The sequence below is a fragment of the Acinetobacter sp. Marseille-Q1618 genome, assembly GCF_902809855.1.
Lineage (GTDB): Bacteria > Pseudomonadota > Gammaproteobacteria > Pseudomonadales > Moraxellaceae > Acinetobacter.
In genome coordinates this window covers 1-115,343 of sequence record NZ_CADDWJ010000004.1, presented here as the reverse complement: position 1 = coordinate 115,343, position 115,343 = coordinate 1, and the positions used below count along the sequence as shown (strand labels likewise).

General features: G+C 35.9%; 92 protein-coding genes and 14 pseudogenes (1 of these 106 running past the window's edge). 45 read left to right on the top strand and 61 right to left on the bottom strand.

The window, feature by feature from the left end; genetic code table 11:
• Nucleotides 1-18, bottom strand: partial view of a hypothetical protein gene (locus tag HUS24_RS15935; RefSeq protein WP_173912944.1) — the 5' end (the start) only. The gene continues 162 nt to the left of window position 1, outside the view; 18 of the gene's 180 nt are visible here — the first part of the coding sequence; it begins with the start codon at nt 16-18; the stop codon falls past the left edge of the window.
• A gap of 306 nt (nt 19-324) precedes the next feature.
• Nucleotides 325-1,150 (bottom strand): annotated as a pseudogene (locus HUS24_RS17105) (RNA-guided endonuclease InsQ/TnpB family protein); the annotation flags it as partial.
• A 203-nt stretch (nt 1,151-1,353) separates the two neighbouring features.
• Between HUS24_RS17105 and HUS24_RS17100 the strand changes: the two are divergent.
• The 11 genes and pseudogenes from HUS24_RS17100 to HUS24_RS15880 form a co-directional block, all read left to right on the top strand.
• Nucleotides 1,354-3,558 (top strand): annotated as a pseudogene (locus HUS24_RS17100) (N-6 DNA methylase); the annotation flags it as partial.
• A 1,384-nt stretch (nt 3,559-4,942) separates the two neighbouring features.
• A complete protein-coding gene (locus HUS24_RS15920) occupies nt 4,943-7,264 on the top strand; it encodes a class I SAM-dependent DNA methyltransferase (RefSeq protein WP_173912942.1) in 2,322 nt (773 codons plus the stop codon).
• Complete coding sequence (locus HUS24_RS15915; protein ID WP_173912941.1) at nt 7,264-8,679, top strand: restriction endonuclease subunit S; 1,416 nt, start codon at nt 7,264-7,266, stop codon at nt 8,677-8,679. The genes HUS24_RS15920 and HUS24_RS15915 overlap by 1 nt, the downstream gene beginning before the upstream one ends.
• On the top strand, nt 8,676-11,933 hold the full coding sequence (locus HUS24_RS15910) for a type I restriction endonuclease subunit R (protein ID WP_173912940.1): 3,258 nt from the start codon (nt 8,676-8,678) through the stop codon (nt 11,931-11,933). The genes HUS24_RS15915 and HUS24_RS15910 overlap by 4 nt, the downstream gene beginning before the upstream one ends.
• 47 nt (nt 11,934-11,980) lie before the next feature.
• A complete protein-coding gene (locus HUS24_RS15905; RefSeq protein WP_173912939.1) occupies nt 11,981-14,581 on the top strand; it encodes an AAA family ATPase in 2,601 nt (866 codons plus the stop codon).
• A gap of 1 nt (nt 14,582) precedes the next feature.
• A complete protein-coding gene (locus HUS24_RS15900; RefSeq protein WP_173912938.1) occupies nt 14,583-15,905 on the top strand; it encodes an McrC family protein in 1,323 nt (440 codons plus the stop codon).
• Nucleotides 15,906-15,920: 15 nt separating this feature from the next.
• Nucleotides 15,921-16,757 (top strand): HNH endonuclease, encoded by an 837-nt coding sequence (locus HUS24_RS15895; RefSeq protein ID WP_173912937.1) that lies wholly within the window; start codon nt 15,921-15,923, stop codon nt 16,755-16,757.
• On the top strand, nt 16,757-17,179 hold the full coding sequence (locus tag HUS24_RS15890; RefSeq protein ID WP_173912936.1) for a (deoxy)nucleoside triphosphate pyrophosphohydrolase: 423 nt from the start codon (nt 16,757-16,759) through the stop codon (nt 17,177-17,179). Before HUS24_RS15895 ends, HUS24_RS15890 begins: the two co-directional genes overlap by 1 nt.
• Nucleotides 17,155-18,909 (top strand): DNA/RNA helicase domain-containing protein, encoded by a 1,755-nt coding sequence (locus HUS24_RS15885; RefSeq protein WP_173912935.1) that lies wholly within the window; start codon nt 17,155-17,157, stop codon nt 18,907-18,909. Before HUS24_RS15890 ends, HUS24_RS15885 begins: the two co-directional genes overlap by 25 nt.
• Before the next feature lie 296 nt (nt 18,910-19,205).
• A pseudogene (locus HUS24_RS17095) lies at nt 19,206-19,741 on the top strand (IS3 family transposase); the annotation flags it as partial.
• 170 nt (nt 19,742-19,911) lie between these two features.
• Entirely contained in the window at nt 19,912-20,712 is an 801-nt protein-coding gene (locus HUS24_RS15880; RefSeq protein ID WP_173912934.1) for a M48 family metallopeptidase, read from the top strand.
• Between the two features lie 71 nt (nt 20,713-20,783).
• On the opposite strand, the gene HUS24_RS15875 is transcribed toward HUS24_RS15880, so the two are convergent.
• Nucleotides 20,784-21,032 (bottom strand): hypothetical protein, encoded by a 249-nt coding sequence (locus HUS24_RS15875; protein ID WP_173912933.1) that lies wholly within the window; start codon nt 21,030-21,032, stop codon nt 20,784-20,786.
• 532 nt (nt 21,033-21,564) lie between these two features.
• On the opposite strand from HUS24_RS15875, the gene HUS24_RS15870 reads away from it, so the two are divergent.
• The gene (locus tag HUS24_RS15870) at nt 21,565-22,032 is read left to right on the top strand and encodes a hypothetical protein (RefSeq protein ID WP_173912932.1); all 468 of its coding nucleotides are present in this window, start codon (nt 21,565-21,567) and stop codon (nt 22,030-22,032) included.
• A gap of 308 nt (nt 22,033-22,340) precedes the next feature.
• Here HUS24_RS15870 and HUS24_RS15865 read toward each other — a convergent pair whose 3' ends face one another.
• The gene (locus HUS24_RS15865) at nt 22,341-22,769 is read right to left on the bottom strand and encodes a hypothetical protein (protein ID WP_173912931.1); all 429 of its coding nucleotides are present in this window, start codon (nt 22,767-22,769) and stop codon (nt 22,341-22,343) included.
• Between the two features lie 143 nt (nt 22,770-22,912).
• Here HUS24_RS15865 and HUS24_RS15860 point away from each other — a divergent pair.
• Both HUS24_RS15860 and HUS24_RS15855 read left to right on the top strand, forming a co-directional pair.
• Nucleotides 22,913-23,059: pseudogene (locus tag HUS24_RS15860) on the top strand (IS3 family transposase); the annotation flags it as partial.
• A 75-nt stretch (nt 23,060-23,134) separates the two neighbouring features.
• Complete coding sequence (locus tag HUS24_RS15855) at nt 23,135-24,175, top strand: IS481 family transposase (protein WP_173912930.1); 1,041 nt, start codon at nt 23,135-23,137, stop codon at nt 24,173-24,175.
• 132 nt (nt 24,176-24,307) lie between these two features.
• Here HUS24_RS15855 and HUS24_RS15850 read toward each other — a convergent pair whose 3' ends face one another.
• From HUS24_RS15850 to HUS24_RS15830, 5 genes are all read right to left on the bottom strand, one after another.
• A complete protein-coding gene (locus HUS24_RS15850) occupies nt 24,308-24,520 on the bottom strand; it encodes a hypothetical protein (RefSeq protein ID WP_173912929.1) in 213 nt (70 codons plus the stop codon).
• Nucleotides 24,521-24,523: 3 nt separating this feature from the next.
• Entirely contained in the window at nt 24,524-24,892 is a 369-nt protein-coding gene (locus tag HUS24_RS15845) for a hypothetical protein (RefSeq protein ID WP_173912928.1), read from the bottom strand.
• Between the two features lie 117 nt (nt 24,893-25,009).
• Nucleotides 25,010-26,860 (bottom strand): DNA primase, encoded by a 1,851-nt coding sequence (locus HUS24_RS15840; RefSeq protein ID WP_173912927.1) that lies wholly within the window; start codon nt 26,858-26,860, stop codon nt 25,010-25,012.
• Between the two features lie 109 nt (nt 26,861-26,969).
• Nucleotides 26,970-27,383: a hypothetical protein gene (locus tag HUS24_RS15835; protein WP_173912926.1), complete on the bottom strand. Its 414-nt coding sequence runs from the start codon at nt 27,381-27,383 to the stop codon at nt 26,970-26,972.
• 58 nt (nt 27,384-27,441) lie between these two features.
• Nucleotides 27,442-27,948 (bottom strand): hypothetical protein, encoded by a 507-nt coding sequence (locus HUS24_RS15830; protein ID WP_173912925.1) that lies wholly within the window; start codon nt 27,946-27,948, stop codon nt 27,442-27,444.
• A gap of 345 nt (nt 27,949-28,293) precedes the next feature.
• Between HUS24_RS15830 and HUS24_RS15825 the strand changes: the two genes are divergently transcribed.
• From HUS24_RS15825 to HUS24_RS15815, 3 genes are read left to right on the top strand one after another with little or no spacing between them, the layout of a single operon-like run.
• Nucleotides 28,294-28,965, top strand: coding sequence for a hypothetical protein (locus tag HUS24_RS15825; protein ID WP_173912924.1), 672 nt, complete (start codon nt 28,294-28,296; stop codon nt 28,963-28,965).
• A 10-nt stretch (nt 28,966-28,975) separates the two neighbouring features.
• Entirely contained in the window at nt 28,976-29,761 is a 786-nt protein-coding gene (locus HUS24_RS15820) for a transglycosylase SLT domain-containing protein (RefSeq protein WP_173912923.1), read from the top strand.
• A 16-nt stretch (nt 29,762-29,777) separates the two neighbouring features.
• Nucleotides 29,778-30,107: a hypothetical protein gene (locus HUS24_RS15815; RefSeq protein ID WP_173912922.1), complete on the top strand. Its 330-nt coding sequence runs from the start codon at nt 29,778-29,780 to the stop codon at nt 30,105-30,107.
• 53 nt (nt 30,108-30,160) lie between these two features.
• Here the strand turns inward: HUS24_RS15815 and HUS24_RS15810 are convergent, their stop codons facing one another.
• Nucleotides 30,161-31,099: a hypothetical protein gene (locus HUS24_RS15810; protein ID WP_173912921.1), complete on the bottom strand. Its 939-nt coding sequence runs from the start codon at nt 31,097-31,099 to the stop codon at nt 30,161-30,163.
• A 391-nt stretch (nt 31,100-31,490) separates the two neighbouring features.
• Nucleotides 31,491-32,552 carry a hypothetical protein gene (locus HUS24_RS15805; RefSeq protein ID WP_173912920.1) on the bottom strand — a complete coding sequence of 354 codons (1,062 nt, stop codon included), beginning with the start codon at nt 32,550-32,552 and terminating at the stop codon, nt 31,491-31,493.
• Nucleotides 32,553-32,731: 179 nt separating this feature from the next.
• On the opposite strand from HUS24_RS15805, the gene HUS24_RS15800 reads away from it, so the two are divergent.
• Entirely contained in the window at nt 32,732-34,135 is a 1,404-nt protein-coding gene (locus HUS24_RS15800) for a type IA DNA topoisomerase (protein ID WP_173912919.1), read from the top strand.
• 18 nt (nt 34,136-34,153) lie between these two features.
• Nucleotides 34,154-34,543 carry a hypothetical protein gene (locus HUS24_RS15795; RefSeq protein ID WP_173912918.1) on the top strand — a complete coding sequence of 130 codons (390 nt, stop codon included), beginning with the start codon at nt 34,154-34,156 and terminating at the stop codon, nt 34,541-34,543.
• A gap of 331 nt (nt 34,544-34,874) precedes the next feature.
• On the opposite strand, the gene HUS24_RS15790 is transcribed toward HUS24_RS15795, so the two are convergent.
• From HUS24_RS15790 to HUS24_RS15780, 3 genes and pseudogenes are all read right to left on the bottom strand, one after another.
• A complete protein-coding gene (locus tag HUS24_RS15790; protein WP_173912854.1) occupies nt 34,875-35,138 on the bottom strand; it encodes a hypothetical protein in 264 nt (87 codons plus the stop codon).
• Nucleotides 35,060-35,644 (bottom strand): MFS transporter, encoded by a 585-nt coding sequence (locus HUS24_RS17175; protein ID WP_173912917.1) that lies wholly within the window; start codon nt 35,642-35,644, stop codon nt 35,060-35,062. Before HUS24_RS17175 ends, HUS24_RS15790 begins: the two co-directional genes overlap by 79 nt.
• 39 nt (nt 35,645-35,683) lie before the next feature.
• Nucleotides 35,684-36,614, bottom strand: a pseudogene (locus HUS24_RS15780) (IS5 family transposase).
• 237 nt (nt 36,615-36,851) lie between these two features.
• Between HUS24_RS15780 and HUS24_RS17090 the strand changes: the two are divergent.
• Nucleotides 36,852-37,425 (top strand): annotated as a pseudogene (locus tag HUS24_RS17090) (transposase); the annotation flags it as partial.
• A 16-nt stretch (nt 37,426-37,441) separates the two neighbouring features.
• Here the strand turns inward: HUS24_RS17090 and HUS24_RS15770 are convergent.
• From HUS24_RS15770 to HUS24_RS15755, 4 genes are all read right to left on the bottom strand, one after another.
• Nucleotides 37,442-38,272, bottom strand: a complete 831-nt coding sequence (locus tag HUS24_RS15770; protein ID WP_173912916.1) for a MetQ/NlpA family ABC transporter substrate-binding protein — start codon at nt 38,270-38,272, stop codon at nt 37,442-37,444.
• An 83-nt stretch (nt 38,273-38,355) separates the two neighbouring features.
• Entirely contained in the window at nt 38,356-39,564 is a 1,209-nt protein-coding gene (locus tag HUS24_RS15765) for an acyl-CoA dehydrogenase family protein (RefSeq protein ID WP_173912915.1), read from the bottom strand.
• 134 nt (nt 39,565-39,698) lie between these two features.
• Complete coding sequence (locus tag HUS24_RS15760) at nt 39,699-40,364, bottom strand: methionine ABC transporter permease (RefSeq protein ID WP_173912914.1); 666 nt, start codon at nt 40,362-40,364, stop codon at nt 39,699-39,701.
• A gap of 1 nt (nt 40,365) precedes the next feature.
• A complete protein-coding gene (locus HUS24_RS15755) occupies nt 40,366-41,130 on the bottom strand; it encodes a methionine ABC transporter ATP-binding protein (RefSeq protein WP_254433883.1) in 765 nt (254 codons plus the stop codon).
• Between the two features lie 433 nt (nt 41,131-41,563).
• Here HUS24_RS15755 and HUS24_RS15750 point away from each other — a divergent pair, with 433 nt between their 5' ends.
• The 6 genes from HUS24_RS15750 to HUS24_RS15725 all read left to right on the top strand — a co-directional run bounded on the left by HUS24_RS15750 (nt 41,564) and on the right by HUS24_RS15725 (nt 47,972).
• Nucleotides 41,564-42,529, top strand: coding sequence for an aliphatic sulfonate ABC transporter substrate-binding protein (locus HUS24_RS15750; RefSeq protein ID WP_173912913.1), 966 nt, complete (start codon nt 41,564-41,566; stop codon nt 42,527-42,529).
• Between the two features lie 153 nt (nt 42,530-42,682).
• Nucleotides 42,683-43,579 carry a LysR family transcriptional regulator gene (locus tag HUS24_RS15745; protein ID WP_173912912.1) on the top strand — a complete coding sequence of 299 codons (897 nt, stop codon included), beginning with the start codon at nt 42,683-42,685 and terminating at the stop codon, nt 43,577-43,579.
• A 116-nt stretch (nt 43,580-43,695) separates the two neighbouring features.
• A complete protein-coding gene (locus tag HUS24_RS15740; protein ID WP_173912911.1) occupies nt 43,696-44,784 on the top strand; it encodes an LLM class flavin-dependent oxidoreductase in 1,089 nt (362 codons plus the stop codon).
• Nucleotides 44,785-44,819: 35 nt separating this feature from the next.
• A complete protein-coding gene (locus HUS24_RS15735; protein ID WP_173912910.1) occupies nt 44,820-45,815 on the top strand; it encodes an ABC transporter substrate-binding protein in 996 nt (331 codons plus the stop codon).
• A 1-nt stretch (nt 45,816) separates the two neighbouring features.
• Nucleotides 45,817-46,371: a cysteine dioxygenase gene (locus HUS24_RS15730; RefSeq protein ID WP_173912909.1), complete on the top strand. Its 555-nt coding sequence runs from the start codon at nt 45,817-45,819 to the stop codon at nt 46,369-46,371.
• Nucleotides 46,372-46,388: 17 nt separating this feature from the next.
• Nucleotides 46,389-47,972 (top strand): rhodanese-like domain-containing protein, encoded by a 1,584-nt coding sequence (locus tag HUS24_RS15725; RefSeq protein ID WP_173912908.1) that lies wholly within the window; start codon nt 46,389-46,391, stop codon nt 47,970-47,972.
• A gap of 438 nt (nt 47,973-48,410) precedes the next feature.
• Here HUS24_RS15725 and HUS24_RS15720 read toward each other — a convergent pair whose 3' ends face one another.
• Nucleotides 48,411-50,663: an ankyrin repeat domain-containing protein gene (locus HUS24_RS15720; protein WP_173912907.1), complete on the bottom strand. Its 2,253-nt coding sequence runs from the start codon at nt 50,661-50,663 to the stop codon at nt 48,411-48,413.
• A gap of 1,071 nt (nt 50,664-51,734) precedes the next feature.
• Between HUS24_RS15720 and HUS24_RS17170 the strand changes: the two are divergent.
• Nucleotides 51,735-52,026: pseudogene (locus HUS24_RS17170) on the top strand (LrgB family protein); the annotation flags it as partial.
• Between the two features lie 520 nt (nt 52,027-52,546).
• On the opposite strand, the pseudogene HUS24_RS15710 reads toward HUS24_RS17170, so the two are convergent.
• Together HUS24_RS15710 and HUS24_RS15705 are read right to left on the bottom strand one after the other, a co-directional pair.
• Nucleotides 52,547-53,451 (bottom strand): annotated as a pseudogene (locus tag HUS24_RS15710) (IS5 family transposase).
• Nucleotides 53,452-53,603: 152 nt separating this feature from the next.
• Entirely contained in the window at nt 53,604-54,518 is a 915-nt protein-coding gene (locus HUS24_RS15705; RefSeq protein ID WP_173912906.1) for an AraC family transcriptional regulator, read from the bottom strand.
• Nucleotides 54,519-54,623: 105 nt separating this feature from the next.
• On the opposite strand from HUS24_RS15705, the gene HUS24_RS15700 reads away from it, so the two are divergent.
• The 5 genes from HUS24_RS15700 to HUS24_RS15680 are packed head-to-tail and all read left to right on the top strand — an operon-like array spanning nt 54,624 to nt 58,986.
• Nucleotides 54,624-55,187, top strand: coding sequence for a carboxymuconolactone decarboxylase family protein (locus HUS24_RS15700; protein ID WP_173912905.1), 564 nt, complete (start codon nt 54,624-54,626; stop codon nt 55,185-55,187).
• The gene (locus HUS24_RS15695; protein WP_173912904.1) at nt 55,180-56,229 is read left to right on the top strand and encodes an acyl-CoA dehydrogenase family protein; all 1,050 of its coding nucleotides are present in this window, start codon (nt 55,180-55,182) and stop codon (nt 56,227-56,229) included. The genes HUS24_RS15700 and HUS24_RS15695 overlap by 8 nt, the downstream gene beginning before the upstream one ends.
• A gap of 3 nt (nt 56,230-56,232) precedes the next feature.
• Nucleotides 56,233-57,021: an ABC transporter ATP-binding protein gene (locus tag HUS24_RS15690; protein WP_173912903.1), complete on the top strand. Its 789-nt coding sequence runs from the start codon at nt 56,233-56,235 to the stop codon at nt 57,019-57,021.
• Nucleotides 57,022-57,031: 10 nt separating this feature from the next.
• Entirely contained in the window at nt 57,032-58,231 is a 1,200-nt protein-coding gene (locus HUS24_RS15685) for an ABC transporter substrate-binding protein (protein WP_173912902.1), read from the top strand.
• Entirely contained in the window at nt 58,228-58,986 is a 759-nt protein-coding gene (locus HUS24_RS15680) for an ABC transporter permease (protein WP_173912901.1), read from the top strand. Before HUS24_RS15685 ends, HUS24_RS15680 begins: the two co-directional genes overlap by 4 nt.
• A 55-nt stretch (nt 58,987-59,041) precedes the next feature.
• Here HUS24_RS15680 and tatC read toward each other — a convergent pair whose 3' ends face one another.
• The 3 genes from tatC to HUS24_RS15665 are packed head-to-tail and all read right to left on the bottom strand — an operon-like array spanning nt 59,042 to nt 60,434.
• On the bottom strand, nt 59,042-59,791 hold the full coding sequence (gene tatC / locus HUS24_RS15675) for a twin-arginine translocase subunit TatC (protein WP_173912900.1): 750 nt from the start codon (nt 59,789-59,791) through the stop codon (nt 59,042-59,044).
• The gene (locus HUS24_RS15670; RefSeq protein ID WP_173912899.1) at nt 59,788-60,213 is read right to left on the bottom strand and encodes a hypothetical protein; all 426 of its coding nucleotides are present in this window, start codon (nt 60,211-60,213) and stop codon (nt 59,788-59,790) included. Before HUS24_RS15670 ends, tatC begins: the two co-directional genes overlap by 4 nt.
• Before the next feature lie 23 nt (nt 60,214-60,236).
• Complete coding sequence (locus HUS24_RS15665; protein WP_173912898.1) at nt 60,237-60,434, bottom strand: twin-arginine translocase TatA/TatE family subunit; 198 nt, start codon at nt 60,432-60,434, stop codon at nt 60,237-60,239.
• A 132-nt stretch (nt 60,435-60,566) separates the two neighbouring features.
• On the opposite strand from HUS24_RS15665, the pseudogene HUS24_RS15660 reads away from it, so the two are divergent.
• From HUS24_RS15660 to HUS24_RS15640, 5 genes and pseudogenes are all read left to right on the top strand, one after another.
• Nucleotides 60,567-60,659 (top strand): annotated as a pseudogene (locus HUS24_RS15660) (IS5/IS1182 family transposase); the annotation flags it as partial.
• Between the two features lie 126 nt (nt 60,660-60,785).
• Nucleotides 60,786-60,948, top strand: a pseudogene (locus HUS24_RS15655) (winged helix-turn-helix domain-containing protein); the annotation flags it as partial.
• 352 nt (nt 60,949-61,300) lie between these two features.
• Nucleotides 61,301-63,517, top strand: a complete 2,217-nt coding sequence (locus HUS24_RS15650) for an McrB family protein (RefSeq protein ID WP_173912897.1) — start codon at nt 61,301-61,303, stop codon at nt 63,515-63,517.
• A gap of 2 nt (nt 63,518-63,519) precedes the next feature.
• Entirely contained in the window at nt 63,520-66,135 is a 2,616-nt protein-coding gene (locus tag HUS24_RS15645) for a hypothetical protein (protein ID WP_173912896.1), read from the top strand.
• 162 nt (nt 66,136-66,297) lie between these two features.
• Nucleotides 66,298-67,605, top strand: a pseudogene (locus HUS24_RS15640) (ISNCY family transposase).
• Between the two features lie 179 nt (nt 67,606-67,784).
• Here HUS24_RS15640 and HUS24_RS17080 read toward each other — a convergent pair.
• Nucleotides 67,785-67,937 (bottom strand): annotated as a pseudogene (locus HUS24_RS17080) (acetyl-CoA C-acyltransferase); the annotation flags it as partial.
• 28 nt (nt 67,938-67,965) lie between these two features.
• Nucleotides 67,966-69,144 (bottom strand): 4-hydroxybenzoate 3-monooxygenase, encoded by a 1,179-nt coding sequence (gene pobA / locus HUS24_RS15635; protein ID WP_173912895.1) that lies wholly within the window; start codon nt 69,142-69,144, stop codon nt 67,966-67,968.
• Nucleotides 69,145-69,292: 148 nt separating this feature from the next.
• Between pobA and HUS24_RS15630 the strand changes: the two genes are divergently transcribed.
• The 3 genes from HUS24_RS15630 to HUS24_RS15620 all read left to right on the top strand — a co-directional run bounded on the left by HUS24_RS15630 (nt 69,293) and on the right by HUS24_RS15620 (nt 72,119).
• The gene (locus tag HUS24_RS15630) at nt 69,293-70,102 is read left to right on the top strand and encodes an IclR family transcriptional regulator C-terminal domain-containing protein (protein ID WP_173912894.1); all 810 of its coding nucleotides are present in this window, start codon (nt 69,293-69,295) and stop codon (nt 70,100-70,102) included.
• Between the two features lie 146 nt (nt 70,103-70,248).
• The gene (locus tag HUS24_RS15625; RefSeq protein ID WP_254433881.1) at nt 70,249-70,794 is read left to right on the top strand and encodes a sugar phosphate isomerase/epimerase; all 546 of its coding nucleotides are present in this window, start codon (nt 70,249-70,251) and stop codon (nt 70,792-70,794) included.
• 254 nt (nt 70,795-71,048) lie between these two features.
• On the top strand, nt 71,049-72,119 hold the full coding sequence (locus tag HUS24_RS15620; RefSeq protein ID WP_173912893.1) for a Gfo/Idh/MocA family protein: 1,071 nt from the start codon (nt 71,049-71,051) through the stop codon (nt 72,117-72,119).
• A gap of 226 nt (nt 72,120-72,345) precedes the next feature.
• On the opposite strand, the gene HUS24_RS15615 is transcribed toward HUS24_RS15620, so the two are convergent.
• The 7 genes from HUS24_RS15615 to HUS24_RS15585 all read right to left on the bottom strand — a co-directional run bounded on the left by HUS24_RS15615 (nt 72,346) and on the right by HUS24_RS15585 (nt 80,602).
• On the bottom strand, nt 72,346-73,278 hold the full coding sequence (locus tag HUS24_RS15615; protein WP_173912892.1) for an aldo/keto reductase: 933 nt from the start codon (nt 73,276-73,278) through the stop codon (nt 72,346-72,348).
• Nucleotides 73,279-73,378: 100 nt separating this feature from the next.
• Nucleotides 73,379-73,996, bottom strand: a complete 618-nt coding sequence (locus tag HUS24_RS15610; protein ID WP_173912891.1) for an NIPSNAP family protein — start codon at nt 73,994-73,996, stop codon at nt 73,379-73,381.
• A complete protein-coding gene (locus tag HUS24_RS15605; protein WP_173912890.1) occupies nt 73,993-75,768 on the bottom strand; it encodes an FAD-dependent oxidoreductase in 1,776 nt (591 codons plus the stop codon). Before HUS24_RS15605 ends, HUS24_RS15610 begins: the two co-directional genes overlap by 4 nt.
• Before the next feature lie 11 nt (nt 75,769-75,779).
• Complete coding sequence (locus HUS24_RS15600; protein ID WP_173912889.1) at nt 75,780-77,552, bottom strand: FAD-dependent oxidoreductase; 1,773 nt, start codon at nt 77,550-77,552, stop codon at nt 75,780-75,782.
• Between the two features lie 4 nt (nt 77,553-77,556).
• Nucleotides 77,557-78,402, bottom strand: a complete 846-nt coding sequence (locus HUS24_RS15595; protein ID WP_173912888.1) for a sugar phosphate isomerase/epimerase — start codon at nt 78,400-78,402, stop codon at nt 77,557-77,559.
• The gene (locus tag HUS24_RS15590) at nt 78,392-79,207 is read right to left on the bottom strand and encodes a shikimate dehydrogenase (RefSeq protein ID WP_173912887.1); all 816 of its coding nucleotides are present in this window, start codon (nt 79,205-79,207) and stop codon (nt 78,392-78,394) included. The genes HUS24_RS15595 and HUS24_RS15590 overlap by 11 nt, the downstream gene beginning before the upstream one ends.
• A 39-nt stretch (nt 79,208-79,246) precedes the next feature.
• Nucleotides 79,247-80,602: an MFS transporter gene (locus HUS24_RS15585; RefSeq protein ID WP_173912886.1), complete on the bottom strand. Its 1,356-nt coding sequence runs from the start codon at nt 80,600-80,602 to the stop codon at nt 79,247-79,249.
• Nucleotides 80,603-80,832: 230 nt separating this feature from the next.
• Here HUS24_RS15585 and HUS24_RS15580 point away from each other — a divergent pair, with 230 nt between their 5' ends.
• Nucleotides 80,833-81,603: an IclR family transcriptional regulator gene (locus tag HUS24_RS15580; RefSeq protein WP_173912885.1), complete on the top strand. Its 771-nt coding sequence runs from the start codon at nt 80,833-80,835 to the stop codon at nt 81,601-81,603.
• A 92-nt stretch (nt 81,604-81,695) separates the two neighbouring features.
• Here the strand turns inward: HUS24_RS15580 and HUS24_RS15575 are convergent, their stop codons facing one another.
• The 10 genes from HUS24_RS15575 to HUS24_RS15530 all read right to left on the bottom strand — a co-directional run bounded on the left by HUS24_RS15575 (nt 81,696) and on the right by HUS24_RS15530 (nt 91,342).
• A complete protein-coding gene (locus HUS24_RS15575; protein ID WP_173912884.1) occupies nt 81,696-83,045 on the bottom strand; it encodes a carbohydrate porin in 1,350 nt (449 codons plus the stop codon).
• Between the two features lie 273 nt (nt 83,046-83,318).
• Nucleotides 83,319-83,948 (bottom strand): protocatechuate 3,4-dioxygenase subunit alpha, encoded by a 630-nt coding sequence (gene pcaG, locus HUS24_RS15570; RefSeq protein ID WP_173912883.1) that lies wholly within the window; start codon nt 83,946-83,948, stop codon nt 83,319-83,321.
• A gap of 20 nt (nt 83,949-83,968) precedes the next feature.
• A complete protein-coding gene (gene pcaH / locus HUS24_RS15565) occupies nt 83,969-84,694 on the bottom strand; it encodes a protocatechuate 3,4-dioxygenase subunit beta (protein WP_173912998.1) in 726 nt (241 codons plus the stop codon).
• Nucleotides 84,695-84,728: 34 nt separating this feature from the next.
• Nucleotides 84,729-85,118 carry a 4-carboxymuconolactone decarboxylase gene (pcaC, locus tag HUS24_RS15560; protein WP_173912882.1) on the bottom strand — a complete coding sequence of 130 codons (390 nt, stop codon included), beginning with the start codon at nt 85,116-85,118 and terminating at the stop codon, nt 84,729-84,731.
• 10 nt (nt 85,119-85,128) lie between these two features.
• On the bottom strand, nt 85,129-86,484 hold the full coding sequence (locus tag HUS24_RS15555) for an MFS transporter (protein ID WP_173912881.1): 1,356 nt from the start codon (nt 86,482-86,484) through the stop codon (nt 85,129-85,131).
• A gap of 45 nt (nt 86,485-86,529) precedes the next feature.
• Entirely contained in the window at nt 86,530-87,306 is a 777-nt protein-coding gene (gene pcaD / locus HUS24_RS15550) for a 3-oxoadipate enol-lactonase (RefSeq protein WP_173912880.1), read from the bottom strand.
• Nucleotides 87,306-88,664 (bottom strand): 3-carboxy-cis,cis-muconate cycloisomerase, encoded by a 1,359-nt coding sequence (pcaB, locus tag HUS24_RS15545; RefSeq protein WP_173912879.1) that lies wholly within the window; start codon nt 88,662-88,664, stop codon nt 87,306-87,308. Before pcaB ends, pcaD begins: the two co-directional genes overlap by 1 nt.
• An 11-nt stretch (nt 88,665-88,675) precedes the next feature.
• Nucleotides 88,676-89,878: a 3-oxoadipyl-CoA thiolase gene (gene pcaF / locus HUS24_RS15540; RefSeq protein ID WP_173912878.1), complete on the bottom strand. Its 1,203-nt coding sequence runs from the start codon at nt 89,876-89,878 to the stop codon at nt 88,676-88,678.
• A 121-nt stretch (nt 89,879-89,999) separates the two neighbouring features.
• The gene (locus tag HUS24_RS15535) at nt 90,000-90,650 is read right to left on the bottom strand and encodes a 3-oxoacid CoA-transferase subunit B (RefSeq protein WP_173912877.1); all 651 of its coding nucleotides are present in this window, start codon (nt 90,648-90,650) and stop codon (nt 90,000-90,002) included.
• A gap of 20 nt (nt 90,651-90,670) precedes the next feature.
• The gene (locus HUS24_RS15530) at nt 90,671-91,342 is read right to left on the bottom strand and encodes a 3-oxoacid CoA-transferase subunit A (RefSeq protein WP_173912876.1); all 672 of its coding nucleotides are present in this window, start codon (nt 91,340-91,342) and stop codon (nt 90,671-90,673) included.
• Between the two features lie 299 nt (nt 91,343-91,641).
• On the opposite strand from HUS24_RS15530, the gene pcaU reads away from it, so the two are divergent.
• On the top strand, nt 91,642-92,460 hold the full coding sequence (gene pcaU, locus HUS24_RS15525) for an IclR family transcriptional regulator PcaU (protein ID WP_173912875.1): 819 nt from the start codon (nt 91,642-91,644) through the stop codon (nt 92,458-92,460).
• A gap of 21 nt (nt 92,461-92,481) precedes the next feature.
• Here the strand turns inward: pcaU and HUS24_RS15515 are convergent.
• The 5 genes and pseudogenes from HUS24_RS15515 to HUS24_RS15495 form a co-directional block, all read right to left on the bottom strand.
• Nucleotides 92,482-93,192: pseudogene (locus HUS24_RS15515) on the bottom strand (SDR family NAD(P)-dependent oxidoreductase).
• Nucleotides 93,193-93,299: 107 nt separating this feature from the next.
• The gene (locus HUS24_RS15510) at nt 93,300-94,643 is read right to left on the bottom strand and encodes an MFS transporter (RefSeq protein ID WP_173912872.1); all 1,344 of its coding nucleotides are present in this window, start codon (nt 94,641-94,643) and stop codon (nt 93,300-93,302) included.
• A 113-nt stretch (nt 94,644-94,756) separates the two neighbouring features.
• Entirely contained in the window at nt 94,757-95,095 is a 339-nt protein-coding gene (locus HUS24_RS15505) for an NIPSNAP family protein (protein ID WP_173912871.1), read from the bottom strand.
• Entirely contained in the window at nt 95,085-96,842 is a 1,758-nt protein-coding gene (locus HUS24_RS15500) for an FAD-dependent oxidoreductase (protein ID WP_173912870.1), read from the bottom strand. The genes HUS24_RS15505 and HUS24_RS15500 overlap by 11 nt, the downstream gene beginning before the upstream one ends.
• Nucleotides 96,843-97,058: 216 nt before the next feature.
• Complete coding sequence (locus tag HUS24_RS15495; RefSeq protein WP_173912869.1) at nt 97,059-97,868, bottom strand: IclR family transcriptional regulator C-terminal domain-containing protein; 810 nt, start codon at nt 97,866-97,868, stop codon at nt 97,059-97,061.
• A 177-nt stretch (nt 97,869-98,045) separates the two neighbouring features.
• Here HUS24_RS15495 and HUS24_RS15490 point away from each other — a divergent pair, with 177 nt between their 5' ends.
• Nucleotides 98,046-98,786 (top strand): SDR family NAD(P)-dependent oxidoreductase, encoded by a 741-nt coding sequence (locus tag HUS24_RS15490; protein ID WP_173912868.1) that lies wholly within the window; start codon nt 98,046-98,048, stop codon nt 98,784-98,786.
• 287 nt (nt 98,787-99,073) lie between these two features.
• Here HUS24_RS15490 and HUS24_RS15485 read toward each other — a convergent pair whose 3' ends face one another.
• Entirely contained in the window at nt 99,074-99,787 is a 714-nt protein-coding gene (locus HUS24_RS15485) for a hypothetical protein (protein WP_173912867.1), read from the bottom strand.
• 427 nt (nt 99,788-100,214) lie between these two features.
• Between HUS24_RS15485 and HUS24_RS15480 the strand changes: the two genes are divergently transcribed.
• Complete coding sequence (locus HUS24_RS15480; protein ID WP_173912866.1) at nt 100,215-100,832, top strand: hypothetical protein; 618 nt, start codon at nt 100,215-100,217, stop codon at nt 100,830-100,832.
• A 117-nt stretch (nt 100,833-100,949) separates the two neighbouring features.
• Complete coding sequence (locus tag HUS24_RS15475; protein ID WP_173912865.1) at nt 100,950-101,198, top strand: hypothetical protein; 249 nt, start codon at nt 100,950-100,952, stop codon at nt 101,196-101,198.
• 63 nt (nt 101,199-101,261) lie between these two features.
• Here the strand turns inward: HUS24_RS15475 and HUS24_RS15470 are convergent, their stop codons facing one another.
• From HUS24_RS15470 to HUS24_RS16955, 12 genes and pseudogenes are all read right to left on the bottom strand, one after another.
• Complete coding sequence (locus HUS24_RS15470) at nt 101,262-104,000, bottom strand: hypothetical protein (protein ID WP_173912864.1); 2,739 nt, start codon at nt 103,998-104,000, stop codon at nt 101,262-101,264.
• 62 nt (nt 104,001-104,062) lie between these two features.
• The gene (locus HUS24_RS15465; RefSeq protein ID WP_173912863.1) at nt 104,063-107,320 is read right to left on the bottom strand and encodes an ATP-binding protein; all 3,258 of its coding nucleotides are present in this window, start codon (nt 107,318-107,320) and stop codon (nt 104,063-104,065) included.
• Between the two features lie 28 nt (nt 107,321-107,348).
• On the bottom strand, nt 107,349-108,383 hold the full coding sequence (locus HUS24_RS15460; RefSeq protein ID WP_173912862.1) for a hypothetical protein: 1,035 nt from the start codon (nt 108,381-108,383) through the stop codon (nt 107,349-107,351).
• Nucleotides 108,384-108,391: 8 nt separating this feature from the next.
• Nucleotides 108,392-109,141 (bottom strand): HNH endonuclease signature motif containing protein, encoded by a 750-nt coding sequence (locus HUS24_RS15455; protein WP_173912861.1) that lies wholly within the window; start codon nt 109,139-109,141, stop codon nt 108,392-108,394.
• Nucleotides 109,142-109,208: 67 nt separating this feature from the next.
• Nucleotides 109,209-109,607 carry a hypothetical protein gene (locus HUS24_RS15450; protein ID WP_173912860.1) on the bottom strand — a complete coding sequence of 133 codons (399 nt, stop codon included), beginning with the start codon at nt 109,605-109,607 and terminating at the stop codon, nt 109,209-109,211.
• Nucleotides 109,608-109,690: 83 nt separating this feature from the next.
• Nucleotides 109,691-110,269 (bottom strand): type VI secretion protein, encoded by a 579-nt coding sequence (locus HUS24_RS15445; protein WP_173912859.1) that lies wholly within the window; start codon nt 110,267-110,269, stop codon nt 109,691-109,693.
• Between the two features lie 14 nt (nt 110,270-110,283).
• The gene (locus HUS24_RS15440) at nt 110,284-111,147 is read right to left on the bottom strand and encodes a hypothetical protein (protein ID WP_173912858.1); all 864 of its coding nucleotides are present in this window, start codon (nt 111,145-111,147) and stop codon (nt 110,284-110,286) included.
• Between the two features lie 20 nt (nt 111,148-111,167).
• Complete coding sequence (locus HUS24_RS15435; protein ID WP_173912857.1) at nt 111,168-112,736, bottom strand: DotG/IcmE/VirB10 family protein; 1,569 nt, start codon at nt 112,734-112,736, stop codon at nt 111,168-111,170.
• Nucleotides 112,737-112,748: 12 nt separating this feature from the next.
• Nucleotides 112,749-113,888: a DotH/IcmK family type IV secretion protein gene (locus tag HUS24_RS15430; protein ID WP_254433880.1), complete on the bottom strand. Its 1,140-nt coding sequence runs from the start codon at nt 113,886-113,888 to the stop codon at nt 112,749-112,751.
• Nucleotides 113,889-113,903: 15 nt separating this feature from the next.
• A complete protein-coding gene (locus HUS24_RS15425; RefSeq protein WP_173912856.1) occupies nt 113,904-114,608 on the bottom strand; it encodes a DotI/IcmL family type IV secretion protein in 705 nt (234 codons plus the stop codon).
• Between the two features lie 18 nt (nt 114,609-114,626).
• Nucleotides 114,627-114,917: a hypothetical protein gene (locus HUS24_RS15420; RefSeq protein WP_173912855.1), complete on the bottom strand. Its 291-nt coding sequence runs from the start codon at nt 114,915-114,917 to the stop codon at nt 114,627-114,629.
• A gap of 229 nt (nt 114,918-115,146) precedes the next feature.
• Nucleotides 115,147-115,343 (bottom strand): annotated as a pseudogene (locus HUS24_RS16955) (hypothetical protein); the annotation flags it as partial.

Sequence of the window (115,343 nt, the reverse complement as noted above, 5' to 3'; positions counted from 1 at the left end):
TTCAGTAACTTTATTCATCGTAAATTCTAGTTTGATTTGGTTATGTATAAATTATATCACTATTAAGATTTAATTAAAGATATAACAATAAAATAAAAACATAATTGAGATAAAATCCAACATTATTCTTGTGTGATAAGGTGGTGAGCTTTAATTACACTTAAGACATCAAAGATGAGGCTATAACAATACAGATTGTAGAAGTCAAATTATTGATAAAAAATTATTTATTGTTGAGATGTGATAATTGAGCAAGGCAATGCTTCGGAGATTTTGAATGTGATACCATGATTGATTGACAAGAATCTTGAGATCCTCTCTGACTTAAAGGACGGGGATTCCTCCTGCGAGACGCTCATGTCCGAGCACAAGAATGTTGAGTGCTGAGTTTATATCTCTATAACTATCATGAAGCGTACCGCACTCCATGCACTGCCATTCTCTTTTTCCTAAGCCTGCTCTACCTCTCGGACTACCGCAGCGTGAGCCACAGCACGAACAAGTTTGGGTAGCACAGGCTTTCGTTAACTTCTTCATACCACCCTCCTGCCTTCTCGCATTTATACTTGAGCATGATTTTAAGTGTTGCCCAACTTGTATCTAATACTGACTTGTCTAATCTAGTCTGTGCTAATGCTTTGGTATTCACATTGCCAACGAAGATTGCTGCATGTTCATTCACCAGTTTATGGCTGAATTGATGCAGCATGTTTTGACGTAGATTTCTAATCTTGGTGTGAATAGCTTTAACACGTTTCTTATTTTTTACACGTTGTGCAATGCCAAGTTTTTGTTCGTATTGTTGATAGATTTTAGGAGCTTTGAGCTTTACCCCATCTGAACAAGTGGCTAAATCTATATTTATTGAAGTCTTAGCTGGCGTTTTTTTGTTTTGATGGTATTAACAGACATACATATCAACGTCTACGACTGTCCTCTACAAACGAGCCTATTATTGACTTAATTCATAACTGTCCCATAGCTTGAATTGAATCTTACCATATTGAACATAGTTATCAGCATATTTAATCGCTACTATCTTGAAGGATATTCAAGGCCTAGCTGATTTTTTATTGCTGATACGCCATTTCAGTTTAGCTTTTTTGAGCTTCTTTCTTCGGGTGACTAATTCTTCCGCAATAGCAGTTAACTTAGACCAGTGTTGATCATTCAGTATTGTTGATGCATAGCGAGTGTAAAATTGGGTTAGCGATTTGATTTTACTATCTCACTATTTTTAGCCCACAAATGTCAACAGCCCCTAATTTTTGATAGAAAAATAAAATTCAATTAGGCACAATTAAACTTATAAATTTCAGATTTTTACTGCCTTCAGGCAAGCGGTATTTTTAAATGACAAATAATAATTTTTCACAAGTTACAGCATTTATTTGGTCAGTAACTGATCTTTTGCGTGGTGACTTTAAACAATCCCAATACGGACGTGTGATTTTACCATTTACCTTATTGCGTCGTTTAGAGTGTGTTCTCATACCTAGTAAAGATGACGTATTAAAAGCCAGTAAAACTGTAAACCCCGCACTGCCTAAAGAAGCCCAGGAAGAATTTATTTTAAAAGCTACTAGAGGACTATTCTTCTATAACACTTCTGAATTTAGCCTTTCAAACTTAAGTCGATACCATACTCATGACGATTTATATAGGTATCTTGCTAGTTTTTCGGAGAATATTCGTGAAATTTTTGAACACTTTAATTTTTATGAATTCATACGTTTATTAGATAGTACTAATCTATTGTTTAGTGTGGTAGATAAAATGAGCTCTATTGATCTTAGTGATCAATTTATATCGAATGTTGAAATGGGGGAAGTGTTTGAAGAGCTAATACGACGTTTTGCTGAAAGCTCAAATGAAACTGCGGGTGAGCATTTTACCCCACGTGATATTGTACGTTTAACTACAGGCTTAGTACTCGGTAAAAATGATGTAGCTTTATCGAAAAAAGGCATTATACGTACCGTATATGACCCAACGGTGGGTACAGGCGGATTTTTATCATCATGTTCAGAATATCTATATGAGTATAACCCTGAAGCTGTGATTAAAGTTTATGGTCAAGAGATAAATCCTGAGTCATACGCCATCTGTAAAGCCTATATGTTAATTAAAGGTCAGGATGTCCGTAACATTAAACTTGGTAATTCCTTATCCAATGACCAATTTTCTTATGACAAATTTGATTATATGCTTTCGAATCCGCCATTTGGTATGGATTGGAAAAAGATTGAATATGATATTAAATCTGAGCATACTGAAATGGGCTTTAATGGTCGTTTTGGTGCAGGCTTGCCTCGTGTATCGGATAGTTCGCTATTATTCTTAATGCACCTCATTAGTAAGATGCGTGATGCCAATGGTAACGACCAAGGCAGTCGTATTGGTATTATCCTGAATGGTTCGCCACTCTTTACCGGCAGTGCAGGAAGTGGTGAAAGTGAAATCCGTCGTTATATCCTAGAAGCAGATCTCTTAGAAGCGATTATCGCTCTACCTACAAATATGTTCTATAACACAGGTATTGCAACGTATGTGTGGGTGCTGAGCAATAACAAAGAAGTTAAGCGTAAAGGGAAAGTGCATTTGATTAATGCCACCAATTTAAGCTCGAAGATGCGTAAAACTCTAGGCTCAAAGCGTAATTATTTAACAGATGAAGAAATACGTACCATTACGCAAAACTACGGCGCATTTGAAGCGTTGGAAAATTCCCCTATGTCTCCCTTTAATAAGAGGGAGTTGAATAACAATGATGGTGAAAGCGATCAGCAAAAGCCATTCTCAAGCAAGATTTTTAATAACTATGAATTTGGTTATCGCCGTGTGACAATTGAGCGTCCATTACGTTTATCTGCTCAGATGAGTGATGAACGTATTGCTAGCTTACGTTTTGCATCAAAGCCATTTAATGCTTTGATGCAAAAGCTTTTTGATGATTATGGCAATACTTGGACAGCAGACAGCTACGGCGAGCTAAGTGAATATGCAGCCGAAATCCGTGCGCTGATTAAAGCCGAATTTAGTGAGTTAAAAGAAAAAGACATTAAAACCGTTCTTGAACCAAAATTCTGGTTAGAACAACGCACCTTACTAGCTAAAGTTCAAGCTTTACAAGCCAAAATTAGTACCGTGCAGTTTGATGACTTTAATGTCTTTGATGAGGTACTCAAGCAGGCTTTGACAGATGCTAATGTAAAACTTAAGACCAAAGAAAAGAAGCAATTCATTGATGCGATTACATGGAAAAATCCCGATGCTGAACCTGTAGTGAGCAAGGTAGTTAAAGGCATAGAAAATCCACTTTATGGTCAGTTTAGTTACAAAGGAAAAGTGGTTGAGTTTGCGCAGGATGCTGATTTACGTGATGCGGAAAACATTGCTCTTGACCCAAATGTCAGCAACACAGATTTAATTGAATCTTACTTTAAGAGAGAGGTTGGGCCACATGTGCCTGATGCGTGGATCAATGCAGATAAGCGTGATGATAAAGATGGTGAAATTGGAACTGTAGGGTATTTAATAGATTTTCATCGTAAATTTATCAAAGATGAACAGCTTATAATTGAAAATAGAGATATATTACGGATTAAAAATTTAATCAATACAGACAAAAATGGTGAGTTTGTATTAAATAGGTATTCTGGCGAAATAGTACTTTTTTCTGACATTGAAGATAAAAGCTATAGTTCAAATTTAACTAGATTTACAGTAGATAGTAGTATCTTAAATTATCAGTATTATAATACTTTTTTGTCATTACCTGAAGGGAAGGATTGGTTGGATAGCTCACTAAATACAACTTCTATAATAAAAAATATAAATTTTAATAATTGGATAAATCTTAAGCTAGATATTCCAGAAATGAAAAAACAATTAGAGATTGTTGATTTTTTTAAAGAGTGTGAGGTTGTACTTGAACAAATAAACTTATTAAAAAATTCCACATTAAATAGTTTTGAAGAAAGTAAATATCAAATCAAACCATACTTAGAGGCTGCTGAAAGATATGAAAATGAATTTTCAACTATGCTTCCTACACCTCTGGCAATACTCTGGGAGTTAGCAGAATCTAGATTTAATGATCGTGATAGGTGTGAAGCATTTACTAAGTTTTATGAATTTCTAGGAATGTATTTATTATCTATTTTATTTGGAAAACATAACCCTAAAAAAAATTTATTTTATAGTAAAAGAACTAAGAATATGGAATCTTTAACTATGGGGTTTTCTCATAAGCATATGAATAATGAAATTGAATCGAATCCAGAGTTCGCTGAGCAAGAAATTCTTTCATATTTTCTAAATTATGATGTAATCAAGTTACTGAGAGATGCGACATCGTTAAGAAATGATATTGCTCATAGAGGATTGCCATCCGCTAATGCCGTTAATAACTCAATGGTATCAGTAAAAAAATTTAATGAAATAATTCAAAATATTTTAAGAGATTTTTTTTCAAATACAACTTTAATCAGTCCTATTCAAAGTAAATATGATGGTCAAAAATTTACTTATGAAGTTGATATTTTGAAAGGTTTTGGAGTTAATCCATCAAAATCAAAATTGATTAAAACATCCTCTCCTTTAATCTCAAATCAATTGTATCTAATAACTGGTGATACCGATGATTATGAAAATATATCGGTTATCGAAATTTTTCCAATTCTAATTTGGGACGAGTCAATCAATCAAAGCGAAATAAAAGCTTTTTACTTTTATAGCGATTCAATGAAGGATGAAAAAAAATTAAGGTATGTTTGCCCCTATCCTAATATGGAAACCTATAAGTTTAAGGAATGGGAAGTAATTTCAGGAAAGTGTAGAGATAATGATACATGAGTGATGGTATCTGCTTCTGCTTTAAGGCACAATTAAACTTATAAATTTCAGATTTTTACTGCCTTCAGGCAAGCGGTATTTTTAAATGACAAATCATAACTTTTCACAGGTTGCTGCATTTATTTGGTCGGTAGCCGATCTTTTACGTGGAGATTTTAAACAATCGCAATATGGGCGTGTGATTTTACCCTTCACTCTACTACGCCGTTTAGAGTGTGTACTTGCGCCCACTAAAGCAAATGTACTCACAGCCTATGAAAAGGTAAAGCTGCTGCAATTGCCTGAAGAAGCCAAAGAAAAAATGCTATTAAAGGCGACACAGGGCTTAGCTTTCTGTAATACCTCAGAATTAGATTTAAGTAGTTTGGGTCAAAAAGATATCCGTTCTAACCTAAACACATATATTCAAAGCTTTTCAGCTGATGCACGTGAAATCTTTGAGCACTTTAAGTTTGAAGAGTTTTTAGGGCTCTTGGATGACGCCAACTTACTCTATAAAGTGGTACAGAAATTTGCCAACACAGATTTAAGTCCAAGTGCGGTATCCAATCATGAAATGGGTTTGGTCTTTGAAGAACTGATCCGCCGTTTTGCTGAAGGTTCAAATGAAACTGCAGGTGAGCATTTTACCCCACGTGACATTGTGCGTTTAACCACAGGATTAGTGTTTGGTAAAGATGATGATGCTTTAACCAAAGAAGGTATTATCCGTACCGTATATGACCCAACGGCGGGCACAGGCGGTTTTTTATCATCAGGTTCAGAATATGTACGTGAGCATAACCCTGATGCGGTGATTCGTGTATATGGTCAGGAGTTAAACCCTGAGTCTTATGCCATCTGTAAAGCTGATATGCTGATTAAAGGTCAGGATGTACGTAACATTAAACTCGGCAATACCTTGTCCAATGACCAGTTGGCAAATGACAAGTTTGACTACATGCTATCAAATCCGCCATTTGGGGTAGATTGGAAAAAGATTGAAGACGATATTAAATCTGAGCATGAGCAAAAAGGCTTTGACGGTCGCTTTGGTGCAGGCTTGCCACGTGTATCGGATGGTTCGTTATTATTCTTAATGCACTTGATTAGCAAGATGCGTCAGCCAGATGCCGAGCAAGAGCAAGGTAGCCGTATCGGGATTATCTTGAATGGTTCGCCACTCTTTACAGGCAGTGCAGGCAGTGGTGAGAGTGAAATCCGCCGTTATATTTTAGAAGCCGATTTGTTAGAAGCGATTATCGCCCTACCAACTGATATGTTCTATAACACAGGCATTGCCACATACGTTTGGGTACTCAGCAATAAAAAAGATACCAAGCGTAAAGGTAAAGTACAACTGATTGATGGTACTAATCTATATAGCAAAATGCGTAAATCGCTAGGCTCTAAACGTAACGAGATGAGCGAAGATGATATTACGCTCATTACACGCACATATGGCAATTTTGAAGTCATGGATGCCCGTGAGTTAGATAAACCTGCCGATGTAAAATCGAATCGTGGTCGTCAATCTGCTACGCCTAAAAACGAATCTGCTAAAACTTTCTCAAGCAAGATTTTTAATAACTATGAATTTGGCTACCGCCGTGTGACCATTGAGCGTCCTTTACGTTTATCGGCTCAGGTGAGTGATGAGCGTATTGCCACTTTACGTTTTGCACCGAAGCCATTTAATGCCGTGATGCAAAAGCTTTTTGATGATTATGGCAATACTTGGACAGCAGACAGCTACGGCGAGCTAAGTGAATATGCAGCCGAAATCCGTGCGCTGATTAAAGCCGAATTTAGTGAACTCAAAGAAAAAGACATTAAGACCGTACTTGAGCCAAAATTATGGTTAGAGCAACACACCTTATTGAGCAAAGCCCAAGCCTTACAAGCCAAAATTGGCACGGCGCAATCTGACGACTTTAATGCTTTTGATGATGTAATGAAGCAAGCCTTAAAAGATGCCAATATCAAACTTGAAACCAAAGAGAAAAAGCAATTTATTGATGCCATTACTTGGAAAAATGCCGATGCTGAACCTGTCATCAATAAAGTGGTGAAAGGCGCTGAAAATCCGCTTTATGGTCAGTTTAGCTATAAGGGCAAAGTGGTTGAATTTGTGCAGGATGGTGATTTACGTGATGCGGAAAATATTGCGCTTAATCCAAATGTCAGCACCACCGATTTAATTGAGTCTTATTTTAAACGTGAAGTGCAACCGCATGTCGCTGATGCGTGGATCAATGCCGATAAGCGTGATGCACTCGATAGCGAAATTGGTATTGTGGGTTATGAGATTCCGTTTAACCGTCATTTTTATGTATATGAACCGCCACGTGATTTAAGCGAGATTGATGCGGATTTGGATGCGGTGAGCCGTGAAATTATGGCACTTCTGCAAGAGGTGCATTCTTAATGGCGAAGTATCAAAAATATGCTGAGTATCAAGATTCAGGTATTGAATGGTTAGGTCAAATTCCTAATCATTGGGCAATGAGCAAATTAAGATATCTATTTGATTTTAGTAAAGGCTTATCTATCACAAAAGAGAATCTTCAAGATGAAGGTATTCCATGTGTGAACTATGGTGAAGTCCATTCTAAATATGGGTTCGAAGTTAATCCTAAAAAACATCCATTAAAATATGTGAGTGAAAACTACTTAAAAACATCAGAAAATGCGCTTTTGAATATTGGAGATTTTATTTTTGCTGATACTTCAGAGGATTTGAAAGGTTCGGGAAATTTTACGCATTTAGTAGGTGATGAGCGGATATTTGCAGGCTATCATACAGTTATTGCTCGTCCCCACAATGCAAATTCTAGTAGGTTTTATGCTTATTTGTTTGATTCGAAGGAATTTCGTTCTCAAATTCAATTAGCAGTGAAAGGCGTTAAGGTTTTCAGTATTACACAAGCTATGTTGAGATCGGCTGATGCTTGGCTTCCATCTCCTGATGAACAAACTCAAATCGCCAATTTCCTCGACCATGAAACCGCACAAATTGATACTTTAATTGCCAAACAAGAAAAGCTGATTGAATTGCTTAAAGAAAAGCGTCAAGCGGTGATTAGCCATGCGGTGACCAAAGGTTTAAATCCTGATGTCACTATGAAATATTCGGGTGTGGAATGGTTAGGGCAAGTGCCTGAACATTGGAAAGTTGCACCTATTAAAAGAATTATTCATTTGATGGAGCAAGGGAAAAGTCCTGAGTGTGAAAATATTCCTGCTACATCAGAACAATGGGGAGTTCTAAAAACTAGTTGCGTCAATAATGGTGTTTTCCATTCTCAGCAGAATAAAGCATTGCCTGAACATACTAAGCCCCATACTCAATATCAAGTAAAAGCAGGCGATGTACTGATGTCCCGTGCAAGTGGTTCTATCAACTTAATTGGATCAGTTGCTTTAGTCCCAAATGATGTTCAAGAAAATTTATTATTGTCAGATAAGATTTTCCGTATTCATTTAACCAAAGATTGTGATGCAAAGTTTTTTACGCTTTTAATGGCAACACCATATATGCGCACACTGATTGAACGAGCAATTAGTGGGGCAGAAGGTATGGCAAATAACATTACAAAAACTTCGATTTTAGAGTTTGTGTCAGCTATTCCACCTTTAACAGAACAACTGGAATTAGTGGATTATATATCACAGAAAGTACAAACCTTTGATTTATTAGTTTTGAATGCAACTAAAGCCATTGAACTAATGCAAGAGCGCCGTACAGCCCTAATTTCCTCTGCGGTTACAGGTAAGATTGACGTACGCCATTGGCAAAACCCAAATAAAAATAATGATGCTAAAACGGAGCTTGGCGCATGAGCAGTGATGTTACTAAAGAAACAGCGTTCCAAAATGACATCATTACTCAAATGCAGTCGCATGGTTGGCAGATTAGCTCAGGTACAGGCTATAACCGAGAAAAAGCACTCTATACCCAAGACATTCTAGACTTTGTGCAAAAGACTCAAGACAAGGAATGGCAAAAGTTTAAAAGCATCTTCCCTAATGACACCGAACGCCATTTTCTAGATACTGTCGAAGCACAACTGAAAAAAGCCGATATCAATGCCACCGATGTGCAATCTCGTAGCTATGGCACATTGGGTGTGTTGCGTCATGGGATTCGTACTCGTGGCGTACGTTTCTCATTTTGTCAGTTTAAACCCGAACATAGCTTAAACCCTGAACTGAATGAAAACTATAAACAAAACATCTGCCGTGTTGTGCCTGAATTGGTGTATAGCCCATACGCCAACAAAGCCGAATTAGAAGCAACAGGCAAACAAGCCAAAAAATGGCGTATAGACCTTGTACTGTTTATCAATGGTTTTCCTGTGGCAACCATGGAGCTGAAGTCCGAGTTTAAACAAGCTGTGCAAAATGCCATGACACAGTACAGAAAAACCCGCTTACCGAAAGACCCCGAAACCAATAAGCCTGAACCCTTGCTCATGTTTAAACGTGGAGCATTGGTACACTTTGCTGTAAGTCAGTATGAAGTCTATATGGCGACTCAGCTCAATGGTGATAGCACTTACTTTTTGCCATTTAACAAAGGTACAAAGGAACAAGGCGCAGGCAATGATATTCCTGAAGATACCAATGAATACGCTACAGGCTATTTATGGAATGAAGTGCTCACGCCTGATAGCTTGCTGAATATTGTTGCTAACTTTATCCATCTACAGATTGAAGAAAAAGAAAATTGGGAAGGTCTAAAGACTAAAAAAGAAAGTCTGATTTTCCCACGTTATCACCAGTGGAAAGTGGTGAATAACTTAGTTCAGGATTCATTGGCTGAAGGCACAGGGCAAAAATACCTGATTCAGCACAGTGCAGGTTCAGGTAAATCCAACTCGATTGCATGGACGGCGCATCAGCTGTCTAGTCTTTATGATGCTAACAATAAAAAGATGTTTGATTCAGTCATTGTGGTGACAGACCGAACCATTTTAGATGCTCAGTTACAGGATACGATCTATCAGTTTGAACATGCTGATGGCGTGGTGGGGCGGATTAACAACAAAGAAGGTGATGGTTCTAAATCTGAAAAGTTGGCAAAAGCCTTGGAAATGGCACAGCCGATTATTATTGTGACGATTCAGACCTTCCCATTTGTATTGCGTGCGATTGAAAACAGTACCAGTCTAAAAGAGCGTAAATACGCCGTGATTGCCGATGAAGCACATTCATCACAAAGCGGATCGACTGCACGTCAACTCAAAGAAACTTTGATGATTGAAAAGCGCGAGGAAGATGACAATCTTTCCTCAGAAGATGTGCTTGATGCCGTCATGGCATCACGTAAAGGCAGTGCAAATTTAAGTTTCTATGCTTTTACCGCAACCCCTAAAGATAAAACCTTACAGCTTTTTGGTCGTTTGCCTGATCCAACCATGCCACCATCTAAAATCAATATTCCTGTGGCATACCATGTCTATTCAATGCGCCAAGCGATTGAAGAAGGCTTTATTTTGGATGTCCTAAAAAACTACACCAATTATAAAGTCATCTATAAGCTGAAACAGAAGATTGAAGAAAAAAACGACACGGTTGATGCCAAGAAAGCCAAGACCAAGCTGAATCAGTGGGTACGCCTACATGACCATAATATTTCGCAAAAAGTGCATATCATCATTGAGCATTTTAAAAAAAATATTATAGGCTTACTGAATAACCAAGCCAAAGCTATGGTGGTGACCAGTTCACGTAAAGAAGCCGTGCGCTATAAACAAGCCTTTGATAAATACATTGCCGAGCAGAATTATGAAAATATTCAGGCAATGGTGGCATTCTCAGGTGAAGTTGAATTTAACGACAATGATGCCAATTGCGGTCATTTGATTGGGCAGAAGTTCACTGAAAGCAATATGAATCCAAACTTGAAAGGTCGTGAGATGCGTAAAGCATTCGATAGCGATGACTTTCAGGTGATGATCGTGGCAAACAAGTTCCAAACAGGTTTTGACCAACCGAAACTATGTGCCATGTACGTGGATAAAAAATTGGGTGGTGTGGAATGCGTACAGACCTTATCTCGTTTAAACCGTACTTATCCTGCGAAAGCTGAATCAGGTACCTTTGTCCTCGATTTCTTTAATGACCCTCAAGACATTCTTGACGCCTTCCAACCGTACTACCAAACGGCAGAACTCGCAGATGTGTCTAATCCTGATCAAGTCTATGACTTATTCAATAAGCTTAAAGCATCAGGGATTTATCAATGGAATGAGGTAGAGCAATTTACCACGGCGTTCTATAGCAAGAATAAATCTAACGCAGTACTTTCAAATATCTGTAAACCAGCAATGCAACGTTGGCAACAACGCTATACCGAAGCGGTGAATGATTATGATGTCACTAAGAATCGTCTAGAACGTTGTAAACAAACTGGTGACGCCGTCTTGATTGCCAATGCTGAAAATGAATTTTCAGAGGCGAAGAAAGCTCGAGATGCCTTAGAAATCTTTAAGAAGGATTTGGGTAGTTTTACGCGTTTTTACGAGTTTATGTCTCAGATCATAGAATACGATGATAGGGACTTAGAGAAGCTGAGTTTATATGCACGTGCGTTACGTCCATTACTTCGTGAACAAATGGCTGATGAAGATGAGATTGACCTAAGTAATGTCGCAATGAGTCATTACCGCTTGTCTAAGCTCCGTCAGCAAGATATTCAGCTCAAAGCTGGTAGCACCGAGCATAAGCTTGAGCCTGCCAATGATGTAGGTACAGCGAAGGCAAAAGATAAGAAAGAGGATTTCCTGTCACAAATTTTACGCCGTGTGAATGACCTATTTGTGACAGATAATCTGACTGATCAAGACATGATTAATTATGCCTATACCGTTGCAGATAAGATGGCTGAGAATACACGTATGATGACGCAGATTCACAATAATCCACGTGAGCAAGCCATGTTAGGTGAGTTTGATACGGCATTAGATGATGCCGTACTAGATAGCAATACAGCGCATATGGAGCAAATGACACAGCTTATGAGTGACCCAGCGAAGATGAAGCAGTTTGCGCATATTATTTATGATGTGTTGGTGAATAAAACTCCTAACTAACGAACATTTAAAAAGTCATTATTTATTAATAAATTTTAGAGAAAATTGTGGAAAAATTTACTTGGATAGAGCCATTTGAAAAAATTTCAAAATGGCTTTTAGAATATAAAGATAAAAGAAATGAACTAATCCCAATACTAATGAATATTGGGGTAGAAAATGGATTACATGATGCTGCATCAAATAAAGATGTATTATTAAAAGACATTGATCCTTTTAGTTTTGTTGCCCAAATTCTGAAGTATGGAGATTCTAATAGAATTAAATTGCTCACTGAGTTAAATACAAATGTAAAAATAAATTATACGGTACCAAATGATTTTTCTGGTGTTCCTAATGTGATGTCTGTCAAAGCCAACCTATTTTCTTATAAAAAAGAAAGAGGAGAATCTGACATTACAATTTTATGGAATTTATTCGAGGCAATTCATAAAGACCATAATATTGAGATCAATTTTAATAAGGCTTTACTGGTAAAACAAACGGCTCTTGCTAAATTAACACAAATGATGTTCGTTTTGTTCCCAAACAAGTTTTTTCCTATAGATGGGCAAACAGTCACATGGCTTAATTCACGTGGCTTTCCGACTAATAGTTATATTCAATGGCAAGAGTATTCAAGCTTATTAAAGCTTATTAAACAAAACTACAAAGCGACTTTGGCATGTCTTTCGCATACCTGTTGGTATATAAATGAAAAAACATTTAATAAAAGAAATGCTGAAGAACTATTATCTATAAGATTACATAGAATTACGGCAAGTGTAGAATATATAAAAGGTTTTTCCACACAAGATGGTAAACAGATTGCCTTAGAGATTAGTAATAAATCTGAATATTTTAATATAATTTTTGAAGATAAAATCCCTGATACTCTGGGATTAAATGCTCAATGGAGAAAGGTTGGTAATGCTAATTTAGCTAGACACGCTCCTAAACTTGCTAATAAAGAGGTTTGTCTAATTAGGACAAATAAAAATTTTAATTGGTATGATTTTTTAATGCTTTTAGATTGGTATGAAGGCTCAAATATTATGTTTACAGATTCCGAAAATAAGAATGATTCAGAAGTTGATATTATTAAAAGTCAGATTCATAATTTTCCTTTAAATCAAATTCTTTATGGGCCTCCTGGCACAGGTAAAACATATGCCACAACAGAATTGGCTGTCCAAATTGCTGATCCAGAGTGGTATACCTCAATAACAGAGACGCACATTAGCGAGCGTCATAAGATTATTAAAGAAAAATATGATGAGCTGATTAAAGTAAAACAAATAGCTTTTACTACTTTCCATCAAAGTTTTAGTTATGAAGACTTCATTGAAGGCTTAAAAGCATATATACCTGAAGATGAGAAAAATATCGCATACAAAATTGAAGATGGTATTTTTAAGCGTATTACTATTGCAGCGATGAAATCACAAGGTATTCATCAATCAGATATAGGATTGAACCAAGAGCCAACTATTTGGAAGATATCTTTAGGCGAACGTTGGGAAACGGAACGACGTAAAAGATATTTTGAAAATGGTCAAGCAAGAATTGGCTGGAGTAATGTTGGTGATTTAAGAGAGTACCGTACTGAAAAAGAACAACTATATTATGATTCGCTTAAGTCAAATACACATTCTACTTTGTATGATTTCAGCACAAGAATAAAAATTGGTGACATTGTTTTATGTCTAAAAGATCAGCAAACAATTCGAGCCATTGGTGTTGTTAAATCTGATTATTACTATGATGTAACTGGTGAGGATGACTATGCACACGTTAGAGATGTGAATTGGATTGCGAAGAATATTAGTTTAAATATATTGGCTTTGAATGATCAAAAGAATTTAACTTTAAAAACTGTATATGAGTTATACAGAATGAGTTGGTCAAATATCATTGAAGAGTTAAAAAAACAAAATATTGAGATCGATGGTTTAACAACATCTGAAGTTGCTGTAGAACAGAATCATAACTATGTCTTGGTGATGGATGAAATCAACCGTGGCAACATTTCAAAAATCTTTGGTGAACTCATTACGCTTATTGAAGATGATAAACGTGCTGGTAAGCCAGATGCGCGTGAATTAACCCTGCCATATTCAAAAGAACCTTTTACTGTACCTTCAAATTTATATTTGATTGGCACGATGAATACTGCGGATAAATCACTAACACAATTAGATTTAGCCTTGCGTCGTCGATTTGAGTTTAAGGAGGTTGGTCCTGACATTTCAATTTTGGAGAAACTAGGGGCATCACAATATGATGTAGATATTCCTTTAATACTAAGAACAATAAATCAGCGCATTAAATATTTAAAAGGTAAGGACTATCAAATCGGCCATAGCTATTTTATGACTCTATGTAAAAAAATGGATGAAGCAGATTATTTACAAACGCTTAAAATAGTTTTTCAAAATAAAATCATCCCGTTACTACAAGAATATTTCTTTAGTAATTTAAAACATATTGGTTTAGTGCTGAATGATAATCCTGCTGATGGGGATGAGCGAAAGATCATTCAAGACTCAAACATTGGTGAAAATATCTTTGGGTATGGGCAGCAACCAAAAGTAAATCCATTGTTTGCAGTTGAACTAAATCTAGACTGCTTTAGTGATCTAAAACGTTTCCAACAGATCTATCAGTAAGATGATTACGGTAACAGAATACGCAGAGCTACAGTCTTATCAAAAGACTGTAGTGACTGATAAGGCTGAGAATACGGTGATAGCAAGCCGAAGCGCTTATATCAGCCAAGAGACCTTGAATTGGATGGTTGATAAGTACCAAGCTCCTCATAGTGAGAAAACAGAACAAGTTCCTGTATTAGACGAAGTACGGCGCAACAGTTTTAAACTGGGTGCTTATGTCGGTTATATACAAAGCCCTTTCAATGATGAGCAGATTCAAATTTTGCCTAAAATTGAACTAGGTGATAGTGATATGGGAAAAGCTAAAAAGATATTAAAAAACATGCTCTTTGAAGTCTATAACATACGCCCTAAAGAGATTAGTGAAGCTGATTTGGAGCAAACTGATTTGCCTCTACATGAGTGGATTATTCAACGTTTTCTAGAGGAACTTGAGCAGCTTATTCATCATGGTTTAAAACGTGATTATGAGTTGTTACAAGATGAGCAGCCTTATTTGAAAGGAAGACTTTTAGTTCAACAACAGATTAACCATGGGATAGGTAAAGATCATCTCTTTGCAATTGAATATGATGAATTCCTGTTTAATGGTATCGAAAATCGCTTAATTAAAACAGCGTTAATTTATGCATTAGAAATGACGAGGAATGACCATTCTATCGCAATCGGGCATGACTTTACTGAATTAATTCAAGAGATACCAACATGTCATGATCCCGTTGAAAGCTTAGGGCAATGGCGTGAAGGTAAGTTATTTAGTCAATACGAAGATATAAAACCATGGTGTGAGCTATTATTGCTAAATATCAATCCATCATTTCAAAATGGCGAACGCCATGGTATGTCTTTACTATTTTCTATGCCGCAGCTTTTCGAAAAATATGTGGCGAAAAAGCTACAAACTCAGTTGAAAATTGGTCATAGATTGCAGATTCAGCCGAGTCGACAAACATTGGTGAGTCACACACCTAAAAATAGAACACTACAAAACTGGTTTGCATTAGAACCTGATTTAGCGATTTATAAGGGGAGTGATTGTCAGGTCATTCTCGATACTAAATGGAAGTTTATTCATCATGATAAAGCCAATTCCACTGAAAAATATGGAATCAGTCAGGCTGATTTGTATCAGATGTATGCCTATGGCAATAAGTATTTAGGTCAAAAAGGTCAGTTAATATTGATCTATCCAAAACATCAAAAACTCACAGACTATTTGCCCCACTTTAGCTATTCAAATGAGTTAAGCTTACTTGTGCTTCCCTTTGATTTGGAAAAAGGTATCTTGGTTGGACAAGAACTTGTAGAGGCTATGATTTAAAGGAACGCTCTAGAAATGTTATCAAGTAATACTCTACATATTGGCCAAAATTTAACAAATAAGGAATTATATGAGGTCTTCGGTTGCGGTAATTCCGGAGGGATGCGTCGGGCCAAAAAAACTAATAGCCTGATTATTATTTCAAGTCATTTAGAGTCAATTTACGAAAATCGATGGGATGGTGATATTTTGCTTTACACAGGTATGGGCTTAAAAGGGGACCAATCTCTCGACTTTAACCAGAATAAAACATTGAGCCAGTCTCAGATAAATGGAGTTCAAGTTTTCTTATTTGAGCAATTCAAGGTCAATGAATATACCTATTTAGGTCCAGTTGAATTAATCAGCGAACCTTATACAGAGCAGCAGCCAGGTCAAAATGGCCATCTTCGTACAGTGTATGTTTTTCCATTAAAATTAAAGACTGGTGAACGCTATATTGATGAGGAAACTATTCAGACATGGCAGGAAAAGAGACAGAAACAAGCAAAGAAATTATCCCTAGATGAACTCAAAGATCGGGCATCAAAAAGTAATCCTATAAGCAATGAGTATAAAACGGTTGTTAAGCAATATGTACGTAGTGCATACGTGGTCGAATATGCAAAACGCCTAGCCAAAGGTGTATGCCAATTATGTGACCAACCAGCACCATTTCATGATAAGAACGGAATACCATATTTAGAAACACATCATATTGTTTGGTTGGCAAGAGGCGGCGAGGATATGATTTTCAATACGGTTGCACTCTGCCCAAACTGCCATAAACGTATGCATCTCTTAGACTTAGAAGAAGATAAAGTTAAACTGTTGTCCAGAATTGAACTTATAGCTTTAGAGAAACATAACTAATGAAAAGTATTGAAGTTGTTGCAGCCATTATTATTAAAGATGGAAAATTTTTAGTTGTTCAAAGAGGAAAAGCAAAATTTGATTATGTGAGTTATAAGTGGGAGTTTCCTGGCGGAAAGGTAGAAACTGATGAAACTTTAAAACAAGCAATTTCTAGAGAAATTTTGGAAGAACTACATATACATATTAAACCAATAGATTTATTCGTTACTGTTGAACATACTTACCCAGATTTTCATCTAGTAATGCATTGCTTTATTTGTGCTTATGAATATGGCGATATCGAATTAACGGAACATATTAGATTGGCATGGTTAAACTACAGTGAGCTTCACTCTGTGGATTGGGCTGAAGCTGATAAACCAGTATTACAATATTTATCTAAAAAAGGTGATTTATGCATGCATGGTCTGGAACTATAAATGAGTTCCTGTTAACTAAATCCGATGAATTAGTTAATGTTTTAAAAATTTTTGAAAATAATGATAATAATATTGAATCCAAGAAAAAAGCATGGTCTGACTCAATTAAGATGTTGAAAGATTATTTTATAAATAAAGCCGTTTTCAGTAATTCATTATTAATTTTTGAATATACTATTCCCTTATCGGGGGGGAGAAGACCAGATATAATATTCATACATAATAATCAATTGTATATTTTAGAATTTAAGGGTTACGCAGCCTCAACAGAAAGAGATCAAATTCAGTGCGATTTATATAAGCAATATTTTAAACATTGCTCTAGTTTTGTCATAGATTTTGGAATTGATGTACAACTATTTAAAGTTACACCAGATACTAATTTAGACATTATCCTCAAACAGGAACAGCCAATTTCACTTAATTTCACGATAAAGGATTTTTTAAAGAATAAGACGATAACTTCTTCAAACCTATTAGCTGAATTTGAAAATATCTTAAATAGCCATAATACAGAATTTAGCAAGGGAGTTTCAGAAAATTTAGACGAAGTCTATTCAGAAATAGAAAACCTTATTCATACTGCAAAAGAAAGTAAAAAACATCTATTAATATTTATAAATGGTCTACCTGGTTCTGGCAAAACTATGTTAGGGCTTAAATTAGCATGTTTAAAAAATAATGAGTCTATGTACTTATCAGGCAATGACTCTTTAATAAAAGTATTTAGAAACAAAATTAATCAATTTACTCAAAAGAAAAATCCAGAATTTATTAAATATTTCAAAGATTTTAAAAAAAGTGTGGTACATAGGCAAGAAATTCATCAAAATATTTTTATTTTCGATGAAGGTCAAAGAGCCTGGAGTAGTCAAAAAGTAGAACAATATTATGAGAATAAAGCAGATATGCGTAAAGAACATATCATTCATAATTGGAAAGGAAAATCAGAAGCTCAGATTTTTCTGGATGGTTTACTAATGAAAGATTGGGGTGTAGGTATTATATTGGTTGGAAATAATCAAGAAATATATCTGGGTGAGGAAAAAGGCTTAGCTTTGTGGAATGAACCATTTGAAAATAGCTCAGATTATGCAGATATTGAGGTTTATATAAGTGAACAAAATCAAAAAACGTTACTTAAAGATGTACAGAAAATAAATGTTAGAAACAACTTATTTTTAAAGAAAAATTATCGTTCTTATGGAAATGAGCTTTTATATGAATGGGTAGACTTAGTATTAGATGGAGATTTAAAAAAAGCGAAAGAGATTAAAAAGACTTTCAAAGAGAAAACAGCATTTTTTTTAGAAACATCTTGTGATCTTAATGGTGCCATAAAAAAGGCATTAGATTTCTATCCTAACACTGACGAAAAGTCCATAGGATTGTTAAAGTCTTCTGGTGTAGCTCTACCAAAAAAAGATGGAAAAAATAGCTATTACTTAGCTGGTGATAAAGCTGTCATTTACTTTAATGGTCACAAAGACAGAAAGGAATATTGTAATAAGCTTCAATATATGGCAAATGAATTTGAATGCCAGGGCTTAGAGTTAGACTTTGTTATTTTCTACTGGGGAAATGAATTAGGTTACAAGAATGGTAAATGGACAGTTAAAAATGATCCGGAAATAAATCAAGAACAATTAAATTTAAAAATTAATGCTTACAGAGTTTTATTAACACGAGCAAGAGAAGGAATGATTGTAGTTTTTACACCAAAAAATTAATTGAGGCACTAAAATTACTGGATGAAATGGTGTTTAAGTTTCGTGTCATAGAACTTAGATGTATTAGTTCTGAATTGATCTGACACAGGTCTTAGAAAAGAGAAAGCTCCCCGTTTGATAAAGGTGTTAAGTTTTAGCAAAGCAAAGGGAGCTTTCTAGGAGCATGTTAATACTCCCTAAAAATCATTGAACTTAAAAGTAGAAAATAATAAACCTTAGGTTTAATGAGATTTTCTGTGAAAATATCTAAATATTCAGATAGTTTACTCATGAATATTTTGAAGTAAGCTGAATAAATAGGTACACCAATAATCGATGTCTAGAACCTGGTTTGAGCTCTGCTACATTCTATAAGTGGGAATCCAAATATAGCGGTAGGGGGCTTTCAGTAATGATGCGAAAGAACTTGAGATTGAAAATATCTGTTTTAAAGCGTAGGTATGCAGATGAACGGCTAAAGTCGGACATATTGCAAAAGGTTCTGTGAAAAAGTTTTAAGGCCTGTTCAGTAAAAGTCACTTATTCAGCAAACTGCTGAGCAATTTAATATTTCAATCAATATAGTCTGTTTAATTTTCAAAAGCTTAAGTTAATAATCAAGCCGAAGAAGCCTATTCAGCCGGAAATACCAGAATCCCTTTCACTAGCAACAAGGAAGAATGAATCTAAGTCGATGAACTTTATATATGATCAGTTCAGTGATGGTCGCAGTTATCGTATTTATAATGTGATTGATCACCACAATCGTGAGTCTTTGGATATATTAATAAATTTTTTCTTACCTATGGAACGTATTCTTCGAGGAGTAGATCAACTGATTCCATGGAGAGGTAATTCAATATCTTAACTACTATTGCTAATGGTTTATGATTTTTTATATACATTTCTATTCCTTTTTCTTGGATAGCTTTAGTTTAACAGTTAAGATTAGTTCACTTAAGAATTATGATCATACTTTACTGATGTAGGTTACACAGTAAAAATTAAAAGGATAAAGCCGAAATGAGAACCAAAAACTTACCTTTAGCCCTAGCTTTTAGTACTACATTTCTAACTGGATGTATGACTACAACAAATATGGGACTCTCAGGTATCGATCGTAAACAATTTATGTTGATCCCATCACAAGAATATTTTATTGAAGCGAATAAAGGCTATAACGCCATGATGATTCAATATAAACAACAAGGCGTATTAGATCGTAAACCTGAAATAACAAAACGTGTTGTGAATATTGCCAAAAAAATCACTGCACAAGTTGAAGAGATTAAACCAAAAACAGCTCAATGGACATGGGAAATGCATGTAATTAATACAACTACTATAAATGCTTTCTGTACTGGTGAAGGCAAAATGGCAGTCTTTGAAGGAATGATTTCTACATTAAAACTTACTGATGATGAATTAGCAGCAATTATAGGTCATGAAATTTCACACGCACTATTAGAACATGGACGAGAACGTGCTTCACGTGATTTGGTCACAAATCTAGCTGTAGGACAAATAGGCGGTAATGCACAAATTTTAGCTTATTTCGGTACAAAACTTGGCTTATCTCTACCGCATAGCCGAAAACAGGAAAGTGAGGCAGATCTTTTAGGATTACAGATTGCAGCGAAAGCAGGATACAACCCAAATGCAGCAATAACTTTATGGAAAAAGTTTGGTGAGCTAAACAAAGGATCTAACAATAAACTATCTGAATTATTAAGTACCCATCCTATACCAGATGAACGTATGAAGGCATTAGAACTTGCTGCACCCAAGTTTATGCCCTATTATCTGGCTTCAAAATATAATTAGAAATATCTGAATTAAATGATAAATCTAATATATATGCATGTAAAGATGACAACAATAAAAATACATCTTTTCTAATTATTTTCATCATTCAATGAAATATAGCTCAACAAACCATCTTTAGAAACAAATAAGGGTAAATTCCCAGCTAGAGCATATATTGAGTTTTTATTTTTTAAAAACTCAATTGTATTGTAGGTAAATTCCCAGCCAGTCTCAATATCGCCTTTGATACCATAAATCATGCATTCTGTACCATTAGCTCGTGATATTTCACTGAGCTCCTTATCTACTAAAAGTTTTGCTGATTCAAAATCAATCATTCTTTTGTCCTAATTAACTGATCATACCTAAGCTCATTTGTAATTTTGCATAACCTGTAATAGATAAAGTAGGTTGAGCATCATAGAATCGACTTATTCCTCCCTGATTAACTACATTACTCATGATCAAAAAGAAAATCCATGCATACCGGTATTTTATCACACTGCGCCTGAGCCGAATAAAAGGGGATTAAGCCGTTTTTTACTACTAAATGGGTGAGATTATTGTTCACTATAGCCAATCAAAATATGAAACTCATGGTTGAATATTAGATGTAAAACGTGAAGAGCCCATAAAAAAGTGTGGTAAAAGGAAATGGAGAAGCCTCAACCTAAGCTAGATTGGGGTATGAATTTTGAGGTGTAATATTTTATTTTATGATTTGATAAAATATTAGACGTTATTATCGTTAAAGTTGTATAAAAATAAATCTATTTTATAGGGGGATCTATAAAAAATATACTATCTAGCCTTTTTATTGCCCTTGCGATTATTTCACCGTTAGCTTTTGCTAGTGAACAAGATTCTGTATTGCAGAAAAATATTCAAGAAAGAGCAGCAGAGATTAATAGAATTAATGCAAGTAAACTTACAAAAGTAACGACCTTACATGATGGAACTAAAATTTTTCCAACAGGTACATTTCCTAATGCTAATAGTCGAGATAAAAATGCTGAATGTGCGAAGGATGGGTTGATCAACTATACACCTAAAGCAGTAGTCACATTATCACCAGATACCAAAGATGCTACAATTTGTATTGCTCCTCCTGATGAGAATATAAGTCACTCACAATCACGTGCATTAGCTTATCTAAGCCCACAACCACCTGATCAATATGTAAATGCTAATCAAATATTAGCCTATGAGGGGTGTGCAACTTTTGGTAACTTTGGGCTTTACGATCAAGGATTAGTTCAGATTTATATAAATAAAACTCATTGCTATGCTGGTACGATTGCTAGTCCTAGACCTAAGATGATCCCAACTATAGAATAGTAAAATGCTATAATTAAACGTTCAGAATTATCCATGATTACTCTAAAACTCTAAGTATTTTAAAAAGATAATATGGCTTTTTAGCAGTAAATAATACAAGGCTTAGCTTTTTATTAAAAAATGAACCGTTTCTACCCTAAGCTGAGTACAAGTCTAAATTATCTTATTCAACATAATCCCTATAATTCCTCTTATTGATTCCTATCAAATCATCATACAAAGTAAGGATACAAGACTGAGTAGCATTTATCTCAAGAAAGTCATATTATGTCAATTTTAGGAAAATTTAAAAATCTCTATGCAAAAATTTATCCGATATTTTTTGATTTCTTATCTTTTAGGCTAATCAGAAATAGCCAATAACATAAGCCAGGAAATACAGCCATAAAGATCGTCCATATATTGGTATACATTTTCCACCATTCTTCTGAAATTTTTCCTGTATGCCCCCATCCCAAAAGAATAAAAAATGGAATAGCAATAATTAGAGAGGCAATACAGATGGTTAATAAATTAAGACTATTATAACGATTTAAAAGAAAGGAGAACGTAAAGTTGAAAGGCACAGTCAAAATACAATAAACTAAGTAAACAAGACCGTGCCCTACAAGAACTACAAAAATCGAGTATAGGCTGTATTCTTTATTCATTATAATAAATAGGACTGCTGTGAAAAAAAGTAACGGTAAAGGAGCAAGTAAAAGAGCTTTTACTATATTTTTATTTGAGTATTTCACAGGTTGAATTCTCTTATTTACTCAATAAACATTAATATTATACCGAATTTTTCAGAGCTTCTTGACCTCTATTTAACATAAAATTAAGTTATTCTGTTTCAGAGTAAGACTTTGCAGTAACTTTTTCAAATATTGCATGGGTATTAAAGAACGAACTTGCTCACCATCTCAATTACAAAACAAGAGTAGAAGCCAAAGCAGATATTACAAAATATATAAAGCTATTTTATAATCAACAGAGAATTCAAAAAGGACTGGACTTTAGATGTATTAGTTCTGACTTAATCTGACACAGGTCTTGAAAAAGAGAAAGTTACCCGTTTTGATAAAGGTGTCGAATCTTAACAAAACAAAGGTAACTTTCTATGATGCATACTAACAATCAAATCATTAAACACAAAGTAGGCTTACTCAATTTAGCTGAAGAACTTCAAAATGTTTCCAGAGCTTGTAAGGTGATGGGCGTATCGAGGGATACATTCTATCGCTATCAGGAACTCACCGAATCAGGTGATATGGATGCATTGATCAACAAATCCAGACGTGTACCTAATTTCAAGAACCGAGTTGATGATCAGATTGAACAAGCCGTGATAGATTATGCAATTCAATTCCCTGCTTATGGACAACATCGAACAAGTAATGAGCTTCGCAAGCAAGGTATTTTTGTTTCAGGCAGTGGTGTTCGATCTATTTGGCTTCGCCATGATCTAGAAAACTTTAAGAAGAGACTTAAAGCCTTAGAGGCTAAAGTAGCTCAAGATAGTATTCAACTAAATGATCAGCAAATAGCTGCATTAGAACGTAAACATGAAGATGATGTTGCATGTGGTGAAATTGAAACAGCTCACCCAGGTTATTTAGGCTCACAAGATACGTTCTATGTTGGTAATTTAAAGGGCGTTGGTCGTATCTATCAACAGACTTTTATTGATACCTATAGCAAAGTCGTACACTGCAAGCTTTACACAACAAAGGCGCCAATTACTTGTGCGGATTTATTGAATGATCGTGTATTGCCTTTCTATCAATCACAAGATTTACCAATGCTTCGAATTCTGACAGATAGAGGAACGGAATATTGCGGTAAAGTGGAGCATCATGATTATGAATTATATTTAGCAGTCAATGATATAGACCATACCAAGACGAAAGCAGCTTCACCACAAACCAATGGAATTTGTGAACGTTTTCATAAAACGATATTACAGGAATTTTATCAAATCACATTCAGGAAGAAACTTTATAGTTCGTTGGAAGAGTTACAAATAGACCTAGACGAATGGTTAAAGTTTTATAATACTGAAAGAACCCATCAGGGCAAAATGTGTAATGGACGAACACCATTTGAAACATTACTTGATGGAAAACGAATTTGGGCTGAGAAGAATTTAGCTCAAATTTAAACTGACAGTCACAATTAAAAATGGGTAACTGTCAGATCAGGTCTGAGCTAGTACACATCAGTAAATATATTTAATACATCCAGTTTGAATTCTAAAGCTTTTCTTCTTAGGTTCTTATCCGAGCCTAAATAATTAATCTTTTGATGATAATTCATAATTCTCAAGTTGCTTAATCCTAATCCAAGCCTGATAGCCAAATTGGTTTCTTAAGTAATCAGTACCTAAAATCGCAGCACAATCTTTAATGTTCCAAATTTCAGGATTACCAGAATTAATACGATCTTTGCGGTTCTTGCGATGTAAGGTTACATCAGCAACATTTCTATTTTTTGATTTATTAATCATGACTTATCCCTCCAATTTATCAACTTGGATGGTGAGTGCACCAATATAGATATTAGGCGAGTGATAAGAATTTAAATCATTATTAAAAATCAAATAAAACTTGTTAGATAATCGCCGTACATAAAAATAATCAAGTACATTGCTTATTTTTTTATTTGTCATTAGTGAATTTAACTTATTTTTAATTAAAAGTTCTGAACCGCTATTAATAATAGGGAGTTGAACGTTACTATCTTTTATAGTAAAGCTATCAATATTTGTGATGATTGGAAGTTTCTTTAAAATCAAAGAATCAAAATTAGGAAATTCTTTTTGATTAAAGAGAAATTTTTCAATCTGATCAAATATAAACTTGATATATAAATTAAACATAACTTTACCTACTCGAATATCTCATGCTTTAAATTATTGTTCATGTAGTCCATTAGGATCTAACATAAATACGGTATCTATTAAGTTTCTGTTAAGTCAAACATATTTTTAAATATTTTAAATTGGGGGAGAATAGTCACTATTGGTATTTGATTGATTTCTATTGATGCCAGACTTTAGAAGATCATAGGCTTCAATTAAATTTTTACAGATTCTTAATAATTCTTTCGTCCAGAGAGGTTCTTGGTCTTCAAGTGTATTGTAAATCTTATCCTTCAAATTGTTATACAAAGTTAATTTTTCATGCCTTTCAATTGGTAGATAATTTATATACTCAATTGTATTTTTTAGACGAGATTCAGCATTTACCTTTAAAGTAGAATCTTGACTAGTATTACAACCTGCATAAAACATTGATTGGATCGTTAAATTGAGTCGATTTAATGTTTCACTTTCGATTTTGACTTTATTTTCTAATCGATCACTGAGTAGGTTGATTGCCTCATTTAGATTTATCCACCCATTTTTCTTACAAATATACTGCATCATTGGGATGACTTTATTTTTTTGATCCGATGCCCTTGTTTTAATTAATTCAGTAGCTTGAGATAAGTTAGAATCTTGTAGACCTTGTTTGGTATTTTGGCGTTGTTTCTTTTCTAAGTTTTCTAGCAACCACGATGTAAATATTGCAGGATCTAACACATTGGTTGTTTTTTCTGGTGATATGATGGGCTGATAGAATTGTGAATTGTTTTGATTTATACGATTAGCTTCAGTTCTTTTAAAATCTGCTATTTCATGTAATTGTTGTAATAAGAACTTTTTACATTGCTTTGTGCCAAGATGTATCTCTAAATCATTCCAGTCTGACATTATTTTTGCTTGTTGTAATGTAATAGGTGGAATCAGAACATTACCATTCACAGCTTGAGAGGCTTCAATAGCTTTAATAACGCCACCATTTTCTTTTCTTTTTAACTGTGTTTCTAAATCATTATCTGCTGCAAAGTAAATATTAGCTTTTGGCGATATATTTCTAAGTACAATGCCTACTGCCATTAGGTTTTCTTTATCAAACGCACTGACTACGCAGGGCCTATTATCACTGATACGTGCAAAACTTTGACCAGTAGAATAACCTTCAGTGATTGCATAGAATTTTTCATTAACATGGGGTAAGCGGTTTATGGGGCAAAATGCACCTTCTTTCTGACCATGATTTAAATTAGCTTTAAAATGTTTTAATTCACCTGCGTTCTCTTTGTCTTCAAATGAACTAATTAATTGCGCATTTACAATTTTAAGATCTTGATTGTAATATGCTGTTATTAGTGTTTTTCTAAAATGATAGTTTTGAAACCATCCATTCTTAAAATATTTTGGCTTTTCATAATCAAACTTTTTTCCTTTTGCTTCAGCTTTTTTCATTGCTCTACTAATCATAAGATGAATTGCTTTAGCAAAGACAGGTTGTTTATCAATCTTCCTCACATTGAATAAAGTTAAATTAGAATCGGTTTGTAGCTTTTCTTTAAGATAAGGAATTTCATCAATTAAATTCACAGCTTTAGCACGTTTGAACTCAATGCGTGACCAAACTGCTGCAATTCTTTGTAAAGTTTTATAGTGACGTTCCTTTCGATATTTTTTAATTCTATTTCTTAATTGTTCTTTTTCATTAACTGCACATTCTTCTGGAGATAATTTTTTTGGATCTAAATGCCAGACTTTTTTGATGATACCTTTGTCATAATTGCTATATATAACACTCGGAATATCATAATTAAAATTTAATCTATACCATGCTGATTTAGATTTCTTATTTTTCTGCGACCTTCCAATACAAGTCGCCCACTGGCGATTTCCATCCGTTTTCAAATTATCAGCAGAAACATCTAGTCCGTCAGTTCTTAATTGTTCTACGAATGCATCAATGGCATCCCATCGACTAATATCCAATCTCATCCCGATAACCTCTTTATTAGCATATCAAATGTCTAATGTTTAAAAATATGGGTAATGAGATATTAACATTTAAGAGAGAGGAAGAAAGTCAAAAATGTTAAGAATAAAGTTAATCCATCTCAAATGAACATTGTAAGTAACTCACTAGGGACAGTGATTCTAGTGGGCTCAAAATTGTATTGGAAAATTCATTAACAAAGATTAATTTACTTTCAGCATCTAAGATACCTAATTGTTCTGCCTTATATAGCAAACTATCGAAAAAATCATGGACATTCATACCATAGTGATAGTCATTTAATTCATTAATAAAAGGAAAAGAAATCTGCTTAAGAACAACAATAATTCGCTCATTTAAATAGTTTGGATAGTAATCATGTAATACAGCAAGATGGTCTAATATTAGGCGATTTATATGTTTAGACCATACAATGCGATTTCTATCATTTTCGATAATCTGGGGTAATCTTCTTATATATTCATCTACTTTGGCATTTATCGAGATTCTTTTCTTATCGGACATAACAAAATATATTCATGAGGTATACAGATTCATCATACATTATACGGTAAGACTTATATTAATAATCTTTAAACAATACTTCATTTAATGATGCATCACTAAGGCTTAATTTTGGTAGAGCATTTTTAATAGCTTTATTTTTTTTAACAGTCTGATTTTTATCAGATTCATAGCTTACATAAAACAATCCTACATTCCTTTGTATAATTTCATATTTTTTATTATCAGGATCTTTAAAGAATGTATGTTTAGCATTCATATCTATACGGTCTAGCTTTTGATTGTCTAAGAGTAAATATTTCTTATCACCTGTATTTCTCAATCCTTTTACATTGAAGAATGGAATTGAGAGATCCACACAATATTTTCTATCTAAAGTGGTTTGAACTTCACCATTAATAAGTTGAGCATTGATATAAGGTTTATCACATTTGTAATATCTTGCACTAACTGGCAAGTAGTAAGATTCCTGTAGTACTGTCATCCAAAATCCAAAAAGAATGGTCAAAACAAGCAATGCGGTTAATAAAATTTTAATAAGAAGGAATATTTTCTTAGCAATCATTGTTGCGTCCTTAAAGGTATCTTAAAAGCAAGTGCTCACCGATATAGGTGGTATAACCAAAATGGACAATTAATTCAAAAAGAACAAATTGGTAAATAATTATAGAAATAAAGAAAAATAAGAAACTCAGATATCGGTGAGGAAATTCGGGGTACTTACGTCTTATCCTAAATGGCAGATATATAAGGAATAATTGAGTGATTATGATCATTAAAGTCATAAAGTAAAACATGAGATGAGCTTCCATGTTATATATTTTAAAAAAATTATAGTTTAATTTTTTAAAAATACATACTAAAATGTTTTAAAAATTAGATATAACTTTTTTTTAAAAAGGCACAACAAGTGATTAAACAAATTTTTAAAGGGTTGAATTTTTATTTCATCCAAATTCCTATAAGAATGCTTTTATCTGCATTTGGTACAAAGCAAATAAAATCAACTGCAAAAATACAATCTAATCAACTTAAACAAATCCGTAATCCGATGTGTCCTCTATGCTTTAAAAATATTATTGTTTATGAAAAATCAGAATTGGATCCGTCTGGTGAGACAAATCGAGTTGCACCGAAAGGCTCTACTTATATTCATTTAACGTGTGGTAATCATCCTGAATGCACTTTTGATCTTAGTTTTTTAACAGTAGATAAAAGCAAGAATATTCGAGAAGGTATGGAGGCACATGTTTTGAAGATTGGTAGTGGTCGAAAAGAACAGTTAATGAAAGAGCTAACTCCTGCATTCATCAATCAAAAGATCAATGAACATTATCAAACAGCTATTACTTATAAATGGCTCGGTATTATTTGTTTTATAGCGTCACTCTTTACATTATTGTTTTATGGTTTTTTTGCATTCTTTTCATGGTTCCTTTTGGGTGGCGGAATATTTTTACTATCTCTTAAGTCAGCATTTAGATCTTGGCAAGCACAGACTTTTAACATTTATTCAAATAAAGGGTTATTTATGTATTGGTTGAAAAATCATCATTGGTTTAAAAAACCAGTGAAAGTATGAGGATCCTGCAATGCGTTCTATTCAATTGAATTTGATTGTGATAACAATTTTAAGTTCAGGACATGTAATTGCTCAAACTCCACAAATGTCATCTACTGAACTAGGTCAATATGCAAATAATATTAATCACGTCAGTTCAATAAATACGATTAATCCCAAGCCAAATTCATATGTTCCAAATTTTACACGCACTACTTATGACAACAATTCTTACGTTACTCCGAAAAATCAACAAACAAGTGAAGGTACCGACTCACATTGGATGAGTGATTTTATACGATCGAAAAACCCTGTACAAAATCAATCTCCTTACGCTCAGTCAGTTCGTTATTCAAATCCGCAGTATCAAGAGCAAAGTTCAAATAATGGAAGTAAAGCCTCTTTAAGCTGTGTTATACAAGCAGCAAGGAGCGAGAAAGTTCCATTGTATGTATTGTTAGGGATACAAAGTAAAGAAATGGGTCAAAATGGTCAAGTTAATGCATCAAATGACATGGGACATTTCCAGGTGAATATGCAGCATTTTAGAGGTAATGGTATGTTTAATAATGTAGACATGAATCAAGCCAGAACCAATGGGTGTCTAAATGCTCAACTTGCAGCTAAAGTTTTACGCAATCGACTGGCAACCACAAATATGTCTAATGACTTTTGGGTACGTGCAGCAGCCTATCACTCTTGGACTCCAAAATATAATGCTATATATAGAAATGGTACAAACAAAACTAAAGGTCTTATTGCTTTATCAATGCAATGGAAAAATTGGTTAGTCCAAAATAATATTGATCCAAATTAATTATTGAGAAATAAATATGGTACATCCTTTTAAACAAGGTCAAAATAGTGATCAATCTTTTACTAGAAACAGTATGTTCAGATTTTTATTGAATCTAACTCAATTACACGAAGATCCAGAGACTCTTATTCAACTATTTTACGAACATGGATTGACTATTGATATCAGTAAATTAAATGCATGGACAAGAGATTTATCAGATCCACAATCAAGACAAATGCCAAGTATGATGTTTGAAGGATTTTTGCAAATTCTTGAAAAGTTAAGATTTCAATGTGCTGAACGTGAGATCTTTTTATTTGATTTAAGAGATATATTGACTGATATGCGTGAAGAAACTGCGTAATATTTTTTAAAAATTTAATTGAATAAAAAGGCTGATAGTACAGCCTTTATTTTTCAATTTCCGATCCGACAATAATCTTGAAGTCCATTATTGAACTTAACAAAAGCATAATTTATTGAAATTCTAAAATAAAATTCAATTACTTTATCTAGATTATACTTTGAACAAAACGCATCTTCAGGAATAAATTGAATTAAAGAGTTTTTCGCTTCGATGAGTAACTCATTACATACATCTTTTGCATAATCTATATCCTTACATTCTGAAAACGAAGAACGACCATTTAAGAATGATAAAACTTTATTTGTAAGAAATTTTGAGTAGTAAGTATCAACATTTTCTTGAAAATCACTCAATGATTGAAAAAATGATTCGATATCTTGTGTTGCAATATTGTTCTTAAAGATACAAATAACTTTTAGATTGCAATCAAATAGAGCATATCCAATCTCTAGAGATCCTTCATATACAGTACTCGAAATTACAATTGGATCGCCTTTATGATCAAGGCATTTTAAAAATTGCCCATCATTGAAATAAAGATTTTCACAGATCTCATTTACTAAATTTGAAATAACCAACATTTTAGATAGTGTCTGATTTAGTAAATCTAGAGGGTTATTATCATTTATGCCATTGTATTGAAATGTTTTTATGGCTTGATTCATTTCAATAGCGATTTGTGAAGGAGTGTAATACTGCTTATTTGTAATATTAAAAGTATTATAGATATCAATCTTTGATATATTAGAATTCAAATAAATTGATTTAGGTTGAACATCTAAATCTTGAGGTGAAGTAACTAGTACATTAATTACGCAACCTTTATATTGATCAAGTAAATATTTTTGACAATGAGCAATAAATTGATTTTGCTGATTTATATGAATAGATTTATTTAATTCATCTGCACTGAGACAAACTATAATTCTAGGAAGTTCACAACCAAGCAAAGGATCGAGTGAACTTTTAAATTTATTATTGAGAATCATGCAATTATAACTCTGTCTTTATATTTTCTTTTAAGTTTACATTAATGAGCAATCTAGCTGACTCATGATTGTTAAACAAAAAGTAAATTATAAATTAAAATTTATATTATTTTAAATTCCAAAAAATACATCTAAGTATTGGTTTTAATTTAAAATAATATAATATTATTCCTATCAAAGTTAAGTTTTATTAAAAACAACTTAAATTTCGTACAAAATATCACAGTGCAATAACATTGCAATACATAAATTACCAATTTTCTTGTAATTTCAAGCTAATCGATATACCAATTGATAAATTATATTAAAATAAATATTTGTTTTTAATAAATAAACTTAAATTTTAAAATAATGTTCGATTATGTAATTAAAGATATATTTAACATCTATATTACAAGCATTTAAATGTATCAGTTATATATTGTTCGATCTGTTCATTAATAATACTTTCATTTGATAATTTAGGTGGCATGAGTTTCAATCTTATTTCAAAATCAATAACTTGATGTGTCCAGTGTAAACTTATTAGTCTCGCTTTACTCTGTTCTTCGATTTGTTGTGCCGACTTTGCTTGACGATAATTCACGCCATAAGTTACACCAACACGCCAATTTTTAGGATTAGTAGGGGCATTAACTTTATAATCTCCCTTGTTCCAATAATGTTGCTCATTATCTTTCCAAGATGGTTTTGTTTTGATTAATTGCTTAACAGATCCTTTTGAAAAATTATCGAGTTCTAGTTCATCAACACACAATGCTGAAATTAAAGACATAAAAGGACTAGAAATTTCATTTAAGTCTTCTTTAGCTTTATATGAAATACCATGAATGAATGTTAATTGCTGATCCACTTTACCTGATCTGCTGATATCAAATACAAGAGTAGGTTGAGGGTTTTGGTTCATTAAATTTTCTTGAGAAAATGGATTATGCGTGTTGAATATAACAATAAGTTGATTCGGTAATTTATTTTTTAAACTTTGGAGTGAATTATCTGAAAAATTTAAACATGCATGCACACCATGGACAATTTGACCATTTAATTTAAGTGGTTTGACTAATTCAATATAAACACTACCTTCAGGTAGATTAGTTAGTAATTTGTGATCTAAGTATCGACCTGCAGGACTTGAAGTTAAACAATCAAAAATATAATCATCAAATTTGTATACGCTCTTGCTGTAACGCCATGAAAAATGAACTAAATAGTTCGCAAAATATGCTAAAATATTGCTCTCTATTCGACCGTGTAAATATAGATCCGCTAGAAATGGATGTTCAAGTATTTCACGCCAAAGAATACTTGGTAGAAAGACATTGGGATGCCAATTGAACTCGCTTAAAGCTGAATTAGGTCTAGCTGCATTAATATTCTTTTTTGCTGCAACAGATTGATAAAAAGATTTTTTCACTGCTTCATATTGGGCTTCTAAATCTACCAAATATTGCATGGGATTATTCGATGAATTTGATATCAACGGACTATTCCTTATTTATACGACAATTACTTTTCAGTGAATGATAGCATTTTAAAAAATGCCTATATATAAAAAATAAATTGAATTTTTAAACGAGACGAATATCATTGTTACTACAGATCACTGGTGACTGTAAGAATTGGATAATTATTATGAATGCAACAAAACTGGTCATTGTTGAATCATCGACGAAGGTTGGTAAGGTTCAATCCTATCTTGACGAAATCTACGCAAAGAATCAATTTATTGTCTCATCTAGTTCAGGACATATTCGTGAGTTACCAGAAGATAACTTTGGACTCACAGCAGATTACCTTCCAACGTATGTTTTTAATAAAGGTGGTTATGCACGTGTCAAAGCTTTGAAAGGCATTGCTGAGAACGCAGACGAGATTTATCTTGCAACTGATGACAATCGGGAAGGAGAAGCGATTGCATGGCACTTACAGACAACCTTAAAGTGCAAAGATAAATCTAAACGAGTTACTTTTACTGAAATTACCAAGAAAGCAATTAACAACGCTTTTCAAAATCCACGACAAATTAACATGAAATTAGTCGCTGCTCAGGAAACGAGACGTTTTTTAGATCGGATCATTGGATATGTGGGTACATCTGCATTTACTTTAATTTGTCGTGAGAAGCAAATTGCAGGTCGATTACAAACAGCAATTGTGGTGTATTTATCTGAACTCGAACTATCAATTAACAACTTTCAAAGCGTACAACATTTCGGTGTCAAATATTTATTCAACGAGTGGACAGCAAATTGGGATATTTCAAATTTTATCGATCCTGATAACCCACTCTTTTTAGATAAAAGCTTTGCAGATCAAGTTGCTTTAATTAAAAATTTTAAAGTGATTAAATATGAAGAAAAGCCGGTCAAAAGGCTACTGCCGTCTCCCTTTACGACTCCAACCTATTTACGAGCAGCCCAAGTACAATTAAAACTTAAATCCAAACAAGCAATGAAAGTAGCACAAGAATTATATGAAGAAGGGCATATCACTTATTTAAGAACCGACTCTCCCAATTTATCCGAAGATGCTTTTAACATGATTCATGATTTTTGTTTAAAACATCAGTTGCCAGTTGTAGCACAGAAAAGAACATTTAAAGTCAAAAAGAATGCCCAAGAAAGTCATGAAGCAATTCGACCAACGGATTTCACGGTGAGTAAGGTATCAGAAGATCCCACTAAACAAGCCATTTATCAAATGATTTGGCTACGTGCTGTAGCCAGTCAACTGATAGAAGCAACCTATACAGCTCGTTCAATACGATTGATTGCAGATGAAGCCAATCTCGATGGAACACCAAACTTTGAAGCTTATGCTTTAAAGAAAACTAAAAAAACACAATCAGGACAATCAAAAGCTGCGAGTTCTATACAATCATCCAAGGCCATTAAATCCCAAAAAACATTTGGATGTCCATTATGTCAGAGACCATTAAAGCAAGTTTGTGGAACAAGAAATGGGAGTTTTGGGCGTGTGAATGTGGACAAAAGTATTGGGGTGAAAAAAATAAACCAAATTTTGATAAGAAAATGAATTAATAGGGTAATTATAATGATCAATATTCAGCAATTAGCTTTAAATAAAGAGATTACACAAAAGACTTACTACATCGTTGCTACTGTAGTCGCTGTGGTTTTTTTAGCAGTTTTTATCTACATGGCAAAAGGTGCTTATAACGGAATTCTATTTAAACTTAAGATCTGTTTATACATACAGTTGATTTCTGTATTTGCTTTACAGATCAGTGCATATTTAGCAAAACAATATAAACATATCTTGTATTACTCAATTATGGGGTATGGACTTATATTTTTAACGAGTTTTTATTTGGATAACTTTTTCTTCGGTTCTGTTGCAGGAATGTTCTTGAGAATAATGATGTTTTATTCCATGGTTCAGGTATTTATTGTTTATAAATTAGTTGATTATAATAGAGTTTGATTGATAATCCGTTAAAATGTATTTGATTAATTAGAATACTGGTGGTGTTCAAAATTGTATATTAGTGAATCAGTCCATAGAAAAACTGAAGAAAATAAAATTCACTGTATTTTTAAAGCGCAACAATATTCAAGCTTCGAATGAAATATAGTTAGCATACTTTTTGAAATATCACGGGATTTTTAAATCCCTCTCAAACCTACCTTTTCAAAGGAGAGAGGACTTTTCGTTATTAAAAATTATTTTTAGTTACAAAAACACCTCTTTTTCTTTGCGTCATATATGGTCCAGTGTGAAGGATATTTTAGCAACTTATCCAATACTTAAATAATTATGAGGTTTCTAGAACAACACGGTTTCTTCTTAAAGTATTTAAGAAAGTTAGAATTCCTACAACTATTAATATGCCCCAACTAATAATATACCCACCGAATATATCTTTACTGAGACCAATTAGTGGAACAACTAAGACTACGGCAAATTGATTTGCTGTCATGGCCAAACCTAATGCAAAGCCTAATTTATCTTTAGGTGCTGTATCGGCAATGTATGACACCCATGGGCCATACCAACCAACTGCAAAAAACCAAGCCACGCCATTAGCACCATTAATATGAATTTATTTTCAAAATTGAAAATTAGAAATACTAGCAATCCTAGTACCGAGAACCCAATGCAACATAACACCTGAATGTATCTATTGGTTTTTGATCTATCGCTCCATGATGCTAGAACAATACGACCGACTACACCGAACGACAAACAAATAAATAGCAACAAAGAACTGAACTCTGTAGTAAATTTCATATCCATATAAAAATAGGAAATCATATAAACTACAATGCTATATTGTACAGAAGTCAAAAAAGCCCCAGAAAGCATAATATTAAACATCCATGGCTCTTTAAACATCACTAATCGCGACTTAATTGTACTCAGTAAGTTGATTTCTTTTTTAACAATCTTCCGCTCTGTTTTTTCTTTATAGAAAAAGAAGAAAAGTACAGCCCCAAAAATTGTTATACAGCCTGCGAAAATAAATGCACCATGCCATCCATATCTAACAGCAAAGAATGGCAACGTTAAACGGCTTTGTTGCATAAAGATTTAAAAGATAATACTTCTCCAATTAACTCAAATTTAAGGCATAACTTGGGTATGTGGTCGACCTAATTCCGTAAATCTGTTGAGGACTGCTACACGTGCATGAATCTCATTGACTTGGCTTTGAAAGTTTCTCGAACTGAGTTTATCCCCTAATAATTTTATGCAATGCATCTTGGTTTCGACCAAACTTCGGCGATGATAGCCTGACCATTTTTTCCATAGTGTCCTACCTAAACGTTTAACTGTCCGAAGTAATTCATTTCGCTCTAGCGAGCTGGTCTTTGTATCTTTCCAAGGTTTCGCATTTATTCTTGGTGGAATCACTGCGCGCTTGTCGGTCTGCGATGATCTGACGGCATTGCTTGGTGTCATAAGCCCCATCAGTATAGACGGAGTCAATCTGTTCTTCTTGTGGAATCTGATCCAGTAAATCACCAAGCACCTGTGAATCACTCACATTGTTGGTTGTGAGCTGAATAGCGCGTATTTGAAGGGTTTCAGCATTGATACCAATATGTAATTTACGCCATTGGCGACGATATTCAGGCTGATGTTTTTTACGTTTCCATTCCCCTTCACCTAAAAACTTTAAGCCAGTAGAATCAACGAGTAGATGGAGACCATTACTGCTTTTTTGATAGTTAATTGCAATATCAATATGCTTTTGTCTTCTACAAATAGTGGAATAATCTGGGGCTGTCCAATCTAATCTACAAAGATGAATAAGACTTTGAACAAAGCCTGTGACCATACGTAAAGACAGACGGAATAGAGATTTAATCATCAGACAGCATTGGATAGCAACATCAGAATAGGTTTGATTTCGACCATGTTTGCCTTTTGGTTGAGCGTCCCATTGAGTTTTGGGATCAAACCAAATAGAGATATTTCCTCGATTTATTAATGCTCTGTTATAAGAAGACCAATTGGTTGTACGATAGATTTTAGGTGTGGGCTTATTCATTTGAGAATTATAATGTTGAATAACCTTTTAACGGTAGGTTTATGCAACAAAGCCATTTAGAAAATGGAACTTGTATACAATGGGACATATAATGATGATAAAGCAAGTCTATCAGTCCTTAATTCAATTATTAAGGAAAACAGGCTTAAATGAAGGTGATGTGTGCTGATAAAAACGGAGGCTTTAATTTGGTAAACTATACTCAGCAGGAGTTTACCATGAGCAAAAAAACAAAAGATTTATACAGCAGAATTTAAAGCTAAAGCAATAAAAGCAATTGAAGAAAACAAAGGTAATGTTTCCGAAACAGCACGACAACTAATATTTCCATGCAGACCTTGTCAAATTGGTACAAGAAAGCAAAGGTTGGGACATTAGCAGGAACACTACAGTATTCGCTCGATCTCATTGCTCTACTCGAAGAAAATAAGAAACTCAAACAACAACTAAAAACTGCGAAAATAGAAAAATTTTTCAAAAAAAGCGGCAGGGTACTTTGCCACAAAAATTCAGTGAGGTACGCTTACATGAAAAAGCACAAAAACACATACCCAACCACAATGATGGCTAGATTGCTAAATGTCTCAGTATTAAGGCTTTATGATTGGCTTAAACAAGGTTTAAGCCAACGAAAGATTCAAAGCAATCAGTAGACAATATTGGTCAAAATCCCCATCACAAGACCAATGAAAGTTATGGTTATATTCGACTGACTAAGTATTTACAGGCTAAAGGTATCCGAATTAGCCAGTATGTTATACGTTCCATTAAACAGCAGAATCATCTGTGTAGAGGTCTCAGAAAAAATAAAAATTTATGAAGTAGTTTTATTGTTTTGGCCAAGTAACCGTATCGGCATAATTTTTTAAAACAAATTCACGCGTATCTTCTGCGATAAAGGCCTCTTTAACGAGTTCTACTTCAGATCTTTGAGCAGCTTTGCTATTGGATACTAGTACACTGTTATATTCCTGATTATCTTGTTCAAGATAAATTGAATCACGTTTGGGTATCAGATCAGCGTGAATAGTATATGCACCTGCCATAATTGCTAAGTCTGAATCTTTAAAGCTAACTGGTACTAATGCATGCTCAACTTCTAAAAACTTTAAATTCTTAGGATTTGAAGTAATATCTTTTAAGCTGGTTTTTGCACCCGTATTTGGTTTTAATTCAATCAGTTTCGCACGCGCTAATAAATTGAGTGCACGCCCTCCATTTGATGGATCTGAAGGAATAATAACCTTAGCTCCCTCAGGCAAATCCTTTAGACTTTTATATTTCGGTGAATAAGCGCCAAACATTCCATTAAAAGTTGATGCGATTGCTACTAAATCCCAATTATTTAATTCTTTTGCTGATTGCATATAATATTTATGCTGGAAATAGTTTAAGTCAGCTTCATCATCTGCCACTGATTTGTTCGGAATCAAGCCATCATTAGCGTATTTAATTTTCAGTTCAATATTTTGTTTTTTAACTTTATTCCTTACATATTCAGCAATTTGTGGATATGGAGGATTATCTCGTGTAAGTAAAGTAACGACTTTGGTTTCACTGTTCGCAGTAGTAGCTGTTTTATCTTGTTTAGCACAGCCTGGCAACCCAAAACCAATCGATGTAGCAAGCGCAGCAATCAATACATTTTTAAATTTCATAGCTATTCCATTATGTGCGCTGTTTGCGCGGTTGTTTTAAATAACGCCTTAAATTTTCAGGCCACTTAACGTACACTGTTAGATTAGAAATAGCCGATATCTGGTACAGTTTTTTTATTGACTAAAATATCACCTAATACCTTAGCTTTCAGGCTGACCGAGTTATGCGTTGATAGCGTACGAATATTGCGCCAGTGACGATCATTAAATGTATCTCTTCCCATTGCGGAAGCACCGATAACTTCGAACATCAGATTGGCAGCTTTTAGGGCTAGAGGATCAATTGCGACTTTTACTTTTGCTGCATCTGCCGCTGCCTGCTGCAGTATAGAATCATAGCTGGGAAGGTCTAAATGCTGGATCACACGATCTAATGAACGTGCTGCCCGTAAAACGGAATTTTCAACAATAAAAGAAATAGAAGAAATTTCACCTGCTTTTTCTAGAAAAAGCGGTTCATCACGCGCTTGTTCAGCATTACCATAGCTGAATGTGCGACCACGATTGGTCAGGAGCACAGCAGTACGATCTTCTATGGCTTTAGTTTGGCCTGCAATAATGGCTTGAATGTACAGCTGTGCAAATGGCTTATTCACTAAGCCATTTCGTTTAGACCAACGGATTTCATCTTCGGAAATGACAACATTTTTAAATAAAGTGGTACCACTGGCAGTGTTACGCTGACCAATGCCAATCCAGTCATCAAAAATTTCTACTCCTTCACGATTTGTCGGCACAACTACATGACATAAAGAATCTAGGTGACTTTGTGCCCATACTAATACGTAGTCAGCATGCAAGGTACCGGTAGTGAAGTATTTTTTTCCATTTAAAAATAGTTTGCCATTTTCATTTAGGATATGGGTTATCAGCTTGCCATTGCCAATATTATGTAAAGATGGTTCAGCTAGGGCATTACTAATAATTTTTCCATTAGCAATACGCTCAAACCATTTTTCACGGTATGAAGGATCGGGATGTTTCAACACATCTTCAGTAAACTGAAAATGTGAATGGAAAATATGTGCTACATCAGAGTCCGCACGACTTAGCTCGATAATCACGGCAAACAATTCTTCAATGCTAAGTGCTTGACCACCATATTGTTTTGGTAGACGAAGTGCACCCAATTTTTTTGATTTCAGATATCGGACTATCTGAGCTGGTGGTTGTTCACCGTTACTATCACGTACTTCTAAATCAGCTTTAACTGCATCAATCAATGCAAGAAATTCTGGACGCTCATGGTAGGGAAGTGATGCATTTGACACCTCCTTAACTTCAATATTCATAAAATAGCCCCCTATATACTTACTATTTTCCCAAGTGACTGTGCCTGAATAGTTTTTCAGTACGAAATCACGAGTATCATTGGCAGTAAATGCATCTTTAATTATTTGCACTTCTTCAGATATAAATTAATTCCTTAAAAACGTTTATCTAATCGCTTCACAAAATAGTTGCCAGTAAATTGAATAATCTGAACAATAAAAATAATAATAAGCACAGTAAAAATCAGAATATCTGTTTCAAAACGATGGAAACCATATCTGATAGCAAAGTCGCCAATACCGCCACCCCCCACAATCCCAACAATCGTGGAGTAAGAAAAATAACTCACTGTCACAATAGTGATTGAGTTAACAATCGCTGCACGTGCTTCTGAAAACAGTACTTTATGTACAATTTGAAATTTAGTTGCACCCATTGCTTCTGCTGCTTCAATTACCCCACGGTTGACCTCTAATAATGCAGCTTCGACAAAGCGAGCAAAGTAAGGTATACAACTGATGGTCATTGGAACAATCGCGGCTGTTGTACCAATTGAAGTTCCGACAATTAAGCGTGTTAAAGGCACAATGGAAATAGCAAGAATTAAAAAAGGGAAAGAACGTATGAAGTTCACTACAGCATTTAAAACGCCATTTACCAACTTATTGCTAGAAATTGAGCCATCACGAGTTAAATACAGTACAGTGCCTACTATTCCACCAAAAATAATGCCGAGTAGAATCGTTACAGACAGCATATAAAAGGTTTCGCCAAGTGCTGTTTGAATTTCAGGCCAAATATTGATTACTTTTTCGTACATATTAGGAAACCTCTTTTATGCTGATACTGACATCATTGAGTAGTAATTTTGAAATCATAGATTTGACCGGTTGCTGGATTGGCTGATTGAGGTCAAACTCTTCAATTACTTGACCCTGTTCCATTACCGCTACACGGTTACAGATTTTATGTACTAGTTGCATTTCATGAGTCACAATCACTATCGTGATGCCAAACTGTTTATTGATCTTAGACAAGTAATACAAAATAGATTCTTTAGTTTGTGGGTCTACCGCAGAAGTTGGCTCATCACAGAGTAGGATTTTTGGCTGGGTCACAATGGCGCGCGCAATTGCGATACGCTGTTTTTGACCACCGCTGAGTTGGTTTGGATAAGCATCTTTTTTATCCAATAGATCGACAAGTTCAAGGCATTCTAGCGCACGTTTACGGCGTACCACTTTCGATACACCTAAGAATTCTAAAGGCAATTCAATATTTTCAAGTGCTGTACGGTTAGTTAATAGATTGAAATGCTGAAAGATCATACCAATAGATTTACGCTGTTCAAGTAACTGTTTTCTAGACAACTGAAGCAAAGAATTTCCTTGAATTTTAATGTCACCGCTATTCGGGCGTTCCAGCAAGTTAATCATGCGCAGTAGGGTTGACTTTCCTGCACCACTAAAACCGATAATGCCAAAAACATCACCTTCATGAATATTCAGACTGACATTAGATACGGCGGTAAGTTGGCTGTCCCTTTGTACAAATACTTTATTCAGACTCTGCAGTTGTATCATCATTGATTCTCTATGTTGCCCCATCATCATGAATGCGATTGCTCTATAGCAGTTAACATAATGCAGAATTTAATATGTTTATAATAAATATTATTAATAAATTTATATTAAAAAAATTAATAATAATTTATGGATTAGTTAACGATGCTAGAAGGAACAAAATATATTGCTATGCCTTTAAAAACACTAAAAGAAAAGGAGCCCCCTTTATTAATTAACAATATATTTCAATAGCTTATGATTTATGATCCAATTAATGAAGTTTTATAAATTTGAAAATAAAGAATTTTTCTATGTTTGTGACTATATACTCTGAAATGATTATTCTTATTTTTGTCTTTCAATATGAAATTAATTTATTTCATTCTATACATAACTTATTTCTAGAATGCGCTGAAATTAAATCCTTCAATTTCATTCATAGACGTGATCGCAAATGGCTAGAAAACTCTTTTTTTTCTCACTGATATTTAGTGTTCTTACCTTAACTGCCTGTAACAAGGAGGAACAGCCAACAGTAGCAGATAAAGCACCTCCAAGTATACGTATTGGTTATCAGCGTTCATCAACTTTAATGACTTTATTAAAGGAGTCGGGTGAACTTGAGCAGGAACTTAAAAAGTACAATATCAAGGTTAACTGGCATGAATTCACAAGTGGTCAACCTCTTTTGGAAGCATTGAATGTAGGAAGTATTGATGTCACTGCAGATGTGGCCGATACTGTGCCAGTCTTTGCACAAGTTGCTAAAGCAGAATTAACTTATTATGCAAAAGAAACGGCATCACCCCATGCTCAAGCAATTTTAATTCCACAAAACTCTAACATCAAAACATTGCAAGATTTAAAAGGAAAAAAAATTGCAGTTACTAAAGCAGCTGGAAGTCATTATTTGCTGATCGCTACTTTAAACAAAGCTGGTTTGAACTTTAAGGATATTCAGCCAGCTTGGCTTAGCCCGGCAGATGGTCGCGCAGCTTTTGAACAGAACGGTGTAGATGCTTGGGTGACTTGGGAGCCATATGTTTCAAGTGGTACAGTTATTCAGAATGCGAAGATTTTGGTAACAGGTGAAGGACTTGCGAGCTATACGCGTTATTATCTCACTACACAAAGCTTTGCAGGAAAGTATCCAAAAATTTTAAAACTGATCATTGTTGAATTACAGAAAAAAGCAGAATGGGTTAAAGATCATCCTGAAAAAACTGCAAAAACTTTAAGTCCTTTATGGGGTGGCTTACCGCAAGATGTCGTACTGAAAGCAAATAAAAACAGGAGTTATAACGTACAGCCTGTAGTTGTAAGTGATATGGTTGAACAACAAAAAATTGCAGATGCTTTTTATAACGAAAATTTGATTTCAAAAACAATTAATGCAAAGAGTTCTGACATTTTTCAATAATAAGTCTAGACTTCACATAGAATAAGTTCTGAAATTTTAAATTAGATTTCAGAATTTTTTATTTTTAACGGTTTGATTTTCAAATTGGATTTTTTTGTAAGATTTCAATAGTGCAACAGGCTGTAGTGCCATCATGCCGAGGTTTAATTTTCAATGAAGATTGAAGACATTCACGCTTTTACCGCATTTGTTAAATTGCAATCTACCAGTCTAACAGCACAGCAATTAGGGATTACACAGCCTGCAGTTACACGTCGCATTCAGAGCCTGGAACAAGACTGTTCAGTGCAACTATTTGATCGAAATACTCGTCCTTTAAAGTTAACCGCAAAAGGACGAGAAATATATGAGCAGTGCTGTATTATTGAGCAAGAATTCAATAGATTGAAGCAAATTATTGCTTTACAAAGTGTAAATTCAACACACCTTAGGATAGGAATTCCAAATAGCCTATCAGAGTCTGGTATTTTTGGAATGATACAAGATCTCCAAAAAGATTTTCCCTCTGCAAAAATTGAAATGAGTACAGGGTGGGGTAAGGAATTATTATCTAAATTAGCTCAAGATGAACTTGATGGCGTAATTTCTACTGCAAAAGAACATAGTGCTTTTCCAAAAGATTATGCTCTGAAAATTATGGGTACTTTACATATTAGACCTGTAGTTTCAAAGTCTTTAGGTAGATCTGGCATTTCAGCATGGGAAGATATACAAGAGCTAGGCTGGATTTTAAATAATAAAGGATGTGGATTTAGAGAATTTTTAACTGAACAGTTGGAAAAACAACATGAACAGCTAAATTTGAAAATTGAAGTTACTGGAGCCAGAGTTCAGTTAGATTTAGTACAGCAAGGTGTCGGTGCGGGTTTCTTTGCGCAGGAATTAATCTCTCAAACGCCACATTTTAATCAGTTATCAATTCTAGATATTGAAGAACTCAATCTAGATGTCATTGTTTACAATGCACGCAGGGAAAACCTAAATCATGCCCAAGCTGAATTGTTTGATGTAATTATGGAACGATTTAACAAAGAAGTGCATTTAGCGTAATCTAAAAATTTATTTTATGCGTTAAATTAATATTAGTTTATTATAAATATTTATTTAACGCATACTATTTTTTAACTTACAGTTGTTTCAACTTCAAATTTTTTTTGGAAATTGAAATGACAATTCAAATTTTAGGCATGATAGGTCATCGTCTTGCTTCAGAAACGACTCCAGCAGAAGGTCCAGTATTTAATCCAGATTATGTTGCAAATTTTGCTAAAGCCCATGAGGATGCTGGTTTTGATCGGGTATTGATTGGTCAATGGTCAGACCAGCCCGATGGCTTTATTGTAGCTGCTCATGCAGGTGCAAATACGTCGAAATTAAAGTTTTTATTAGCACATCGTCCAGGTTTTATAGCACCAACTTTAGCTGCACGTAAGTATGCAACTCTAGATCATTTAGTTAAAGGCCGTTTAGCAATTCACGTCATTACAGGGGGGAGTGATCCAGAACAGCAGCGTGATGGTGACTTCTTAACTAAAGCTGAACGATATGCACGTACAAAAGAATTTTTAGACATTGCCAAGCTTTCTTGGTACAGCAATAAACCCTTCCAGTACAATGGTAAATACTATCAAGTCAAAGATGGTTTCTCAGAAATCAAACCTTATCAATCTCATTTGCCAGTATATTTCGGGGGCTCTTCTCAAGAAGCATTAAATGTAGCTGCTGAACATGCAGATGTATTTGCACTTTGGGGTGAACCTTTAGCTGGTGCTGCAGAGCTTATAAAAAATATTCGAGCAAATGAAGTAAATTTTGAGCGTAAAAATCCACTTGATTTTAATATTTCTTTCCGTCCAATTATTGCAGATACCGAAGCACAGGCTTGGGAAAAGGCGCAGGATATTTACCGTCTAACTCGAGATCAGATTGAAAACCGTGGTCTGCGCAAAGATAAACAAAGTGCTCAAAGTGTAGGAGCCCAGCGTTTAGTAGAACTGGCATCAAAAGAAGTCCATGACACTAATTTATGGACAGGCATCTCTACCTTAGTACATGGCAACCATAACTCTACAGCTTTAGTGGGTACACCAGAGCAAGTCGCAGAATCTATTGCAGAATATTATAAGCTGGGTATTAACAGCGTATTGATTCGTGGTTTTGACCCATTAAATGATGTCATTGAATACGGAAAAGAACTATTACCAAGCATTCGTCATAAAACGGCCGAACTGGATAAATTAAATAAGATTACCTAGGCCTTGCTGACAAAATATTAAAAAGTGAGATTGAAATGAAAAAAATATTAGTTGGCCTTATTAGTGCTATATCAATAAGTATAACCGCTTGTGAAAAACAGGTTAATCAAGCTGAAAATACAAAAGAAATGACTAAACCTAAAAATTCAGCACAAATTGAACTCAAAATTGGTGATCAAAAAGGAAATATGCGTGCCCAGCTAGAGACTTCAAAACTTCTAGATGGTATCGATTATAAAATTTCATGGTATGAGTTCCCGGCAGCAGCTCCAGTTGCCGAAGCACTAAATGCTACCGCGATTGATATTGGTTATCTTGGAGACGCACCATTCATCTTTGCAAATGCAAATGGTGGTCATGCACGCGCAATTGCGGTTAACCGATATGATCCGTATGCAGTAGCTTTACTCGTGCCTAAAGATAGTCCGATTAAATCCATTCAGGATATCAAAGGAAAAACTATTACAGCGAATAAGGGTTCGATTGGTCAGCTAGTTACATTACGTGCTGTAGAGCGTGCTGGCTTGAAAACATCTGATGTGAATTTTAAGTTTTTGCCACCAGCAGATGGCAAACTTGCTGTTGCAAATGGTAATGTTGATGTATGGGCAGTTTGGGATCCGTATACAGCTTATGCTGAAGTCATTGATGGTTTTCGAATCATTGAAAATGGACGTGGATTATATTCAGGTTTTACATTCCTTGCTGCTACAGAGCAAGCTTTAAAAGATCAGCAGAAGCGTGTAGCTATTCAGGACTTTATCTACCGGCTTGAAGAATCACAGAATTGGGTAAATAAAAATTATCAGTCATTTGGTAAAGAGCTTGCAAAAATCACCGGAATTCCAGAAGAACCAGCCACATTAGCATTCAAACGAAAAAATGCCAAATGGACTAGTATTACTGATGATGTAATTACTATTTCGCAAGACACAGCAGATTTCTATCATAAACACCAATTATTAAATCAGAAAATTGATGTAAGCGGTCTGTTTGATCGTGAGTTTAAGACAAAGCAAGCAGGAAAATAATATGGCTAAATATCTGAATGCCTTAGCACCTGTAATTCATGCTATTGAGCAGGGATTTGTAGAACAACTGAATGAGCAAAACTTAATTCAACGCTTTACACCGGAGTTTAAAAAGCTCCTCCAGGATTCAACCTGGCTTGAACCAGAGTTTAAAAAACCGCATCCAGAATATTATCAACAATATCTATTGTATCTAGATCCTGAAGAGCGTTTTTCCATTGTCAGCTTTGTTTGGGGACCAGGTCAAAAAACACCAATTCATAACCACGAAGTATGGGGTGTAATTGGTGTGCTCGAAGGTGCAGAAGTCTCTACACCTTATACTCGTGATGAGGCAGGTTTACATCCAGTTGCTCAATGTGATTATCTCGAAGTGGAAGATATCGACTGGTTTACACCTGCTACAGGAGATATTCATGCTGTTAACAATGCCTTTGAGGATAAAGTCTCAATCAGCATCCATATTTATGGTGCAAATATAGGCAAAATTGAGCGTTTTACCTATCAACCAGACGGTACAGCTAAACCATTTATTTCTGGCTATTCAAATTTTTAAAGAGTGATATTAAAAGAATGAAAACGATCGTTTATCAAGAAATCCGTGAAAAATTGCTGGCTGGTGAGGAAGTTGCTATTGTGGATTTAAGGGAAGAGCACATTTTTGCGCAAAATCACCCTTTATTTGCGACAAATATTTCTTTATCACGTCTAGAAATTGAAATTTATAACCGTATCCCTCGTCTAGATACTCTAATAGTCATTTATGATGATGGCGATGGCCGTGTGGAGCGTGCATACGCAAAACTTACTGAATACGGTTATAGCAATATTGTACTTTTAGAAGGTGGGGTGACAGCATGGCAACGTGATGGTGGCGAATTATTCATTGACGTTAACTCTGCCAGTAAAGCATTTGGTGAGTTTGTAGAGCATCATAAAGGCACACCCTCTCTTAGTGCTGAGGAACTAAAAGCAAAAATTGAAGCTCAAGAAAATATCATTATTTTAGATGCTCGGCGTTTTGATGAATATCAGACTATGAGTATCCCAACTGGGGTAAGTGTTCCAGGGGCTGAATTGGTTTTACGTGCACCTTCATTGGTTAAAGATGAAAACACCCAAATTATCGTAAATTGTGCTGGCCGTACTCGTAGTATTATTGGGACTCAATCACTCATTAATGCTAAGTTACCTCATGAAATTTTTGCATTACGAAATGGAACGATTGGCTGGACACTCGCTGGACAACAACTAGAACATGGTCAGCAACGTTCATTTGTAGCTATTGATATCCAGATTGACGAGCAGGCAAAACAAAATGCTGCAGAATTGGCAAAGCAAGCCGGCGTAAAGCAAATCAGTTTAACTGACTTACAAGATCTACAGGCAAAAGAAGATAAAACCACGTATATTTTTGATGTACGTTCTGAACAGGAATATGCAGCAGGGCATTTACATGGTAGTCGTTGGGTAGCAGGTGGTCAGCTGGTACAAGAAACTGACCATTATGCTGCAGTACGTGGTGCTCGTATAGTTTTAGTTGACGATCAACTTGTTCGGGCATATATGACTGGTTCTTGGTTAGCACAAATGAACTGGGAGGTTTATATACTCAAAGATGATTTTTCAAGACTTCTGGCTGAGACGGGAGGATGGAAACCTGCTACACCGAAGATAGACGTTGACCAGTTTATTTCGCCAAAAGAATTGCAACAGCTTTCAGAAATACAGAACATTGCTATTTGGGATTTCACTACTGCAGCTAACTACAAAAAAGGGCATATTCCAAGTGCACAATGGGTTTTGAAAGCAGATGTACCTAAACTGATCCAGCAGTCAGAATTTACAAACAAAGATGCTATTGTTGTAACTTGTGGTTCAAGTTTGCTTGCTCAATATGCTGTATCAGAAATCAAAGCTCATCTCAAACCAGAGCAAAAAGTATATATCTTAAAAGAGGGTAATGCTGCGTGGCTGCAGGCAGGTCTGCCATTATCACAAGAATTAGAATTACTTTCTGAAGAGATTGATCGTTATAAACGACCTTATGAAGGTACTGATAATTCAAATGAAGCAATGCAAGCTTATTTGGATTGGGAGTTCGGTTTAGTCGATCAGCTTAAGAATGACGGTACACATGGATTCTTTGTAATATAAAACTTATTCAAAATAATAAGCATTCTAAGCCAAGAAATATAGAAATACATTTCTTGGCTTAATTAATATCAGACTCATGTAATTCTTAACTGAATATGGCTTTGTTCCACAAACCTATTCTTGAAGGCTTATTCAGCAATATAATTTCCAGAGGCTTTGTTGCATAAAGATTTAAAAGAAGTAAGATCAACAAACATTTACTATATTATAAGAAGATTGTATGACACTTTGTATTACTCAACACAGTTGAATCAAGAATTATTTAATAAAAACAATAACTTTGAATATCAAAAAGTAATTACTTATAAGCGTGCTAAAATTAGACAGATTTTGGTGTCAATGAAATTCTTGAATCTTGATACCTTAAATAGGTTAAGTGCTAATTTTTCTAAATAAAGCTTCCCCCCTCTTTGGATGAGATAAAAGAGGGGGTATAAATCATGCTATTCCAATTAATGTTTTAGCTTGATTAGCTTTAAAATACTCAGCTATTTCCTGTAAAAACACACGACGTCCCTCATCTGCTTTTACATAGCTTTGTTCCAATTGAGCTCCATGCTTGAGCATAAGATCGACAGCATAAGCATTATCTTTCTCAACAGCTAACATGAAGGGTGTATAGCCTCTAATTGGATGCTGAGCTGTGTTTTGATTTGGATCGGCACCATATTGTAAAAGCAATTCAAAAATCTCGTAGGCATCACAAACTTTTTTGTCTCCAAGAGAGATTTTTTTCATCTCTTCAAAAAAGACTTTTCTCGGATCACTGTCTGGTAGACTTTGAAATTGTTTATAGCTTTCGATATCACTGCCTCCGTTAGAGTGACGTTTAATCGAATCGGCAAGATATTTATCAATGGCTTGTTCAACTTTATGACCATTCAATATGCCAATCACACCTAAATTCTGGTAAAGCATGGAAATACCATAAAGACCTGTATTATTAGGATTAGCCCCATTTTCCAATAAGAGTTTTACCAGTTTTGGTAGATTTTCCTCAACAGCGAGGTTTAGGGGGAAAGTCTGCTTTTTCGCTGTACGTTTATTTAAAAGCTCTTTATCAAAACCACATTTGAATACATATTGGATGAATGCGTATGTTTCATCGGATTTAGCTTTAATGTGGTTTAATGCCAACAGCACAATACTTTCGTTATTTGATGTTAAAGCATTTATGTTGGCGCCAGCTTCAATAAGCTTTCTAGCCGTAGAAAAATCTCCGATAGCGACAAAGTAGTGAAGTTGAGGCCATTTACGTCTTTGTTCAATATCAATGTAAATACTTGCATTCACTTTTTTAAAGTCAGGGCTAATATCCATAGGAACTGCAAGGCTGCCGATTTTTGGAATTAATTTTTTAATTTCGGTACCTTTGTCGTTAAAAGTCACAGCAGTAAAATAATTAAAGAATCCAACCAGGGTTGCTTCTTTTTCCCACTCTTCAAAAACAAAGTCAATTTTAAAACGTTCAGGGCGCTCAATTGGATTAAAAATTCCAACTTTAAGGTCAAATAGGATCGCTAAATTTGAAATTTTGCCAATGAGTTTATTTTGGCTTTCAACAAGTGAAGCAATGCAAAGCATCTCATTTAGCAGTACTTCTAAATACCGCATATCACGATATAACAAACCATCTAAGCACAGTTCGTATTCAGTGAGTGCTTCCTTAAACTGATATTGATATACCAAATTAACTGCTTTAGCCCAATGTATATATGGAAGGAGATGTCCTATTTCCTGGTGTTCAGCAAGGTGCTTATCTATTTGGTTTATCATCAATGTATTTAAGTGAAAAGTTGTCTCACCTGTTGAGCCTAAACGAGTATCGGTTTGATCAATACGTTTAACATAGGTTTTATAAAAAAATACTTGAGTTAGTTTTTGATATGAAAGAGGGATTTCCATTAAAAAAGGAAAATGTGTTTGTGTATTGGCAATAGCCATCGCTCTAAATGTTAGTGTTTGGGTGTCATGTTGCGAAATACGATAAGACTTTAATTTTTGGTTATGTTGTTCGGCCAAAAACTGGATAAAGTTTCCATGTTTCAAGGAGAACCCATATTTAATTTTTAAAGCTTGTAGTAATCGCGCAAAACACAATATCTCATAATGTGCCTGCGATGCTTTATTATCGGTCAAGAATAAGCGTTTTAAGGTCGATGGCGTAGGTAATGCATCTCGGCGACCAAATTTACTGATGTAATTTTTATCATCAGGACTTAAATCGTCACTTTTCCAAAAATGAGCAAAGTTTTCATCATTATTTTTAAGATAACTTAAGCTTTCTTGAATAAAGTTTTCGCCTTTCCAGTGCTTAGAGATGCCCATTTGTGTAACACGAAAGGTTATGAGTTGATGAAGAGATGGAACTAAGTAATTCGACCATAGTGAAGTTCGGATAGAATCAACATTCATCAAGGCAGTTAAGCGAGCATGTAATAGCATTGTATTATAGCGCTCTAACACATTGCGTTTAAGCAACGTTATGAATTGCAAATTTGTACGTTCTGAAAACTCTTTTGGGCACAATTGATTTAAAAATAAGTCGATATCATAGTGCGAAGTGAATAGTTTGTTTGATGAGCCATCTAAGTGTTTAGAATCCGTCTCTGAGAGTTGGCTCTTGGTATCCATGTGACTAAATAAATCACGAACAATTTCTATAGTTGTTGGAAAGGTATTCTTGGGCATTGTAAAGCTCTGCGTATATCTGTTTTAAAGTTTAAATAGGCTTTTCGGTCACTAGGTGTACTTGGTATCGTAATCTTCTGTATTTGATTTACAAGCAAAAAATCATGTTTTTTGCCAGATCTAAAAGATGCAATACCATCCTTAATAAGTTGCCGAATAAATTTGTTCAACTCTTTGTCATTACTGTACTTTTTCATCGGTAATCCTGGCTTAAGGGGATTGCTCCCCATTAATGATTATTTGGCATTACCACGGCCACCCCCTGATGGGCGACCTGTTGTACTTGGCCAATTGCCACCAGAGCCAGGATGAGACGATGGTGGACGGTTGTATTTAATGTTCATGAGGGGTTATCCTTCGTGTGCATAGCGATATTGCTATGCATCGAAGAATATAGAAATGCAATATTTTCTTCTTCTGAGAGAATGCAGTTTAATTTTTCAAAACTAATTTTGGATTCTTTTAAAAGCCAATTCTCATATTCTTGAGGTTCTTCTTTGAGCATATCATGTGGTCGGACGGTAGAGTGTCTTTCAACTAATGTACTAGGCTTATGTCCTGATATTTGAACGAGCACACCTTTATCTACTTTTGTCTATCCTGCTAACTACTTTTGTCTATCCTGCTAATGTTTCAAATGATCTGCGGACCATAGAGGGTTAGCTTAATATTTACCAGTTATTTTATTGAATGTTTTGTATGGATTTACTATATATCCACATTTGGATGTGAAACTACTAAATACGTATTGAGAATTAGATGTAGATTTTAGTTAGAAGAGTAATTTTTCAACATAATTACTCAATGGAATTTCTTTACCAATATTATCCACTTTGTCTCTAAGTTTTATTTTTTTCCATTCAAAATCAATATATTTTCATTCTAAGGCTAATAGTTTATCCTTACTTGAGCCTTTAATCAGAGGTCAAATCTGTAAACTTAATGTCAAAAAGTTGCTTAATTAGCTGTTCTTTATAAGTATAATTTTTTTGGATCATAACCTCCTTGGCAAAGATCAAGGTTGTCTTGGTAAGTACGAGGTCTCCAACGGTCTTAAATATAATTTCTAGTGGTTCTATCAGCTTAATTCCGCTCTTTACTGTGATTACTGGCTTGGTCGGCATGCTTTTGGGTGATTTGTTACTACTGTGGATGAGGTTTAAAAAAACGAATTCCATACGGAACTACATTTGGCAATGCCGCGCATGCGATGGGGATTGCTCGTGCAAGACAGCAGCATGAGTTGGAAGGAGTCATCGCCAGCCTCTCAATGATTATTTCAAGCATTGTGATGGTGCTTTTTGCACCCACAGTGATTGCATTGACGAAATATATTCTTATTTTTTATGTTTTAAATCAATAAAATATTAACATTATTCAGTAACAAACCACCAAGAATTTAGTAAATTAGCCAATGATTTAGAACCAATTAAGATTATAAGTATTTCGATGCTAGGTTTAACGACTCAGAAAATCCAATGACTGATGGAGGGGTTTGATTGGTGAGGAGTAACTCGCCTCAAACTTGAAGCATCATAGTCTCTATCAAGACTTAAGTGATGATAGATTAAGTTTTTGGTTTAGCTTTTTATCTCCATTTAGAGAGAAAAGCTTTAGACAGCTTAATTGAAAATGTGATTCTATACCCCAAAAAGTTAAAATTAGATCAATTATTATTTTTAAAGGATGTCTTTTATAAAAATAATTGGTCTGAGTTTAGTTTAATTTTTCAATACTATTTGTTCATCAGGAGGTGGATAGTTATCAAATTGAATTGCCTTTTACTCTAGATTAAATGTATGAAGATAAAGGAAATATTAATGTATTTAAGGGACTTTGTTGCACAAACATATAAAGGCCAATTTTTCTTGGGTTTACCAAATTTAAAATGTAATTTGGGTATGTGGTCGACCTAATTCGGTAAATTTATTCAATACGGCAATACGTGCATGAACCTCATTGACCTGACTTTCAAAGTTCCTCGCTCTCAGTTTATCGCCTAATAATTTAATGCAGTACCTCTTGGTTTCCACCAAACTTCTTCGATGATACCCTGACCATTTTTTCCATATCACTCTACCAAAACGCTTTACTGTATCAAGTAGTGTATTACGTTCAATTGAAATTGCTCGTTTATCTTTCTAAGGCTTGGCATTTTTTCTTGACGGAATGATTGCACTTGCATTTCGATCTGTAATCACTTGTCGACAGCGTTTCGTGTCATAAGCACCATCGATATATCGAATCTATTCGCTCATCTGATGGCATTTGATCCAACAAATCACCAATCACTTGTGAATCACCCACGTTATTTGTAGTTAATTGAACTGCCCATATTTACAGAGTTTCTGCATCAATACCTATATGTAATTTACGCCATTGTCGACGATATTCAGGCTGATATTTCTTCCGCTTTCATTCCCCCTCACACAAAAACTTCAGCCCAGTGGAGTCGACGAGTAGATGAAGCACATCATTCCTTTTCTGATAGCTAATTATCAATTGTGATATCAATATGTTTTTGGCGACGACACAGCATAGAATAATCAGGCGCCGTCCAATCTAAGTCTGACAATTTAATCAAACTTCGAACAAAACCTGTGACCATACGCAATGCAAATCTGAATAGAGATTTAATCATTAAACAACATTGTATTGCAGTATCTGAATAGGTTGGGCTACGACCTTGTTTGCCATTTTTCTTAGCATACCACTGGGTATTTAGATCAAACCAAATGGTGAGTTTGCCACGATTAATTAGGGTTTGGTTATACGAGGAGCAATTGATTGTACGATAGGTTTTTTTTGAGGCTTCTTCATTCGAAAATTATATTACTAAAGGAGCTTTGAAGAACAGGTTTGTGCAACAAAGCTGTTCATGATTAAAATAAACTAGATCAGAATAACTTAATTGTATAAAAATACAAACACTTAAGTAAATTAGCGTTTCATAAATTGGCTTGGATTCTTTTGGGTCACTCGCTGAAAAGCACGTGTAAATGCAGCAACTGATTGGTAGCCAATTTTTTCAGAACAATCTGCAATAGACATGCCTTGTGCCAAATATTGTTGTGCCAACTGAACACGATAATATAAAACAAATTGTGTGGCTGAAAATCCTGCAATGTCAGAGAAATACTTAGAAAAGTTAGCACGCGATATACCACAAACTGCTGCCATGGATTGCAAAGTCCAATCTGCATCAGGTTTAGCAACAATTTCTAAAATCAAAGCATAAAGAGTCGGATCATTAAATAATATCCAAAGAGGAAACTTCTTATGGTTTTCTTGACTAAAAGTATGGCGAATCAAGTAATAAAATAAAATACTGGTAAGGCGCTCAATTAAGCTGATTGAAGCTGCATTGTCCAAGCCTGCTTCATGACGTATTAATTCAAATATGTTTGAACATTCAGTTAATGCTTGATCATCTTGCCTTAAGACCAAATAGGGCGGTAATGCTGCGATAAACAATTCAGAGAATTTAGAGCGAAATGTAAAATAACCACATGCGAGATGTGTAGAACAAGACAAAATATTTGAATCTTCACTGTTGACTAAGTTACGTTGTAATTGAGTCAAAGACGGAGCAATCCGTTGAGTAGTATCCGTAATAATAAAGGGTGTATCTTTAAAAAGAAAGATAGCATCTCCTTGATAAAGATGAATAAAGTTTTGCTCTTCAAGAAGATGAAAATGGCAATCTTGCTGAAGGATCAAATGGAAACTTGCTTGACCTTGCCCCTGGATGGAAGTTGACCATTGTTGATGATAACGGCTTAAATGCTGGAGCGATGTCTCGATTTCCAAGTGGTCAATCAACCAACTTAGCATTTTTTTAGAATTATTAAGCATAAAAACTTCCAATAGTTTAGACGATAAAGCATTTATTAATACCAATAAACATTGAGAGAATACTATAAATTTTCAACACTAAGTGCTCTTAATGGAGTACATATCATGACGACTTATTTCCAACCTTTAACTAGTGAACAAGCACTTGAAGAAGCGAAACAACGCCTGATTAATGCCGAAAAAGCGAATGGTTTTAGTTCCAATCTTTTAGGTGTTTTAGCATACGCACCGACTGCGTTAGAAATGTACCAAACCGTTTCTGAAATCAATAACCGCTGTAGCTTAAATGTACAAGAACGTGAAGTCGTGCAATTGGTTGCGGCTACAGATAATGGATGTACATTCTGTGTCGCTGGTCATACAGTATTGGCAAAAAATAAAGCCAAACTTGCACCTGAAATTGTCCAAGCCTTACGTAATCAAGCAGAGTTACCTGATACTCGTTTAAATGCATTGTCTACTTTTGCACGTCAAGCATTATTGACCAAAGGTGCTGTGGATGAGCAAACAACTCAAGCATTCTTTGATGCTGGTTTTACTAAACAAAATGCATTGGATGTTTTACTGGGTCTGAGTCTTGCGACTTTGTGTAATTATGCGAATAGCTTGGCTCGTACTGAACTGAATAGCCAACTTGCTGCACACAAATGGGAACCGAAAAATGCTTAATTCCGCGTTAGCTGTTTGGTTAGAACAGCATGCAGAGGCTTTAAATGCAGGCGAAGCAGACGTCAGTCTTGCTTTACTGCAACAATTAGGTCAAGCCGATGTATTTAGACAAGGTGTGCCTGAACAATTTGGTGGTCTTGGCAATACCTTAAAAGATGCAATTGAAACCATTGCAGAAGTTGCAGATTATTCAGTCACCGCTGCTTTTGTGAGTTGGAGTCAGCGTACTTATATTGAATATTTACTTACTGCAAAAGCCGATACTTTAGATGAGTTTCGTTTTGATGAGCTGCTTGCTGGTAAATATGCAGGAGCTACGGGTTTATCTAATGCAATGAAATTTCTCTCAGGCTTGGAACCCTTACAAATTCATGCTGAAGCAGTGGATGGGGGATGGAAACTGAATGGTGAATTGCCATGGGTTACAAATTTTCATCCTGACGGATTTAGTGTAGCTATCGCTACTGATAGCGCTCAAGGACCTTTATTGTTCTTAGTGCCATCTCATCGTTCTGGCTTTGATCGTCGACCAAACTTGGATTTGATCGCATTGAAAGGCAGTTCTACTGCTGCTGCTATTCTTACAGATGTTATTGTTTCACAAACAGAATTATTAAGTGATGACGCCACTCAATATCTTCCTGTCATTCGTCCAGCATTTCTAGGCTTACAGTGTGCCTTATCTATTGGTTTGATTAAACGCAGTCTACAGCAAGTCATTGCCAAGAAACACTCAAATGTAGTCAATGATCAAGTTGCCTATATTCAGCAGCAGTTAGAAAAAAATCTGACGGCTCTCTTTGCTGGACTGGAATCAGGACAATTCGTTATTCAAGCTAGATGCCTATTCGAGATCCGAATTGCACTCAGTGAACTTACTCAACATGCGATTCAGCTAGAATTATGCAGTACAGGCGGCAAGTGCTATTTGACACCTTATGAAGATGGCTTTACCAGACGCCTAAAAGAATCAGCCTTTATTCCAATTGTGACACCAAGTGTCTTGCAATTAAAAACTGAATTGTCACGTTTAAGTGCCTAAGACATGAAGAATAGTCAAGCGTTACTCACAGCAAAGCAACTTACAATCAGTCATGCGGGTAAAACCCAAGCTGTGATTGATGGTGTAGATTTTGACATCCAACAAGGTGAAATCATTACCATTTTGGGACCTAGTGGTGTAGGTAAATCGACATTATTGTCGACACTTGCAGGTTTGCATGCTCCTGAAAAAGGACAAGTTGAATTATTAGGAAAAACTATTGCTCAACAAAAGTCTGAAATGGCATTTATGTTTCAATCTGCAGTGTTATTGCCTTGGCTGGACATTTCAGAAAATGTTGCATTTGGACAAAATTTTAAAAATCAGACTAAACAAAATGAGGTAGAAATCCAAACGCGGGTGAGTAATGCTTTGCAACGGGTGAAGCTAGAGCATATTCCCCATGCAAAGCCAAACACTTTATCGGGTGGTATGGCGCAGCGTGTGGCCTTGGCTCGCGCTTTGGCAAAATCTCCACGTCTTTTATTACTCGATGAGCCATTTAGTGCATTAGATGAATTGAATCGTGCCCAATTACAAAGACTATTGGTCGACTTAGTACAAAGCCAAGAAATTGGTGCTGCAGTGATGATCACACACGATATTGATGAGGCTTTGCTTATCTCTAACCGTATTTTCTTTTTATCTGGTCAACCCGCAAACATCAGTCAAATATGGTCATTAACGCAAAATCATCCACGCGATATTTGGGAAAATAAGTTTTCAATAATTCGCAATGATATTTTGAAATTGCTACATCAACATCAAGCCAAAATGCTAGAAAATATTTAAGGAAACAGACATGTGTGATGACAATATTAATCATTCTCGTCGAGATTTTCTTAAATTGATGGGACTCTTTGCCGGAACTGTAGGCGTGCCAATGCAAGCAAGCCTGGCACAAACCAAGCCTGAAAATACAAAAACCAAACGGGTAAGAATTGGTTATATTCCAATTACCGATGCAACACCGTTATTGGTTGCCTATCAAAATAAGTTATTCGAAAAACAGGGACTACAAGTCGATCCACCTATTTTATTTCGGAGCTGGGCGCAACTGGTGGAAGCTTTTCTATCCGGTAGTGTGAATGTCATTCACTTGTTATCACCGATGGCAGTCTGGACACGTTTCGGCAGTCATTTCCCTGCAAAAATTGTGGCATGGAACCATGTTAGCGGTTCAGCTCTGACAGTTGCTAGACATATCAATAGTTTAAAGGACCTAGGTGGCAAGCAAGTTGCGATTCCTTTTTGGTATTCGGTCCACAACGTGGTATTACAGGAAATGCTTCGTAACGCAGGCTTGAAGGTCATCACTAAACAAAAAGGGCAACTGGCATCCAATGAAGTAGGGATCATCGTATTATCTCCTTCAGATATGCCTCCAGCACTACTTAGTAAGCAGATCTCAGGATACCTCGTTGCAGAACCATTTAATGCAATTGCAGAACATCTGAAGATTGGAAAAATACTGCGATTTACGGGAGATGTCTGGAAAAAACATGCCTGTTGCGTGGTGTACATGCATGAGAAAGACTTACAACTAAATCCAGAATGGTCGCAAAAGGTGGTGAATGGTATTGTGGAAGCCCAACTTTGGTGCCGTAGTCATCGTAGTGAAGTTGCGAAATTGATTTCACGTGAGCATAAACCACGTTTAACACCACACATTCATGCTGTAATTTCTGAAGTAGTTAATCCCAATCCATCCCGGCAGAAATTTTATTTAAGCGCAGGTGCAATTAAGCATCCTGCATGGCAAGATCATCGTATCGATTTTCAGCCTTATCCTTTTGAAAGTTATACAGTTGAACTAATCAAACGTATGCGTTATACCCAGGTTGAAGGTAATCCTGCATTTTTAAATCAACTGAATCCAACTTTAGCGGCACGCCAATTAGTTGATGATCATTTTGTTAAAAAAGCCATTCAAAACTTGGGTGGCATGAAAGCATTTGGTCTCACTGAGTCCTTTACCCGTCAGGAGATTTTTCAATTATGAATAATATCATGATGCCAAATTGGAAATATCATAGTTATGGATTACTCGGACTCATCGGATTTTTCTGCCTTTGGCTTGTTGCTGGGACATTTATTCCTGAAGGATTTTTTCAGCAATTTACGTTAAATGCGACATTGACCAAGTTTTTAACATTAATCCAAAACGCTGAAACCTATTCTCATATCTGGATGAGCATCCAACGTGTATTGGTGGGGCTAGGTTTCGCCTTGTTGATTGGGATTCCAGTAGGATTGCTGATTGGGCAAAATCAAAAAGCAGATGCATTAAGTTCACAAATTTTCCAGTTTTTACGCATGATTTCCCCATTGTCATGGATGCCAATTGCAGTGATGATTTTAGGGGTGGGCGATAAACCGATTTACTTCTTACTCGCTTTTGCCGCAGTCTGGCCGATTATTCTTAATACAGCGACAGGCGTAAAAAAAGTTGATCCTCAATTGTTAAAGCTTGCACATAGTTTAGATGCAACTCCACGTGAAATCTTGCAAAAAATTATTTGGCCCAGTGTACTAGGGCAAGTATTGGTAGGCTTGCGTTTGGCAATTGGAATTGTCTGGATCGTATTGGTACCGAGTGAAATGTTGGGTGTGAGCTCTGGGCTTGGGTATTTTATTTTAGATGCACGTGACCGTCTGGATTATACTGAGTTACTTTCGATTATTTTAATTATCGGTTTTATAGGTTTTGTCCTAGACCGTTTAGTAGTTAGCTTACAAAAGCGCATTGCGATTTAATCAAATATAAAAAAGCCTGATTAACTCGGGCCTTTTTATATCTATGTGGATCACTTTATTCAGCTGAATGTTGTGATTGATTTGGAAGAAATTTTCCTGCACATAGGCCTATTTCAAATAATCCCCACATTGGTACGGCAAGTAATAACATGCTGAGTAAATCTGGTGGAGTAATGAACATCGATATAAAAAAGCATCCCACAATAATAAACTTTCTCTTCTCTATGAGTTGTTCCAGAGTTACCAAATTTGAAAGTAATAACACGATAATAAGTACGGGGATTTCAAAACACAGGCCAAAAGTAAAAAAAAGCTTTAAACAAAAGCCTAAATAACTGCTAATGTCTGTCATGGGTAAGACAGCATCAGGAGCAATATGCATAAAAAAATACAGTACAGAAGGCAAAACAATATAACGGGAAAAACTGATGCCAAGATAAAATAAAACTAAGCTTGAGCTAAATAGTGCAATGATTAATTTCTTTTCTTGCAGATATAGCGCAGGCGCAATAAAACGCCATATACACCAAAGCAAAAATGGTAAACAAAGTAAAAAAGCAATAAATAGGGTGAGTTTAAAAGGCGCAGTAAATGTCGCAGTGATATCAGTTGCAATCATTTGACTGTTCGCTGGTAATGCTTGTAAGAGCGGTTGAGCAAATATTTGATATAGTGTTTGAGCAAAGGACAATAAACATAAAAATACCACGGCCAGCATCAAAATGATCTGAATCAGGCATTTTCTCAGTATTGCCAAGTGATCCAGTAAATTTACAGCAGTTGATGATTGGTCTTGAGATTTCATAAATACATAGATCTACTTAAATATGAGGGAGTAAGGATATGCTCATTTAAAATGGTATAACTCAATGGATATAGATCAAGCTGTCCTGCTTGATCCATGGGAGAAACCACTGCAATCTTTCCTAAACTGCTGTATGGCAAGCCAATATAAATAGGCTCATCAGAATGTAGTTCAGCATAAATTTTCTGGCTGAGAGTTTTTTCCAAATCTCTTACTTTGTTAATTTCAAATTCGAGTTGTTCTTGTAACTCATTGAGCTTGAGTTCACGTTCTATGTCATTTTGAAAATTTTGTAGCAGTTGTTTGACCTTTTGATACAGCCCATAAGCAGTTTTTAATAATTCTACTAGTTTTTCAGGGCCTAAGAATATCAATGCAAAACTGATAAAAAAGACAAGCTCAAACAAGCCAACATTTAACATAGGAGAGGAGATAGGTCTGTAAATTAAGATTGAAGGTTTTTATTTTTTGGCTGTGATGAGTCGGTAACTTCATCTTTCGGAGAATCGTCTTGAATTGATGTTTTAAAATCCTTAAAAACACCACCTAAATCTTTACCTAAATTTTTTAGTTTTGAGGTGCCAAATAATAAAATCAGAACCAAGGCAAATAAGGCAATGTGTCCAAGTGATAAACCTAACATGAAGCATCTCTAGATTGTTTGTTGAGTCGACTATTTTAAACGATGCATATTTTTTCTTAATCACATTATATGATTAGCTATTTACTTCTCATACAATAGTATTTTAATAATGCTCTATTTTTACTATATAGGTTCATCATTAGTGATGGAACAGCTCATGATGTGAAAGTTGCACTTGATTTAATTGACTGTTTGAATTTGGAAGAAACAGAAATATTATGTGCTTATTCTTATGAAAAAGCCGCAGTCTTTAAAATACCCTGTTATATATATGCCTTGAAGTGTGGAAAACCATTACCGTAAGGGGTGAAAACATTCGATATGATAGAGTGGCGTATGCTGTTCATTAATGAATTAATAGCAAAGCAAATTAATGCATCAACTTTTGCAGTCACATCAGGAAGATACTTATTATTTGCGAATCTTGGTAGCTAAGTTACGTGCCAAGCTGAATGATAATGCAGTGCATCCTAAATACATCGTGACAGAGCCAGGTATTGGTAGCACTGTGTAGGTCACAGTCTTGTATATCCCATTTAACTTATTTTTACCTAAAGTTAACTTCATAAGTTTTAAATATTTTAAACAACATTAAAATTAGTTATTTATAAGGTTTATTCTTGGAGTTTCATTTTTGTAAGTTCATGAACCTACCACAAAAATTTAGAGACTTATTATCTTCCTAAGTCATTTTATACTCTATGTGTCTAATATAAGAACAAGTATCAAAGTAATATGATATAAACAGCTAATTTATATATTAAAATAAGCTTAGAATTAGGATTAGTTAATCTATTGAATAAAAAACAGCTTTAAAACAGAAATTGTGAAAGCTATTTTTTAACCACTCTTTTTAAAGATAATTTATGAATGAAATAATTTATACCGAAGATGAGCTGAAGGGATTATCGGATAAGGAAATTCTGGCTCTATTAGCTGAATCTTGGGGTTTTAAAGATGGAAAAATTGAACTTTGGGGGGAGTTACCAGCTTTAGGTGAATCTATATACGGATTTATTGAGTACCCTTACTCAACTAGAAATGATGAGAGACTCTACTACCCATTAAAAGGACTTGAACGGGGAATCTGTAAGATCTTTGTGGCTCCGCAAGATGCTTCGCGTTTAGGCTCAAAAAGTAAGAGTCGGTTCATTCGTTTTGAGGTAGAGCTTTCCCCAGAATCAGAAAGAATAAAGCATAAAAATCCTTTTAGGTTGAGTGTTAAAAGAGGAACAGGTGAGAATCTGCGTTCTCTCCCTAAAGAAATGCCTCAAGATATTTTGGTTAACCCAAATTTGAATTCAGAGCGTAACCAATTTATTTCTAAGTCGATTTATGACTTCTATTACGAAAAGGCAATGGAAGACATGGATAAAGAAATTAAGCAGAGAAAAGGTAAAATTGAGGCTCAAATAGCTGAAAGAGAATCTGAGCTGCAGCAATTAAATGAAAATGGCATAGCTGAGTTAAAGCAAACCGAAGAGCAGCGGGATGTTTTAAAAAATCTACTTTATAAATTAAATGCTCAAAAGGATGAGCTTGAGACTATTAATGAAAAATTATCTCAAGATAAGCAACTTAGACAAAATGAACTACAGAATTTGACCAAAAGATTTGAACAGATAGAGGGTGAAATGAACAATAAAATTCAACGACTAAAAAGTTATGTTGCGGACAAGGCCCAATTTTTGAAAACTTTTGAGTTTGTTGATGAGGATGATATTAATCTTTTTCTACATCAATCTAAGCCTCTAATCGAGCGTGTGGATGGATTATCATTTAATAATGTTCTTAATGGTGATTACCAAAAAGCTGTGTCTTATATTCATGCTCACTTGGTTGAAATAGAATATATGTATCCTCGACATATCATTGAGAACTATTTAACGCTTCTTAGAACAAAAGATCTCATTATTTTGGCAGGTGACTCGGGTTCAGGAAAAACCAATTTGGTTAAATCATTTGCCAAGGCTGTGGGTGGTAAGTCGATCATTGTTCCTGTAAAACCAAACTGGACAAGCTCTGAGGATTTACTTGGCTACTATAATCCTCTAGAAAAAAAGTATTTGGCCACTCCGTTTCTAGAAGCTCTCATTGAGGCACAACAAAACCCAGAAATTCCATATTTTATCTGTCTAGATGAAATGAATCTCGCGCGTGTCGAGTATTACTTTGCAGACTTCTTATCACTTTTAGAAACGCGTGATGAAGAACCTGAAATTTCCCTTTATGCCGAGAGTGAATCAGCACATGTTTTATCGGAGCTTAAAGCAGTCGTTGATATTATTCAGTCTACCAAAGAAAAATATAGCCAAGATGGTGTTATTAATTTCATTGAGTTATTAAAAAATGAGCAGCTGAATTTACAATTACGACTGGCATTCGGCTTCAGTGATAAAGATTCACTCATTAAATATCACAGTGAAATTCGTCGAATGCTTTCCGCAGTAATGACGATGCCTTCAAGTATTAAAATGCCTGCCAATGTGCATATTATTGGTGCAATTAACATTGATGAAACGACGCATTACTTGTCCCCAAAAATCCTAGACAGAGCGCATATTATGCGATTTGAATCACCTCTATTATCGGATTGGAATAAAATTCTTGAAGAGGTCAGTGATTATGGCTTTGATGATGTGTCTAAACCTCTAATCTTTGATATTGAGTCTTTAGGATATCGGGCGAACTATCCTAAGTTTGATCCAAAAGATCCATTCTGCGCACTATTTATTGATCTCAACAAGGAATTTTTCCATAAGTTGGGGGTTGAGTTTGGTATGCGAACAATTCGTCAGGGACTCAACTATCTCGATTTATTCAAAGATGTGGATGCTAATGAAGAATTAGCAATCAATAACTTCCTATTACATAAGGTCTTACCAAAATTGACTTTTGATGGGAATAAGCAAGTGGGTGGTCAAACTAAGTTGGCACTCATCGATCGTGTACTCATAGAGAAAATTAAACAACTCTTACCAAATCATGACGAATATAGTGCGATTTTTTCTTCTGTTCATGCGCTTGAAAATGTTGTGAGTGACGCTAAAGCCAATGATGGGATTGTAAACTTCTGGTCGTAAAAATGGATCTATTTTTCGAAATTAAATATTTAGAGCTTAAGTGGTATAACCAGGAGATCCTTACAAAAGTAACGGAATCATTGGTAGCACTTGACGTTGAATATGATGAACACCTAAATATTTATCAAGTCGAGACCACGATTTATCCTAAAGTTGAGGGGGTAAAAAGAGGTGTGCTTGCTGTTAGATTTTTAAATCGCAGCTCAGATAAGCCCTATATCGAAATGTCTAGTGGTGATAAAAAATATCTAAGCCCGATTACAGATCCTGATACCGGTTTAGTGTGGTGGATAGTTAAAGATCGATGGGTAAAAGAACATAATCAATGGTCTAGTATTGCGCCAAATATTGTTGGAACAGTGTATTTTGTTCTGCAAGGCCAGCGATGTGAGATTTTAATTAATGGTTCGGATTTTTCACTGGACCAATTAGATAAGTATTTAAGCACCTTCAAAAATGATCTCTGGGAACTAATTTTAGATGAATCCAGTGTTGTTCAAGCGAAAGCTGAGGGTGGTCGATCTGAAGGAATTGGGAATGAGGCAATAAAATGCATTGAAAGTCTTGTTGCTCATGCTCAGAAGGTCTTGAATAACCCTAAAGTTGAACTGCGTGAAGTTCAATCTTTGAAGCCTAGAAAGGAAGTCAAACCTGTTAATAGAACCTTTATGGAGCTATCAACTAAGACCAATCAAAAGTTTTTAACAAGTCGGGCAACAGAGCCTTCTTACAACGTTCCTGAAAATCGCTACGTACTGTTTGCTCTTGAACGCTGCTATCTAATCATCAAACAAATTGTAATTCTCGCGGGCAATAAAATGCAGCGTTTCAAGCATCAAGCTGAGAAATTTCAGGCTCAGCATGATACTTTGAAAGATTATACGAAAGTGGATCGAGATTTGGTGGTTGCTGATTTACAAAAAATAGGTGAAAAACGTAAGTTATCTTATTGGCAAAATTACATAGATACTCAGGTTGCCCATTTTAATATTCCATTGGTTCGTACGCCTCTCACCACTGAATTTCAAATTAAACTAGAGAGTAGAACTAGTAGTGAAGATGGGTTCTTTGTTCAGGTCTGGCATAAAAATAAATATGTAAAACCGCCTTCAAAATACTATATTTTGGAATTGACTGGGCCATTTGAGGAATTGGTTAATATATTTGATGCAGGTATGGAGCTCGCCTTTCATTGTGAATTTTCACATGCCAAATATGATAAATGTGTAAAATTTAGATTCAATGATATCTATAAAATTACATTTCTACGATCCGATGTAATGGATAAAGCTTCGATGCATTATAAAAGAGAAGTACAGATTGGTATCGAGCTTGATAAAAATAATTGGATAAGATCTTTAACTGCAAACGAGCTAAAAGAACAAGAGAAAGAGAAGGTAGCTTTAAGAAACCGTATTAATTATTACTGGCATCATCAAAATAATTGTACTCAGATTTACGAAAAAGTAGAACCCAAGTTTAGGTTGCTGAAAACCATTATTCATCAATTTAAAGATCTAGGTGTAAAGACCTCACCGCATTTTCCTAACTCAATGACGTTTGTGCAAAACCCTAATTACCAGGCAATTCATAATAACTATAAAAATCTCCGTAAAGTTATGAATTTGCAAGATGAGAATCTTTTAATAAGTCTTGAGAAAATTGATGAAATTGGTTTGATTAATATGCCATTGCTCTATGAGAGATGGACACTCATTCAAATCATCATGGTACTTAAGAACGAATTTAGATTTGAGCCTCTCGACAATTGGAAATTCAACATCATTAATGCAATTAAGACGAACAACACGAATATTGCAGTTGAATTAATCAATGAACAGGGTGGACGTAGCCTCACTTTATGGTATGAAAAGAAGCTACCAAACAATAAAAAGCCAGATTTTACTTTGGATTTAACTTGGTATGAACAGAATGATATAGAGCGAATCCGCCCACATTTCAATAAGTTTGTATTGGATGCAAAATTTTATGATAAAGGCACATTTATAAAAGATGGCGGGCTTATGTCTAAAATTAATGAACTGTATAAAGACAAGAATTATAGCGAAGATGGTCAAAATCCTGTGTTCTTAATTCATCCTTGCAAAAATGTGATTGATAGGCGTGTTACTGCTCAGGATTGGGGTAAATATAGTTTTCTGGGGGAAGTGGATATATCAGGTAATGGTGAGTACCACGAGCATAATAAAGGAGCAATTTATCTAAACCCGATTGATCATACACTATACAATGATGAGCTTCAGCGTCTATTGGGTTTGTTTTTACAATATAAATTAGATTACGACGAAATCGGTTTTAACAGCGATATGACTTTAGCTGTTCCTATGTGCATACGATGTGGATCGAATGAGATAGAAATGCTTACCAAAACCACTGACTGGTATGACAAAGATAATGTAAGAAGGATTAGAACTTCCCGATCTGTATGGATGCAATGCAAGGACTGTGATCAGATGCAAGTTTACAACCATTGTTCAAACAGAAACCATCGACGTCGAATCATTAAAAATGGTCTTTATTGGTCATACCATTCTGCACGAGCTTTAGAGATATTTAATATGAAATGCCCAGAGTGTGGTAATTGGGGAGGATGGTAAATCTCTTATAGTTTTTTTCAGTTTACATTTGTTTAAGTTGTCCTGATATGTGATAAGCTTTATCTTATATTAGTATTTATGAACTTAATTATATTTGTTATCTATTTAACATAATCTATATTATGCGAAATCATAGTGTTAGAAACCATTTAAAGTGTCTGTATTCTCAGTCTTGCTGTTCTGCAAGATGTTCGAGATCATCGTATTACCCAAGTCCGTGCTGCTGAAACTCTGAATCTTTCCACCCGTCAAATTACCCGGTTATTACAGAAGCTCAATCAAGACGATATTTCAGGTCTGGCACATGCCAGTCGTGGTCAACCGGGTCATCATCGCCATGATGAAGCCGTAAAGTCTGAATGCCTTTCCATTATTTCTGAACATCTTCTTGGCTTTGGTCCTACATTGGCGCATGAGAAGCTCAGCAGCATGTTTGGGCTGAATATTCCTGTGGAAACGGTCCGTCGCTGGATGACTGCAAATGACCTCTGGATTCCTCGATCCAAGCGCCTGAAACGTCCATATCAGCCTCGTTATAATCGTGATTGTTTCGGTGAGCTGATCCAGATTGATGGCTCATATCATGACTAGTTTGAAGGTCGAGCTGCAAAATGCAGTTTATTGGTTTATATCGATGATGCCACTGGAAAGTTGTTGCATCTGCGCTTTTGTGAGGCTGAAACGACCTTTGACTATATGCTTTCAACCCGAGTCTACATTGAGCAATACGGCAAGCCGCTGGCCTTTTATAGCGATAAACATTCGGTATTCAGAGTGAATCAGAAATCCAGTCAAGACAGCCAGATCACGCAATTTGGGCGGATTCTGAATGAGTTAAACATTGATATTATCTTTGCCAACTCACCACAGGCTAAGGGTCGTGTGGAGCGCGCCAATAGAACCCTTCAGGATCGTCTGATCAAGGAGATGCGCCTGGAAGGCATCAGTTCGATTGCCGAAGCCAATGCCTGGCTGCCCTGCTTCATTGAGCAGTTCAATCAGAAGTTCGCCAAGTGTGCGAGCAACCCAAAGAACTTGCATCGCTCTTTAACGGAATCTGATGCTGAGCTGGAGGATATTTTTACCTGGCAGGAACCGCGTAAGGTCACTAAGAACCTGACCCTCACCTATGACAAGTGTATTTATATGCTTGAGCCAACAGTACTGAATCATAAGCTTGTTGGGCAATACATTTCATTTCTAGAGTACCCGGATGGAACTATCGCCATCATGTATGAGGGACGGAAGATCAACTATAGCGTCTTCAATAAACTGGCTGGACTACAGCAAAATGCAGTGGTTGAGAATAAAAGATTAGGCTCGGTTCTGGCCCATATCCAGCAACAGCATGAAGCATTGGAAAAACAGAATAAACGTTCCCGCCTCAAGAAAAGTATGCCGAGTCGTAAAGCTCAGAAAGCTGTTATTGAACAAAGAAATTTAAATCCTGTGCTTGACTCTTGCAGTTAAAAACAGGACATTTTAAATGGTTTATCGCATAGATATTTTTAATTGGTGAATAATACATAACTGTAAACGGCAAATAGAAATGCCCATTTCCTTGTAGTTAATGGTCAAATGTTTTAGATAATAGAAGCAAATTTTTTCAAATTCACTTCTATTTATTTTTTATTAGATATGATTAAAAGTTAAATGTATTCAACACGTTTAATCATCAAAGCAACATCAATATCAATGCACATTGAGCATAAAGCATACTTCCCTTGGATATTTTCAAGTTAATTTAGTGCTGTTGTCACAAGTCGCGCACCAAATGCTTTAAGTGGATGTCCAATTGCAATTTTTCGATGTTAAATAGTATTTATCTTTTTAATAAGCTAATCCAACATAATTTTCAGCTAATGTAGTTTTACCTGCTTCTGAACCTAAAATATAAGCCAATTCTGCTTTCTTAATTTTAATATCAAAATCACTTTCAGTTTCAAAGCGATGTAATAAATGGGTCATCCACCATGAAAAACGCTCAGCTTTCCATACACGTTTTAGACATTTTTCCGAATATTCATTGATACCTTGTTCAGAATTGTTCAAATAAAATTCAGTTAAAGCATTCGATAAATACGCAATATCCGAAGCCGCAAGATTTAGGCCTTTTGCCCCTGTTGGAGGTACAATATGTGCAGCATCTCCTGCCAAGAATAATTTTCCAAAACGCATAGGCTCAGTGACAAAACTGCGTAATGGTGCAATGCTTTTTTCGATCGATGCGCCAGTGACTAGTTTCTTACGACTTTCAGGATCTAAACGATGTTTTAATTCTTCCCAAAAACGCTCATCTGACCATTCTGCAACTTGGTCTGTTAATGGAACTTGCAAATAATAACGGCTGCGTGTGTTAGAGCGCATACTGCATAATGCAAAACCACGTTCAGATTGAACATAAATCAACTCATCAGATACAGGCGGAACATCTGCTAAAATACCTAACCAGCCAAATGGATATACTTTTTCAAAGGTTTTGATCTGGTTTTGTGGTACGCTTGCACGACATACTCCATGATAGCCATCACAACCTGCGATAAACTCACAATCAATACGATATTGCTTACCATTTTGAGTAAAAGTTACATAAGGTTTCTCATAAAAATCATGAATTTTTACGTCGTTAGATTCATAAAATGTAGTCAAACCAGCTTCATTACGTGCCTGCATCAAATCTTTAGTGACTTCGGTTTGTCCATAAACGGTGACTTGTTTTCCATTAGTTAAACCTGATAAATCAATACGGTGTTTTTCACCACCTGTTAAAATTTTAATACCTTGATGCGGTAAACCTATTTCTTTTAAATGCTGATCTACTCCCGCTTGCTTTAAAAGATCAACAGAAACTTGTTCTAGTATACCTGCACGAATACGTGCTGAAACATATTCAGCACTGCGTTGTTCGATGATGACATGTTCAATTCCTGCTTTATATAAAAGCTGTCCAAGCAATAGCCCTGCTGGTCCTGAACCGATAATTGCGACTTTAGTGTTTAAAACTTCCATTTCAATGACTCCTTATCTATGTCAATTAAATTAAATTTTTTATGTGAAATCGACTATAGTCAAAAAAGGAAATCCACCGTATTACGGTATCCTTGTCCGTATATCGGTCAAGATTTTAAAATATTGATACCATCGCAAAGGGACTAGTATGCGTTACAATCTGATCCATCATGAAAGTTCAGGTGAAAGTATTATTCAAGATGACTATATTTCAGGGCTCGCTAAAGGTCTAAAGTTGTTAGATGCTTTTGGGATTGATCGACAAAAATTGAATGCGACACAGATTGCACAGCGAACAGGAATCAGTCGGACTGCTGCAAGACGTTATTTAAGAACTTTGAAATTTCTAGGATATTTAGATAGTGATGAACATTACTTTTGGTTAACCCATAAAGTTTTACGTTTATCGAGTTCATATTTAAGTTCAGCACATTTACCTAAAATCGCACAACCGATTTTAAATATTTTATGTGGACAAACCTCACTTAACTATTCTGTTGTGGTCTTAGAGGATGATGAAGTTGTACCAATTGCACGTAGTTTTTTGCCAGAACAAGAGATGTTAAGAATAAGTCTTTATGGCATGCATTTGGGTAATCGTTTACCCGCACATGCTACTTCAACAGGTAAAATTCTACTCTCTAAATTTAGCCAAGATGAACAACAAAAATGGTTTAAAAAATTTGGTTTAAAACGACTTACAGCTTTTACCTTACAAGATGAAAATGAGTTTTATCAGATGCTTAAAAAAGTATCTCTACAAGATTATTGTATTTCAAAAGAAGAACACGAGTTAGGTGTGATTGCGATTTCCGTACCAATTTTAGATGCAAAAGGTCAGGCGGTGGCAGCATTAAACTGTATGTCCCAAACACATCGTGTTTCAGAACAATATTTGTTAGAAAATATCCTATCACTATTACGCAATACCGCATATCAAATTCGGGCAATGCTTTAAAAGCATTTACAAATATTTATGGAACACTGTTCCATTTTTAAAATTTAGTTGCTACTCTTGAGTTATAATACATGGACGTAAGTAATCAATGGCTTTTCAAAAAAGCCATTGATTCATTTTATTGAAAATTCAAGAAGAATAGCGCAATGAAAATCGCAATAGATGGATACTGTTGTCATCGCCATTTTGGTGAAATTTATCCAAATTCAGAAACTGAACCAGCCTTAAAACTTAATTTTTGGCAGTGCCTTGAACAAGCCATTGATTTTGATATTGAAGGGATTTCCATTGAAAGTTTTATGTTTTCACATCCCCAAGCACAAGATGTTGAGCGCTTAAAAACTATTTTAAAACAACATCAAATTGAACTGGTATCGGCATGGAAATATCCATGTGATTTTGAAAGTGGTAAAAATCTTAATGCTCTGGATGTCTTTAAAAAGCATGTATCCAGTGCGCAAAAACTCGGTGCAAAAGTCATGCGAATTTGTGCAGGAGGTCGACCTCAGGATTCTTGGCAGACTCATAAAAGTATACTGTTAGCTTTAATAGAACAAGCAACTGATTTTGCTATTCAATACAACATTATTATGGCAAATGAAATAGTCGACTTAGTGAAATGCATTAATCATGAACATTTTGGTATTTGCTTGGACACAGCTCATAATTTAAGAATGCTAGAAGACCCTTGAATACAATTCAAAAAATGGCGCCTTATGCCAAAGCTATTCACATCAAAGATATCACGGCTTTTCAAGGTGATCCTAAAAATTTTTCTTTTTGGCCAAGTATCATTTCTGGTCAAGGATTGATTCCAATAGAAAAGACTTTTCACTCATCCACAATATTCATCTGAGCAAGATGCCTTTTGACAAAGTTTAGATTATTAAAAAAAACTCAAACTTTCAGTTTTGACGCAGCCACAACTTAGCAAGGAAAATGCTTTATGACGACCAAAAAAATTGCCATCATCGGTGCAGGTGTAATGGGAAAAAAACATGCTCAAACGATTGTACAACATCCTTTGGCAGAACTCGTTGCTGTATCCGATCCATTTTCAGATGCCATGGCACAAGAATTTGATGTTCCTAACTATAAGGATTTAGAAGATTTATTTAAAAACCAAAACATTGATGGTGTAATCATTGCTAATCCAAATCGGTTTCATGTGAGCACTGCGATTACATGCATGCAATACGGAATAGCATGCTTGCTCGAAAAACCTTTGGCATTGAATACAAATGAAGCAATGCAATTAATCGCTGAACAAAACAAACTGAATGTTCCTATTTTGATTGGTCACCATCGTCGCCACAATCCAATTATTCAACAAGCCAAAGAAATTTTAGATCAAGGTACTTTAGGAAAAATTAATACTTTTAATGCATTGTGGTCAGTTTATAAGCCTGATCATTATTTTGATATTGAATGGCACCGCAAAGCGGGAGCTGGCGTGCTTGCCATCAATCTAGTACATGATCTTGATTTGATGCGTTTTTTAAATGGGGAAATTGAATCAGTACAAGCCATGACTTCAAATAATAACCGCCATCTAGAAGTAGAAGATACTATTTCTATTTTAGTCCGCTTTAAAAATAGTGCTTTAGGCACACTTTTGGCTTCTGATGCTGCGGTATCCCCTTGGGGGTGGGATCAAAATACCGAAGAAAATAAAAATAGTTTTGCGACCTCTCCGGATCAAGACTGTTGTTACATCAGTGGTACAGAAGGTGCTTTAAGTGTACCTAATTTAGAGTATTGGAATTATCCAGAAAATACCGATAAAAGTTGGGCTGTAAAATTGTTGAAAAATAAAGTTGAACCCAATAAACAAGAAGATGTTTATATTCGCCAATTAAGCCATTTTATTGAAGTAATCGATGGGAATGTAGATCCAATTTCTTCACCACAAGATGCAATTAAAAATATTCAACTTTTAGAGTGTATTGAACAAGCTGCCAAAGAACAGCGAACTGTTTATTTACAGGCACTTGAACCGTACAAGCAAGCTGTTTAATAGAACCGTAATCCAATACTCATCTATATAATAAAAATAGGGATATTTATACATCCCTATTTTTTCAATCATTTGAAAATGAAAAATAAAATTGATATTGGACTATTCCTTCTCCCAAAGGGCGAAGATTAGGATAAGGGGAATTTTCCATGAATTTTCTTCCTTTTGCAAAATGATATTCCTCCCCCCTTTAAATAGGAAAAGGAACTTTTATGATGAAGAAATTCTACTGACTGATATCCGTTAATAACTGAATATCTATCTCCTCTAATTTTAAATTTATTGCTTTAACCAAAGCATCGATCTGAGTTGTAGATGTTGCCGAGGCGATAGGTGCTGTGATACTGGGTTGTGCGATCGTCCATGCCAAAGCAATTTCAGACAGTTCAGCATCATATTTTTCTTTAAACTGATCCATTGCGGCTAAAATATTCAAGCCTTTTTCATTAAAATAGCGTTCTAATTGACGTTTGCGTGGTGAGTATTCAAGTTGTGAAATATCACGGTATTTTCCACTTAAAAAACCAGCAGCCAAACTAAAATAGGTGATTACATCGAGATGATTATTGATACAAATATCACGATATTCAGTTTCATATTGTTCGCGCTCAACCAAACTATAGCCCGGTTGAAAAATCTCATATTTGGGTAAATTTTGAGCCTTACTCACTTCAAGTGCTTGTTTTAATTGTGTTGAAGAATAATTAGACGCCCCTATTTTGCGAATTTTTCCTTCTTCCAATAGTTCAGCATAAGCGGTTAATGTTTCTTCGATTTGGGTGTTTTCATCAGGGTAATGACTAAAATACACATCTAAATAATCTGTATTTAATCTTTTTAAAGAGGCTTCAATGGCTTGTTTAATATATTTTTTAGATAAACCTTGTTGATCCTCACCTAATGGTGCACCTACTTTGCTAATCAAAGTCACTTTTTCTCTATAAGATGGGGTGCGTTTAAGCCATTTACCAATCACCGATTCAGACTCACCACCTTGGTGACCGTCTACCCATGTCGAATACATATCAGCGGTATCAATCGTCTGAATACCATGTTCAAATGAATAATCCAATAATGCGATTGATTTTTCAGTATCCACTGTCCATCCAAATACATTACCACCCAAAATAATTTTTGAGAAATTTACATCCTTTTTCATTTTTACCTCAATTTATATTTAGATTTTCACGTCATATGTATTTTTTAAGTGAGAAAAGCTAGTTCATTGAACCAGCTTTCCTTTTTCATATGTTTAAAGATTATTTTAGTAGGGAAACCGCTGTTGGTAATGCAATTATTGACTGCATTTCATGAGTTAACCATTGTGGTCCACCTTTAGGTGGCCAAATACCATCAGCAACTGATTTTGCACGAATTTCTGATCGTTCATTCAACGACGCGTACGGCCAAATACTGACAATGCGAGGATGACCGTCTAGCGAATACATCGCAACTGTAAGTTTTGAATATTGTGTACGTATTGGTACAGCATTTTTCCATGCTTCTAATACATGTGGAATACCGCCATGTTTTAATTCATAAGTTCGAATTTCATAAACAGGACCGAATTCACCCAATTCGACTTCTGGCAAAAAGTTAAAACCTGCAAAATGTTCAACTGAATATTGAATGATATTTTCACTTGAATTAAACACATTTTCTTGTGTCGCTAAATAGGCATCACCCGCATCTTGATCTGCTTGTGAGTCAAAGCTACGCAACACAACCACTCGATTTAATTGACCAATATCAGAAAACCATACACCGAGTAATTTTGCTTTTGCTTCAGCCTCTGCATGAAAAGCTTGTATACCATTGGCAACGCTTGCCGCTGTACCCATTTTGATCGTGATATTGATTAATTCATAAAGTTTCATGCGGTTTTTTGCTCCTGAGTTGAGTTTTGAAAAATAGATAAATGTGTTTTTTCAAGTAATTTTTCATGGGAATGATTGTTTGAATGGTCTTTTAGCTTGCCCGCAGCAAATTGCGCAATTCGCCACGCAAACACCATGCCTGGTCCAAGTGTGGTGCCTGGTCCAGGATATGTCCCTTTAAAAATCGAAGATAAATCATTGCCACAAGCAAATAAGCCCTGAATCACTTGATTATTCTCATCAAGTACACGACCAAACTCGTCACCTGCTAAACCACCACTACTTGCACAATCCATAGGAATCACAGGTAAGGCATAAAATGGCGCTTTGAGTAATTTGCCTAGACATGGATTTGGTGTAACGTCAGGATCGCCATTAAAGCGATTCATTACCCCTGAACCTTTACCAAAATCACGATCTTCACCTTGTTCAACCAATTGATTAAAGTGCTGAACAGTTTGATTCAATGCTGTTGCTTGAATCCCCACTTTGTTGGCAAGATCTTCTAGTGTATTGGCTGAAAATAAATATTTTTCACGTAAAAAATAATTGAGTTTTTTTGCACCTGGTAGTACAAAGCCTAATCCATATTTTTGAATGGCTGTTTCATCGCAGATTAAATAAGAAACTATTTTTTCTTTGCCTTGATTGGATTGGATTTGTGCCATACAAAAATCATGATAAGAATCAGACTCATTGACAAAACGTTTACCATCGGCATTGACTGCGATCACGCCAGGTTTACCACGGTCTAGAATAATGTGTGGCCAAATCGCTTTATAACCATTCTTATGTGTATGGATTGAACATGGAAAATACAGCACACTACTGTCTACGGATTGATCTATTTTTGCGCCAACACGATGAGCAAGACTTAAACCATCTCCTGTATTAGAAGTGGGTGAAAGCGAGTCTGAAGTCAAACCTTTCGGAAATAATTTCTCACGTAATTTGGCATTCCAACCCACCCCACCTGTTGCTAAAACTACGCCTTTAGCTGCTTTTACAATAATCTCTTGATTGTTTCTGTTGATTTTTGCACCGATAACTTTGCCATTTTCATAAATCAAGCTTTGTAGTGGTGCATCTAACCAAACAGGAACATGCTGTTGTTTTAAGTTGTAAAATAAACTGCCAACTAAAGCATTTCCCATCACTAAACGCGTACCACGTGGATAGCGCAAACGTGATAAAAAATAAGGCAGCACGACTTTCATCGTTGTCATGAAATTTGTACCTGATGAAAATGGGTTCAACAAGGCATTCAATTCATTACGATTCACCATCATGCCACCTAAACCCATAAACTCAGGACGAGGTGGACGTACATATTTAAAATCTGAACCTAACAGACTGCCATCAAACTCAGCAGGTGCTAAGGCACGACCGCCAAAAGCCTCCCCCGGTTGATTTTTCACATAGTCTGGGTGTGCCAAACAAGCATTTAGCTTTACAGTGGTTTTTTCATCCAAATCACGAATCATTTTTGGAGAAGAGTCTAAAAAGGCATCACGCATTGCTTCGCCCCCACGTTCTCCAACAACTGATTTTAGAAAAATACGAGCTTGTTCAATATCATCTGGTACACCTGCTTTAACACTTAAATGTGAGCCCGGTGCCCAAATTGTTCCACCAGAAGTGGCCGTTGTGCCGCCTACCTGCTCTGCTTTTTCACATAGCAATACATTCAAGCCATTCATTTTGGCAAATAATGCAGCAGACATCCCTGCTGCACCTGCCCCAATGACCAATAAATCAACCTGTTGTTCCATGTTTAAATATCCTATTTTTTTTGCTTCGCTGTAGATTTACTAAGACGTGCTTGTTTGACTAAATGATTCGCAGCGATATAACCAAAGGTCATGGCAGGTCCTAAAGTAATGCCCCCACTTGGATATTGCCCGCCCATGATGCTGTTCATGTCATTACCGACGGCATATAAACCTGTAATAGGTAAATGGTGCTGTTGATCTAATACACGCGCATCATCATCTGTGACTAAGCCTGCAAAAGTACCTAGGCTACCCGGAACAATTTCCACAGCATAAAATGGCCCTTTTTCAATCGGTGCAACACATGGATTAGGTTGATGATCTGCATCGCCTTGGGCTTTTTGATAAGGAGTTGAACCTCGCTGAAAATCTGGATCTTGTCCTTGTTGTGCATGAATGTTGTAGTGTGTAACTGTATCTTTAAACTGAACAGCATCTAAACCACATTGCTGCGCAAGTTCTTGCAAACTGTATGCTTGCTTTAAATAACCATTCTCAATCCAAGGTTGCATTGAAATTGGGAATGGTTTCACCGCACCCAAACCATAACGACGAATAAACTTATGATCACAAATCAACCAGCAACGTGCTAAATCACCTTTCGCTGTATGTCTAAATAAATCTTTAATGAATAATGGATAAGACTCACCTTCATTGGTAAAGCGCTTGCCATTTTTGAGAACTGCGATTAAGCCTGGTTTCCCACGTTCCACCAAATGTGGAAAACGTCCTAAAGTCCCGTCCAAACGTGGTATCAAGGAAACAGGTGCCCACGCACCAGACCAAGCTAAAGTTTTATCGACTTCTGCACCCACCGCTTCTGCGAGTTTTAAGCCATCACCTGTATTGGTTTCTGGTGCAGCAGAAAAGTGTGGTGTACCCAGTGCAACATGTTCAAACAATTGCTGTTTACGTGTTTCATCATGTGGAAAACCACCTGTTGCCAAAACCACACCATGTTTGGCTAAAATCCTGATTAACCCTTGTGGCGTTTTAAAAATTGCCCCGACGACACGCCCATTTTCATAGATCAATTGTTGTGCTGCATGACTGGGAAGCAATCTAACTTTCTGATCAAGCGCAGATTTTAAGAGTCTTGCAACTAAGGCATTTCCATTGACAATTTGGGTTGAGCGATGTCGGAATAACAGATCTATAAAATGGCGTAGCACACGTTTGGTGGCATAGAAAAATGAAGACACCGCACGAAATGTATTAATGAAATGCTTCATGTCTGCACCAGATGCAATCCCCATGCCCCAAACGGTGGTTTCAGGAATTGCAGGTTTCAACAAATGTAAATTTTCACCTAACTCTCGTCCATCAAATGGTGCTGCAACGATAGAACGCCAACCAACACGAGAACCCTCTATATCAAAAAAGTCAGGGACTAACGCACTTGCATTAAATTGAACAGCGCTTGATTTTTCAAAGAAATCAACCATTTCAGGAGCTTTTGTTAAATATTGATGAATTCGAGCCTCATCATATTTATCACCCAATACATTCTTTAGATATTGTTTTGGTCTTTCAATCGGTTCTGCCTGTCCTGCACGCTGTGCATGTGGTGTATTCGGAATCCATAGCCAACCACCAGATACCGCCGTTGTACCGCCAAAAACCGTTGCTTTTTCTGCAACAACCACATCTAAACCTTGAACTGCCGCGGTCACTGCGGTAGAAAGTCCGCCTGCGCCTGAACCAATCACCAAAACATCACATTCAAGTTGTTGGTAGATTTTTTCAGTCGTGCTATGGAACTCGTGTTGTGCTGAAGCGTTCATAAGATTACTCCGTAACAGCATCTACTTGTTCAGTCTGCGCAACCAATTGTTGAATCGCTTGCAAATTGATTTGAGCACGCTGCATTGCAGGTCGTTTTGCAAGTGTTTCATTTGGCACTTCAGCTGCTAAAGTGATATTTTTTGGTAATGCACGAATGAGCGAAAGTAAATCTATCTCACCTTGACCCGGAACCAGTCGATTAGAACGTGCAATTTTGATCAAACCTTCATCACTAGGATCATACCCCGCTAAACCATCACATAGCTGTACATAGTTCATACGTTGAATAGGTAAAACTTTAACCTGTTCCAAACTAGAGTCAGAACGATCAAAATGTAATGAATCAATCAAAACGGCAGCATTATCCTGACCTGACTGTTCGACAATATGATCAGCCTGTCTCAAGTTTTTCACAGCAGTCCAAGGCATAAACTCAAGATCACAACTCAAACCATATTTTTTACTCAATTCACAAAACAGCGCATAATTTTGAATTAAACGTTGTTGTTCATGGTCATTCCCCGCCACCAAAATGTGTTTGGCATTTAACTGCTGAGCAACATCTAAAAATCGTAAATATTGTTTAGGTTCAAACTCAGGCGTAATGCGGACGATCTCCACGTCTGCAACTTCAACGCCTGTATCTTTCAACGCTGCTTGTGTTTCTGCCAGTAACTTATGGTCAGTTAGGATTGGATACTCAGCTTCATTTGGTGCAGCAGGTAAAAGTCGTAAACCAACTTTTGCATAGCCACATGTAGCGGCAATGTTCACTGCTTCAACGGGTGATACATCTGCAACAGTCAAAAAAGAAAGCGAATATTGACGTGATTTATTTTCATGCAGCATTGTCGTTTTCCCCTTGATGCTCAAGTAGAAAATTCACCATCAGATCACGTACTTGCACAAACATGTCAGTGCCTTTGACTGCAGTACACCCCAGTTCCAATGCTTTAGACACAAATGGTGTTTTTTCAGGGCTTGTTACTACATCAGCAACGGACATTTCAGCGCTTAATTTATCGAGCTGGAATGCTGCAGATGGATCACCATTCATCCCCATAGGGGTTGCATTTACGATGACATCAAAGCCTGTAGGGTCATTATCATGCGTAAGTACTTTGCCTTTACCCAAGGTATTTAAATGTTCCACTAGCTGTTGTTGACGTGTCACATCTACATCGAAAATCGCAAGTTCTGACACACCTGCAAGCAAAAGTTCATAGGCAATTGCTTTGCCTGCACCGCCAGCCCCTGCCAAAATGGCACGTTTATTTTCCAATTGAATATTTTTTAATTTAATCGCCTGTACCATGCCTGTACCATCCAGCATGTCACCTTCCCAACCTGCATCACAACGGCGAATGGTATTGACTGCGCCTATAAATTTGGCACGTTCAGTGACTTGGTCACAACACTGCAACGCTATGATTTTGTGTGGTACGGTCACAATCAAACCATCGGTATTCAGCATGTTTTTGGTGTTTTCAATAAACGCTGGGAAATGGTTTGGGTGCACATCTGCAGGTGGCACAATGGCATTTAAACCTTTGCCAATCAGTTCCAATGTCACACCTTCGGGTGATTTCACTTGTTTAATTGGATGTCCAACCACAAAATAAAGACGAGTTGATCCGTTCAATTGAATACTCATAATTCAATATCCTTTAAAAATTAGTGGGTTAAATTTGAATCAAACTTTAGCGCTATCTAAATTACGCTGTTGCATACGTTGAGGAGAATAAATAATCTTCATTAGTAATAAAGCAATGACCATCCCTGCTGTAGGAATACAGAGCACTATAAATATTTTGCTTGCTGCCCAACCTTGGTTGAGGAAATAAGCACCCGCAAAAGCACTTGCTACTGCACCTAAGCGGCCAATACCATGCATCCAACTATTACCTGTAGCACGTGCAAAGACTGGATAAAATGCACTGGATAAGCCATTAATGCCTGAGTTTGCACCATTCATCCACATTCCAATGAAGAAACACATCGTGCTGTATAAATAGAAATTATGTCCAACTTCACCAACAAATAACATGAAACCAATGGCGATCAAGAAACACATCACTAAACCGATATGTGGATTAATTTTATCCATCAAATAACCACATGCATAACACCCAAGTGGTCCACCGAGTTGATAAATTGCAGTAATAATAGAAGCTTCACTAATGCTAAAACCAAATTCGTGTGACATCATCGGCAACCAACTGCCCAATAGATACACAACAAATAAGCCTGAAGCATAGGTCCACCACAACAAGAAACTACCTAAAAAATAAAATGGACTTAAAATGGTTTTGACTGGGTTATCAACCGATTTGGTTTTAGGCTGAGGTAACACAAAAACTTTATCACTGGTATCAAAATTTGGTGCAATTTTATGAATAATCGCATCAATTTCAACTTTAGGATGTTGCTTTAAAACTTTAAATCCAATCGATTCAGGCAATTTTATCGCAACGACCACAGCTAAAATTAAAGGTAATATTCCACCAATAATCATCATGGCATGCCAGTTATAATGTGGAATCACCCATGCTGCCAAAAATCCACCGAGCGCTGCACCAAACGTAAAACCACTTAAAATTAGAGTAACCATTCGGGCATTAACACGCATAGGCGAGTAGTCAGTCGTAAGCGTCACAGCCTGTGGCATCACGCCACCCATAAATAAACCTGCAATAAAACGAAAGATCATCAACTCATTTACATTGGTTGATACAGCGGCGATCAACGTAAAAAAGCCAAATCCAAGGAGATTTACAATCAATAGTTTTTTACGACCAAATTTGTCTGCAAGTGGTCCTGAAATTACAGCACCTAAGGCTAAGCCTACTAACGCGGCACTCATCACAGGTGCTAAAGCGGTTGTACTAATGCCCCATTCACTTTTAATGACGGGTGCAACAAAGCCCATAATCGAAATATCAATACCGTCAACGACAACAATCATTAAACAAATAAAAATAATAAATTTTTGTAAGGGAGAAATTCTATTTTCATCTAGAAATTCTCTTAAATCTACCTGTTGAGGCATACACTTGCTCCCTTAGCGCTCACCAATATTTTTATGCTTTTCCATGCATAAATTAAGATTTAAATTCGATTCAAAAATTACATGAACAATATCGTTCTAAATTTTTCATTTTGAATCATCTGATTTATCTCAAAATCATTTAGGATAGAATCGAAGATGTAATATAATCTGTTTTTTAGATTTTTGGAACACTGTTCCAGAAAATTATTAGTAATTAATTTGGATTTTTTATGCTGAGTAACAATGATCGCACTTTGACTGTGCTGGAAGCCTTATTAAAAAATGTAAATGGATGCGCTTTAAGCCAACTTTCAACTGATTTAGATATTCCAAAGTCAGCGATGCATCGTTTATTAACGTCTATGAAAGACATGGGGTATATCTATCAGGATGAACTGACCCAACATTATAAATTAACCCTAAAAATAGCTTCGATGGGGCTAACGTATTTGTCTTCACGTTCAATTACTGAGACTTTTCAGCCCTTTTTAAATCAACTGGCTGAAGAATCAGCCGAACTTGTTCGTTTGGGAATGATTGAAAATGAAAATATTATTTGGATCGCCAAAGCCCAAGGTTCAAAATCAGGTTTAAAGTATGATCCTGACTCAGGAAATGTTGCTTATTTACCTGCTTCTTCTTGCGGCTTAAGCTATCTTTCAGCCCTAAACAAATCAGATTTTTTACGCCTTGTGGAACGTGAAGGTTTTGAAAAAGCAAAATTATTTGGCCCTAATACACCCAAAAACTTAGATGAACTTAAAGTTTTGGTTCAAGCCTCTAAAGATCGAGGATATGGCTTAATTCAGGATACCTATGAACTAGGTATGACAGCGATGGCTAAAGTTATTGTCAATCCTCATACTGGCATTCCTTTTGGCACAGTCAGTATTGCAGGACCTTCTGTACGCTTAAATGAACAACGTGTCGAAGAACTTGCTCCTGCTTTGTTAGAAACCGCTGATAAAATTGGTCAAATTATTCATTTGGCACATCGCTAACAGTAGGTTAGACATTTTTAATGTCAGCAATAAAAAGCGATCTATATTCAATAAAATGAATCAGATCGCTTTTATTTAAAATCCGAAAAATATTAGAAATTAAAACGTGTAGTCAAACCGAATACCCAAGCATCATCCACTTGTTTAACACCGCCTGCTTGATGAACATATTGAAGATTTGGGCGTAACATAATCGCTGGGGACCAGTTGAAACTATAGTTAAGTTCAATATTTAATTCATCATTTTGAATCGGGTTATACATTGGATTACTATAATCTACAGCAGTAAAATTATTTAAATCATTATTATACTGTTGGCGATCTCGAACACGATCATTGACATCAAAACGTGCAAAGCCTAAACCGATACTATCATTTGGTCTGGCATCACCTATGCCTTTGTACCAAAATGCTAACTGTTGAGATGATTCAACCGTAGTTGTGGCTTTGTCATTCCATGTAAAGTTTGCCGATGCATATAAACCACGTTTGCTGTCATTTTCATGTGCAGTCAGTTGTTGTTGTGCATTTAACCAAACACTTTGTTTATAATGATGAATTTTACGGTCAGCGGCAGCAACTGCGATCTGTCCTTGCGGATTACTTTTTACATCTGTCGCATCAGCAGTTGCATAAAATGCACCTACTTTATATTCACCTGCCAAACCATTAAACATCGCCAGCTTAGGTTTCCATACTAGCTCAACAGGAATCAATCCCCCTTCGGCATCATCTATTCCTAAGTTAAAACCACGATCTTCAAAGGTATTTTCAGGATTCATTTCATAAATCCCTGCTGCTATAGACCATTCTGGTAAGAATTGATATCTCATATTGGTCCCCCACTGTGACACAGGTCCGTTATACCAAATATTTCCTACCGTTTTACCTAGCTGTCCGCCACATAACATCAAGTTTTGGAACTCGCAATGTGATGCATTGAAATCTTCGGATAAGCCCATTCGCCCAATTTTAAATTGCAAAGTATTTTCTAAAAAACCAGACTTGATCCAAGCTTGTGTTAAACGCCAAGATTGACCACGACCATAGATTTCTTGCACATTACTAAATTGTGCAGCACGTGGATCAGAGATTCTCTCTGCGGATAAGCCCTGCCCATCACGTTTGGTGATCATGACACTGGCTTGTGTATTTTTCCAACCTGCAATTTTTTCGAAATCAAATAGTGAAGCTAAAGTCAGTTGATAGGCATGTAACATTTCTCGATCATCGTTATAACCACCATCGAGATTGGTTGCACTTTCACTTTGAAAGCCAAGGTTAAATTTATAACCTTTTTCTTCTAAACTTTGGCGCTCACCATTCCAATCGCCTAATAGCCATTGTCGGCCTTGTGACAAAGGTGTATTTGCCAATGACAATTGAGATAAAGATAAGCCTAAGCTTAAGATTGTGAGTTTATTAATTGAACTAAGTTTCATCTGCTTTTCCTTAAGCATCGTGTGATGATTTCATGAATAATTTAATATTTATGGATTTTTAAGCGTGAAAAACCCCTTAACCGAATATTTAAGTACCCGATTTAACATTAATATTTTCATGCGTTTTAAATTTTAGAATGTTTAAATTGCAAATTTTAAGATACGTTCTACAGAAAAATATTCCATTTATTTGACTCAAACATAGGGATAGACAACGTAAATACGCTGTCTATTACACCTCTATTGAACTGGATAAAATTCGTAAAATTCACATTAAATATCAAAGAAAACTGTTTCTTTGTCACCTTGAATATAAATATCAAAGCGATACACAATTTCACCGTTTTCTTCGCTACGTTTAGCGATTAAGGTTTGACGACGTGGTACCCATTCGATTCCATTTAAAATTGGGTCTTTGGCATTCGCTTCGGCTTCATCTTCAAAATAAACACGAGTATTCAAGCCTAAGTTAATACCTCGTGCGAAAATAATCAGGTTAATATGCGGTGCTTGGGTTGAACCTTTACGCCCCGGAACTGCGCCTGGTTTTATAGTATTAAAATGCCAAATTCCTGTTTTAAAATCAGCACCTGCACGTCCCCATCCTTGAAAATTTTCATCTTCCTGCTTTTCCTGAAAATCAGCATCACTTGGATAGACACCATTGGCATCTGCTTGCCATATTTCCAATAAAACATCACGTAATGGCAGTCCAAGACCGTCAAAAACTTGCCCTTCAAGACGAATATGTTGCCCTTCAGGATTATTTTTTAGCAAGTCGTTATTAAAGTTGTAGTCAAAAGTTTCGATCCCTGCTTGTTTTGGCAATAAACCAATATGCACATATGGACCACCTGTTTGCGATGGGGTTTCATGTAATTCTTGGAAATTCCAACCGTTCATAGCATTTACTCCCTTTATTATTAAACTAATTCATTTTCAAAATAGGTTTTACGACGACCACGTAATGTGATATCGAAACGATAACAACGACTATCTGCTTCAATAAAATTGCTTTTGTCTTCAATCGCAATCAAAGCACGGCGTTGGTCTTCGGAAGGGATAGTCTTAATAATCGGGCAACTGTCAATCAGTGGATCACCTTCAAAATAAAACTGTGAAATTAAACGCTGTGCCCAACCATCCGCCAGTAAAGAGAAATGGATATGTGCAGGACGCCATTCATTAATACGGTTACGCCAAGGGTATGGACCGGGTTTAATGGTACGGAAAATATAAAAACCATTTTCATCTGTCATCATACGACCACAACCACCAAAATTTGGATCTAAAGAACCAATAAATTGGTCATTTGGATGGCGATAACGACCTGAAGCATTGGCTTGCCATACCTCTAATAGTGCATTTTTTACAGGACGACCAAACTGGTCACGCACATAACCATGCACAATGATACGCTCACCAATCGGTAAGCCATCTGTCGCACTATTTAAAATTAAATCATTGTCTTTTGGACCAAACTGCTCTGCTGAAAAACGCGGTGACGTCACTTCTGAAATCGTTTCACCGATGGCGATTAATGCATTTTTTGGCGAACGTAACACACTGGTTTTATAACCTTCAGTGTATGCTGGTGGATGGTCTTCAGTATTACGTTGAGCATATGCTCCCCAAATGATTTTAGACATCATATTTTCCTTTAAATAAATTCCTGAGCTTTTTTTACTCGGCATCTAAGCCAAGTTCTTTAAACACTTCTTCTGCCATATGCATTGCTGCGTTTGCCGCAGGCAGTCCTGCATAAAGTGAGGAATGGATAAACAATTCTTTTAAATCGTCTTTGGTCACACCATTGTTAAAACATGCACGTAAATGTAGACGTAACTCATCGTTTCTTCCTAATGCCAATAAAATCGCAATGGTGACTAAACTACGTGTGTGACGTGGCATCCCCGGACGTGACCACACTTCCCCCCAAGCAAAGCGACTAATAAAATTTTGAAAATCTGCATTAAAATTATTTAAATGATCTAAAGAACGTTGCACATGTTTTTCGCCTAATACTTCACTACGAACATGAATACCTTGCTCATAACGTTGTTCATCATTCATAAAACACCTCTTAAGTTGCATCTGTATGTGCAACAAATGATTTAATTAATATTGCCAATGCCGCAGCAGTGGCTGGAATAAGTAATAAAGATAAAACTGCTGTGAACGACCATTGGTTACCAAGTAAAACTGCACCGATCCAAGCACCAAATACAGCACCAAAACGTCCAATACCTGACATCCACGCAACACCTGTTGCGCGACATTGAGTTGGATAAAAACGTGCGCTGAGTACTGGCATAGCTGTTTGAGCACCATTAGCTGCCATACCTGCACACAAAATAACGATAGCGACCAGAATAGGATTGTTTAGGCTCTGCCCCACGATGAAAGCAAATACACCCGCCATAAAATAGAAAGCTGCAATCACACGGTTTGGATTGAATTTATCCATTGCCCAACCGATAAATAATGCACTGAGTACCCCACCAAATTGGAAAAGCCCGCCAATAAACGCAGCACGTTCCATACTTGCACCAGTTTCACGCATTAATGTTGGTAACCAACTGGTTAGCAAGTAGATAATCACTAAACCCATAAAGTAGGTAAACCAAAGCAAAACTGTGCCTTTGGCATAAGATTTTGAAAAGAGCATCCCGATTACTAATTTTTTATTTGCAGTTTCATTTTTTTCTTCAGGGACATGAAACTCAGTAGCATTTGCGACTTGAGCAGGCGCAATTTTGCTTAAAATCTTTTTGACTTTTCCTGTGATATCACCTTTCACAATTAGATAACGATAAGATTCAGGCAACCAAAATACGACCATCACCATTAAAATAAGTGGTGCCCAACCGCCCACTAAAAATAGGCTATGCCATCCAAATGCTGGTATAAGCCAACTACTTAGAAAACCACCGACTGCCATTCCTAGGTTGTAGCCACAAAACATACAAGTCACAAGTAATGAGCGAATGCGGGCAGGACAATATTCTGAAAATAAGGTTGTGGCATTTGGCATCGCTGCGCCTAAACCAATTCCTGTGAGAAAACGAAAGAGCACTAACTGATCTAGAGTTGTTGAATATGCGCAAGCTAAAGTAAAACCACCAAAAACAAGCATAGAAATACTCAGGACGATCTTACGTCCAAAGCGATCCGCAAAAGGTCCTGAAAATAATGCTCCGAAAATCATACCGCCTAGAGCAGCACTCATTACAGGTCCAAGTTCAGACTTTGCAAGCCCCCAATCTTGTGCCAATGCTGGTGCAATAAACCCCATTGCAGCAGTATCTATACCATCCACAAAAACAATCAGAAAACAAACAATTGCGATCATCCATTGATACTTAGAAACGGGTGCATTATTGATTAATGCTTGGGCATCTATCCCTTTTTTAAGGACAGTATTCTCCTGAGATGCCACGTCTATCTCCTTTAGGCTAAATCCATTTAAGTTTTATTTTTGAAATTACGAAATGAATTTGGTAAATATCTGGCTAAATTCTTCCGGGCATTCAATATTCGATAAATGTGATGCATCTATCGTTGCCAATTGTCCATTTTGTACTTGTGAATGGATCAACACTCCATCTTGAATCGTGGTCACTGGGTCTTTTTCACCACATATGACAAGCATCGCTGTACTTATTTGGCTTAAATCATCACGCATATCGGCATAAGCCAATGCACGACAGGACTCTGCATAACCTTGGGTGGATGTTGCTGCCAAACTTTGGATCGTGCGTTGCGCTAATGCATCATGTTGATAATCGAATTGGTTACTGAACCAACGGGTATGAGTGGTTTTAACTAAATCAGCTAAGCCATGTTTTTCGACTTGGTCTGCACGTGTAAGCCATGCTTCTGTCTGTCCAATTTTGGCAGCAGAATTTGCCACAGTAATACTTTCAAAACGATCTGCAGCATTGATCCCAAGCCATAAACCTGTAATACCCCCCATCGAGATGCCACAAAAATGTGCTTTTGCAATATTTAAGGCATCTAAAATATCCAGTACATCTTCGCCAAGATTTGCCAAAGTAGAGTTTTCAATTACATCACTTTGACCATGACCGCGTGTATCGTAACGAACGACTTTGTAATTTTCTTTAAAATAAGCAGCTTGCTCATCCCACATGTGATGATCAGTCCCTAAAGAGTTCGAAAAAATAATCACAGGTGCATGATCTAAACCATCAACTTGAATTGCTAAAGCCTTTCCTTGTCGATTAATAATCTTGTTCATCACTTTGCCTCTCCTTTGGCATGCTTCAGCACAGCTTCGATTTGATCTTGAATATTTCCCAAATAAGACTCAGGTTTAAATATCTGTTGCAATTGTTCAGCATTAAAGTACTGCTGAACCTCTGCAATTTCAGCCACAACCTCTTGTAAATGACATTTCTCAGCAACCGCTTTTTTACATGCAGCTTCGACCAAATGATGTGCATTTAGACGTCCCATTTTAGGGGCTAAAGCCATCGTAACCGCTTCCGCCATAATCAAACCTTGTGTACATTCAATATTACGCTGCATATTTTCAGAATTAACTTCTAAGCCTTGTAATACTTCATGTGTGCGCTGCAATGCACCTGCACAAAGCTGAAAAATTTCAGGTAGTGCAAGCCATTCTGCATGCCATGCACCTAAGCTACGTTCATGTTCCTGAACCATACTTTGGTACATACTCGACATTAAGGCAGGTACTCGATTTGCTGCTGCCAAAATGGATGCAGCCGCGACTGGGTTACGCTTGTGTGGCATTGTTGATGAGCCACCACGTCCTTTAGCTGTCGGTTCAAACACTTCTGCAATTTCTGTTTGCATCATGAGTGACCAATCACGTGCCATTTTTCCAGTATTACCTGTAACAACTGCTAAAAAATGGGCAATATCCAATATACGATCACGTTCACCATGCCAAGTGCAATCAGGTTTAGACAAATCAAGTCGTTGTGCATAAGCCTCAACAACTGCCGAACCTTGATCTAAAATAGATGCTAAAGAGCCAACCGCACCACCCAATTGAACAGTGAGTACTCGAGACTTTATTTGCTCTAAACGTTCTAAATCACGCTGAAAACTACTCGCCCAACGTGCAGCTTTATGCCCTAACGTAATCGGTAGTCCTTGCTGTAACCATGTACGCCCAATCATGACCTGATCGCGATACTGTTCTGCTAAATGAACCGCAACATCGTGAGCACTTTGTAATTGTATTTGAATGATAGATAAAGCATCTTTTGCTTGTAAAATTGTCGCAGTATCAATGATATCTTGACTGGTTGCACCCCAGTGTACATAACGAGAAGCTTCTTCATCGACATTTTTTACAGCAGCAGTAAATTGCTTTACAAAAGGAATTGCAATATTGCCAGCCAATGCAGTTGCTGTTGCCAAGCTTTCAAAATCAATCGCATGTATGCCTTGCTCTTCAGCAACTTGGGCAATAATGCTTGCGGCACTTTGCGGAATGACACCAACATCAGCTTCCGCCTGTGCCAAAGCAACTTCTGCCTTAATCATGTATTGAATCAATGCCTGATCACTAAAAATCTGAGTGACATCAGCTTGATAAAACAAACTTGCAAATAACTGGCTCATTTTGCTGATCCTTAAACTCTTTCAATAATCAAAGCAATGCCTTGACCTACACCGATACACATTGAGCACAGGGCATATTTACCACCTGTTGCTTCAAGCTGATTCAGCGCTGTGATCACCAGACGCGCACCCGATGCACCAAGTGGATGACCCAAAGCAATCGCACCACCATTTGGATTCACTTTCTCTGAACCATCGGCAATGCCTAGGTCACGGGTGACTGCCAGTGCTTGTGCTGCAAAAGCTTCATTCAGTTCAATCACATCCATTTGCTCAAGTGTTAAACCTGTTTGAGCAAGCAGTTTTTTGATCGCAGGTGCAGGACCAAAGCCCATAATGCGAGGTTCAACACCGACTGTTGTTGCACCAATCACTTTGGCACGGGCTTTTAAACCATATTTTTCAACAGCGTCATCAGAAGCGATGAGCAATGCTGCTGCACCATCGTTAATGCCTGAAGCATTGCCCGCAGTCACTGTACCTTCAGCTTTCACCACAGGTTTTAACTTAGTTAACGCTTCAATAGTTGTAGCACGAGGATGTTCATCTTTTGCCACAACAATGGCATCGCCTTTGCGCTGTGGAATGGTCACTGCAATAATTTCTTTGTCAAAGAAACCTTTTGCCTGTGCAGCCGCAGTACGTTGTTGACTGGTCAAAGCGAATTGATCTTGATCTGCACGGTTAATGTTGAATTGCTCAGCCACGTTTTCCGCAGTTTGAGGCATGGTTTCAACACCATACATTTCTTTGAGTTTTGGATTGATAAAACGCCAACCCATGGTGGTGTCTTCAAGTTTTTGTGCACGACCATAAGCAGATTCGGATTTACCCATCACAAATGGTGCACGTGACATGCTTTCTACACCACCTGCAATAATCAAATCGGCTTCACCTGCTTTAATCGCACGCGCTGCCATTGCCACAGCATCCAGCGATGAACCGCATAAACGGTTGACTGTAGTTGCAGGTACTTGATACGGTACACCTGCCAACAATGCAGACATACGACCGACGTTACGGTTATCTTCACCTGCTTGGTTGGCACAACCATAAATCACATCATCAACTTTTTCCCAGTCCACAGATGGATTACGTCCAATTAAAGCTTTGATTGGCAATGCGCCTAAGTCATCTGTACGTACAGGTGCAAGTCCACCTGCATAGCGACCGAAAGGTGTACGGATGGCATCAATAATGTATGCGTTTTTCATTTTTAAATCCTTGGAAGAAAGCTCCTCCCTTTTTTAAAGGGAGGTTGGGAGGGATTTGAGGAAGTTAATTTTAAAATTAATCCTCCCTAAGTCCCTCCTTTAAAAAAGGAGGGACTTTTAATTAAGCAGTTGCATCAATCAATGTTGCACCCGTCAAGGACTGCAATTCTTCAAATGAAAGACCTTCCACTTTTTCAATCACTTTCATGCCTTCAGCAGTCACATCAATCACGCAAAGGTCAGTGTAAATACGGTCTACACATTTCAAACCTGTAGCAGGATAAGTCAGCTCTGCCACGATTTTCGGCTCGCCTTTTTTGGTCACGTGATCAGTCGTGATAAATACTTTTTTCGCACCAACGGCTAAGTCCATTGCACCACCGACTGCAGGAATTGCATCAGGTGCGCCTGTATGCCAGTTTGCCAAATCACCATTTTCAGCAATTTGGAAAGCACCTAAAACAGCGATGTCTAAGTGACCACCACGCATCATGGCAAAAGAGTCACCGTGATGGAAGAAAGCACCGCCATCCAGTAGAGTCACAAATTCTTTACCTGCGTTGATCAGTTCAGGATCACGATCTTCTTCAGCAGGCGGTGGACCAAAAGCCAACAGACCATTTTCAGAGTGTAAAAATACGTCTTTGTCGCTTGGTAAATAGCTTGAAATTTTAGTCGGTAAACCAATGCCTAAGTTGACATAAGCACCATCAGGAATGTCTTGTGCCACACGCTCAGCAATTTGATCACGGCTTAATTTTGTATAACTCATTTTAAATTCTCCGTAGCCAATTATTGAGCAGGTTTTACTTGTACAACGTGTTGTACAAAAATACCCGGTGTGATGATATGTTCAGGATCTAAAGCACCCAACTCGACAACTTCAGACACTTGTGCAATCGTTACGTCTGCTGCCATCGCCATGATTGGACCAAAGTTACGTGCAGATTTACGATAAACGAGGTTACCCCAACGATCACCTTGTTGTGCTTTGATCAAGGCAAAGTCTGCTTTGATTGGGTTTTCTAAAACGAAATCTTTACCTTCATAGTTTAAGGTCGGTTTGCCTTCAGCAAGCAACGTCCCAAAACCTGTAGGTGTGTAGATTGGACCTAAGCCCATGCCCGCAGCTTGGATACGGCAAGCCAAGTTACCTTGAGGTACAAGTTCTAGCTCGATTTTGCCCGCACGGTAAAGTTCATCAAATACCCAAGAGTCAGACTGACGAGGGAAAGAACAAATGATTTTACGCACAGCACCTGATTTAAGTAGTTTAGCCAGACCATAGTCGCCATTACCTGCGTTATTATTGACAATCACAAGGTCTTTGATGCCCAGCTCGATCAAGCCATCAATGAGTTCTGCAGGTTGTCCTGCTGTGCCAAATCCACCAATCATGACGGTTGATCCGTCTTTAATGTGTGAAAGAACTTCCTTGAGGGAAGTAGCACTTTTATCAATCATTAGGCAACTCCATTTGCTATACTGAACAAAAAAATAAACTTAACTCAGGATATTACTTAAATAGAGCTATTTAAACTTATACTCAATCCCGAGCATTTTTGTGTAGATTCCATAGTCCTATTTTTATATTTTTTTAGAACTATGTTCTACTAAAAACCATGAATAATGTTCGATCATTAAAATATAAGTTCGATTATCGAACATTTAATCTATTTTCATACTAAAATAAAACATTTTTAAATTAATCTAAAAGCATGAACAATCATGTAAATAAAGATGAAACTGAGATAGGTCATTGCATGGAAAAAGACAGTGAAAAAAGAGTTTTGCAAAATGCTGACAACAAGAAAATCATTCGACATGAAGACTTTATTGCAGGCATTAGTAAAGGAATGGCGATATTAGAGTGTTTTGGTTCAGAACGACAACGTTTAAATATTAGTATTGCAGCAGAGAGAACAGGCTTAACACGTGCAGCAGCTAGACGTCATTTATTAACTTTAGAATATCTAGGCTATCTAGAGTTTGATGGACATTATTATTATCTAGCACCAAAAGTTCTGAAATTTTCAGGAGCGTATTTAAGTGGTTCACAGCTCCCTAAAATTTGCCAACCCTTGCTTAACCTACTCACCACACAAACTTCTCTTATTTTTTCGGTTATGGTTTTAGACGGTTTTGAAGCCATTACGATTGCCCGAAGTGCTGCACATCAACAAACTGATCGGGTCAACCCTTATGGTTTACATTTGGGTAATCGCCTACCTGCACATGCCACCTCTGCGGGTAAAATCTTATTGGCGCATTTAACTGTTGAAGAGCAACAGCAGTGGTTAGAAAAATACCCGCTCAAACGTTTAACTAAATACAGTTGCACCGAGAACACTGAGTTTTTAAAAATTTTAGATCAAATTAAAGAACAAGATTGGTGTTATTCAACTGAAGAACATGAGCTAGGTGTACATGCACTTGCAGTTCCAATCTATGGTCCTAAAGGCAATGTCGTTGCAGCTTTGAATATTGTCTCACCGACTATGCGCACGACAAAAGAATATTTAATTCAGCAAATATTGCCTTTATTACAAGAAACTGCACGTGATTTAAGAAATGTCATTTAAATTTTATAAGACAAAAATTAATTATTGCGTGGTATATCCACCATCAATTGCGTAATTTGTACCTGTTATAAATGACGCCTGCTCTGAGAGCAAAAAGATCATCAAATTTGCAACTTCATCCACTGTGCCCAACCTTTAAATAGGATGCTTACTACGTGTTGCTTCGGTCTGAACATTACGGATTAATGGTGTTTCAACATAACCGGGATGAATAGAATTCACACGAATATTCTGCTGTGCATAGTCCAAAGCCGCAGCTTTGCTTAATCCAGTCACGCCATGCTTTGCCGTGATATATGCTGCTCGATTTTCGGTAGCGACAGTCCCTAAAATAGAAGAGGTATTGACGATACTGCTGTCACCATTTTTCAACATTAATGGAATTTGAAAATGTAGACAATAAAAAATACTATTCAAATTTACATCCATTTGCTTATGCCACGTTGCAATAGATAAATCAGCAATGCTCTTGACTGGACTAGCAATTTCAGCATTGTTAAAGACAAAATCTAAATCTGAAAATTTTTGATCGATTTGTTCAATACAAGACTGAATAAACTCAATATTTGAAACATCGCCCACTTGTATCAAAATATCAGTTTGTGACCCGATTAAACCTACAGTTTCATCCAACTGGACTTGATTAATATCAATTAAACATAACTTACAGCCATGCTTTGCTAACAAAATACTGACTGCTTGCCCGATACCAGAGCCAGCACCTGTGACCATGGCAACTTTATTTTCAAAATGATATTGCATACATCTTCCTTGCTTTATTTAGATGGTATTGTTATTGATTCAATAATATCAACAGCACCTTTGATGCTCATAAGATATTAATAATTTACACTTTTTACATTTAAAATTTTCTTTCTTGGTGATTGTAGCAAAATCGCTAAACCAGATAAAAACGCAGGAATCATCAATAAAGTAAACATGGTATCTAATGGAATTTTGGCATTGATCATCGCAGCGCCTGCAAAAGCACTTAAAATCGCACCTAAACGCCCAATCCCGTTCATCCAAGTTGCGCCTGTTGCACGTGCACTAGTTGGATAATATCCCATTGCGACTGAAGTTAAGCCTGTTGAACCACCATTAAATGTGAAACCTAGAATTAATGCCATCACACACATTAAGTTAAAGTCTTGACTAAAATGACCTAAGGCATAGGTGGCAAATGTACCGACCAGCATGGCAAGAAAAAGAACTAATCGTGGACGATACTTATCCATGAGCCACCCTAAAATCATGCAACCCAAAGGCCCACCCAGTTGGAAAAATGAAGTGACTATCGCCGCTTGAGAAATACTAAAACTATTCATTTTAATTAGGGTTGGTAACCAACTACTGCATAAATAAATCAGGAACAATGCCATGAAATAAGCAATCCATAGCATCGCCGTACCGTATAAGTATTCACGTGAAAGAATCAGTTTTAAACCCGTTTTTTCAGTTGATGCTTCATTTAAATAATACTGATAATTTTCAAAATTTTGTTTAGGGTACAACTGATGCAATATAGATTGGATTTTGTCTTGATAACCGCCTTTTTTAACCAAATATGTAATTGATTCTGGCATTTTCCAATATAAAAATGGTGCTAGAATTAAAGGTAATATTCCACCTAAAATCAGCATACTGCGCCAACCGAACTCAGGAATCATCCATGCAGCCAAAAATCCCGCTGCTGCTGCGCCTAAAGAAAAACCACAATAGACTGTATTTACCGTAAATGAGCGACGATGATCTGGTGCATATTCTGCTGCCATGGTTGCAGCATTGGGTGCAGCAGCACCTGCCCCTAATCCTGTCAGAAAACGATAAATGATCAAATGTGTAATATCGGTTGAAAATGCAGTCAATAAAGTAAAAATACCAAAGCCTACCAAACTTAAAATCAGGACTGGTTTACGTCCAAACTTATCAGATAATGGCCCTGAAACCAAAGCACCAACGGCTAAACCCACTAATGCCGCACTGAGCACAGGTGCAATTTGCTGTGCAGTTACGCCCCACTCTTGTATAATCTGTGGTGCAATTAATCCCATCACCACCACATCAATACCATCGAGTGCTATGATGGCGAAACAGAAAAATAAAATGAGTTTTTGAAAACCTCCAACCTTATTTTCATTGAGTATTTTCTTTAGATCCATCCTTTGCATACTTGTGCTCATTTCATTCTCCTTGTAAAAAAGCACGAAGCCCCCGCAGCACTGCAATAACAGCACTGTTTCCTAAACACGGGGATTGGTTGATTTATGAATTTAACCTATTCATAAAATGTAATTTAAATATCTAATTTTTTTAATGATTTTAAATAAACTGGACGGATCAGTTGATTCGTTTGTGACTGAACTAAGCCTTCAGTTTGTTTTAAATAAACCTGAAAATCAGGATCTGTATCTCTAGCTAGACTACGTTTTTCATAATCATCTAAACTGTCATAGCCCCACAAATGCACTACTTGATTAAGCGAACCTATACACGTGACATAGAAGCCCAAAGGTTGCCCAAGATGTTTTTTCAACACAGGCATCGCTAACGTATCAAATAATTCTAGAAATTTCGGTAGCATGCGTGGCGTAATGCTATAAATTCGATGATCAACAATTGCTTTATGAAACATGTTGAATCTCCTCTTGGTAAGGTTGTGCTAAACCTTTGCCACCATTTGCTAAATCGGCAATATGTAACCCTGTTAAATATCCAAATGTCATAATTGGGCCAAGCGTGATCCCAGCACCTGGATAATTTCCACCCATCATACTGGCACGGTCATTTCCTACAGCATATAAGCCTGCAATTTTTTGATTTTGCCCTGTTAATACTTCACCAGTGACTGCTGTTCGCAGCCCATCAAATGTACCTAGATCACCCATAAATACTTTCACTGCATAAAAAGGTCCAGTTGAAACGGGTGCAACACATGGATTGGGTTGATTTTCTGGATCTGCCAAATAGCGGTTGAACGCTGTAGAACCACGTTGAAATGCTGGATCTTCGCCATTTACAGCATGTTTATTATATTCAAAAATCGTGGTTTGTAGATTTTGGGCATCAATACCTGCATTTCTAGCTAATTCTTCTAGGCTATTTCCTTTAATCAAATAACCATTTTTAATCAATCCTGATAATGGCATTGGTGCTGGCTTTGCATAGCCCAGACCGTATTTACTGATGGTTTTTTGATCGCAAATCAACCACATTGCTGTTTCAGACATCTCTTCACATGCCCGAAATAAATCAGCACCAACATCATGATAGGAGTTCGACTCGTTTGTAAAGCGTTTGCCATTTTTTAATACTCCAATGATGCCAGGTTTATAACGATCTAATAAATGCGGAAACACACCATAGTCATTGCCTATCGGTACTTTTGAAACGGGCATCCATGCCGCTGCATTATGATATTGAATATCCACCACCCCACCGATTTGTTCTGCCATACGGCAACCATCACCTGTGTTGGTCTTTGGAACTGGGGAAATATGTTCACCACCTGATTTTAGATGTGTATAGATGGTTTTTAAACGTGCGATATCATGTGAAAAACCACCACATGCTAACACAACACCATGCTTTGCTTTAAATTTCAATACTTTGCCATCTTTTAATGCTTCGACACCCACCACTTTCCCTGCTTGTTCAAGCAATTTTTGTACCGCTGTTGACGTGTAAATAGGAATATTTAGATCAAAAGCAGATTTAGCTAAACGTGCTGCCAAAGCATTACCACTGGTAACGTTCGTACCACGACCATAAAAAGCCAATTCCTTTATATGAATCGCAAGACGCTTAGCCACATACATAAATGAAGTAAAAGATTTAGTTGCATTAAAAAAATGTTTTAAATCTGCATTGGACGAGTTAAACATCATTCCTATAAATGTGATGGTATGTAACGGTGGACGTAAGCATTTCATATTTTCGCCTAATCCACGAATATCAAATGGTGCAGCTAAAATTGAACGTCCAACCTCAACACCACCCGGTGCATCTGGATGATAATCTGGATATAAAGTTGGAATAAATTTAACAGATGTTTCTTTCTCAAAAAAATCAATCATTTTAGGTCCATAGTCTAAAAATGCATCGACTGCTTGAGGATTATAAAAATCTTGAGTTTCGTGTTTTAAATACGTGGTAGCTGCTTGACGTGAGTCTTGAATACCATTTTGTTTGGCGTGTGGATTATTTGGGATCCAAAGTACACCACCTGATAATGCAGTTGTTCCACCAAAAACGGTATCTTTCTCTAAAACAACAACTTTTAATCCTTGTTTTTTCGCTGTAATTGCAGTAGAAAATCCTCCTGCACCTGAACCTACGACGATCAAATCGCAATCTATGTGTTGATCTAATGCATCATGCATACTTACCACTCCATGCAAATGACTCTTCGCAAGTGTTTCATTATTTTCATAAACACTTGCAATCAAGTTATGACTTTTCCTTTATTTTTAAATTAATGATGAAAAAGTCATTCGCAAAGAGTAAAAATCAATCATTGTCCGATAATCGTTCAGATTAAATAGTATTCGTACAATAATTTATAGGTCAAATTATGCAATATTAAAGATAACAATCATCTAAATCATATCGCGTATTTCCTTTGCAGCTTGCCTCAACATTGGCACTATCGTGTTCACCAAATAAAAATCATTGACTTTATTGACTGGTGCAACCGCATTCAAAGCTGCGACAATTTCACCTTTTTGAGTAATAATAGGGATCGCTACTGCAACCACACCAAGCTCATATTCTTCACTAGAAATACAATAAGTTTGTTCTCTAATTCTTTCCAATTCTTCTAAAAAATGTTGTTGATCGGTAATGGTATAATGAGTAAACCTGCGTAACTCATAATGCTCAAGCCATTGTTTTTGTTCTTCAATAGTACGCTGTGAAAGTAATACTTTACCTGTAGAAGCAGTATGTGCTGGTATCCTATTACCCAGATGAATACCAAAAGGACTGACACGAAACTCATCAAGCTGAGGTGAAATACTACGAGCCACAGGGACCAAATCATGATTATCTAAAACCACAATAGAATAAACCAAAGATGTTTTAGTCGCTAAAATATTCAGCACAGGTTGGGCAACTCTTGGTAAATGTGCTGTGTTTAAATATGCACCTGAAAATTTTAAAACTTTATGTGTCAACCAATAGTAGTAATCATCTGTATCTAAATATCCAAGAAATTTCAATGTTTTTAGATAACGTCTTGCAGCTGTTCGGGTAAAACCCGTACGTTCTGCTGTTTGTGTCACGTTTAAACGTTGTCGGTCTGAACTAAAAGCTTCTAAGATGCTTAAACCTTTCGCCAAACCTGCAATATAATCATCATATTTAATTTCTTCACCTGATAATTCATCCTTTATTAATTCATCACGCATATCTTCCTCCTTGTTGTTTTGCACGATCATCGTTCACTTGATATGAATAACGTTCAAAACTGCATTTGTAAACTACTCAAATTATTTTTTAATGGCTATTTTAAATTTAGATTTTTAATCAATGTCAATATTTTTGGCGATTTAGCTTCTAATTATTATTTAATCAAGGAAAGAAAAATGTCTAGACTCAAGGACAAAGTATGTATTGTGACGGGTGCAGCATCAGGCATGGGTAAAGCCGAAGCAATAGCATTTGCTCAACAAGGTGCAAAACTCATTATTGCTGATTTGAATATCGAACTGGCGCAGCAGGTTGTAGATAAAATCCAGCAAATGGGCAATGAGGCTTTTGCATTTCAAGTTGATGTTTCACAAAAATCTGAATTAGAAAACTTAATCAATTTTACTTTAGAAAAATTTTCAAAGATTGATGTACTACTTAATAACGCTGGTATTTTCGATAATTATATCAATAGCTTAGATACCAATGAAGATCTTTGGGATTTAGTCTTTAATATTAATGTGAAATCTATTTTTAATTTAAGTAATTTAGTTCTGCCACATATGATTGAACAGAAATCTGGAGCAATCATCAATATTGGCTCAATAGCGGGACTTGTTGCAAAAATGGGTGGTGCTTCTTATACAGCTTCAAAACATGCTGTACTTGGATACACTAAACATCTTGCTGCGGAATATGGAAAATATGGGATCAAAATCAATGCGATTTGTCCAGGAACGATTCGTACACCGATGACAGCCGAAATGTTGAAAACTCGCCCTACAGATAAAATTCCTTTAGATCGTTTCGGTGAAGTAAATGAAGTTGCTGATCTAGCCGTATTTTTAGCATCTGATGAAGCGAAGTTTATGAGTGGTGCATGTATAACTATTGATGGTGGGTATACAGCGGTTTAAGCTGTATTTCTCTCAGTATAGAACCAAGTTTAATCATTGACTCGGTTCTTCTATTCTTATTCCCTCTTGTCTTTAACTTATGTTAGATGAAGACTGAACTGTACTGAGTTTATCGGAGACTTTTTATTTAAGTTAAGCCACCTGACCTAACTTAAAATGTCTCTGAAAAACTCGGTACGGTTCATTAGTTATAGAATATTTTCATAATATAACATTTAAAAATAAAAAATATTTTTATGGAATAGACGCTGATTTCTTAGTTATTAATTACAATTTTGAAAGTTATGCTATTCCTTTTCCTTTTTGAGCTCAATTACATACTCAAGTGTATCGATCATTTTAGATAATTTTAATGATGTAAAAAAATTTATTACGGAAAATATTTGAAAGAAAAAAACTATAAATATTACAGCAAAAAAATAGAACTTAAAATTAGGATTTAGATTTAAAATTTTTTGGACGTTTGTGTTACTCATCTGTGTGATAATAAGGAGAATTGTAGCTAAAATAGTAGGAAAAATTCCGATTTTATCAATGGTTCCAGTTATGATTGAAGTCCTTTTATCAAAATGATCTTTCTCTGACGTTATTTCTCTTTTTGTAAACTCTAAATCCTTAAGTTCAAAGTTAATTAATTTTTGTGAAAATTTAATTTTAGATCTTGTGCTGAATTCTAAATTCTGTAATAGGATTTTTGAAGGTTGCTTAAAAAATAAAAAAATACTTTTGCGAGATTTAAACATATCTATTACCGTACTCAGTAGTAGTGATATTTCAGCTAATAAAAGAAGTATAAATGCAGAAAATAATATGAATTGATTTTTGAATATAAGACCTAATCCAATAGAAAATAAGGATAAAATGATAAGATTAAAGCATAAAGCCATTACACCATAATAAGCACCATTGTTTTTCTTATTCACCTTTTTTCTTAATGATGACTCATATTCTTCTGCTTGAATTAAGATTTTTTTAATTTTTTTTTGATTTGGATTTAACAAAATTCACACCTTTTTTGCCATAATTTTACTAAATTATAAGCAACTAATTTGATTCATTTTTTATAAGGGTAAGTTTTTGAAGTCTAAAGAGTTGTCAATTGTTCCCATATAAAATCTTCCAATAATTTGAAAATATATATCAAAACTACTGCTTATAAATTTATCATGCTTTGCTTGCTCATAAAAAATATCATTAATTTTAGAAGCATACTAGGTAATCTTCCCTAAAAATAATAAGGTAAAAAGTACAATTATTCATATTTCTCTATTTTATCAAGTCTAGTCTGTTCTTTCTCAGCATACTTTTTGAAACATCACCCAAAAATAAGTATCCTTTGTAAAAGTTCAGTTAAATTATTTATAAAAGATTGAAAATATAAAGTTTATAAACAAGATAACAGCTCAATATATAAAAATAGAGAATTCTATGAATCATCTAAAAACAACAGTCTTATTAAGTGTATTTTTAATCACAAATACTACTTATGCTGAATTAGTTACATATCAATATGACGATGGAACATGCGAAGTAAACAACAAGTATGATAATAAAAAATTCACTAAAAAACAGTTAGATGATACAATATTTTTATCACAGTCTGTCTATGGACTTAAAATTGATAAAGATAATATAAGAACTCCCCCATCCCCTAATGAGATCAATAAATTGAATCTAGGATATCAAGATTCACTAAGAAAGTTTCAAAATCTAGATATTCCTAAAATACCTAAATATCAACAATTGAAAAAAATTGCACTAACTCAACTAAAACAAGAACATCAATTAAATATGTATCAAGCAAAGTCCTTTGAAAATCCAAAAATATTGTTAACCAAAGAATATGGTGATAAATGCTATGCAATTGCCCAAAAGTTAAATGCTAAAGGTAAAAATATGAACTTGGAAACTTTTTTAGATTATCAAGATGAATGGATTAACTGTGTAATCAATGTTCGACCTGATCACGCTATTGAAATAGAAAAATTAAAGATTAACACCAATAAAGACCTTTTTGTAAAGTCAGAAGCAGACTGTGATTACTAATAATAATATCTTTTTTAAAATGGCTTATGCTATATAAATTAGTTTTAATAATGAAGTATAATTGTGTAGTGAATTTTGATAATCACATTTCAATTATTTTATTTAAAAAGGTATAAAATGAAAAAAATCGTGTTAGGTACGCTTTTAACGTTGTTAGCAACTACTTTTATCTCAACAGCACAAGCCGATGGTAATATAGAATACAATTGCAAAGCAGAAGTCGAGTTCTTAAACCAAGAAATTTTAAATTGGCAAATTAAGCTTATACAAGCAACAAATCCACAAAAACGAAGAATAGCTGAAACTAATCTATCTAGATTAAAGTATGAATTGGCACAATTAAGATATTGTCAAATAGCAAATTAATTATTAATAAAAAACCTAGCATAAAAGCTAGGTTTTTTAGCATCATACTATGACCGAAATGTATTATTCATCTTTAAATTTTTTCGTTATCTGATCATAAACCATTGGTATTATCGTTTCTATAGACTTCATAATCTCTTTATCCTCTTGATCAATAAACTGATTTTGATTATTTATAACTATATCTCTACAATATATAAAATTCTCAATAAATTGGTGACGATTTCTTATATCAGCATCCAGTTCCTCCGCATTTGAATTTTCAACATATTGCATTTGCTGCTTTTGAACTTCAAAAGCAAGATCATCTAATTCTTTTAATTTAGACAAAGTAGGTATAGTAACTGGTGATATATTAATATGCCGATTTGATAAATGCTTTTGTACTTTAATTACAAACTCATTTGAATAAACTTGTTCATGATTAATGAAATTTTGATTCGAGATATATTCTTTAATCTCGCTAACTGTTTGTATCTGATCTGGATCTAAACTCGCAGAAGATTGAGCAATAGAATCTAAAATAGCGGTTGGATTCTGCTTAATTAATTTTTCTTTTTCCTTTTTATCATGTTCTTCTAACACTAAATCTAGTTGTTGTTGTTTGATCTTAACATCCTCATATAAATCATCTAAATGATTTATTACTTCTTCACTTATATCATCCAAATCAATTACTTCATAACCAGCTTCCCCAAATTGATTAACTTTTTGATCATTAATAATATTTTGAATAGTTCGCATAACAGCGTAAAAACTCGATTTTACATCCCCTTCATTTTGTTTAATCATCAAACAGATATCTTCCATCTCAGTATGAACACTTGAACCAGAGCCTATTATTGAAGTTTTTTCATAATCTGGATTACTATGTCTAACTTGGTTTTCCGCAATATCATTTGCTAATTTTTCAATATTTGAATCATATTCCACACTGTCAAAAAAGTTAACATCTCTTTCTATTGATATAAAATCATTTAATCTGATTTTTTTAAGCTTGGGTGGTTGGACAAACATGGTCTGGAGTTGAATCGTAGAGATTATACCTGAACGTCCACCATCTAATTTTTTCGCTACAATATGCGTAAACTGACCATCCTGTTGTGTAGCTAGATCTTCATAAGTGATCTTATCTCTTTTCTCTACTGATACATTAATAGCTCTTTGATAGCTTGCTCCCATCAAATCACCTTGCTTGGTATTAAATCCTTGTGCAGTGGCTTGATTTGCAGTACTCACAATCCCTTTGATCTTGGTGAATGTTTGCCCTTGTTCGCCTGAGTTTATACGTCCAATCGTTTTTGAACCAGTATTCGCAATGATTGCTTCACCTTCTTTCTCATCTGCACGTAAAATATCGGATATATCCTGAGCCGAAAAAGTCATACTAAATGACAATCCACGTGCTTGGGCTGGAATCACGGATAAACCTGCGACAATCTGATAACCTACCTCATCGAGTACTACTTTATAACAAGTTTTAGATGCTGTGACTTTAGATTCAATGACTGAACGTACGACCCCATCGATCCGATTACCTAAAGCCCCTGCCATCATTTGCTTAAGGGAACCGACACATAATTTACCTAACATCTTAATTTTATCGGGTGAATTTTGAAGCGAAGGCAAAACGATCAATAAACAACGTCTATTTAATACCACATCGAACATATCAATTTCGGATGCACGATCCCCATAAATATGACCAAAATTAAACGAGAGTTCACCAATGGCACGAGAAAAACTCATGATCACATAGCCGTGTTGTTCATTCGTTTTCTCATGCTGCTTATATAATTTATTCGCATCAAAAGCTGCTAATGAGCCTAAATATGCACGTAAGGGACTGACAGCCGTATTATATTTTTCGCCAAATCGTTTATAGTTTTCATGGTAATCTTCCCCGTATGCGATACGGATCAGGGGCGAAAGTTCTTGATATTCCACATAAGTTTTCGGTTCTAATAATATTAAACCCCGATCACGTAAAAAACATAATATTGTAGTTAATGCAGAAAGATAGTTGATAGTACGACCTTTCCACATGTCACCCCCACCACTTCCAGAATCATCTAAGAGATAGACCAATTGTTCACCTAGCATCGATGCACTGGTATATGCCATTAAATTAAATGTGTTAGTGAGTTTATCTTCTTGTTTTTCTAATAAATCACGCCCTGCAGTAATAAAGTTTGTAACCAGAATATCATCTTGACGCATAAATCGAGTAGTTAGATACATCAATTCAGCAACCAATTCAGTTGTACCTTTGGCATCTGACATAATAAATCCACTGTTCTGTAACAATGGATTAGTTAATACCATTTTGATTGCTTCGGTTTTACCAGCACCTGTCGTACCGATTAATAAATCGTGAACTCGCTCATCACTGTCTGTCTTCCAAACTTGCTGATAACTATTTCGATCTATACCGTAGTAGTAAGTACCTTCACCATACGTTTTTTCAGGATTCTTTGCTAAAGAGACATTTCGACCAAGAGCATCAAATGAACCATCGGGCAAATTTGCATGTTTTGGTACCCGATAAGGCATATTGTGAAAACGCTTTTGCGGAATCAAATAAAACCGAGTAATTAGAAGTACGATAGGTATTAAGATAAAGAAGAAAAATGGATAGATCACACAAAAAATAGTAATAATCGTTACTGTTAAAGCAAAGTTTTGAGATCCTGATGACTTTCTTAATGCATCATGCATTTTTTGAAAGATATCACGCGTATCTACACGCATATCCTTTGTTTCAAACTGATCTACAGTACCTCTATGTTTTGGTGAAACCATTTTTATTTTAGTCCTTATAGAAAAAAAGTAGAACTTTCATTTATGAAAGCTCTACTAAGGATTTAACTCGCTCTTTGTGCCGAAATATAGTTATAAGTATTGACTACATCTTCTGCAACCTCATCGTAAACTGAGTCCACAGCTTCCGCTTGTTGGTCTAAGCTCATAGATGAAGAAGCTAGTTGTAAAGCACGTTCTTCTTTTAAAGTCTGGATAACAGATTTAACCCCACGAGGATGAATTGTAGAGAGCATATTAATTACTGTATCAAGATCATAACGCTTTCTCAGTAAACTGCGGATTGCTTGATCGTCTGGATCAGTAGACAATAGCCACATGCGTTTTGAACCAACCATAGACGTTAAGAATTGAACAAATTCCTTATTCTCTTTGTTAATTGTCTTAGAAAGATAGGTCATTCCTGTTGGTCTTAAACCTACAATTGAAGTTAAGCGTTGCACTTGTGCATCGGTGAGTTTCAAGGCATTGATTATATCTGCACGCTCATCGGTACTTCCTGCTGAACACACCACAAAACGTCTAGCCGCTTTGGTCAAAATGCCAAAGTCGCTGATATATTGTGAACTAAGATAGAATGCAATTCCCCATTTTCGGGCTTCACGTGAATCTCGTTCTAATTCATCCACCATCACTTTATCGGATTTGATGTTATGCATTTCATCAAAAACCATGTATTTTTTATCAACTTTTAGTTCAGTAACTAAACGAGCATAGTAATCTAAATAAGCCAATGGAATTTCACCACGTACCAGATCTTCTTCTGAATAAGCGATACGTTTCTTATAAAACATACGCACAATTTGAAAGAATAATGAGTTGTTTTTTGCATTATTCTTCTTAATCACGTCTTGCAAGTCGATTGATGCTATACGTGCATCAGCAATATCAAACTCTGTATAGGTATTAAAGTTCGGATAATCAATTGCAACTTGTGATAACGCACGTGTTACCGCATCCAGAATATTTTCACCATTTGGCATATTATAATTGCCATACAATCTCTTCAAAGTGTCAGATTTAGCAATACTGATACAGTCAGGCAAAATTGGCATTGCATATCGATGTGCCAAGTTTCTTGCACGATATAATTTATTTTGACGTACTAAATTAGCTGCTGTTAGATCTGTAATTTCTTCTGCCGATTCATGGCATAGCAAAGCTAAATCGTGGAGTCTTAACTTTTTAGATGGATCAACTGTAATTTTAAGCTCATACAATAAGTGATCGAGTTCACCGCTTTGACCTCGTTGATACAATTTCGGTTGAGATTGATCATTGTCTGTTGAATAAAAAATAAATGTTTCTTTTAAAATATTGGTGATTACGTTTGACATTTCTGGTTCAGGACGATCAAGCTCTTGCGCTGTCACCAAAGTTACTAAAAATGATCGCATTTGATCAAATTCATTGGAAATTGGGAATTGAAATCCAACGGCGGTTTCTAGTGGATTAATCGCATCTTTTGTAGATTTAGATAGCCGTTTGTATACACATAAATGTTTACGTGATGGATCTAAAGCATTTTGAAAACCATATACCAAACCCGATGAGGTTAATCCAACATCGGTAATAAAAATATACGGAAGACGATCTAAACCTGCTGCAAGTCCTGCTTCAAATAATTCATTATTCATCTGCATCGATTTACCCGAACCCATACCACCACAAATGATCGTATAGTTATAAGCGAGTTCATCCGAGAAGTGCTCTAGCTTCATCAACTTACCGCAAGGTGTTCGTTGCACCATCGTACCTTTCTTAAACGGTGATGCAGGTCGGTCTAGAGGTAGTAAGTGAAGCGCATCAGGCAAAGGTGCTGCTGCAATCGGGGCATAATGCTTATATGCTAAAGGAAAATGTGTGGTATAAGCTTGTACCAAATCACCTGTTCTTTCGATCGGAACGGCATATCCCCAATTCTGAATTGCTCGCCAAAGTTTTGCTTTTCGGATTTGTAAACGCTCTAAACCTTTTTCATTTTTTTCATCCCAAGTCATTACTGAAATTTGTAATCCGCATACTGTACCGCCTTGCTCCTTGTAATGATTTAGTGCGTCCCCTGCCGATTTTAATTGTGCGTTTGCTGCGCCTTGCCAACCGACCAAAGATGCTAATGACCGCTTTAAACCGATCGTTGACATTCCATCTCCTGTCAACATGAATGATACCGCATACGGAATAGCACGAATCGAACCGTCCGATAATTCTGTCGTCTGTTGATTCATACGATCAAAAAAATTGATAAATGTTGGCATGACTGAACTCATACCTGAAAAACTTGGTGACGGAGGTGTTGATAACGGTATAGGCGTATATACCAAGTCACCGACTTCTACTGAACCTTTTGGAACAGTGATATCCCCTGCTTTATCTTTAGAGCCTAGTGGTGTAATGGTCTGTATCATGAGTTGATCAGAAATTTTAGGATACAACACTTCTGAATAATCATTTTTACTCGCTCTTTTTTTCCAACGTAGCGGTATTGGCATATTCGAGTTAGGAATGAATGCTTTATAGTTTGGATCAAAATAGCGAGGATTCATCATTCTACCAATAGATGTAATTGCTCCACTCACATCGAGTTTTTCAACGACCCCATTAAAATCCGTATGTTGCAATTCATTTAAAATGCCTTGAACAAAGGTGTCATGAATAGCTTTTAAAGAGGGTAAGCCATGTAAAAGGTTTTGTGCATCTTTCATGGTTCCCACATTGTAACGTTCAGCAAGTTCACTCAATCTTTGCTGATCATTTTTAATCTCAGCAGAATCTAATAGATTTGGATGTGTGATACATGCGATAAAGCTTTGCTCATCATAAAGATAAGGTTCATAGATCTCTTTCATTTCATCAATGAACGAGTTTAGATTCAAACCAAGTGTTTTTGCTGTTTGCTTTTGAATATCAACTATACGATCAATCCCTGCATTTCCATCTAGATCTCGTCTAAACATCCACATGATCTTATGACCAGTAGTTTTAAAAGGATTACTTAGATAGGTGTTCAACCGATCAATTTCACCTAAAAATGTATTGTTATAATCAATTGTTGAGCGAATACCGTCATAGCGTATCAATGTCATCAGTGCGCCATTTTGCAGCACTAAATTATATTGACCGTCAACCGTCTCAATCTCACAGTAATCTTCTGCCGATGATTTAAAAAGTTTAGCTAAATAAATTAAAGCAAGTTCTAATCCAGTTAATGCCACTCGACTATCATCTTTGACTTTGACAGTTTTAGCTTTCGTAGTTTTTGCAGTACGTCTAGTATCTGCTTTTGTAGCTTGTTGTGCCATAATTTCACCTGAATAAAGGCTAAGTTAATTAGTGTGTTAAATGCGGATAGTGGGCTACTTCTTCAAATTTTGAACAAATTTTTTGCAGTATAGATTGATGATCTACTTTGCTATTTTGATAAAATAAATGCGCGATATCATCTAAAGCTTCGTGTTTAAAAACCGCAAAATACAACAACATATACGGCATGATATTGTTCGACTTATGCTTAATGTCTAGTGCTTGATATTCACTATTTAAGTCAAAATATTGCTTTAATGATGATGGTGTAGCCAGTAAATTATGTTCAAGTAACTCAAAAAATGTATTTTTGAAGGTCTGGTCGTTGTATCCAATATAAAAAAATAAATCACCGTGTTTAGAGACAATATTCGCCTCATGGATTGCAGCTTCATATTCAGGTAAGTGTTCAATTTGCTCTAAAAATTGCTCACGTAAACTTTGATTAAAAAGGTAAGAAAATAATCCTAAATTTTCATGCAACAATGTATTGGCAAGTTTATTTTGTTGTTTCATGAATTCACGATCAAATATAGACAAAATATTCCGCTTACTATTTTCAAAATTGTATTTAAATGACCAACACTCTACATGAAACACAATTTCGTATAGCAATTCTAATTGATTAAATTTTTCAATTTCTTCACCCACGTACATCAGTGGTAAAGCTGTATTCAAACCTAAAAAAGCCAATTTTCGCTTTTGCTTGGGCTTTAACTCTTGCTGATTAATTTTAATGACATAAAATTGAGATTTATGGATTGAATGCATTTGATTCAAATATTTATCATCTAGTTTTTCAATATCTCCCAAAAAAGGCAAAGCAGTTTTTGATAATGCTTCTACTACATTATTTGAGAATGTAGTTAAGAACAGGGGGGAGCTATTCTCAGAAATTTCTAGTTCATAATCTTCAAAATCTATGCGAGTTGGTGAATTGAGCAAGTCTTTAGGTAAATAATCCAGATTAGCTAGATTCAACATTCTTAATAAATTGAGTTCAAAATTGTCTATAACTTCAGAATCGTATCTAAAAAGATAAGGTCTTAATTGTTCTTCCATAATGACACCTACCCTATTTCTTTGAGTAATTTATGTTCGTACAATCTAGTCCAAAGTTCAGGATTAAATTCGTCCAAAGATAAGTAATATTCCACTTGTTCCTTTTTGAAAATATTCTCATTAAATAATAAAACAAAAGGAAAAAATGAATCTTTATTAAAGCTACGACCAGTGCCTTTGATCAATTTCATTGCATTCACAACTCGCTCAAGACTATCATTTGAAGATAATGATTGACGAACATAAACAGCATTTTTTCGATCAATGATGATTTGCTCCTTAGCATCTTGAGTCGCATTTGGAAAATCTATTTCCACACTTTCAATGATTTTACTTTCATCAACATTCGGTCTTGAAAAGGCAGCAGCAATATTTTGAATGAGTGTGGTCAATTTGCTATTTTCAAAGTACATTCTAATTTTGTGGTCTGGATGTTGTGATAAAATTAAAATAAATCGTTGTAAATGATTAAGATTTACTTGGGATAGATCATGGCTTATCCCCATAAATCCTGCTTTATCTGCTAAAACCCAACTTAAATGCTTGGTTCGATGACATAAAGTACAAGCAGGGACTAAATTTTCAGCATTATTATTGCTGTGATTACCATCTAAGTGATGAATTTCTAAAAACTTTTCATCATGAAAATCACAGAAATAACAACGATGATTAAATGCTTTAAACAGCAATTGATCAGAATTTTGAGGATGTAAGTATTGTTCTACATCTGAAATTAAATCGAGATATAAATTTTTCATTGCATCTTCTCCATTCCAATCTAAATATCTGGTGTAAAGAGACAGATCTCTTTACACCTTATTCCTTTTACACGTTTCCTGCTGCTGAGTTGGATGCAGACCAGAAGAAGTAAGTTGCACCTGCTAATACAACCGCAACGATGAATTTGATTAAAATTTTCATTGGTGTAACATCTGAACCTTGCTTATTGAGCTTGGTTAAATCTAAAACTGCCAATACAAAAAATAGAAATGCTGCAACGATACAAACATACTGCATCACTTCCATGAATGTATTCATTCCACTCACACCTCGATCTTTAATGTCACCGATCGAATCACCTGCTTTTGATGCACCACGCTTGCTCTCACCTAGAATATTATCTGTGTCAGCAAAAGACTGAACACTCATTACAGTGGTTGTAGCGAAAGCACCTGCTTTCATATATTTTTCTGAAATTACATCTTTTAATGTGTTTAATTTCATGATCTTGCCTCTTAGTTTAATTTATATTGTTTTACTCAGTAAAACAGTGGTTTAATTGAATCAGTGGTCAACCAACTGATGTTTTAGCTCAGACCGATAATTTTGAAAAAATCAAGCCCAAAAATAGTTGCTACTAACGCATGTACATCTTCTATTTTGTATGAAAGCATTCCTCCTAGAATATAGACAAAGCCCTGAGCATTAGATGATTTACCTATACCGTCACTATTGTCTCTCCAGATTAATAATCCTTTAATCATTGCCATGATGCCCACTAACTGACATATACCAATGACGACTAAAATTGTGAGTGATAATTCTGCTGTATAAGAATTACCTACAGTCTGTGAATAATCATAATAAGTCACAGCATTTGGGCGAGTATCATTCAGTAAACTGCCCATAACATCGACCAGTTGCAAATTTAAACCAAGTTGCACAAGCAACATGGCAATAATCAACTTCACAACCACACCAGAAGCCGAAGGTCGTCTCACTGTTGTCATAAAACGAGTGGCATTGACTGGATCACTTACAGCAATCATGTCCAAGATCGCTCGAACAAATACAATAAATCCCAAAACTACGCACAGATATCGAGCAATAGTGATTGATGCTACAATCAAAGTGCCAGAATTTTGTAGAACTTGAATAAAATCCATGCCATACCCCTAATTTACTTGCTAAATGAAACTTCGCCCGCAGTTTCATTCACATCAAGTACGCTGTAGCCCGTTGGTAATTTTTGACCTATTGCGTATGAGGTTGTATCACGACCATCACTGAGCCAAACACGATTACCTACAGTTGCCACGACTTCATAACCTTGAGGAAGTGCCTTATTAACACTTACACCTGATTTAGTAGAGCGTAGCGTGACAATATTTGATCCTTGATTTGCACGTGTATTCTTAATTAATGTTTGCAACTGACCAATGGTGATGTGCTGACGCTGAGCTACATCACGTAAACTATTAATTTGTGCCTTCAAACGTGAATTTTCAGCTTCTACTTGATTCAGTTGATTGTTTGTCGCTTGTTGTGCTAATTGAGCCTGACCAACTGGTGAATTAGGGTTCACAGGTGCAGGAGTATTCGGTACATAGATCGGTTGTAAGCCATTTGCTGCATTATGTTGAACAATGACTTGTTGACCTTCGTAAGTGTACGGATCCACATCACGACCTGTTGAATCTTTGATTGTAATTTTGCCTGACACTGGATCAGTCGATTTCGGCATGTTTGTCGGTACATCAATCATTTGGGTAGGTTGAAGTGGTTGCTGTAACGTCTGTAATTGGTTCGGATCTGTATAAGGTTGAACTGGTTGAACTGGTTGTTGAGCAACTTGTTCCACGACAACCTCTGTATCAGCAGGTTTATTCTTTGAACGTTTTGCCATAAACATCACAACACATACTATGAGTGCTACAACAATCGCACCAATAATAATATATTTATCTTTAGAAGATTTTTCAGGAGCATTATTTTCACCTTCATAAACTTCTTCATCGAACTGGATATCTTGATTGTCAGCCATTTTGAATACTCCAAATTTTGTTATTGTCTAATGTCTTGGTTGATAAATATGTAGAAAACCGTACCCACAGGTGTTCTATAAGTAGTCGGTTTATTTCCATAAATAGTTTCAATTTTTTGACCAAAATCATTACCCAGTTGACCCACAATATTTCCTGCAATTCGCTTATTTGATGGATCTTCTTGATTAACTATCGTTGAATTATTGGTATATGTAGTGCTACCTATACTGTTTTCATACGCTTTTCCATAACCTTTAGCAGCAGAAGAAGCAATCATTGCAGTTGAATTTTTGATAATGTGACGATCAATTTTTGTAGCCATCCCAAACGATCCTTGAAGCGTTTGACCTACACCATCCATCGCAAATTCTAGATTTTTACCATCGGATAGAACTCGTCTAAAATTAAATTGAATATTGTCTTGTGTTTTACGCACGTTCCCGATGACTTTACGACCTTTGAATTTTCCAGAAGTGATTTGAGCAAATACTTGATCACCCTCATCCGTGTTGACTTCATTAAGTAAACGAGCCGTTAATCGGGTTCCTGCTGCGACTAAAATTTCCCCTTGACCATTGGCAGTATTTTGTCCGTTTCCAGAATATTGACCATTGTTATTATTCATAAGGACTGCCGAATTTCCATAGTCGGTATTTTGTCCATTCCCTGAGTATTGACCGTTTGTGGAATTGGCAGGTGGAGCATAGCTAGTCAATGTAAAACCATTCTTTTCAGAATTCTTCTTTTCAGCTCCATTCAGACGTTGTATTTGCTTATCAACAAAGCCATACAATGTTGTTTGAGCTTGTTCATTTTCAGTCTTTTGACGTTGTGACTCTTGCTCATACCACCCTGCAAAATCGTTATTATTTTGCACATATTGGTTGGCTATCGGTGCTGCATAATCAGGCGTATTATCTACAGGGATATATTGCGGTTGTTGTACATTCGAGTTCGCTTCAGCATTTGGCGTATAACTTTGTGGTTGATTATTGTTAACCAAATTAGCTGTATTATTGAACAATGCAGCATTAACTTGATCTTGAGTCAGTCCAGTAGCAGCATTTGTCGTTGAAGGCAAAACAGCTTGACCTTGTGCATCACTTTGGCGAATGACTAAATTACGTGGTGTAAAACTTTCACCTCTGGCTTGAGCCTCTTGTGCCAAAATAGCTTCTTGTTGACGTATGTATTGATATTGTTCTGGTGTTACTTCTTCTGCTTGCTTAGCTGAAGTTTCAGGCGTATCCATCTTTATATTACCAACTTGTTCAGGTGCATCATTACCACCAAAGAACAATTTGAATATACCAAATAAAATTAACAAGGTTATTGCTGAAACGATAATTATACCAATTCTGAAAATACCATTTTCATTCCACTGATATTTAAACTTATCGAGTATGCCTTGTTTGACCCGAGTATCTGCATTATTACGAGTTACATCACTATAATCCTCGCCTCCAGATAAAGGATTATGAATATCCTGGTTTTGATTCGCGTCTGTATCTTGTACAGTGTCAGTTGCATCTTGACCTAAACTAGAATTAGGTACATCTGACTGAGCATTTTGATTATTTTGAGTCATAATGCACCTTGATTAGTTATTGAAATAAACGGTAGCAGTACCGTTATTTCGACTAACAGTGATTTGATTGATCGGATCTGGATAAATAAATATTCCTGTCCCCGAACTTGAACGTGCCGTTGTTTTGTAGCTTGGATATAAAACAGTATCTCTTGTACGAATAATGTATTGACCGTTATACATCCAAGCCTCAACTGTAGGATCCGTTGATCGAACTCGTTCTGCTTCTGGTGGCGGTGTTCCGTCTAAAAATGATAAAGTTTGAATATCAATATTGCCCATGATCCCACCGCCTAAGCTATTCAAATTCGCTCGAAGTGCTGAATTTGACGGTGTAGGGCTGCGACCAGATAAACGTGCATCAATTCGCATATCAACTTCATTTTGACCTGTAGACAGAATAAAAATTACAGGTGTGGAAAGCCCTTTGAGTGTTACAACGACATTCCCATACGCTGTCGCAGTCAAAGGCGTCAATGAAAGGATATTAGTTCCTTTCACAGTTGTTATTTGTTGTGGTGTATTTTGGTTATTTCGACCATTCTGATTATTTTGCCCATTTGGACTTTGATAATTTTGATCTTGTGTCTGAATCGTCTCTACTTGCTGTTTAGGCGGTGTTTTAAAAAATAGATTTTCATCTACAACCACGTCTTCAATTTCCCATGCATTACCACTTAAGTCTGAAAATACAATACTACTCATCATTCCTTTAGACAGTCGAAGAACTGGAGGCTGAGCAGCAGGACTTAAATCTACAGGTATTGAACGAACAATCGGTCTAGCAGTAAATGAATATGGAGTTGAAGCATCACGTTCTTGTTGTAAAAACAAATTTTTTAAGTTACGAACCTGTTCTGGTGTTAATGCCATGCCAATTGCTTCGGCAACAATATCATCTTTAGTCCGATTGACATTCATTGGAGGTGGAAACGAATTACCAAAGGTTTGTATTCCACCTAAATCAATGGTGTTGGGTGGAGGCTGACCAACATATTGATCTTGTTGAGGCTGCTGCTGTGGTTGCTGTTGAGGCTGCTGTGGTTGCTGTTGAGGCTGCTGCGGTTGTTGTTGATCTGCTGCGTAAGCTGAACCTAAAAAGGCAGAAGAACATATTACAGCTAGTGTATGAAGTCGAAGTTTTTGCATCATGGCATCCACCCTATATTAATTAGTTCTAAGAATAATGCTGCTCACACCAAAACCTTTCGGGTTATAAACGTCACGTGGAGTAACTTCAACACGGATTTCAGCGAGATAATTTCTAGAGTCAGCAGGTGAACTTTTACCGTTAAAATATTCCATGCGAATCGGCACTTGAACAATCCAGAAACGATTGCCTAAATTGTCGATTCCTTTATTATTCGTAACTTCTGGAGTACGAGCTGCAGAAGTACGAAGTACTAAATAATTTTGCTTAATTTGATCAATTAAACCTGATTGATTTAAAGAGGTGATGAAGCTTGAACGTCCTCGATCTGTAAAATATCTACGCAAAACATCGGTTGTAGAGTTATCCGCATTTTGATAATCAATAGCATAAGCATTAAGGACAGCTTCTTTAGCAAATTCAGCAATATTTGTATCTGTAAAGGTTGGATTTTCATTGGGATTTAACTTACAAATCACGCTATTATCAATCGTTTGAAATGCTTCAGTTTTCGGCATTTTAGCTAAAATACCACTTAAAATAATGATAGCTACAATCAAAAATATAATGACAAGTAAACCACCCCCAATCCACATACGTTGTTTGTTAATGACATTTCTTAATTCAGCATTGTTTCGACTGACTTCAACAAGTCCACTATTGATATAACGTGTTTGTTGTTGAGCTTGATTCGGGTTTTGATCTGATTTCTTTTGCGACATTATCTAAAGCCCTATTATTTATTGTCTAAACTTTCCAGTTAAAGGTTCATATATACATGGTGCAGAAGATCCGTCATCGAAGACAAATACATTGAAATCAGGATTAATAGCCATATAGATACACATACCAAAAACAACTAATGCTAGTACGACAATAATGACAAGGATGACTTTAAGAACGTTATCAAGAATTTTTCGATAGAAAACTAATGTTTGGTTATCTACATTGTACGGATTGTGTGGATTGCCCCACGTACTGTAAATATCTACAAACTTCCGACTCAAGTTTTTTTCTTCTGTATCTTTCATCTTTTATCTTCTCGTCATTAAGACTGAGCTTTAGTTAATACTGCACATCAAGTGACAGTAGCTATACGTGTATATTGTCTTAGTATTTTTAAAAATTCGCAATATCTTTTTTTTAAATTGTTAACTTTTTTTCGTTTTCCAAGTATTTATCCAATGAGCTGACATCCTCCCCTCTTTTAAGAGGGGGTGAGATCACAAAATCTCATTAGACCATTAAATTAATGGTTAATTAGAACGATCTTGATGCATCTACATAATTGTTTTTTTCATAACTTACAGCAGTTTTCCGTATTTGGTTAATTTCAGGGTAACAATTCACCATAAACTCCATAATTGAAGAAGCATCATTGGTCTTATAGAAATTAAGCATTTTATCCTGGAAGGCAAAGGTGTTCTCTTTAGGCAGACTCATTGCTTGTAAACCTG

Excerpts from the sequence above, each read along its gene's own strand:
- HUS24_RS15920 (WP_173912942.1), top strand. The coding sequence starts at position 4,943 with ATGACAAATCATAACTTTTCACAGGTTGCTGCATTTATTTGGTCGGTA.
- HUS24_RS15915 (WP_173912941.1), top strand. The coding sequence starts at position 7,264 with ATGGCGAAGTATCAAAAATATGCTGAGTATCAAGATTCAGGTATTGAA.
- HUS24_RS15910 (WP_173912940.1), top strand. The coding sequence starts at position 8,676 with ATGAGCAGTGATGTTACTAAAGAAACAGCGTTCCAAAATGACATCATT.
- HUS24_RS15900 (WP_173912938.1), top strand. The coding sequence starts at position 14,583 with ATGATTACGGTAACAGAATACGCAGAGCTACAGTCTTATCAAAAGACT.
- HUS24_RS15895 (WP_173912937.1), top strand. The coding sequence starts at position 15,921 with ATGTTATCAAGTAATACTCTACATATTGGCCAAAATTTAACAAATAAG.
- HUS24_RS15890 (WP_173912936.1), top strand. The coding sequence starts at position 16,757 with ATGAAAAGTATTGAAGTTGTTGCAGCCATTATTATTAAAGATGGAAAA.
- HUS24_RS15885 (WP_173912935.1), top strand. The coding sequence starts at position 17,155 with ATGCATGCATGGTCTGGAACTATAAATGAGTTCCTGTTAACTAAATCC.
- HUS24_RS15880 (WP_173912934.1), top strand. The coding sequence starts at position 19,912 with ATGAGAACCAAAAACTTACCTTTAGCCCTAGCTTTTAGTACTACATTT.
- HUS24_RS15875 (WP_173912933.1), bottom strand. The coding sequence starts at position 21,032 with ATGATTGATTTTGAATCAGCAAAACTTTTAGTAGATAAGGAGCTCAGT.
- HUS24_RS15855 (WP_173912930.1), top strand. The coding sequence starts at position 23,135 with ATGATGCATACTAACAATCAAATCATTAAACACAAAGTAGGCTTACTC.
- HUS24_RS15850 (WP_173912929.1), bottom strand. The coding sequence starts at position 24,520 with ATGATTAATAAATCAAAAAATAGAAATGTTGCTGATGTAACCTTACAT.
- HUS24_RS15845 (WP_173912928.1), bottom strand. The coding sequence starts at position 24,892 with ATGTTTAATTTATATATCAAGTTTATATTTGATCAGATTGAAAAATTT.
- HUS24_RS15840 (WP_173912927.1), bottom strand. The coding sequence starts at position 26,860 with ATGAGATTGGATATTAGTCGATGGGATGCCATTGATGCATTCGTAGAA.
- HUS24_RS15835 (WP_173912926.1), bottom strand. The coding sequence starts at position 27,383 with ATGTCCGATAAGAAAAGAATCTCGATAAATGCCAAAGTAGATGAATAT.
- HUS24_RS15830 (WP_173912925.1), bottom strand. The coding sequence starts at position 27,948 with ATGATTGCTAAGAAAATATTCCTTCTTATTAAAATTTTATTAACCGCA.
- HUS24_RS15820 (WP_173912923.1), top strand. The coding sequence starts at position 28,976 with ATGCGTTCTATTCAATTGAATTTGATTGTGATAACAATTTTAAGTTCA.
- HUS24_RS15815 (WP_173912922.1), top strand. The coding sequence starts at position 29,778 with ATGGTACATCCTTTTAAACAAGGTCAAAATAGTGATCAATCTTTTACT.
- HUS24_RS15810 (WP_173912921.1), bottom strand. The coding sequence starts at position 31,099 with ATGATTCTCAATAATAAATTTAAAAGTTCACTCGATCCTTTGCTTGGT.
- HUS24_RS15805 (WP_173912920.1), bottom strand. The coding sequence starts at position 32,552 with ATGCAATATTTGGTAGATTTAGAAGCCCAATATGAAGCAGTGAAAAAA.
- HUS24_RS15800 (WP_173912919.1), top strand. The coding sequence starts at position 32,732 with ATGAATGCAACAAAACTGGTCATTGTTGAATCATCGACGAAGGTTGGT.
- HUS24_RS15795 (WP_173912918.1), top strand. The coding sequence starts at position 34,154 with ATGATCAATATTCAGCAATTAGCTTTAAATAAAGAGATTACACAAAAG.
- HUS24_RS17175 (WP_173912917.1), bottom strand. The coding sequence starts at position 35,644 with ATGCAACAAAGCCGTTTAACGTTGCCATTCTTTGCTGTTAGATATGGA.
- HUS24_RS15770 (WP_173912916.1), bottom strand. The coding sequence starts at position 38,272 with ATGAAATTTAAAAATGTATTGATTGCTGCGCTTGCTACATCGATTGGT.
- HUS24_RS15765 (WP_173912915.1), bottom strand. The coding sequence starts at position 39,564 with ATGAATATTGAAGTTAAGGAGGTGTCAAATGCATCACTTCCCTACCAT.
- HUS24_RS15760 (WP_173912914.1), bottom strand. The coding sequence starts at position 40,364 with ATGTACGAAAAAGTAATCAATATTTGGCCTGAAATTCAAACAGCACTT.
- HUS24_RS15755 (WP_254433883.1), bottom strand. The coding sequence starts at position 41,130 with ATGATGATACAACTGCAGAGTCTGAATAAAGTATTTGTACAAAGGGAC.
- HUS24_RS15750 (WP_173912913.1), top strand. The coding sequence starts at position 41,564 with ATGGCTAGAAAACTCTTTTTTTTCTCACTGATATTTAGTGTTCTTACC.
- HUS24_RS15745 (WP_173912912.1), top strand. The coding sequence starts at position 42,683 with ATGAAGATTGAAGACATTCACGCTTTTACCGCATTTGTTAAATTGCAA.
- HUS24_RS15740 (WP_173912911.1), top strand. The coding sequence starts at position 43,696 with ATGACAATTCAAATTTTAGGCATGATAGGTCATCGTCTTGCTTCAGAA.
- HUS24_RS15735 (WP_173912910.1), top strand. The coding sequence starts at position 44,820 with ATGAAAAAAATATTAGTTGGCCTTATTAGTGCTATATCAATAAGTATA.
- HUS24_RS15730 (WP_173912909.1), top strand. The coding sequence starts at position 45,817 with ATGGCTAAATATCTGAATGCCTTAGCACCTGTAATTCATGCTATTGAG.
- HUS24_RS15725 (WP_173912908.1), top strand. The coding sequence starts at position 46,389 with ATGAAAACGATCGTTTATCAAGAAATCCGTGAAAAATTGCTGGCTGGT.
- HUS24_RS15720 (WP_173912907.1), bottom strand. The coding sequence starts at position 50,663 with ATGCCCAAGAATACCTTTCCAACAACTATAGAAATTGTTCGTGATTTA.
- HUS24_RS15705 (WP_173912906.1), bottom strand. The coding sequence starts at position 54,518 with ATGCTTAATAATTCTAAAAAAATGCTAAGTTGGTTGATTGACCACTTG.
- HUS24_RS15700 (WP_173912905.1), top strand. The coding sequence starts at position 54,624 with ATGACGACTTATTTCCAACCTTTAACTAGTGAACAAGCACTTGAAGAA.
- HUS24_RS15695 (WP_173912904.1), top strand. The coding sequence starts at position 55,180 with ATGCTTAATTCCGCGTTAGCTGTTTGGTTAGAACAGCATGCAGAGGCT.
- HUS24_RS15690 (WP_173912903.1), top strand. The coding sequence starts at position 56,233 with ATGAAGAATAGTCAAGCGTTACTCACAGCAAAGCAACTTACAATCAGT.
- HUS24_RS15685 (WP_173912902.1), top strand. The coding sequence starts at position 57,032 with ATGTGTGATGACAATATTAATCATTCTCGTCGAGATTTTCTTAAATTG.
- HUS24_RS15680 (WP_173912901.1), top strand. The coding sequence starts at position 58,228 with ATGAATAATATCATGATGCCAAATTGGAAATATCATAGTTATGGATTA.
- tatC (WP_173912900.1), bottom strand. The coding sequence starts at position 59,791 with ATGAAATCTCAAGACCAATCATCAACTGCTGTAAATTTACTGGATCAC.
- HUS24_RS15670 (WP_173912899.1), bottom strand. The coding sequence starts at position 60,213 with ATGTTAAATGTTGGCTTGTTTGAGCTTGTCTTTTTTATCAGTTTTGCA.
- HUS24_RS15665 (WP_173912898.1), bottom strand. The coding sequence starts at position 60,434 with ATGTTAGGTTTATCACTTGGACACATTGCCTTATTTGCCTTGGTTCTG.
- HUS24_RS15650 (WP_173912897.1), top strand. The coding sequence starts at position 61,301 with ATGAATGAAATAATTTATACCGAAGATGAGCTGAAGGGATTATCGGAT.
- HUS24_RS15645 (WP_173912896.1), top strand. The coding sequence starts at position 63,520 with ATGGATCTATTTTTCGAAATTAAATATTTAGAGCTTAAGTGGTATAAC.
- pobA (WP_173912895.1), bottom strand. The coding sequence starts at position 69,144 with ATGGAAGTTTTAAACACTAAAGTCGCAATTATCGGTTCAGGACCAGCA.
- HUS24_RS15630 (WP_173912894.1), top strand. The coding sequence starts at position 69,293 with ATGCGTTACAATCTGATCCATCATGAAAGTTCAGGTGAAAGTATTATT.
- HUS24_RS15625 (WP_254433881.1), top strand. The coding sequence starts at position 70,249 with ATGAAAATCGCAATAGATGGATACTGTTGTCATCGCCATTTTGGTGAA.
- HUS24_RS15620 (WP_173912893.1), top strand. The coding sequence starts at position 71,049 with ATGACGACCAAAAAAATTGCCATCATCGGTGCAGGTGTAATGGGAAAA.
- HUS24_RS15615 (WP_173912892.1), bottom strand. The coding sequence starts at position 73,278 with ATGAAAAAGGATGTAAATTTCTCAAAAATTATTTTGGGTGGTAATGTA.
- HUS24_RS15610 (WP_173912891.1), bottom strand. The coding sequence starts at position 73,996 with ATGAAACTTTATGAATTAATCAATATCACGATCAAAATGGGTACAGCG.
- HUS24_RS15605 (WP_173912890.1), bottom strand. The coding sequence starts at position 75,768 with ATGGAACAACAGGTTGATTTATTGGTCATTGGGGCAGGTGCAGCAGGG.
- HUS24_RS15600 (WP_173912889.1), bottom strand. The coding sequence starts at position 77,552 with ATGAACGCTTCAGCACAACACGAGTTCCATAGCACGACTGAAAAAATC.
- HUS24_RS15595 (WP_173912888.1), bottom strand. The coding sequence starts at position 78,402 with ATGCTGCATGAAAATAAATCACGTCAATATTCGCTTTCTTTTTTGACT.
- HUS24_RS15590 (WP_173912887.1), bottom strand. The coding sequence starts at position 79,207 with ATGAGTATTCAATTGAACGGATCAACTCGTCTTTATTTTGTGGTTGGA.
- HUS24_RS15585 (WP_173912886.1), bottom strand. The coding sequence starts at position 80,602 with ATGCCTCAACAGGTAGATTTAAGAGAATTTCTAGATGAAAATAGAATT.
- HUS24_RS15580 (WP_173912885.1), top strand. The coding sequence starts at position 80,833 with ATGCTGAGTAACAATGATCGCACTTTGACTGTGCTGGAAGCCTTATTA.
- HUS24_RS15575 (WP_173912884.1), bottom strand. The coding sequence starts at position 83,045 with ATGAAACTTAGTTCAATTAATAAACTCACAATCTTAAGCTTAGGCTTA.
- pcaG (WP_173912883.1), bottom strand. The coding sequence starts at position 83,948 with ATGAACGGTTGGAATTTCCAAGAATTACATGAAACCCCATCGCAAACA.
- pcaH (WP_173912998.1), bottom strand. The coding sequence starts at position 84,694 with ATGTCTAAAATCATTTGGGGAGCATATGCTCAACGTAATACTGAAGAC.
- pcaC (WP_173912882.1), bottom strand. The coding sequence starts at position 85,118 with ATGAATGATGAACAACGTTATGAGCAAGGTATTCATGTTCGTAGTGAA.
- pcaD (WP_173912880.1), bottom strand. The coding sequence starts at position 87,306 with ATGAACAAGATTATTAATCGACAAGGAAAGGCTTTAGCAATTCAAGTT.
- pcaB (WP_173912879.1), bottom strand. The coding sequence starts at position 88,664 with ATGAGCCAGTTATTTGCAAGTTTGTTTTATCAAGCTGATGTCACTCAG.
- pcaF (WP_173912878.1), bottom strand. The coding sequence starts at position 89,878 with ATGAAAAACGCATACATTATTGATGCCATCCGTACACCTTTCGGTCGC.
- HUS24_RS15535 (WP_173912877.1), bottom strand. The coding sequence starts at position 90,650 with ATGAGTTATACAAAATTAAGCCGTGATCAAATTGCTGAGCGTGTGGCA.
- HUS24_RS15530 (WP_173912876.1), bottom strand. The coding sequence starts at position 91,342 with ATGATTGATAAAAGTGCTACTTCCCTCAAGGAAGTTCTTTCACACATT.
- pcaU (WP_173912875.1), top strand. The coding sequence starts at position 91,642 with ATGGAAAAAGACAGTGAAAAAAGAGTTTTGCAAAATGCTGACAACAAG.
- HUS24_RS15510 (WP_173912872.1), bottom strand. The coding sequence starts at position 94,643 with ATGAGCACAAGTATGCAAAGGATGGATCTAAAGAAAATACTCAATGAA.
- HUS24_RS15505 (WP_173912871.1), bottom strand. The coding sequence starts at position 95,095 with ATGTTTCATAAAGCAATTGTTGATCATCGAATTTATAGCATTACGCCA.
- HUS24_RS15500 (WP_173912870.1), bottom strand. The coding sequence starts at position 96,842 with ATGCATGATGCATTAGATCAACACATAGATTGCGATTTGATCGTCGTA.
- HUS24_RS15495 (WP_173912869.1), bottom strand. The coding sequence starts at position 97,868 with ATGCGTGATGAATTAATAAAGGATGAATTATCAGGTGAAGAAATTAAA.
- HUS24_RS15490 (WP_173912868.1), top strand. The coding sequence starts at position 98,046 with ATGTCTAGACTCAAGGACAAAGTATGTATTGTGACGGGTGCAGCATCA.
- HUS24_RS15480 (WP_173912866.1), top strand. The coding sequence starts at position 100,215 with ATGAATCATCTAAAAACAACAGTCTTATTAAGTGTATTTTTAATCACA.
- HUS24_RS15475 (WP_173912865.1), top strand. The coding sequence starts at position 100,950 with ATGAAAAAAATCGTGTTAGGTACGCTTTTAACGTTGTTAGCAACTACT.
- HUS24_RS15470 (WP_173912864.1), bottom strand. The coding sequence starts at position 104,000 with ATGGTTTCACCAAAACATAGAGGTACTGTAGATCAGTTTGAAACAAAG.
- HUS24_RS15465 (WP_173912863.1), bottom strand. The coding sequence starts at position 107,320 with ATGGCACAACAAGCTACAAAAGCAGATACTAGACGTACTGCAAAAACT.
- HUS24_RS15460 (WP_173912862.1), bottom strand. The coding sequence starts at position 108,383 with ATGGAAGAACAATTAAGACCTTATCTTTTTAGATACGATTCTGAAGTT.
- HUS24_RS15455 (WP_173912861.1), bottom strand. The coding sequence starts at position 109,141 with ATGAAAAATTTATATCTCGATTTAATTTCAGATGTAGAACAATACTTA.
- HUS24_RS15450 (WP_173912860.1), bottom strand. The coding sequence starts at position 109,607 with ATGAAATTAAACACATTAAAAGATGTAATTTCAGAAAAATATATGAAA.
- HUS24_RS15445 (WP_173912859.1), bottom strand. The coding sequence starts at position 110,269 with ATGGATTTTATTCAAGTTCTACAAAATTCTGGCACTTTGATTGTAGCA.
- HUS24_RS15440 (WP_173912858.1), bottom strand. The coding sequence starts at position 111,147 with ATGGCTGACAATCAAGATATCCAGTTCGATGAAGAAGTTTATGAAGGT.
- HUS24_RS15435 (WP_173912857.1), bottom strand. The coding sequence starts at position 112,736 with ATGACTCAAAATAATCAAAATGCTCAGTCAGATGTACCTAATTCTAGT.
- HUS24_RS15430 (WP_254433880.1), bottom strand. The coding sequence starts at position 113,888 with ATGATGCAAAAACTTCGACTTCATACACTAGCTGTAATATGTTCTTCT.
- HUS24_RS15425 (WP_173912856.1), bottom strand. The coding sequence starts at position 114,608 with ATGTCGCAAAAGAAATCAGATCAAAACCCGAATCAAGCTCAACAACAA.
- HUS24_RS15420 (WP_173912855.1), bottom strand. The coding sequence starts at position 114,917 with ATGAAAGATACAGAAGAAAAAAACTTGAGTCGGAAGTTTGTAGATATT.